We start from the raw sequence: 115,343 nt of genomic DNA, 5'->3' as shown, positions 1-115,343 counted from the left end.
TGGCGATTTATTATATAAACATAAACTCACTAAAGCAGGTTTCTCTGGCACAAGTATTTCTGGGGGTATACGCTATCAGTTTTAAAGTATAAAAAACGCTTTATTGTTATATCTAACGACTTCTTATCAGTTTTGCTAAAAAACTAGCAAAACTGGTTGAAAGTTCTTAACTTCTAATTTCCAGAAATTAAAATATTTCACTTTTATTTTCACTCTGATCTTTAAAATAAAAATTAATTTTCTTGGAGCTTCTTTGTTTAGATATTTAATTTAAGGGTGTGCGTTTATAAATCAAAGAGGCATTGTAACTTTTTTGAGCCATTTTTTATCTTCTTTATTAAGGTAGGGTACGTTAATTTGGTACACATGGGCATGATAGTCGTTAAGCCACTGTTTCTCTTGTGTTGTTAAAAGCTCTATCAGGATTAATCTTCGATCAATAGGACAATTTGTAAGTGTTTCAAATGATAGCATGTCTATATCACCATTAGCAATTTTTTGAGCTGGTTTGACAATCATCAAATTTTCAATACGAATACCAAAAGCTTGTTCACGGTAATATCCCGGTTCATTCGAAATAATCATACCGGGAATAAGTTCTTGACTTCCATAGCGTGAAAGATTTTGTGGTCCTTCATGAACAGAGAGATAAGAGCCAACTCCATGACCAGTGCCATGTGCGTAATCAAAACCAGCTTTCCATAATACACTGCGTGCTAAAACATCAATATCTTGTCCACGTGTACCTTTAGGAAATTTTGCACTTGAAAGAGCAATCATGCTTTTGAGGACAAGTGTAAAACAGCGTTTTTCTTCTTCTCCAATATTTCCAATTGCTACTGTACGGGTGACATCTGTTGTACCATCTCGGTATTGTCCACCTGAATCAACAAGATAAAGCTCACCAGCATTTAACAGTCTATTTGTTTTAGTGGTTACACGATAATGAATAATTGCAGCATTTTTACCTGCTGCTGAAATGGTATCAAAGGAGAGATCTTCGAGTTTCATTCCCATTTCCTGTGCTGTTATGATACGAAATTTTTCTAGTTTTTTTGCAGCAGAAATTTCATTAATTGTACCTGGTCTTTGTTTATCCAGCCAAGAAAAAAAACGGGTAAGTGCTACGCCATCACGTAAATGTGCTTTGCGTGAGCCATTGAGCTCTGTAATATTTTTAATGGCTCGTGGTAAGATAACAGGATCAGTTAATGTAATAAAAGAGCCGCCTTTTTCTTCAATAATGGTGCGTAATTTTTCACACGTTAACAATGGATCTAAAGCAAAAACCGTACCTTTTTGAACATGATCTTTGATATTTGGAATAAGTTCTTTTGGTTCATATAATTTTGCATAACGTTCCAGATATTGTTTTTGCTCCCTACCAATTTTTTTACTATCAATAAATAAGGTTGGTTTTTCTTTGACTAAAATAATAGCAAAACAAAGGGAAAAGGGTGTATTAGCAACGTCATTCCCACGTATATTGAATGTCCATGCAATAGAAGATGGATCCGTTAGAATAAAGGCATTTGCACCAGATTGCTTTATGTTTTTGCGAATTTGTGACAACTTTTTACCGGTGTTACATCCTGCGTATTCGAGAGGATGAATTGATAAAGGAGTTTGTGGAAATTTTGGTTGATCATTCCAAATGAGATCAATGAGATTAGGTTGGCTTGCTATAAGTTTGCCACCCGTTTTCAATTCTAATGCTTGTCTCAATATGGCTATAGCAGTAATGGTATGAAGCCATGGATCAAAACCAATTGAAAGTTTTTGTCTATTTTTCTCGACCCATTGTGCTAGTGAGCAGGTCGCTAAATCTTCATAATCAAATATACTAGAATCTGTTTGTTGACGAACTTGAAATTTATAACGCCCATCTGTGAATATGATTGCTTTGTCTTTTAAAATCAATGCTATACCAGCTGATCCAGTAAATCCAGTTAGCCAGCCAAGACGTTCAGCATGTTTAGGAACATGTTCTCCTTGATGTTCATCTGTACGTGGTACTAGAAAGCCATCTAGTCCAAAACGATCAAGTTCTTTACGAAGAGCTGCAACACGCTCTGCAGCATAAGCAGGATTTGTTGTTGTTTCAAAAGATTGATACATAACGGTGTTCTTTTCTTTTATTTCAGATGTAAAGTAACCCATCCTTGCTGAAGATATGTCTCAATATGTTTTAGGCCTTTTTTGACATAAGCTTTTAAAACATCATCGCGCTGTTCTTCAAGAATTCCAGATAATATAATAGATCCATTTTTTCGCAATGCTTGTGCTACATCTTGTGCAATTTCGATTAAAGGATTGGCAAGGATATTGGCAACAATAAGATCAAAGGGGGCGCATAATGTGATTTTATCATCACTTAAACCTGTAACTGTAATAGCTGTAACGTATTCTGTAACACCATTGAATTTAATATTATGTTGCGCCACTTGAATAGCTATTGGGTCTATATCAGCTGCAATTATAGCAATAGGTTTGAGCATAGCCATACCAATCGCTAATACCCCGCTACCAGTGCCAAGATCAAGGGCATTTTTTGGGTTTTCATTTTGCATTACTTTGGTAATCATTTCTAAACAACCAAATGTCGTTCCATGATGACCTGTACCAAAAGCTTGATTAGCTTCAATTTCAATAGGCAAAACATTAGGTGGAATGTTTTGTCGTTCATGACTGCCGTGAAGAAAAAAAGGACCAACACATACCGGTTTCAGTCCTTCAAGACTTTGTTTTACCCAATCAATATTAGGTAAAATTTCTATGTTAATTTTATCTGAATCTATTGTAAGAACACGTGAAAATCGTTGGAAGGCACTTTCTTGATTTGCTTGATCAACGTAAAGTGAAATCTCATAAATAACATTTTTTTCATCTATTTCTGTAAGAGCAAGAGGGTAACCTTCTTCCTCAAAGGCTGTTTCCATAAGAGCATAAAACTGCTCTGCCTCATTTTTAGAAGCTTTACAGTACAGACGAACTTGTTGCGACATACTATTTTTTAATTAGTGGTTTGAAATGAGTTTTTTAAGTCGTGTAATAGCGATATCATCTTTTAATTTATTTTCATTTTCTTCAACATTATAGGGGATAACGCCAGCTAATTTTCCACCTTTTTTAAGCAAGAAAATTGCAGCTGTGTGATTATAGGTATAGTTGTCGTCATTTGTTCCGGGTACTTTTTCAGCAACAATTTTAAAAGAGGCAACCATTTTATGAACTGCGTTAGGATCTCCACTTATACCAATGATTTTATCAGTAAAATTGCTTAAATACTCACGAAGCACCTCTGGTGTATCACGTTCAGGGTCAACAGTAACAAACCATATATTTAATTTGTCAGCATTTGGACCAATTGCTGTAAGCCAGCGATTAAGATCCATAAGTGTAGTAGGGCAGCTATCAGGGCACATAGTGTAGCCAAAAAAGATTGCTAAAGGTTTGTTTCGGATGTCAGCTTCAGTTACAATTTTACCATTGGAAGCGGTGAGTGTGAAATTCTCACCTAAAGGCTTATTCCTGAATGTATCATAGGTAAAAACACTAATAAGAAATATAATCGTTAACCCCAGTATGCTCATTATATTTTTCATAGGCTGACTCTCTTAATAAGAATGAGGAAATTATAATGTTTATAACTTAATTTTGCAATCATGTTTTGACATGCGAATCCGAATAAAGGATTGGGTACCGGTATTTCGATACTTTAATTTGATCATTTTGATATTTTTGACAAAAATTCACTTTGTAGTTAAATATGTGTGCTTATGTATGAGAGCATATAAAATTTTTTAGAGACTAAATAGAGAATTTTGCTATGTCCAGGAAATATAAATCTATAGATAAAAACATAGTAGTTGATGATAGAGGATCTGACCGCACTAAAGCTGTTAAGAATTCCAAACGTATCCGCTCAGATGATTTGAGTGATGTTATTAAAAACATAGATGATTTATCTGATGAGGGTAATTTACAGGTTGCTACTGATCACGCTCAGATCCGCGATAAAAATGGGGTTTTTGGTAATGATTCTCTCAAGAAATATGAACTTACAGACGAAGAAATATCGATTGGTTCTGAGAAACTTTATCGTATTATAGCCCTTAGGGATTTTGGAAATGTAAAAGTAGGTGATCTTGGCGGTTTTATTGCAGGTGAAAGCAATTTATCCCATGAAGGGAATTGTTGGGTTTATGATCATGCTCGAGTTTACCAAACAGCTCGTGTTTCTGGTAATGCTCAGATTTTTCATGATGTGGAAGTTCATTGTAATGCAAAAGTTTTTGGTGAAGCTGAGATTTATGATGACGCTGAGATTTGTGATGATGCTACAGTTTCTGGTCATGCTGTGATTCATGGTGATGCTAGAGTTTCTGGCCATGCTGAGGTTTCTGGTAATGCCGAGGTTTATGATGCAGCTGAAATTCGTGACGATTCCAAAGTTTTTGGTAATGCTGAGATTTATGAGAATGCCAGAATTTTTGGTAAATCTAAGGTTTTTGATGATACCGAGATTTTTGGTGCTGCCAATGTTTTTGGCAATGCTAAGGTTTATGATTGTGCCTGCGTTTGTGGTTATGCTAAGGTTTTCGATAAAGCTGAGATTTATGGTAATACCAGAGTCTATAACTTTGCTAAGGTTTACGGGGAAGCGCAGGTTAACGGTAATGCTAAAATTTATAGCTCTGCCAAAGTTTTTGGTGAAGCTGAGATTTCCGATAGAGCCATGGTTTATGGCGGTGCCAGTGTTTATGGCAATGCTAAGGTTCGTAATTATGCCCGCGTTTATGGTTATGCTAAGGTTTTCGATAAAACTGAGATTTACAATGATGCTAAAATTTATGGCTCTGCCAAAGTTTATGAAAAAGCACAGGTTTTCGGCCATGCTGATGTTTCTGGTGAGGCTGAAATTTGTGACGTTGCCAGAGTTTTTGGTGAAGCTGAAGTTTATGGTAATGCTATGGTTTCTGGTAATGCCGAGGTTTCTGGTGAGGCTGAAATTTGTGACGCTGCCAAAGTTTTTGATAATGCTAAGATTTATGGTAATGCTGAGATTTATGGTGATGCCAGAGTCTATAATTTTGCTGAGGTTCACGGGGAAGCGCAGGTTTGCGGTAATGCTGAGATTTATGGTGATGCCAAAGTTCATGGGGAAGCGCAGGTTTACAACAATGCTATAGTTTTCGATAAAGCTGAGATTTTTGGTAATGTTGAGGTTTTTGGTGATGCCAGAGTCTATAACTCTGCTAAGGTTCACGGGGAAGCGCAGGTTTGCGGTAATGCTGAAATTTATGGTGATGCCAAAGTTTATGGACAAGCGCAGGTTCACGACAATGCTATAGTTTTCGATAAAGCTGAGATTTATGGTAATGCTGAGATTTATGGTGATGCCAGAGTCTATAACTCTGCTAAGGTTCATGGGGAAGCGCAGGTTTGCGGTAATGCTGTAGTTCAAGGCACTGCTGAAGTTTATAATCCCGAGATTTTAGATAACATTACAATTAATGAGCAAGTTATTCAAAGAGGAAAAGCTCGTGGAGGGAAAGCTAAATCCTACATAAGTTTATAACGATGTTAAAGTTGTTGAAAATGACAACATAGTATTATAAATACTTTATGCTTTTTATAAGCGTGTAGCAGTGCTGTTTTTTTTAAGAGTGATGCTGTACAGAGGAGAGCTTTTATGTTCAAGCAATCATATAATTTAGGTAATGTTAGTGTTAGGTGTAGAAAATCTATCAGGTAAAAATAATTTTTAGGTTAGTAATATTTTGAAATATAAACTTACAGACGAGACAATAACGGTTGGTTCTAATAAGCTTTATCGTGTTATGGCTCTTAGAGACTTTGGATATGTAAAGGCAGGTAGCCTTGGTGGTTTTATTGCAGATGAAACGAATTTGTCTCATGAAGGCGATTGTTGGGTTAATGATAATGCTTGCATTTACAACCAAGCTCGTGTTTCTAACAATGCTCAGATTAGAGATGATGCTAGGATTTATGGTAATGCTGCGGTTGGGAATAATGCTCGGGTTTGTGGTAATGCTCGGGTTTGTGGTAATGCTCGGGTTTCTAGCAATGCGAGAATTTTTGGTAATGCTAAAATTAGTAATATTGCCAAAGTTTTTGGTAATGCTAAGATTTTTGGTAATGCTGAGATTTCTGGTGATGCCAGAGTCTGTAACTTTGCTAAGGTTCATGGGGAAGCGCAGGTTTACAACAATGCTATAGTTTTCGATAAAGCTGAGATTTTTGGTAATGTTGAGGTTTTTGGTGATGCCAGAGTCTATAACTCTGCTAAGGTTCACGGGGAAGCGCAGGTTTGCGGTAATGCTGAAATTTATGGTGATGCCAAAGTTTATGGACAAGCGCAGGTTCACGACAATGCTATAGTTTTCGATAAAGCTGAGATTTATGGTAATGCTGAGATTTATGGTGATGCCAGAGTCTATAACTCTGCTAAGGTTCATGGGGAAGCGCAGGTTTGCGGTAATGCTGTAGTTCAAGGCACTGCTGAAGTTTATAATCCCGAGATTTTAGATAACATTACAATTAATGAGCAAGTTATTCAAAGAGGAAAAGCTCGTGGAGGGAAAGCTAAATCCTACATAAGTTTATAACGATGTTAAAGTTGTTGAAAATGACAACATAGTATTATAAATACTTTATGCTTTTTATAAGCGTGTAGCAGTGCTGTTTTTTTTAAGAGTGATGCTGTACAGAGGAGAGCTTTTATGTTCAAGCAATCATATAATTTAGGTAATGTTAGTGTTAGGTGTAGAAAATCTATCAGGTAAAAATAATTTTTAGGTTAGTAATATTTTGAAATATAAACTTACAGACGAGACAATAACGGTTGGTTCTAATAAGCTTTATCGTGTTATGGCTCTTAGAGACTTTGGATATGTAAAGGCAGGTAGCCTTGGTGGTTTTATTGCAGATGAAACGAATTTGTCTCATGAAGGCGATTGTTGGGTTAATGATAATGCTTGCATTTACAACCAAGCTCGTGTTTCTAACAATGCTCAGATTGGAGATGATGCTGAAGTTTATGACAATGCTCGGGTTTATGATAATGCTCAGATTAGAGATGATGCTAGGATTTATGGTAATGCTGTGGTTGGGAATAATGCTTTGGTTTATGGTAATGCTCAGGTTTGTGGTAATGCTCGGGTTTCTGGCAATGTAAGAATTTTTGGTGATGTTAAAATTAGTAACATTGCCAAAGTTTATAGCAATGCTGAAATTTATGGCAATGCTGAAATTTATGGCAATGCTGAAATTTATGGCAATGCTGGAATTTATGGCAATGCTAGAGTTTTTGGTAATGCTACTGTTTGTGGCAATGCTAGAGTTTTTGGTAATGCTCAGATTCTAAATAATGTCAAAATTTATGGCAATGCTTCGATTTTCGATAATGCTGAAGTTTATGGCAATGTTAAGGTTTTTAGTTTCGCCAATATTTGTGAAAATGCTGAGGTTTGTGGTAATGCTATTATTGCTGGTAGAGCTGAGATTTGCGGTAATGCTACTATTTCTGGCAGAGCTGAGATTTACGGTGATAGCAAAGTTTATGACAATGCTAAAGTTTACGGTGATGCCAAAGTTTATGGCAATGCTGAGATTTATGACAATGCTAAAGTTCATGGCAATGCCAATATTTCCAAGAATACCATAGTTAACTGCAATACTGAAATTTATAATAATATCAATGTTTTAGGTAACCGCGAAATTTCCAAGAGTGATCAAATTAATAAAAAGAAAATTCATGACTATACCACAATCTGTAAAATTCAGCTTAAAATGTGACAAGAATTCATGACGGTGTTAAAACTGTTGGAAATGAAACAGTTTTATAGTGATGTAGTGGTTTGCGGCGTTATTCGCCGTAAAAAGGCAAAGAAAAGCTTGTGAAAAAATATGAAATTTGATGAATATTAATTTTATTATATTTTTATGCCAAAAATCAGTACGCAATTTTATCGCAAATTTCTTCCTAAAATAAGCATTTTCTCTGTTCAAGCAAGGATTATCATACAAAATTATTTAAGAAAAAACAGAGATTTTCTATTTTATTTAGTTTTTCACTTAAGCAACGGATATACGCAAAGGGTATATAATATCTTATTGTTCTGATCAGCATGAAAAGTGGTAAACTATCTTTATAAATTAATAGTTTATAATTAAATACGATTGAATAATTGGAAATTAAATTTTTATTTGGAAAGATAACTTTTAGTTAGTTATACTAAGCTTTTGTTACAAAATTATCAAGAACACGCTTCTCTCCGGCTTTATCGAACAAGATAGTTAATTTGTTGCCATCTATTACTGAAATTTGACCATAACCAAATTTTATATGAAAAATCCGATCATTTATAGAGAAAGCTGATGGTTTATCAGAAGCTGATTTCGCAATGATCTTTCCTTTAATATTTTTTCGTTGGTGGTTTCTGGTCACTCCAATATTTGAATTAATGTCACCATAACCAATTTGCTCAGCCTGAGCAGATGGTTGTTTTTCCCAATTATTACGCGTTACCTCCGTTTTATTTTTCTGAGAACGTTTCCATTCTGATGTTGAATAATTGTTATAAAAAGGGTTTTGACCTTTGAAGCGGATTTGACTATAACCACCATAAGATGTTTCAATCTCTGTTACTTCTATATGTTCTTCCGGTAATTCATTGAGGAAACGGGAGGGAAGTGTAGATTGCCAAAGTCCATGAATCCTTCGATTGGATACACACCATATGTGCAAGTATTTTTTTGCTCTTGTTAGTCCTACGTAAGCAAGCCGTCGTTCTTCTTCTAATGCTGAACGGCCACCTTCATCTAATGAGCGCTGATGAGGAAAGAGACCTTCTTCCCAACCAGGGAGAAAAACTGTTTCAAATTCAAGCCCCTTAGCGGAATGAAGCGTCATGATATTAATTGCATCCATATTTTCATTGCTTTCAGAATCCATAACCAGTGAAACATGTTCTAAAAAACTAGGAAGATTCTCAAATTTTTCCATAGAACGGATCATTTCTTTAAGATTTTCTAATCGTGTTGGCGCTTCTGGTGAACGATCTTCTTGCCACATTGTTGTATAACCTGAATCATCAAGAATTGTTTCAGCAAGTTCTGCATGTGGTGTGTGTTGTAGCATACTTTGCCAGTGGCGGAAGTTTTCCACAACATCTCGCAAAGCATTGCGTATTTTTGGTTTTAGCTCATCCGTTTCAATTAATTCGGTGGCGGCAACAAAGAGTGGAATAGAGCGTGCACGGGCACTATCATAAAGGTAACGAAGTGTTGCATCTCCTAAACCGCGTTTGGGGGTATTGATAATACGTTCAAAAGCTAGATCATCAGATGGTTGAACAACAACACGTAAGTAAGCCAAAGCATCACGTATTTCCATTCGTTCATAAAAGCGTGGACCACCAATAACACGATAGTTAAGACCAAGCGTAACAAAGCGGTCTTCAAATTCACGCATTTGAAATGATGCTCGCACTAATATGGCTATATGATTTAACGAGTGTCCATCCTGTTGTGCTTGTTCAATTTCTTTGCTGATGGCGCGAGCTTCTTCTTCTGAATCCCATGCAGTATGAATTTTCACTTTTGCATCGTCACTATTTGTTTGATCAGAAAAAAGTGTTTTTCCAAGCCTATCATGATTATGAGAAATAAGATGAGCAGCAGTTTTTAAAATATGTGATGTAGATCGGTAATTGCGTTCTAGACGGATAATTCTTGCAGGAGGAAAGTCTTTTTCAAAACGCAGTATATTATCAACTTTTGCACCACGCCATCCATAAATAGATTGATCATCATCTCCTACACAACAAAGGTTAACTTGTTTTTTTTCGCGGCGTTGAGCTAGAAGACGGAGCCAGAGATATTGTGCTGTATTTGTATCTTGATATTCATCTACAAGAATATAGCGGAATTTTTCATGATATTCGCGAAGAATATCTCGGTTATGTTGAAAGATGGAAATAGGATGTAGCAAAAGATCACCAAAATCACAAGCATTAAGACTTTTTAGTCGATCTTGATAATTGCGATAAAGTTTTCTCCCCATGCCATTTCCAAAAGAATAAGAATCCCCGTCTGATATATAGTTTGGCGAAAGCCCTTGATTTTTCCAAGAATCAATCATTATTGCTAAGTTGCGTGCTGGCCAACGTTTATCATCTAATCCTTCGGCTTGAATGAGCTGTTTTAAAAGACGAATAACGTCATCACGATCAAGAATTGTAAAGTTGCTTTTTAAGTCAACAAGTTCTGCATAGCGGCGTAAAATCTTTACACCAGTAGAATGAAATGTTCCAAGCCAAGGCATACCTTCAACAGTTTTACCGATAAGTTCACCAATACGCATTTTCATTTCTTGTGCAGATTTATTAGTAAAAGTAACGGCCAATATTTGCTTAGGATGAGCAAGACCCAGATGTAAAATATGAGAAATACGAGTAGTAAGAACACGAGTTTTTCCAGTCCCAGCACCTGCAAGAACTAAAATAGGGCCTTCTGTGTTTATGACAGCTTGTTTCTGTTCTGGATTAAGCTTTTCTAAATATTCAGGTTCGTGTTGCGTTTTTCTTCTTTCTGTTAAAGTACGAATAACTAAGCTAGAATTACTTTCAGGCTTATAAGAAGAGACATCATTTTTTAAAGATGTTATATGATCGGAAAAGTCACTCATTATAACTTTGTCTAGTATTTTTTTGATTTGAACGCTAGATAAAAATTATTTCTTAAAAAAAACGCAACACGCCGAGTTAAAAAAGCATAGGGATCACAAAAAAAGATGAAAGATAGTGTTATGAGGTAAAAAGCTATCATAAACATATACATGTGATAAAGCTGAGGCTTATTTATTCTCCGATTATAATCGATGCATAGAAAAATTGCAACGTAAAAACGGGTAAGGCTTTTCTCAATATGAATTTACACTGAATAATTATAAAAAAAATCATATTTTGTAATGAAATGAAAAAAAACCTCTTGGAGAAAATTACTTTTGACTAATGAATAGTATCATTCTTATTTGTTTTCATTCATCACTAGAGATAAGATTTTGATCAAGAAATTTTTTAGCTTTTAGAGTTTCTTTTTTATCAAAAAGTTTTTCAAGTTTTGTTCGTCCAAAACGATGACAATTTTCTTCTGCATGAATAGCTCTTTCTTTACGTTTTTTCTGTTTTCGAAATTTACGAAGATTAATTGGTTCAACCATAGGGCACTTCATTTATTTTTTGCGGAAAGAGTCCAAGGAAACGATATCAGCACTTTGCTTCGAATCACTATTTGATGGCTCTTTATCCTTTTTAAGATTTGATGGTTTTGTGGATACATTTTCCTTTTTTTGTTTATTCGAAGGAATAACAGGGGTACATGAGGCATTTTCTAGGTTTTCACTCTCTCCAGAAGTGAAGTTAGAAGGAAGGTCAAAAGCTGCTTCAAAAGCTGCTATAGGATCATAAAATACCTGGATAGAATTAAAAGGGATAACCAATCTTTCAGTAATTTCGCCAAAGGAGAGCGTTACTTCAAAAGCAGTTTCTGATACAATTAGATCTCTAAATTGATGCTGCAATACAATGGTCATTTGATCAGGATAGCGTTCTTGAAGTCGAGGGGAAATTTTTATTCCTGGTGCATTTGTTAAGAAAGTAATAAAAAAATGATGATTACCTGGAAGACCTGCTTTGGCTACTTCTAATAAAACTTTTCGGATAACTCCGCGAAGCGCATCTTGAACAAGAATGTCATAACGGATCTGATCTTGAACCATCGAAATTTATTCCTTTTAATTTATGCAATGATTAAATATAAATAATACAGTGCAATAACATGTTTTTTTAAGCTAGCAATATTTTATTTATTATGCACTTAATTAGTTAAGAAAAACAGGAATTTATTTTAAATAAATGTTTGATAGATCAAATATAAATAGACTTAAGAGTGAAGGCTTCTGTTGCCAGGTGCCTCCGAACCCCGCTTAAACCTGCGACGGTTTAAGAACTTAATTTGAAGCCTTCGCATCGCTTAAGCAGCGATGAGACGTGCCTCCGCATAGTTGTCATTTGCAACTACTGATTTAGTCCGATAACGGTGGTACAATGCCGAGTAAAAGAGCAATCTTTACACCCTTGTCGATCCTATTTCGCCCCCATAAAAATATAACCTCTGTTAATTATACTTTGGTGGAGGCGCCGGGTACCGCCCCCGGGTCCAATTGGTTTATTTCATTGTCCATTTATTACCATAGCTGAAAAGACAGCCCTTTAAATATAAACGAAGAATAGTTTTTAGAAAAGGGGGTGTTGTTAATATTTTTAAATCCTCTAATTATTTAAAAGAAATGTGATGTGATGTTATATAGTCACCGATTGTTAGAAGGATTGCGAAATGATGAATGATCTAGCAGATATTAAATTATATGATGCAAATTCTAACGACTTAGACGTCGTTTAACTTTGGTAATGATCATTAGGATGCATCATTGGTTTCGACGTTGGATCAAAAAGAATTGGAGCATGTTGAAAAATGGGCTCAAGATGTATTGGATGTTGATAAGGAAAAAGCAAAAAAAGCCATTTCAAAAGTCGCTGAAATAATATCGAGAGACCATCAAAAAATCGTGTGACTTTTTACTACTAATGACCAAGCAAGTTAACGCACTTGATAAAATTTAAATAATAAATTTTTATACCATAACTACAAAAAAGTCCAAAAAAATTTGGACCTTTTTGTTTAGTATGAAAATATTTAGTGAATATCGTCACCTTGAAGATATCCACTTTTTCGAGCATCAGGCATTAAAAGAACTGCAATGAATGCAATAATCATCATGCCAGTTATATAAAGATAAAAGACGAATTCATATCCAATATCTTTTAATAAAAGTGCTACGGATTCAGCCGATCCACCAAATAATGCATTAGCAATGGCATAAGATAAACCAACACCCATTGCTCGTATTGATGATGGGAACATTTCTGCTTTTACAATACCAGAGATGGATGTATAAAAACTAATAATACATAACATGCCAATAAGGATTGATAAAGCAATCCATAAATTATCAGTATTACCAATCATTTGAAGTCCAGGAATTGTGAAAATCACAGATAGGGAACTCCAAATAAGAAGTGAGGTTTTTGTTCCAATTTTATCAGCTAAAGCACCAAATGCTGGTTGAAGTAACATAAAAACAAAAAGTGCAGCAGTCATTATAGTTGTTGCTGTATGCTTATCAAATCCAGTAGTGGTAATGAGATATTTTTGCATATAAGTTGTATAGGTGTAAAATGTTAATGATCCTCCACCTGTAAAACCAATTACTAGAAAAAAGGCTTTTCGGTGATTACGCCAAAGTTCTTTAATACTACCAGCTTGTTCTTTAGAACGGCTTTCTTTCGTTGTTGTTTCATGAAGTGAACGACGGAGATAAATCGCAACAATAGCTCCTAATCCACCAATAGCAAATGGAATACGCCAACCCCATGCTTTTAGTTGATCATCTGTAAGATAGAACGCTAAAATAAATATAACAAGACTGGCGAGAAGTTGACCACCAATCAGTGTAGTATATTGGAAAGAACTAAAAAAACCTCGGTGATTTTTAAGGGCAATTTCACTCATATAAGTTGCTGTTGTTCCATATTCACCACCAACAGAAAGCCCTTGAAGCATCCGGAGTAGAAGCAAAAGAATTGCTGCTGAGGCTCCAATAGTTTCATAGGTAGGAAGTATGGCAATTAAGAAGGAACCACCACACATCATAAAAACAGAAATAAGCATTGAGCATTTGCGTCCATAACGATCAGCAATGAATCCAAAAAGCCATCCGCCAATTGGACGCATAAGAAAACCAATAGAAAAAACTATAGCAGCTTTAAAGAGTTGGAGTATAACGTTGCCATCTGAAGGAAAAAATTGCGATGCAAAGTAAATTGAAGTAAATGAATAAACATAAAAGTCATACCATTCTACTAAATTACCTGAGGCGCTAGATATGATAGACAAAATACGTCTTCTCGCATCATATTTCGCACCATATAGTGCTAAAATTTCTTCATTCTCCATGGAGACATCCCTCTTCAATTAAGTTGCTTACAGTTTGCTTCTTACAATTTGAATCATCAAAATTCAATCGTATAATGGTAATTTCCTATAATTAAGGTTATTTTGATACTTATTGTATTGTATTTTTATAAATTTTAAAATTTCTATTTTATACAGTGTGTAGAATCGGTCATAAACATTAATATGAAAGCATATCTTGATCTCTTATTCCATGTTTTGAACAATGGCATTGATCGTTTGGATCGGACGGGCGTTGGAACGCGGTCGGTCTTTGGATATCAGATGCGATTTAATTTACAGGATGGATTTCCACTGTTGACAACGAAAAAATTACATTTACGTTCAATTATTTACGAGCTTTTGTGGTTTCTTAAAGGTGACACAAATATTGCATGGTTAAAAGAACGTGGTGTATCCATTTGGGATGAATGGGCTGACAAAAAAGGTGATCTTGGTCCTATTTATGGTTATCAGTGGCGTTCTTGGCCTACACCAGATGGGCGCCATATTGATCAAATAAATAATCTTTTGGCTATGATTAAAAAAAATCCTGATTCACGTCGCTTAATTGTATCAGCATGGAATCCTGGCTCGATAGAGGAAATGGCTTTACCCCCTTGTCATTGTCTGTTTCAATTTTATGTTGCTGCTGATAAATTATCTTGTCAACTTTATCAGCGTTCGGCCGATATTTTTTTGGGTGTTCCATTTAATATTGCTTCTTATGCATTGTTGACAATGATGATTGCTCAAATAACTAATTTACAAGTAGGAGAATTTATTCATACTCTTGGTGATGCCCATCTTTATTTGAATCATTTTGAACAAGCGGAACAGCAATTATCTCGTACACCTAGTGCTCTGCCATCGATGTTTATAAATCCAGCAGTGAAAGATCTTTTTTCTTTTACATTTGAGGACTTTGAATTACTTAATTATGAAGCTTTGCCACATATCAAAGCGCCGGTGGCAATATGACTCTTCCAATTTGTTTGATTGCAGCTATTTCGCAAAACAATGTTATAGGTCGTTCAGGTACAATGCCTTGGCGTTTATCAACAGATTTGCAACGTTTTAAAACTTTAACTTTAAATAAGCCCATTATTATGGGGCGAAAAACTTGGGATTCTCTTGGACGTCCCTTACCAGATCGCACGAATATTGTTATTACTCGTAATCGTGCATTGATGTATGAAGGTGCTATTATTGCTCATTCTTTATCTCAAGCATGTTATATTGCAGAAGAGGTAGCTTGTCAGAGTGGTGCAGATGCAATTTTTATTATTGGCGGTGGTGAAATTTTTCAAGAAGGTTTGCAGATAGCTGATAAAATGTTTCTTACTGAGATCTTAGCTTATATTGAAGGTGATAGTTTTTTTCCTGTTTTTGATAAAGAAAAGTGGACTATTGTTGAAACACAATGTATTCCAGAAAGTGATAAAGATAATTATCCTACATGTTTTGTAATTTATGAACGGAAATGATCATTTGAAATATTTATTATTCATATTGTAAGAAGATAATAAGCGTTTTAAACTGAGATTAAAGAACAAATTTATAAATTATTGAATTTGATTAATGGTATTAATTTAAATGAGGTGATAATGCCCTGGACAAATCAAAATGGCAGTGGCCCGTGGAGTGGTGATAGAAATAAAATCGATGGGGATAAAAAATTACCGCTTAAAAAGTCTTTCGGTTCTGGTGGTAATAGCGGTCCTAATATTGATGATATTTTGCGTAAGGGGCAGAATCAGCTCAAGCGGTTTGGTGGTAGTAGTGTTTTCATTATATTATTTTTACTTGCTATGTTTTTATGGTGTTTCCAATCTATTTACATTGTTCAGCAAAATGAACAAGCGGTGGAATTGCGTTTTGGTATTCCTAAAGAAGGCATTATCAGTGATGGTTTACATTTCCATTTTTGGCCGATTGAAACCTATATGAAAGTGCCTTTAACAGAAAAAACCATTGCTATTGGTGGTCAGTCTGGTCAGTTGCAACAAAGTGAAGGTTTGATGCTTTCGAGTGATCAGAATATTGTTAATGTCAATTTTTCTGTATATTATCGAATTTCAAATCCCAGTCAGTTTTTGTTTAATGTGAATGATCAAGAAGGTACGGTTCGCCAAGTTGCTGAAAGTGCGATGCGTGAAGTGATTGGTTCACGACCAGTTGATGATGTGTTACGTGATAAGAAAGAAGAAGTGGCTGATGATGTCAAAAAAATTATCCAATTGACTGCAGATAAATATCAACTCGGTGTTGAAATAAATCGTGTGTCAATCAGTGAAGCTGCTCCTCCTACTAAAGTTGCTGCTGCATTTAATTCTGTTCAACAAGCAGAGCAGGAACGTGGGCGAATGATTGAAGAGGGTAATCGTGTGCATTTTACTAAGATGGGTTTAGCTAATGGTGAGGCTTCACGCACACGGGAAATCGCAAAAGGTGAAAAAGCGCAGATGATTGAAGAAGCAACAGGACGTTCTGAACGTTTTCGAGCTATAGCGCGTGAAGCTGCAATTGCGCCAGAGGCTGTTCGCTATCGTCTTTATATGGAAACGATGGGCCGTATTCTTTCTTCTCCAAGAAAAATGGTTTTGGATCAGACAGCTTCCCCAGCAATGTCTTATTTACCTTTGAATGAATTGCTGCTCAGTTCATCAAATAAAACAATAACAACAAAATCAGAACGTCCCGTAGTGCAGTTGGATTCTGATGTTTCTAAGGGATACTAATTATGCAGCAATCTCGTTTCTTTTTTATTTTGGGGACTATAATATTTATTTTTGTGACCTTATGGATGTCTGTTTTTATTGTTTATCCTCGTCAACAAGTAGCAATTAAACGCTTTGGACAAATTGTTAATGTGGAGCCTAAACCTGGTATTTATTTTAAAGTTCCTTTTTTTGATCATACAATTATTATTGATAATCGATTGTTGCGCTATGATTTACCTACTCAATCTGTGCAGGTTCGTGGTGGTGCATATTATGAAGTAGATGCATTTTTTATTTATCGTATTACTAATCCTAAACTATTTTTGCAGCGTATTGCATCTGGTCGTCCACAAATTGCTGCACGTGAAAACCTTGCACCACGTTTTATTGATGCTTTGCGTGCTGTTTATGGTAAACGAGAATTTAGAGCTGCTTTATCCGATGAACGTGGAGCAATGATGGCTGAAGTACAACGCCAATTTTCCGTAGATGCGGGCTCTTTAGGTATTACTATTGTTGATGTGCGTATTCGCAAAACTGATTTAACAGATGCTGTTTCAGAGGATGTGTATCGGCAAATGGCGGCTGAACGTGAGGCGGCAGCAGAAGATATTCGTGCTCGTGGTCAGCAAGAACGCGATCGCATTATTGCGGAAGCTAATCGTAAATATGAGGAAATCGTAGCAGCAGCAAAGCGTGATGCTGAAATCACTCGCGGTGAAGGTCAGGCTGAAAGTATTCGTCTTTTATTGAATGCACGAAAAGCTAATCCGCCATTTTACGATTTTTGGTTAGCAATGGAACAATACAAGAACTTAGAGAACACGTCGATGGTGATTTCACCAAAAGAGGATTTCTTTTTTTATTTCCGTAATCCGTCAAAAGCAAATAAAACATTTGTACCTGTAGAGGTTTTGGATAATAAGATGGTGATTGATAAATAGAAAGCTATCATAAGATTATGTTGTTTTTTGAAAAACTTGATTTAATATTTCTTTCTTTGAGATGAAAGTAATATGATATTGTAGAGGGTATGCTAGTTTCATATAAATGGATTTAATGATGTTTTAGCGGTATTAGCTAAGTGTATATTATAGGTAAAAATATGTTTCTTAAGCGTCTTGCTATAATGACCACTGTCTCTATTTTTTTATCCGGGGCAATAGGGTGGTCCAATGTTATTTTGGAGAAAGATGCACCGTTATCAGTGCCTGATTTAGTTGCGACGCTTTTAGATACTGTAGTGAATATTTCTACAGCACAAACGGTTGATGGGACTGAGCAAGATGAGGTTACTTCTTCACCGGTTATCCCACAAGATTCATTATTACAAGAATATTTTGATGATTTTTTTGCATCTGAAGATGATAAGAAGGATGGTCAATTTCAAAAAATTCGTTCTTTAGGATCAGGTTTTGTGATTGATGCACAAAAAGGGCTTATAGTTACAAATTATCATGTTATCGTTGACGCTGATGATATTGAAGTTAATTTTACTGATGGCACAAAGCTAAAGGCAAAGTTGCTTGGAAAAGATAGCAAAACAGATTTAGCTTTGCTTCAAGTTGCTCCAGAGAAGAAAAAATTGACAGCTGTACGTTTTGGTAATTCAGAAAAAGCACGTATTGGTGATTGGGTTATGGCTATAGGTAATCCCTTTGGTTTTGGTGGCAGTGTAACGGTTGGAATTATTTCTGCGCGTAATCGTGATCTTAATGCTGGACCTTATGATAATTTTATTCAAACAGATGCAGCAATTAATCGAGGTAATTCTGGAGGTCCGCTGTTTGATAGAAATGGCGAGGTGATTGGAATTAATACAGCGATTGTTTCTCCTTCCGGTGGATCGATTGGTATTGGCTTTGCTATACCATCTGATATGGCTCTTTCTGTTATCAATCAGTTGCGTGATTTTGGAGAAGTAAAGCGTGGTTGGCTAGCTATTCGAATTCAACCAGTTACAGATGATATTGCCAAAAATTTAAAATTAGATAAAGCTGTTGGAGCATTAGTTGCAAGTAAAATAGAAAATGCAGAAGTTGATAATAGTCAGTTGCATGTTGGTGATGTTATTATTAGTTTTGGAAATACCAAAATTAAAAATGCTCATGATTTGCCGCGTTTAGTAGCAGAAGTTTCAGAAGGGCAAGTAGTTAATGTTACGGTCTTGCGTGATAAGCAAGAGAAAAAAATCAAAGTTAAGGTTGGGCGTTTGGTTGAAACGGATTCAGATGAAGATATAATGGAAAACTCTAATAATGAAAAAAGCGATAGTTTTTCAGAAAAGATGACAATGCAATTTATGGGAATGGTGTTATCAGAACTGACAGCTGATTTACGTCAACGTTATTCGATTTCGGATAAGGTTAATGGATTAATTGTAACATTTGTTGCAAAAAATAGTGTAGCTGATAAGAAGCGTATCCGTGTTGGTGAGGTGATTGTTGATATTAATCAGAATGCAATGACAACAATTGAGGATGCCAAAAGGCGTTTTCATAAATTACGTGAAGCTGGGCGTAAAAATGCTTTATTTGTTGTTGCGCGTCCAGATGGAGAATTGCGATTTGTAACAATCCAAATGGATTGATATTTTAATTTCCTTATTTGTTATTGATCTCATTATTATGAGAGTGATATTTGCAGGAAAAAAATAAAGGCATTCCTTTTCATGACGCAAAGAACAGTTACATTGATAGCTGGCCCAACTGCAAGCGGTAAATCAAAACTTGCATTAAAAATGGCTCAGGAAAAAAATGCTGTCATTGTTAATACCGATTCAATGCAAGTTTATGATATCTTAAACATTTTGACGGCACGACCGACAAAATCTGATACTATGATTGTTCCACATTATCTTTATGGTTCTGTGAGTCCTGCTCTTAATTATTCTGTAGGACAATGGTTACGTGATGTCGAAAAACTTTTAAGTTTTTTAATTACAGCTCAATCAATTATTTTTGTTGGTGGAACAGGACTCTATTTTCGTGCGCTTCTGGAAGGATTTTCAGAAATTCCTCATATTCCAGATGTCTTTCGGCAGAAATGGAGACGCCGACTTCAAGAAGAAGGAGCTGAGAGCCTTTATCGTCAGTTATTACAGGTTGATGCTGCACTCTCCGAGCGTATTGTTCAGCAAGATAGCCAACGCATTATACGCGCTTTAGAAGTTTACGATGTGACTGGCCAAACGCTCAGTTGGTGGCAAAAGAAAAAAACTACATCTTTGATTGAAAAGGATTGCTTAGAAAAAATTCTTCTCATTCCACCGCGTCAGGAGCTTTATCAGAGAATCAATAAGAGATTTGATAATATGGTTAAACAGGGAGTGTTAGAAGAGGTGCTTGCTGTAAGAAAGCTTATGCTTTCTCCTTTATTGCCAGCGATGAAAGCTATTGGTTTACCTGAACTTATAGCTTATTTAGATGGATATTTAAGTTTTGAAAATGCTATTGAAACAGCGAAAACACAAACTAGAAGATATGCAAAAAGGCAAATGACTTGGTTTCGTAATCAATTGAGTGGGGAATGGAAGATTATTGCTGCGTAAAAATATTAAACGTTTGAGGATAACTCAAACAGCAGAAAGTATTTTAAACAAAAAATTTTTTAAAGATAATTTTTGATTAATAAATAGCATCGATAAAATTAGGATTCTATCCGTACAATAATGTTTTTGACTATACATACATTATTTGGAGATATAGTCATATGATGTTTTCTTCTCATATCAATGGCTCATGTTATTTCTATTGAAGAACAAATATTTGTATGAAAAGTGAAAAGCATTACAAATCCAGATTTAAAATTTTATTTTAGTCGCTTCATTTTTGAAATGATTGAAGATTTTAAAATTAATCAATTTGTTAATGTTTTGTGTGTTTTAATCTGTCATAGAATACACCAATAGTGTGGCAATAATGAATTGTAGCTTAGAGAATACTGTGCAGATAAGCTGTTTCTTACAATGATGTTTGTTTAGAGTGCTTGAACTTTTTATGCGAATCTTATTTTATAGGTCATGCAGTTTTCAACAGAACAGGATAATGCGTTAAAGGCTGTAGCTGCGTGGTTGAAAAATGGTAAGTCACCTGTTTTTCGTCTTTTTGGTTACGCAGGAACAGGAAAGACAACACTTGCTCGGTATTTTGCTGAAACAGTTGATGGTCCTGTTCAGTTTACTGCATTTACAGGTAAAGCAGCTCAAGTTTTACGTTCTAAGGGAGCGAGTAATGCGCGTACCATTCATTCATTGATTTATTGCCCTCGCGGTGAAGAAGAAGTTTCTGATGAAGTGACAGGTAAAACATCGCTTGCTCCAACATTTGCATTGAATCGACAAAGTCCGGTTGCACAAGCTAAACTTGTTATTGTTGATGAATGCTCAATGGTTGATGAGCAATTAGCACGTGATTTAATGAGTTTTCGAACACCAATTCTTGTTCTTGGTGATCCTGGTCAGTTACCTCCGATATCGGGGAGTAGTTTTTTTTCTGAGAGTGCACCAGATTTTCTATTATCAGAAATTCATAGACAAGCACGTGATAATCCAATTATTCGTTTGGCTATGTATGTGCGTGAGGGACGTGATATTGCTTATGGAGATTATGGTTCGGCGCGTGTTATTACTCGTAAAGAGTTTAATCAACAGTTAGTAATGGAAGCAGATCAGCTTTTAGTAGGGATTAATCGAACACGTCACCTTTATAATAAACGTTTGCGTGAATTAAAAGGATTTACAATCAATTTTCCGCAGGTTGGAGACAAACTTGTATGTTTACGAAATGATCCTACTAAAGGTTTGTTGAATGGCTCTTTATGGAAAGTTCTGACTTCACAAAAAGAGACTGTTAAACCAGGTATAAATCTTATTATTAAACCAGAAGATAGTGAACGTGGCGTAGCAAAAATTAAACTTCTAAAAGTAATTTTTGAAAATCCTAATAGTCAAGTTTCATGGCAATTAAAAAAACGATATGATGATTTTGATTATGGATATGCGTTAACTGTCCATAAAGCTCAAGGCTCTCAATGGGATAATGTGGTTTTATTTGATGAAAGTTTTGCATTTCGTGACATGTACGCACGTTGGCTCTATACCGGAATTACACGAGCAGCAGAGCGCTTAACAGTTGTTCGATAGCGCAAGAATATTTTATTGTTTTATTATGCTAAGATATATTTCTTTTTAATGTCAGAATATTATAGAAATGGGATAGTGTATGGCAATTAAACTTTCAGTTAATCTTAATGCTGTTGCTGTTTTGCGCAACAGGCGTAATCTTCCATGGCCAAGCATTGAAAATATTGGTTATATAGCACTTTCTGCTGGTGCAGCAGGTTTGACGGTTCATCCACGTCCGGATGAAAGACATATCCGTTTTGTTGATTTACCAAATATACGTTTTTTAATAAATAATTCTTTTCCTGATGCTGAATTTAATATTGAAGGTTATCCAAGTGATACATTTTTAGATTTAGCAGAAAAATATGCTGATCAGATTACTCTTGTTCCCGACGCTCCAGATCAGTCAACTTCTGATCATGGTTGGGATTTTGCTAGCAATGCAGAATTTTTAGCACCTATTATTCGGCGTTTAAAAGAAAAAAATATTCGTGTGTCATTATTCGCTAATACAGTTTTAGATGGTCTCGATATTGCTAAAATTATTGGTGCTGATTGTATAGAATTTTATACTGGATCCTATGGTGGTGCGTTTAATGATGAAAAAAAGCAAGCACAAGAGTTAGATAAATTAGTTTTAGCAGCACAGAAGGCGAGGCAATTACAATTAAATATTAATGTAGGCCATGATCTGACAATTGCTAATCTTCCTGCTCTTGTTGATCGGATTCATTGGATTAATGAAGTTTCTATTGGCCATGGACTTATCGCTGATGCATTAGAATATGGAATGCATGAAACTGTTCAGCGTTTTATTCAGTTATTGGTATAAATTTTTTATCTATTCAATATTTGGATATCTCTTCAAGAAAGTGTAACGATAAATTATTATATTTTAGTATCTAAATACTCTTATGGAGTTGTCGAAAAGCACTATTTATTATGTAATGAATTATTAATCATCAAATTATGGATTTCTGTAGCAAAAGCAGAAATCTTAGGCAAGAAATTCTAGAAAATATTGATTGAGATTAGAATTGAATAAAATAATTTACAATTTTAATTAATATCTGACAGGTGATATCTTTCTAAAGGTAAATTAATTTCATTTTGAGTATAGCATATTTACTTTATTAAAAGATCCTAATTTATGGTAGTAATTAAAATTACAGAAAATGCTTTAATTAATTATTTGTTTAAGCACTCGAAAAAATTATTTTGTAATTAGATTATCTTTTTTAAAGATCATTACGTTATTAATAAAATAAAAAAAATAATATTGATTAATGCTTGAGTGCTTCAGTGTAGAACTATAGAAAATGATAAATTTCAGCGATATTTTATTATTATTTTCTGTAATTGTATTATTTTTACTACATACTTTAATTTGAAAAAAATGTATCATTACGTATTCTATATGTGTTTTTGGAGTTTTATATGAAACGTTTAACAACATCTATTTTTGCATTACTTTCAGTTTCTGTAGCGCAGGCAGCAGATTTTGTAATTCCCTATCAGTCATCTACTGTTCCACCGGTCATTTCTCTTCCTCCCTTTTCATGGACAGGTTTTTATTTTGGTGGGCATGTTGGTGGTTTTGAAGGTCCGAATGCTTCCTATTATCTGAGCCCTCGAGGTGAAAAAAAAGAATTTTTGTTTAAAAATAATTCATCACTTAAACTTTCGGGTGTTATAGGTGGTCTTTATGCGGGTTCGAATGTTGATATCAACAATGGGCTTGTTGTAGGTTTTGATACAGATATTAATTGGTCGAGTGCAAAGGATACAAAATCTATCGATGTAAATAATTTTTTAACGCTTCTTAAAAAAAGAATTGACACTAATAACATAGTATCTCCAATTGAGGAATTTTTGGGTTTAAAACAAACTGTAGAACAAAAATGGGTTGGTGCTACACGGATTCGTGTCGGATTTGGTTTTGATCGTGTCATGCCTTATTTTGCTGGTGGTGTTGCTTATACACATCTTAAAAATTCTTATATATTAGAAGCGGCAGCACAACTTCTTAAGAACAAGGTATTACCACAATCAGAATCAGATTTTTCTTCAATATCTGAAGAAAAAACAATGATTGGTTTTACCGTGGGCGGTGGTTTAGATCTTGCAATGACCGATAATCTTATTTTACGTGCGGAGTACCGTTATTCAGATTTTAATAAAAAGAAATTTACAGAAAAATTTGAAATTAAATATAAATCCAATGATTTTCGTGTTGGTGTAGCTTATAAATTTTGATTTAGCTTATTAAATTGAAAAAGAGTCTTACATTCTTTCAGTTTGATTATTATCTATATGCGTCTTTTTGAGATTTTAAGTTTAAAAAAGAAGATAGAATTAAAAAACTAAAATAAGATTGTAGCAGAGTGTAATGGAAGTTGCTTAAATTTAAAGCGTGGCTTTATCTTAAGTGCGTGGAGTTTCTTAATGCAAGATGTCACCTAATTAGTTAATACAAAATTCAATATTCAAAAGCTCGGTTTTGATACAAAAGTTAATACTATGTTTCAGTTATCAAATTTAATTGATCGGGCCAATGATCCATTCCTAACTGAGGGAAATGATATCTTGAAAGAGGTATTAGAAGGTGTTATTACTCGTTTGGAGAATGACATAACTGATGGGAGTTGGATAAGAAAAGATTATGTGAGCATAGATTTTAAAATGATGCCTGCTTTAATAAAGCAGGCAAACAGTAAATATCCAGCGATGAATCTTAAACTTGCTATGACATCTGAAGATCTTTGCTTATCGATCAAAACAACTATCAATGATGGGGTTCAGTCTTCGAGGTTTATAACGGATGTACTAAATGGGAGTATACCCCATTTTGTGGTAATAGATCATAAAACCATCGATAGAAAGACTTCCTTGATATTATTTGAGGCTACAAAGCTTGATCATGAGGTTTCAAATATACTTATATCGAGAATGAAAAGAGTCATTGAAGCTTCTCAATTGCCTGATTGTTATTATTCTATTGTGGAGATGGATATTCAGAGAAGTTTCTCTGAGTGCGCGATTTTCAGTTTGGCTCTTGCCAAAAAACTGTATCGTGAGACAGATAAGTTAGAGAGAATACACAAAGATAATATTAACGGTGTTTTATGTGATCGCAAATCGTATTTATCTTATGATAAATTGGATAAATATCTCCCAGTTACTTTTTACAAACATGCACAAGGTATTAGACGTATTAATGAATATGTGAAATCAAATCCAGAGACTGCAAATAAATTTGTTAACAAAAAAAATGAAACTATTTTTGAGAGGTTTAGTAGGAATTCAATTTTGGTCAGTGAGAAAAATGTATCTATTTCATCCCATAGAAAAAGGATTGCTGAATATAAATCATTAATAAGATGATAAAGTTTTTAGATGTTATTAGTTCGGAGCTTTTCCATTAATTTTAGCAAATTTGTTTGATTTTTACGCTGTCTTTCTCGTGAAAGAAGGAAAGCGCTTTTTATTGGTATTTAGTATAAAGATAGTATAGAGAATAAAAACATACTATCAAATTTGTGTGCAGGAGAAGGAATTGCTCTCTATCTTAAAATATTTGAAATTTTAGAAGAATAGACAAAGAAGGGTTTATTTTAGAAATTTAATTTTATGGGCTTTAGCTATGAAAAAGACGAAGCAGGTAAGTTTAAATATAACTTTAGAAGAATTTCCTACGCCTCTACACAAAGGTTTTCTCTATCCTAATAGTGATGTGCTAAAAAATAAATATAATATTACGGATTTTGTTCTTTTCTTAGAGAGATGTGCGCATGATACAGCAAAGGCAGCTGTTAATTTGAAGAAAGAACCTTGTCCAGAACGGTTTGATTCTAACTATCTAAAGTATTTGCATAAGCGTTTATTTGAGAATACATTTGAATGGGCTGGATGGACCCGTAATGTCTTGTTTACATTTTCAGATGGTGTAAGTTGCTCGGCATTATGTCTGAGAAAGGGAGATTGCAATTTCACTTTCGCATTTGGTAAAGAAATACAGGAAGGCTTAGAAAAGGTAGACCGAATACTCGTTGAGAAGAATAATTTACAGGGTTTATCACGTGAAGAATTTGTAAATCAGATAACAGAGTTATTTAATGCTATCAATTATCTACATCCTTTTAGAGAAGGTAATGGACGTACGCAGCGAATGTTTTTTTCTAAGCTTGCCGAAGCTGCAGGGCATCAGATTGATTTCTCTGTCGTGACACAAAGACGTATGACGGATGTTTGTGTTAAGGCAATGCGAGATGGAAATTTAGAGCCTATGCGACATATGTTTGAAGATATTTCCAATCCAGAAAAGAGACTTATTTTAAAGGACTTTATAAAAAGGGTTGGTTATTCAAAGTTGTCAGAATACATCATTATGGCGCCAAAAGAAGATGTAGTCTATACGGGACGTTGTAAAGACTTTAGTTTAGATTGTGTTGTAATAGAAATACAACAAGGTATTTGCATTGTATGCAATAAGGATCATTTGACACCAGAACAATTAAGGACATTAAAGCTTAATGATGAGCTTACTTTTACAGTTTCAAGCACTAAAAACCTTGAAAATATTTTTATCCCAGGAGAAAAAATAGCTCCTTTGACAGAAGATGAAATTGTTAAAAATCTCGTTAAACATATCTCTGTTCAAAAGCAAAAAGAGAAAATTGAGCATTATTCAAAACTTGTTTATAATGATTCAAAAGCGCTGAACAAAGCTATGGAATTAATTAATACAAAGCCGAATTCTTATAAAGCATTTGTTACACAAATCACAAATCGAAAATCACAAATCGAAAATCACAAATCGAAAATCACAAATTATATTAAAAACTTGATGTTTAAATCATTTAAAGGCAATTGTGATAAACTTGCTAATGCAGTTGAAGATTATGCGCAGATTGTAAAAGGTGTTAGGTGTGAAATTCTTAAGAAGTTTCAGGAAAAAAGAAAGCGTTGTGAACACACGGTAGAAATGCCCAGCCATGAGATTCAAAACATTCTTAGTTTGCCAGAAAGTATGCTAGAGAAAACTTTAGAGTCAGGTGTTTCTTTGAAACATCAAGATTTATATAATTTTATGGCTAAAATTAATTTTCGTCTTTCTCCACGTCAATGGAAAGCACTCTATGATGGTGACTGTGAGTACTTTGCTAAAAAATTGGGCGTATCAATAAGTAAAGGAAAGACCATTATTACAACCATTAAGAAACTCAAAAAAGTGGATAAACAATTGCAAGCGATCAAAATGAAACGCTATAATGTAAACATTACCACTCGCTAAAATATGTGCTTGCATTTTCATTGAAATATTTTGGGAATGAACAGCTGTTCAAGAGCAGGAGACCTAACTATAAACATTATATCATTTGAAATATGGCAAAAAAGTTTTCTATGAGTAGGTTTCGTTGCTGAATTTAAAGAAAAGGTTTTTGAAGATTTGAAACACTCAGATAGCGTAGTTGATTTTATTGAAGTGGAAGAACTTTATAAATACGAAGGAGAATTTTGATCCGCAATTTTGCATCATTAGATTCCATTTGATAACATTAAGGATAATTAAAAGGTATTTCTTAAACTACTCTGAAGAGTGAATTTAAAAAAATGGCGTAGATTTGAGATAAACTATATGTAAGTATATTTAATGTTTTCATGTATTAAGTTTGTTAACCGGTTTGTGAGGATACTTCTATTTTAACACGCATCATTGGTTAGTTAATACAAACTTTTAAAATCATTTGAAAAAATTAATTATTTACTTAGAATAATGAAAATTTATAGAATACACAAGTCGAAGCAGTATTAGAAAACTGCAATAAGAATTAAATAGGTTTTGGGAAAAGCTATAAAAACTGCTAATGTGAAAAGATATAAGTATAAAGGTAATTTATCAGAAGGTCATGATGAAGTCATTGCTACAATAAAATAATATTAACAATTATAATAAAAAGAAAAAACTAAAACTATTATTATAATAAAAAAAGAAAAGACATTTAAGATTTTAGAAATTAAGGATCAGATTTATAAGAAAGAAGAGCCTCGTGGTTGCGAGAAGCTTTCAGATCCAATTAAGTGCTCATTAGAAAATCAATCACCTGTTTACAAGTAAAAAATCAATTTCGTTTATGATACTTTATTCTATATCTTATGGGTATTGATGTAATGGATGAGTTAGAAAACTGCTATCGATAATTTTACAAAAAATTTTATTAAGTGCTTTCAAAATTCTTTATGACGTTGTTTAAGAGTTGGCCTGTACTCATAAGCAAGAAAATGTTTCGAAAAAGGACAAAATTCTCAAACTGAATAGCTGTTGCTTACTAGTTAATTTTGAGCCTGATTAAGGTTTTGCAATACAGGAAGGTATGTTCCAGAGACCGTGAAAGCCGAGGTTGGTTGAATTTCCAGGTTACTGGAGTGTCAAGGCAAGAAAAGATATCACAAAGCTTGGTTGGCTAGTAACCTGGCAGTTGGATTTGTAATGTGGTTGAAAAACTAAAAAAGTAAAAAAGCTATGGAAAACAAAGTTTTTATCAAGTGAATCATTTGGATGGGAATTTCACAACACAGATCTGAGATAGAAATATAAACAGTATATGAAAATTTTGATTCAAAGATGGCAAAACAAATCACTGTTTCTTTGGTTCTTGAAACGAAAACTATCGATTTGCATAAATGGAGAAGGTTACATTTTTGGTTAATGATGCATCTTAAACTCTTGAGAAAAAAGTCACAGAAAAAAAGCTAAAACTATATTTTGTTTTTTCAAGTAGATTTAAGAGCTGATTGGGTTCAAATGGCAAATTCATAGCATTTGTACATTGTTTATGCGCGAAGCCGTAAAAAGTTAGGCGCTGCAAATAGAAACTAAAAATGCGTTGATAGTGAAAGTCGACGGTTTAAATCCGACATTTATGCCATTAGCAGCTGAGTTTATTATTATTTTGAAAACTTTTAAAGTGAGATGCAAAGGTATGCAGATAGTATTACGAAGAATCTTAAAAAACTGGGTTAAATGGGAAGAGCAAGCTTTGAGGTTTAATTGAATTAGAGAAAGAAATCTGTTGTGCAATCGAATTTGAGAAAAATGGAACTAAAGGTATGAGAAGAAACATGCAGGTTTTTAAACATTTCTATTTAACACAATGTAAATCTCAAATGAAAAAAGTTCATAGAAATAATAGTAAGTCATCTGACATCGGATATTGGGGCGATTGAATATTTTTGTAATTTTTATGAGTATGAAGGTGGCACAAGAGTTTTAAGGATACCAGATCATGATATTTCTGTTGCTGTAGATTATAGTATCAAAGCGCAGGTAAAAGGGTGGATTTATGAGAGGGCAAGTGCCTAGAAACGTGCTTAATAGCAAGCTGCTCATCGATGAGAGTAATAAAAAGATAAAAATCTTATAAAATCAAATTATTAATAACTTATTTTAATTAAATTTATTCACTTTTATAAAATTTAATTTCTTTCTTTAAAGAATATTATTATATTATTGAAAATAATATATAAAGAATTATAATATTTTTGTATACAGTGCAAATATGATGGATATCTAGAACCACGCTTAATAGAGTAATTTTAATTGGTTATTTTAGCGTTGACCTGGAAGGAAAGATGATAGCCTCTGATCTAAAAATTATGAATTTTCGCATGGTAATCTCTTAAAGATATCAGAACAAACGATTGATTAAGAAACGGTTTAAACGGTTAGCAAAAGTGAGTTGAATGCATTTTGGCAATTAGGAAGAGATTTCTCTATTTGGATGAAAGAGTATATACGTCAATAAAAATTTGAAGAGGATAAAGATTTCATAAGGACATAAGATTTATTGTCCGAAAAATCTGAGAGTATGAAATCTAAAATTTTTGCAATAATAGACTAATATCTCGCTTTGGATATGGCAAAGAACTTTTTATGATTAGAGCATAATGAAAAAGGCAAATAGGCATAACAGTATTTTATCGAATGCCAACGATTTGCAAGGCAATTAGTGGTCTCATGGATTTAGTATTCAAACTTGGAAGAATGAATGATAGGGTTTTTGATATATTTATAGGAAAAATAGAGAGGAAAGTACAATATGGTTGTTGAATTAATTTCAACAATAGAAGCTATTTGAAAATTTAAAGCGCTCTGGTTGTTTGTTTGATTTCATTGAAGTGGCTAAATGTAGAAGTGCCACGAAACGATTGAATCCATTATTTACATGGTCATAATTGTCTTTATCGTCGTGTCTCAAACGCTTTTTATTATCTTATCAGGATAAATACCAAGAAAGATCTTATGGACTGTCCTACGATTACCATTCAAAGATCAAATGGAACAGGAAAAATCGTTAATTACAAAATGTCAAGATAAAATACCAAATGCCATTAAGATTCTGATGATTATGATAGATTTTTTAAATTATGTATCTCTTGTTAACAAGCTTATGAATCAAGTTTAAAAAAACTATCGCGAAAGTAGCTTAGTTTTCAAAGAAAAATTTTATCTCTTCGTTTTTTAGAACGAGAAAGAGATTAATGCACAACATTGTAAAGCCATAATGTGAAATTAGTTCTTCAATGCTAATTCTGGATATGGAAATTAATTTATGTTCAATCTGAGAGATTCACTAAACAAAATCCTTCGTTCAAAAAAAAATAAAAACAATGTTGTATCTGAGCAAAAGGAAAAGGCTGTACTTAGGAAAAAATACAATTTTATCTTTTGGAAAGATTCGTTATTGGAAGTTAATGTTACGCGTCTAGAGAATGACATTATTCATGGTAGTTGGTTTGATATGTGTTATGAAGAGTTGGATTTCGAGATGATGCCTACTCTGATAAAGAGAGCAAACGAAAAATATCCACTGATGAACCTTAAATTTTCTGCAACACCTGAAGATGTTCCCATATTAATACAAAACACAATAGATGATAACATTCAATCTTCTAGATTGATAGTTAACGTGGGGAATGACAGAATTCATTTTTCAGTAATTGATCATCAAACTCTTAATAACAAGACATCTTTGATATTATTTGAACCTGTATCATTCATTCATATGAAACCGGCGATTCTAGCGATGAAGGTAAAAATAGCTCTTGAGGCAAGTCGATTACCTTGTCATTTTTCTATAGTGGAAATGGATATTCAACGGAGTTATTCTGAGTGTGGGATTATTAGTTTGGCTCTAGCTAAAAAGCTTTATAATGAAGCTGATAAATTAGAAAGATTGCATAGAGATAATATTAACGGTGTTTTATATAAATCAGATACTTTTTTTGTATCTTATGATCAGTTAGATAAGTATCTTCCAGTCACTTTTTACAAACATACGCAAAGTGTAAACCGGCTTAATGAGTATATAAAATCAAATCCGGAAGCTAAAAATGAAATTATTAACAAGAAGAATGAAGTTATTTTTGAGAGGTTTGATAAGAACTCAGTTATTATAAATGATAAAAAAGTATCTTATTCGCCACATAAGAAAAGGATTTATGAATATAGATCTTTGATGAGATAAGTATTAATCTTTAGTTAAATTATCAATTTTGAAAAATAAGGGTTGTGATAAACCTTCGGCGGTTGTTTTGAGTTCTCTTATTTTACATAATTGTGCACTTATCCCATATAACGATTTTATTGGTTGTGATGATGCTTATTGAGGCAATTAATGACATCATTGGTCACTTATCGGTTTTTTTTATTTTCTGATTGGTTTCTTTGTCTGTATAACTCTGCGAAGTAGCTATACGAAAATTCACAATCTTTGAACCAGAAAGCATCATTTTTCCTTCTGGATCAGCACCAAGATGCCCGATTAATGTCACTTTGTTCAGCATATTTGTATCTTTTTAAAAGGAAAATAAGCAATGAGTTGAAGCATAATTTTTATACAGGAAAATACTCTTTTTACCCGTATTTATTATAGAATATTTTTTCTGTTCTTCAATAGAAAAACATTGTAAATAACTGAAAATAATAGTTTATTTATCTTCTTGTTCTGTTGTTCATCATTTCATTGTTGTTTATCGATCTTCAAAAAAATATCCTCTATGAAAGTCTATTTTCTTTCATCATTGGAACAAAAAATTCTAATCTTTCTTGTCGCATATAAGCGACAAATGTTTGTTGTTAGAAAAACGCTATATTTCTCTAAGTGGTTAGATTCCTTAAAAGACAAACAAACACAAAAGAGGATTGCAGCACGTATTTTACATCTTGAATATAGTTTGCTAGGGGATGTGAAATATTTTCATGGCATTGGTGAACTAAAAATCGATTATGGTCCCGGCTACAGAATTTATTTTTCAAAACAAAGGAAACAAATTATTTTATTATTAAATGGGGGCGATAAATCTACCCAACAAAAAGATATTGAAAAAGCTCTTCTGTTAGCAAAAGAGGTTAATGATGAAAACAACACCCTTTAACGCCAGCGAATATTTTAAAACACCTGAAGATTTCAAGATCTTATTACAAGATGCTTTAGAAACTAAACATAGTGGCTATATTGCACATGTCCTAGGCATTATTGCCCGTAAACAAGGGATGAAAGCTCTTTCTCAAGAAACAGTTCTAAACCGGGGGTCTCTTTATCGTTCTTTTAAACGTTAAAGGTGATCCAAAACTTTCTACTTTTCTTAGTGTTCTAAATGCTTTAGATTTGCAAATCACTTTAACACCTACCCAAAATAACTGTGAAGCCTAAAATAAAAATAATATTTTTCTCTTAAGGGCTCATTGTTAAATAAGAGATTATTAGAAATTTTGTAATAAATTAATAATTTTTGAACAGATTCAGCAGTAGCTCCTCACACCTTATTCATACACTCGATAACCTCTTAGCACTGTCCAATTTATTTTGAAATGCTTTTCTTTTTTTTTTGGATTTCTTAAATTCTTGATGAAGAGCTTTCTCTATCTCCTGATCCATTTTTTTCAACATTGGTTCATCGTCTTGATCGTCCATCACCATCTTTACAGAATGTTTTTTGATGTTTTTGTTCACCTCCTCTATGAGAGGCTCGATATTCAGAATATTCCGTGGCACATTTCCACCATAGATCCAGGCCTTTACCTGCGCTTTGGTACTGAAATCCGCATTTTCTGGTATGGTGTAATACTGCCCACCATCAAACTTTTCACACACTCTCGTGCCATCTTCATATTCGTGAGATTGTAAAAATATTCTGCCGTTCCATCTCCCCAGGGCACATGACCAACTGTCGTTGTTACAAACTTCTTCTGCATCGGCTGTTGACTGTTTGTTAAGAACAACTGTTTTAAATTTAAAATCTGCATCTTTTTTCCTATTTTTGCGTTATGCTCTGTTTGATTCAAATTTGACCACACAGCGCTTTTTATGTTGCCAACGTGAATTAAAAAACGATCAAATCTCTTTCTATGGTGCTTTTCTATCGATTTAAACACATATCCAATCACAAAATGATCACTACTTTTTACTATTTTGTTGAAACCTTCTCTCCAAATCCATTCAAAATATTTTCAGCTTCTATCTTTTCAACAAGCCTGAGAGGATTTGCTTTCCCTCTTTCACAGCTCTTCATAACGGCTTTACGAACTAAATTAGCTTTGGATAAAAGCTCGTTTTCTAAAGCATGGCACAACTTCACTAGCTCACGAGTGCTAGAAAAAAACGTATCCGATAAACCATCAATTTCACCGCCTAAAATCCGCTTAACCGTTCTCATCAGTGACCAAGATGAAACCGTTTCTAAAGCCATGCCATAAGCAAGCGCTATACCTTCATAATCTGAGCGCTGTGGAATTTTCAAACCACAGGAAAGCATGCGAAGAGCCTTAGAGATATCCTCTTTGTCGGCTTTCACCGCAAACAACTCTTGAAGCCGATCATAACCCTCTAAAGCTATCGTTTCTTGCTGTTTCGTCAACGGAATGCCATCCACCAAAACCAAGGGGAAACCCGGTGCTATCATGCTGTGAACTTGATCCAAAGTATCCTCGAGCGCCGATATTAAGGACACTGTCTGCAATCCGTTCCCCAACGCTTTTTTGGCCTTGAGAGCGTTGTTGTTCATAATTCTTCCTTTCCTCTAATTTTTCGATCACTCTACGAACCCAATTACGCCAGGTTGCTTGACAATCATGTTTGGTAGCGTCTTTTCCTGTTTTCGCATTCCAATAATCTCGAAACTTTGCAATTTCGACTTTCACGCGTTCTGGAGGTATGCCTTCTTCGATTGCGAAATCGTAATCGGGTTCAAAATCAGCAGGCAAGCGACAACCTCTATCGGTTTTAACGCGCTTGGTTTTCTTTGGAATGTTTTCTTGCTCGTGAATGGGAGGTTGGTTTTCTACATCCGTTGCGATTTGCTCTGGTTGGCTTTCGCAATCACGAACCTCTGTTGGCTCATCAACCAAATCGATAGGCTCTAAAAACTTTCAGAACAAATTTCTTTTTTGATAATACGATAGTATTAGTTTTTTTATTATAACTGTTATTGTTAGTGTTATTGTTTATGTTATATATATAGGCATCATTAAGTATCGTTTTAGCATCATCACAAGCATCATTTTATGTTTTTCCCACCTTGCCTGCGCTGCTTTTTGTGCTCTCTACGATAATTTCTTTGACCGAGATGTTTTCGATACCTTCTCTAAACTCTCATTGGAGTTATTGAGTTCTTCTGCAACTTGTAAACTCCATAAATACCCATCATCTAAACGTTCGATATGACCTGTTTTTAATAAAACATCTAACGCTTTCATAAACATTTTTACTGAACAGCCAGTGTAATTAGCCCAGACTTTCATATCATTTAAAAGCGGCTCTCCAGTATAAAGCATTTGCAAACGCAATTTGATATAAACATTGCATTCAATGGGAGATAAACAAGCAAGATCAAGAATCCACTTATCTGCAAAAAGTTTCGTCCAAGGTAATTTACTGGACATATTTTTCCCCTTCTTTCTTTAAATATAAAATTGCCAAAGCATCTGCTTCATTATAATCACAAGGCACATGCCCTTTGGAATACATTGCCTCTATCATCTCTTCTTTCGAAGCATTTCCTTTTCCTGTCGTCGCTTTCTTTAAAGCCGCCATAAACACGTGCTGCATCCGTACCTATATGCCGGTGCACCTCTTAAAATACACTATACGCCTCATTTCATTGCACTAAGTGCGCAGATCGTGTGTATTTCTGTAAACTATCTATGAAACGCTTTTTGAAACCGTACGCATTACTATATGCCTTTATAGACAATGATGGTCCTAAAACACTTTTAGCTATTAAATTATCATTTTCATCAAGAGAAAAATCCTAATCAAAATCGCTAAAAACAATTGTGCTGCCATCTGGAAAATGCATTTCTGTCACTGAATCTTCTAAAATGCAAAAAGTATAAGATAAGTTTTGTATTTTTTTACGAAAGACATAAAAACCAACAAAAAACATGATTACATTGGCCATAAAAAACACAATCATTCCTGCCAAACCGTAATCCATCTTTATTTCCTTTCTTCATACTGTAATTGCATTATCATGTTCCCTAAAGCCTTTGCATATCGTTGCACTCACACTCATCTCTGCAAACAGAAACATCATCACAAAATGTCAGTGGGCGGGATGAGCTTTCTTGAATTAATGACTGCAAACGCTCAGGATAAAAAAAATCATCCGAACGTAGATCAATATTATTTTTACGAGCATAATGAAGTAATTGTATTTGATAAGTTGCAGGAAATAACCCATTAGAACCGCCTCTTTTTTTAGGATAAGTTATGCGATAAACAGCTCCCTTGCATTTGTGTAAAATGCGTGCAACTTTAGTAACCCCTCCCAAATATTGTATAATAGTATATGCAGGTTCTTGTCTCATAATAACAATATTTCATAAATTATGAATTTTATCAAGTGTAAATTTCAGAATTTATAACATTGATTTTTCATTCAATCTAAAAGAGTTTTATTCCATGGAACGTGAACAATTAAGATTATGGCTCAATGAGCAATTATCTAAAAAGGGGCATGGCAGCAAAAAAATGCTAGCTGAGCATTTAGGAATATTACCCTCTACTCTTACTAGCATATTAAATAATTCAGGAACAAACCGCTCAATAAAAGCAGATGAATTAATAAAAATTATTAATTTCATTGGTGAAATACCACCTTTTTTAATTGAGGAATCTAGTCAATTTATTCGCCTTTTTTATCAAGCAAAGCCTGAAGTTCAGCAAGCTGTTTTAACGATTCTTCAGAATTCTGGCCAATTAGACAAAAAATAATAGCAGCTATCATTTTTTTATTCCCACATTTCCAAAGTTTTTCTAGTGTTTCTTTATCCACTATTAGCTTCCATACGTAGATTTTTCATTTTTTATGAAATTTATAATTTAAATTTTTCATTTAATATGAAATATGAATATTCCATAAACCAAACACAAAGAACTGTCGCAAGGCATTAGAGGGGGTAAGTTATGAAAAAGACGATTTTTATTAATCCAAATGAAATTCTTTTAGCAATGTGCAGTAATGAAAATGAAAACACTGCACGTTCTGGTCCTTTTTATGATGAAACAGAAGTATTGAACTTTTTATCTGGCATCGATGATGTGGAAAGAATTATTCGCATCGAGCTCTCAACAAATCGATGGGAAGATATTTCCGAAGAAATTGCTGAAGAATATTTAGATCAAAGCAGCTGGATGCTTGATGAAGAAAGCGATATTCCTCCTTTTGTAGAATACAGCGATGCCTATAAAGCTTTTAAAAAAGATCTCGAAGATCAAAAAATTGATGATGAGATCTATGGCACTTATGAGAGCAGCACCGTCTCAGACTCTCTGATGTACTTTAAAAGAGGAGTCTTTAACATGACACATTCTCCTTTAAGCCTTATTTCGCAAAAATATGGCTTCTCAGAACAAGAGTTTCGTAAAACCATTGTTAAAACCTGTATCAGCCATAACTTCTCTGATGAAGAATTTGCTGCTTTTATTTCCGTCGCTAATACTTATGGACTCAATCCGCTCACAAAAGAGATTTACGCTCTTCCTAAAAGAGGTGGCGGTATTATTCCTGTTGTCTCTATTGATGGATGGATCAAAATCATCAAATCAAATCCTAAATTTGACGGGATGACTTTTCAAGATCAACTTGATAAGTACGGAAATCTGATCGCCATCAAATGTGCTATTCGTTTGAAAGAAATTAAAGATCCTATTGAGGTCACTGAATATCTCAACGAGTGTAAACAAAAAACAGACCCATGGCAGAAATATCCTGCACGGATGTTGCGTCATAAAGCGGTCATCCAATGTGCTCGTTATACTTTTGGATTTTCCGGTATTTATGATGAAGATGAAGCGGAACGGATTAATCAGAGCTCCCCTTCACAAAGGCAGCCTGTCTCCGAGGAAATGATCATGGAAATCCAAAGCCTCATGCATGAAACACAAACAGATGAAACAAAAGTTTTGAGCTTTGCAAATGTCAGAAATATAACAGATCTTTCTCTTCAAGAAGGACAGACTGTTTTGCGTCTCCTACAGAAAAAAAGAGAGAAGCACTCCTCTCAAGAACAACAGCCTGTTGAAATCGTCTATGACTATGATGAGACTTACAGTCAAGACAGTATTCATCATCAAGAACAAAGGGCGGTTTGAAATGAAGCAAAGAACTGCAGAATGGTTTCAAGCACATTTAGGGAAGGTCACCACTTCAAATATTTATAACCTCCTCAATAAGACAGCGAAAGGATTGCCCACAAGCAAATATGAAGAATATAAAATCAAACTCATGACAGAACGCTTAGTCGGTGAAATAAGCCATTCTTATACAACATCTGCTATGCAACGGGGCATTGAATATGAAGAGGATGCCCTCAAAGAATATGCCTTCATTTATGATACAGAGGTCACTCAATGTGGTTTCATTCAACATCCTACAATTCAAATGGTCGGTGCAAGCTCTGATGGTTTCGTTGGTGAGAACGGATTAGTTGAAATTAAATGTCCCCGGTCTGTAAACCACCTTCGTTTCTGGATAACAGAGAAAATCAAACCAGAATATTTAGCACAAATGCACTTTCAAATGGCTTGTACAGGACGTCAGTGGTGTGATTTTGTGAGCTATGATCCGCGGTTTTCAGGGCAATCTGCTCACTTGCGTCTTAAGGTTCAGCGTATTCATCGCAATGATGAACAGATTGAAGCCATCAATCAAGCGGTTGAAACTTTTTTAGAAGAAATCGAACAAGAGATAAAACAGATTACAGCTCAGGCTGTTTAAAGTTATGGGGACGCTCCCGCCTTCATCCCCCCCAGCGTCCCCGCCCTTTCTTAAAAACTTTTAAAACATGCGTGCTTCACGCCACGGGTAAGCTGCATCTCAATGTAAGGAGAAAAACATGGCGCATGGCCTTCCTACCATAACACAAACAGCTATTGCTCGTGCCTTACGAGAAGCTAAAAAGCAGGGCTGTGAACTCATGGAAATCAAGCCTACGGAGGAACTCCTCATTTATCTCAAATCCGATATCCCAATTCCAAACTCAGCCAGCCATCTTGATATATCAAGTGATGAATATGACTATGATATCATCTTAGATGCGTTTGCAACGGCTTGTCAATATACAAGATCTCTCAATTTATCTCGGAATGTCAATGACCTACATTAGAGAACTTGTAAGAGTCGGAGCTTTTCCTAAGCCTATACAAGAAGGACGTTATTTAAAATGGGATCTTGTTGAAATTGATCGTTATATTGAAGCCAAAAAAAACTGAAAGAGATTCAGTATAATTGTCCTAAAAGATGAGGAGGAGGTCAAAGTGCTAAAAAGGTACCTCAAAAAGTAGCAATGATTCGCATTTTAGCAGCATCGTGGTGCCGTCTGATAGCGTTATAATCGAGTTGCGAAAGGTGGTTCAAAAGGTGATTTAATTTTTTATGATTTTTAATAATCACTGAAAAATAAGGGGAAATTCAGATGTCGTGGTGCGGACGGCGGGACTTGAACCCGCAAGGCTTTAGGCCGGCAGATTTTAAGTCTGCTATGTTTACCGATTTCATCACGTCCGCGAACAGTTTTCCATAAGACATATCTTCTATTGAATCAAGGATTAATAATTAAAAGATAAGGTGTTCGACTTTTAATAAAATTTTTTACAGAGAATTTATCTCCTTATGATTTAAGGGAAATCTGTTTGATATTGTCACATGAGAAAATAATTCATGTTATGGGTAAATTTGTTTAGTATATAACTAAATTTTGGAAATCTTGTTCTTAAGATAGCTGATTTTTGTCGATTGATGCTATAAAGTATTTTTCATCTAGGATTTAAGAGAAAAAAATTTTCTAATTGTTTCAGGTGGTAATTTTAATTTTGAATATTAAAGAACAGATTTTATATTTTCAGATGGATATTTTATTTTAGTTTTTCAAAACGTTTTGACAGGTTATGTAATTTTGGGCTCAATTATCATTCTGATGATGGTATTGTATGTTTTTATTATCTTTAAAAATCGACTAGAAATTTTGCTTCTTCATTGGTTATTTTTGAAAAAAATATTAATTTCTCTATTTTAGAAGGAGAATTTAAAGATTTTTATTAATCATATCTTAATATTGTAGATGAGCAAGAATTATTTTGTTTTGTAATTTGAAAATTTTTCTGAACAAAAGGATATAAGAAGTGAAGTCCATTTTTTGTTTTATGCTGAGTTTGTTTTTATTACTAGGTATTGGAACATATACTGTAGTAGCTGAGCCAACAATAATGCAAAAAACTGCGCTTTCAAGTTTAGTTGTTGATATTAATAATGCTATGAAGAATAGAAATTTTTCTATTATTACTGCTCACATGCCTGATCGGCTTTATAAAGAAATAGCAAGCCGGTTAAACACAACAGAGGATAGTTTACGAAATAATTTCCTTGAGCAACTCCGTACTCAGTTTGAAGGTCTACCTACTGATGCTTATCGTTTAGATGAAACAGAAATAGACTATAAGCAGATTAATAACGATACTTTTTATGCTTTGATTCCAACTATGCTTGAGACAAAGAATCGTATCATAAAATATAAAACCTTAGCGATTTTTGATAATGCTAAATGGTCTTTGGTTTATGGAGGACAGAAGACTGTACAAAATACAATTTTTTTGGAAATTTATCCTGATTTTAATGGAATGAATATGCCGAAGGAAATAGTAATAGAAAAATAAATAATTTTGCAAGGTACTTGCTTTTTATTTTAATCCAATGATATTGCCTATTAAAACGTTTGTATTGATTAATTAAGTCTTTGCAAAAAAAAGGCTTTATATATCTTATTTTGATAAAATGCTCAAGGGGGATGTATATTGGTTTGTTTTATTTCAAGCGTTGGTCCACGAAGTTAAATATTAGGACTCTACTCTTGTATGAGTTTTTGAATGCTGTGGTTTAGCTTGTGATTTTGTTGATAATTATCGAGCTAGGGAAGTTTTGTTTTGAGTATAAGTAAAAAAAATGTTTTTGCAGAGCTAGGTTTATCATCTCTTTTAGTTAAAAACCTATTTACTGCTGGTATTAGAAAACCTAAACTTATTCAAGCACAAGCTATCCCAGTAATGTTAAAAGGACATGATATTTTAGGGATTGCACAAACTGGTTCGGGAAAAACATTGGCATTTAGTTTACCTATTTTGAACCGAATTTTAACTTTAGGTGATAAACGTCATCCTAAAACTGCACGAGCTTTAATTTTGGTTCCTACACGTGAACTTGCTGTTCAGATTGAGGAAGCAATTAGTGCTATTGCAAAGGGAACTCATCTTTCAAATTGTTTGATTTTGGGTGGAATGTCGCGTTTGGCACAAATTAAACGGATGGCAAAAGGTGTGGATATTTTGATTGCAACACCTGGACGTTTAATGGATCTTATCCGTAGTAAATATATTGATCTTTCTCAGTCACGTTTTTTTGTTCTAGATGAAGCTGATCGTATGTTAGATATGGGTTTTATTAATGATGTGCGACAAATTGCAAACTTTCTGCATAAAAAATGTCAGACAGCGCTTTTTTCTGCGACAATGCCGAAAGAAATTAATGTCCTTGCAGATAATTTACTTAAGGAACCGGTAAAAATAGAGGTTGTTCCTCAAGGAACCACTGCTGTAGAAATTACTCAAATACTGTATTGTGTTTCTACAAGTGAAAAAAAGAGTGTTTTAAGTAAACTTTTGACAAATCCCGCTTTAGCTTTAGTTATTGTGTTTATACGTACTAAACATGGGGCTGATTCTGTTGCGCGTAGTTTGGAAAAAGCAGGATATTCTGTTGCGACAATCCATGGGAATAAATCGCAAAATGTTCGGCAATGTGCGTTAAAAAATTTTCGTGAAGGATTGGTAAGAGTTTTGGTTGCAACTGATATTGCTGCACGTGGTATTGATATACCAGGAATTAGCCATGTTATTAATTATGATTTGCCAGATAATGCTGAAAGTTATGTGCATCGTATTGGTCGTACAGGACGTAATGGTGCATCTGGTAATGCTATTACGCTTTTTGATGAAAAGGTAGAACGCGCACGTTTGTCTGCTATAGAGCGCTTGATTCGGATAAAATTAATACGCAAAGAAATTCCTCCTCAGTTCGCAGTATTGCCGGAAAAACCAACTGAACCAACAACTCACGAGCAAGAAGTTAATAAGAAATACCATTTTAAAAAATCTAAAGTTAGGAAAAAAACTTGAATATTACTGGTAGAATTGCACAATCACAAAGTAGAAACTTTTCATTGGAACTTAAAAAAACAAAATATACGAAGCCATTGTGTTCTGAAAATTAGTGAAATAAATAACGCAAATTTGCAAAACATTACTAAACTTAATGCCATATAGCATCGAATAAATTATTATCTAAGTGCAATAAATAAAACAACTATACTGTTATAATAGTTGTATTTTTTCTTAAATATGAAATCAGCTTACTTTAATAAAGTGCTAAGTCGATTAATTCTTGCCATTGATGATAGGGATTTTAGCAGTTTTTTATGGCTTTAGCAAGAGTTTTTTTTATTTTGGAAAGAAGGTTGAACAGAAAAAAATAAAAAAATTGTAAATAGGGTAATTACATGGCTGGAAATAGAAAATGAAATTAATTAAGAAAAATATATTGATTCGCTATACATTGTAGAAGAAGAATGTGAAATTCTATTCCCTTACATTACATATGAATCCCTCCCTTTTAAAAAAGGTAATAAAAACAAGAAGTTATTTCAGTAAAAAAACAATATGGCTCCCCGGGCCGGATTCGAACCAGCGACCAACCGGTTAACAGCCGGTTGCTCTACCACTGAGCTACCGAGGAACAGTATGTAATCACCTAATTTACAAAGGCTATAGCAAAGCAATTTTGATTTGCAAAGAGAAAAATTACTTTAATTTTTTAAATATCAAAGTTATAATGTTAAATGAATGAAAAAAGGTTAGAAAAAACTCCTTTGCCTTGACTGATGCTTTACCTTCCCTTATTGACAATCTTTATATTTTTATGAGGCCTCGTGGCAGAATGGTTACGCAGAGGACTGCAAATCCTTGTATCCCGGTTCGATTCCGGGCGAGGCCTCCAGTTAATTTTGATTGATAATTCTCAAAATCTGAAATGAGCTGTTTTTGTATCTAGTAGAACGTCGTGTATATTAAAATTGGCTCAGTTGGGATCTTAAATTATTGACTGTATCATGCTTTTTTGTCACACCGATAGTAGTTAATAGTAGTAGAAGACGTTTGTATCTTAATTGTTGTTGCTTTTTTGGGGCTTTTATTGAGTATAGGAGAGAAGACTAGTGATGATCGTAGATTTTGTAGAACTTCGCCACAAAATGGTTGACAATCAAATTCGTACAGTAGATGTAACTGATTTGTTAGTTCTAAAAGCATTTTTAACAGTGCCGCGTGAAGATTTTGTTCCAGAAAATATTAGAGATTTAAGTTATTGTGACTCTGATATTGTTGTGTTTCCAGCTCAGGATGATTTATCTGCACGTCATTTAATGAGACCTGCATCTTTAGCAAAATTGTTGCAATTGGCAGCTGTAAAGTCATCAGATGTTGTTTTGGATATTGGTGCAAATATTGGTTATTGTGCTGCATTGTTTTCAAAACTTGTGAAATCAGTTATTGCCTTAGAAAGCAATGAGGTACTTGCAGAACAGGCTGCCGAGATTTTGGAACGTAATCAGTGTGATAATGTGATGGTTGTTCATGGGGCCTTAGAGAAGGGATATACTGTTAAAGGACTTTATGATGTAATCTTTATTGAAGGTGCTGTTGATTTCATTCCTGATGGTATTTTTGATCAAATGGAAGAAGGCGGGCGTCTTGTTGTAGTAGAAGGATATGGTAATGCTGGTGTTGCGCGAATCTATATAAAAAAGAAAACACTATTTCAGCCTGTCATGGTTTTAATCTTTCTGTGAAACCCTTACCTGGATTTTTAAAAGTGCCTAGTTTTGTTTTTTAATGCTGATTTTTTGTAAATAGATGATATGAAAAGAGTAGTATAATTAGTTTAGGATTTATATTGTGTTTAAAATAAACAAGAAACTTCAAATATGTTTATTTCTGACTTTTTGCATTTCTGTCTCTAAATTAGCTTATGCTGATACATTGATGGATGCTTTTGCTAAAGCTTATCTGTATAATGCTAAGTTGAATACTGAGCGCGCGGCTGTGCGCATATCAAATGATGATGTAATTATTGCGGGTTCAGGCTTTTTACCACAAATTGAAGGGATTGGAAGCTATAGTCGAAACAAAGCTGTTACAACTTCTTATAGTAACTCTGGATTTATAGGAATAAGGTTAAATCAAAGATTATTTGATGGTTTTATCACACAAAATACATTCTTTTCAGCTGAATTAAAAATGCAAGCGCAGCGTGAATATTTTCGTAATGCTGAACAAAGTATGTTTCTCGATGTTGTAGTAGCATATACTAATGTATACAAAGCACGTCGTATTGCTGATCTTCGTCGAAAAAATTTGATTGCCCTTGAAGAACAAGTGCGTTCAGATAAGGCAAAACTTGAGGTAGGAGAAGGAGGGCGTGTTGATTTTGCTCAAGCACAAGCAGCTCGTTCTGTTGCCGTTTCTGAGCTCAGTATTGCTCATGCTAATGTAAAATCAGCGGAAGCAATTTATAGGCAAGTAATTGGTTTTGATCCTGAAAAATTAGAGCCTCCACTGGTGGCAAAAGAATTACCAGTGAATCTTGATGTTGGTTATCAAATTAGTATTGTTACGCATCCAGCGATTCTTTACGCAAGATATTTGATTGATTCTAGTTTTTATAATGTCAAAGCTAAAGAAGGAGCGTTGCTTCCTAAAGTTGATTTGTCTGCAACAACATCTTATAATCGGATTTATAGAGGGCTTGGGGAGGATGGAGTTTCTCAATCAGTAGGGCTTTCAGTGAGTTTTCCAATTTTTGAAGGGGGACGTATGTCTGCACAGATTCGTCAGGCAAAGGAACAATATAAGCAAGCTCATTTTCAATTTGATCTGGCCCAAAGTAATGTGAAACAGGCGCTTACTTCTGCTTGGTTTCAGCTAGAAGGTGCACGTGCATCTGTTTCAGCTTATCGCGAGAGCGTTCGTGCTGCTGACATTGCTTTTAAGGGTCGTATTCAAGAAAATCGTGTGGGGCAGGCAACTACATTGGATGTTTTAAACTCTCAAACTCAATTAATTAACGCTCAAATTGCTTTAATAGCTGCAGAATGTGATGTTGTGATTGCAAGCTATAATGTTCAGTATTCTATTGGTAAATTGACTGCAAATTATTTGGGTTTAAAAACGATTAAATATATTCGCTGAAGATCAATGATAGATTGGTAATTTTTACACACTAACACACTAGGATGATTTTAGCTTTCATAAACAAGTAGATAGTAAATTAATTATTGATATTTGGAAATATGTTTTGACTCAATAACATTTTATATCATGTTTGAAAAAAGTTGTGTGTAGTATCATATTTAAGACGAAGAGATGTGTTAATTTCATCACCCTTTTGCTATAGTTCTCTATAGTAATTTAGTTTGTTTTTGCGTTTTTGAGAGGTTTTTAAGTATGGTACAGAGTTCAAATGCGTTACATGAGCCAAGTATGGATGAGATTTTGACATCTATCCGTGAAATAATTGAGGAGAATTCAGTTCGGTCTGATGATATTTCAAGTGAATCCGTTGCAGCAAATGCTTCTACAAAGGGTTCAAAAATACCATTAGAAAGTGTTTATGATGGGGCTTTGTCTGTCGATGATGCGATGAAGGCTTTAGCTGATCGTATTGGTTTTTCTGCTGAAGATAGAGTTTCTTCTTTAACAACTGATACAAAATTAGAAGATAATATTGATACGGGAAGGGTGAAGCCTTTCTCTGAAGAGCATAATTCCATTCATAAAGTAAAACAATATGATGAGGCGTTTATGTCACAGAAAAAAAATACATCTTCTGATTGTATAGAGTTATCTCCTTATGTTATTTCCTCTGCTGAAAAGGTTGCAAGAGATGTGTTGCGTCCAGCTATAGCAGAATGGTTGCAGTGTCAGTTGCCTATTTTACTTGAAAAAATCCTACGTGAAGAGATTATCAAAACCGTTAAAAATTTACCTAAGAGCTTTTAAACTCATTATTTTTAGCAGTCTCGATTTAATTGATTATCATAGTTCGTGTATAGTTTTACAAAGCTATTTTAGATGAATAATATTTTGTGTGTAATGTGGTTAGGTATTTTGACCATAAGTTGTTTTTCAGCGATGTTATGAATTAAGTGGAATAAGATGCTAGAAAAAAACTATGATGCTGCCTCTGTAGAGCCAAGAATTGCCAAAGAATGGGAAAAGTGTGGAGCTTTTAAAGCAAAGATAGATGTGAAGTTAAATGCGGAATCTTTTTGCATTATGCTTCCACCACCGAATGTTACAGGTTTGCTTCATATGGGGCATGCATTGAATGCGACAATTCAGGATATTATGGTGCGTTTTCAACGGATGCGAGGCAAGAATGTGCTATGGCAACCAGGTATGGATCATGCGGGAATTGCAACACAAATGGTTGTTGAACGCCAACTTGCAGAACATCAAGAACCAGCGCGTCAAGAAATGGGAAGGGAAAAGTTTGTTGAACGCGTTTGGAAATGGCGTTACGAAGCCGGTGGAATTATCACTGATCAGCTCAAACGTCTTGGTGTTTCGTGTGACTGGTCGCGTGAGCGGTTCACAATGGATGAGGGTCTATCTCAGGCTGTTCTTGAAGTTTTTGTTACACTTTACAAGCAGGGGTTAATATATAAGGATAAGCGTTTAGTCAATTGGGATCCAAAGTTATTGACGGCTATTTCGGATCTTGAAGTTGAATTGAAAGAAATCAAAGGTTATTTATGGCATTTTAGGTATCCCCTTGAAGGGAAGGTTTTTGATCCAAATGATTCTACAACTTTTATAACAGTTGCAACAACACGTCCTGAAACAATGCTTGGGGATACCGGTATTGCGGTTAATCCTGAAGATGATCGTTATAGAGATCTCATAGGGAAAAATGCTATTTTACCACTCGTTGGTCGAAAGTTGTTAATTGTTGGTGATTCTTATGCTAATCCTGAAGAGGGGAGTGGTGCTGTAAAAATCACACCAGCACATGATTTTAATGATTTTGAAGTAGGTCAGCGGCACAATTTACGCTTAGTTAATATTTTCACTCAAAAGGCTGAGATTTTTTTGCTTGATAATGAGGCGTTTTTTGATGGTTTAGTTTTATCTGATGAATTGAAAAAGTTAGTAGAGCATTTAGATAAAGTTGATCGTTTTGTTGCACGAAATCGAATTGTTTCTTGGATGGAAGAGAGAGGATATTGTGTAACTGTTAATGATTACCTTCATGCTGTTCCTCATGGTGATCGAAGTGGAGTGCCCATTGAGCCCCTTTTAACAGATCAGTGGTACGTCAATGCTGCAGAATTAGCAAAGCCAGCGATAGAAGCTGTTCGCCAAGGAAAAACGAAATTTATTCCATCTAGTTGGGAGAAAACTTATTTCAATTGGATGCAGAATATTCAGCCTTGGTGTATTTCTCGGCAATTATGGTGGGGACATCAGATACCTGCTTGGTATGGCCCTGATGGTATGATTTTTGTTGAAAAAAGTGAAAAAGAGGCTTTAGATTCGGCTTTATCTTATTATGGTAAAACAGTTCAGTTAACACGTGATCAGGATGTTTTAGATACTTGGTTTTCATCTGCTCTTTGGCCTTTTTCAACGCTGGGTTGGCCTGATAAAACGATTGAGTTAACGGCTTTTTATCCAACATCTCTATCGGTCACGGGATTTGATATTATATTTTTCTGGATCGCTCGTATGATGATGATGGGTATACACTTTATGAGAGAAGTACCTTTCCCAATTGTTTATGTACATGCTCTTGTGCGGGATCAGAATGGTGCGAAGATGTCAAAATCGAAGGGAAATATTGTTGATCCGTTGGAACTCATTGATCAATATAGTGCAGATGCATTACGTTTTACATTAGCTATTATGGCGGCGCAAGGTCGTGATGTAAAACTTGATCCTTCCCGTGTTGCAGGCTATCGTAATTTTATTACGAAATTGTGGAATGCCACTCGATTTGCAGAAATGAATGGTGTTAGGCATGATTTGTCTTTTAAACCAGAAAAAACGAAACTTGCACTTAACCGTTGGATTTTAACTGAATTATCCAACACTGTTTCAGCAGTTACCAATGGTATTGAAAACTATAGATTTAATGATGCTGCTCACGCACTATATCGGTTCATTTGGAATGCATTATGCGATTGGTATCTTGAACTTCTTAAACCTGTGTTTCAAGGTTCGGATGAAGATTCTAAAAAAGAAGCACAAGCATGTATAGCTTGGGTCCTTGATGAAGTTTATAAACTTCTCCATCCTTTTATGCCTCATGTAACAGAGGAGTTATGGTCTCTTACAGCAACGCAAGACATGAAGCGTCAGAATATGTTAGCATTGATGCAATGGCCACAGGTGACATTTAAAGATGAAGAAGCTGCAAATGATATTAGTTGGATTATTGATGTAGTTAGTAGTATTCGTTCTGTGCGAGCTGAAATGAATGTTCCAGCAGGTGCATTGGCACCTCTTGTAATCTTAGAAGCGGGGCAGGTAATTCAAGAGCGTGTACACCGTTATGAGGCTATTCTTAAAAGATTAGCACGTATCGGAGAGATCGGTTTTTCTGATCAGGTTCCTGATATATCAGCCCAGATAATTTTGGGAGAGGCAATTTTTTGTTTACCACTGGGGCAGTTGATTAATTTAGATGCTGAACGCATTCGTTTGAAAAAGGATATAAGTAAAATTGAGCAAGATATTGAGAAAATATCAATTAAATTAAATAATCCGAAGTTTATAGCAAATGCAAAACAAGAAGTTATTGAGATTGAACATAAAAGAATTACAGAGTTATATGACGCAAAAAAGAAAGTGTCTATTGCTTTAGAGCGGCTAACTTAATTCAAATTTTATGTCTATTTTTTATGAAGGTTAAAAAATATTTTGAGATAACTTTTTGATACGTCATGATTTACGTCTGTCACTTAATTTATGATTAAGTGAGACCTCATAAATTAGTAAATATCTCGACATTATTGAAGAAAAAAACCTTGTACCAGAGGTGTGATAGTTTCAATTTTTAATTGAAAAAATCAATCTTTCTGCTTACATCATTCTTGGAAAGATAATATTTAAGGAGAAAACTTGTATATAGAGTGATATTGTTTAGTTTATTAAATAGTTAATGCGTAAGGTCGATATTGGATTTGTCGATTTAGGAATTAATTTGTGTTACTTTTAGATAAATATAATATATAATAGCATCATGAATTGTTAATTTTATTCAAAAATAACAATTCTTAAAACAGCCTAGTTAAAAAATTTAGTTTATGTATAATCTGCATTACAATGTAATGATTAATGGTTAAGTATTTTTGATAAAAATTCTTGGGCTCTTGGCGTTCTAGCTTGTGGATCAGAGAAAAATTCTTCAGACGAACAGTCTTCGAGAATCATTCCTTTATCCATAAAGATTACACGCTTTGATACTTTTTGAGCGAAGCTCATTTCATGAGTAACACAAATCATTGTCATACCTTCTTCTGCTAAGCCTATCATGACGTCTAACACTTCACCCACCATTTCTGGATCTAAAGCAGAAGTTGGTTCATCAAAGAGCATAACAAGTGGATCCATAGTTAAAGAACGTGCAATAGCAACACGCTGCTGTTGTCCTCCGGAAAGCTGACCAGGATATTTATCTTTGTGTTCTATGAGTCCAACGCGTTCAAGATATAATAAGCCATGCTCAAGCGCTTCTTTTTTACTACGTTTTAAAACTTTAATTTGTGCAATAGTTAAATTTTCCATGACGGATAAATGTGGAAAAAGCTCGAAATGTTGAAATACCATTCCTACATGGCTACGCAATTTGGATAAATTGGTTTGTTTTGAATGAACTGGTATACCATCAATCCAAATTTCACCTTTTTGAAATGGTACTAGAGCGTTAATAGTTTTTATGAGGGTTGATTTACCTGATCCTGAAGGTCCACAAACTACAACCACTTCTCCTTTATTGATATTGGTTGTACAGTTTTTAAGAATGTTAACTTCGCCATACCAATTAGAAACATTTTTCATTTCGATCATATGAGTAGACATCATTTCCCCCTTGTTAGCGAATAATGGATATTTTCTTGTGCAGAAGTAAAACTATCTGCGATAATGTAAAGCAGATAACAAAATAGAAAATTGCAGCTAAAATATAAGCTTCTTGCTTTACACCGAAATTGTTGGAAACAATATCAAAGCCATTTAAAAGGCTATTGCCACTGATTGCATAAACAAGTGTTGTATCCTGAAACAGGATAATAATTTGTGTTAAAAAGACCGGTAGCATATTTCTAAAAGCTTGGGGAAGAATCACAATGCGCATATTTTGCCAATAAGTCATTCCAAGAGCTTGACCTGCCTGTTTTTGTCCTTGCGAGATTGAAAGTATACCAGCGCGCATAATTTCGGCAAAATAAGCAGCTTCAAATGCAGTAAAAGTAATTAATGCTGATTTATTAGCACCGATTGATGTACCTGTTATGAAAGGCAGAAGCACAAAAAACCATAAAATAACCATTACAAGCGGTATTGATCGCATGGCAGTAATGTAAATTATAGCAAGTGTAGAAATCAGTTTAACAGAAGAAAGACGCATCATTGCTAATAATATGCCGAAGATGAGACCAAATACCGTTGTAACAATCGTTAGAAAAACGCTAAAAAGCAAACCTGATAAAATATAAGAACAGAATATATCAAAAGTAAAAAACGAAAAATCAAATTCTGAAAAATTAAAAGGAGAATAGGAGTTTATAAATTCTATTATCATATTTAATGCCCCTTTGTTTGAAAACAGGGAATTTTAATTATTTTCTCAATTATTGTCATGATGACAAATATAAATAGGGATATGACAATATAAAGGATTGTAACAAGAAGATAATTTTCATAAACATGACTTACTTCTTCAATCGTTTGATATTGAAATTGCATTAGCTCATTAATAGAAACAGCGAATGCTATAGATGAATTTTTCACAATTCCCATTGCTTCTGAAGTGAGTGGAGGCATGATTGTACGAATAGCACGCGGTAGTATGATGTAACGATAACTTTGATAAGTATTAAATCCCATTGCCATAGCAGCATAACGCTGTCCAGAAGGAATAGATTCAATACCAGAGCGAATTTGCTCTGCGATACGTGCAGATGTAAAAAAACCTAAAGCACAGGTTATTAATAAAATGGATGGAAAATTCATTGCGGGTGGATAAATTTTAGGCACGACAAAGTACCATAAAAATACTTGTACAAGCAAAGGAATATTACGCATAGTTTCTACCCAGAAAGCACCAATAGCACGCAGGAAGCTATTGGTAATAGACGTCTTGGGTAGGGTACGTATCGTTCCTATAATAACACCAACAAATACAGCCAATATCAATGAATAGATAGATAATATGGCTGTATTTTTAAAACCATCGATGAGTGTATCCAAATAGGTATGACTTATGCCAGGAGTTCCGAAACATCCAGCTACCAGTGTATGATTAAGATCATCTGTGCAAAGGAACGAGAAGTCCATTAATGATTTTCCTCAAGTTAATCAGCTGCTAAGCAAATAAAATAAATCAGCCATATTGATATATGCTAAGTGTATTGAAAAATTTAGAATATGACTATACTCAATTTATAATGATTTTATAGCTTGTTTTCTATATAATCTTCCCGTGGTTTATTATTTGGGTGTTCCCAAGCATATTGAGTTTCTTTAGATAGAGGAAGATTGATGATAGTATTTGTAGGGGGAATTGGTTCCATGAACCATTTATTATAAAGTTTTTTGAGTGATGCATCACTGATTTGGCGTACGATACTTTCGTTAATGATCTGTTCGAAGTTTTTATCATTTAGACGGAGCATACAAGCGATGGGTTCAACAGAAAGTGTAGTATCAAGAATTACATAATCGGATGGACTTTTTGATTTAGCGATATTTGCAGAGAGAATCGATGTATCCATGACAAATGCATCAGCTCGACCAGATTCTAGTAATAGGAAACTATCTCCATGGTCTTTACCATTCACGACTTTAAAATGAATGTTTTTTTTACGTTTATTTTTACGGATGAGCTGTACAGCTGTCGTTCCAGTGGTTGTTGCGACTGTTTTGCCATTTAAATCGTCAATAGATTTAATGCCAGAATTTTTCTTTACAACGATTTTAACCGATTCAACATAAGTGGTATATGCAAATGCAGCTTCTTTATTGCGAGCAGAATCATTTGTTGTAGATCCACATTCAAAATCATAAGTACCATTTTTTAGTAAAGGGATTCGATTTTGTGATGTAATGGGAAGATAATTAATTTTGATTGGTGTACCAATTTTTTTTGAAATATCATCAATAATACGTTCCGCCATTTCTGTGTGGAATCCTGTATATTTACCATTACCAAGTGCGTAAGCTAGACCTGATGATTCGCGAACACCTAAAGTGATTTCTTTTGTTTTTTTTATTTTCTCAAGTGTATCGTTTGTAGCATAAGTAATACCCGTTAACCCCATAGAAATTGCTGCAATAAATATTAAAAGTGATTTTCTCATTAATTTCCTCCATTTTTTATAATTCTTTATTTTTTTGCTATATTCAGGATATATTTCGATATGTGATGTAGCATATTTATTATTTTAAGTGGGATTTTTTATATATCCTATAAAACAAAAATTATATTTCATTAATTACAGTTGAGTTCGATCCAAATGGGAATGTGGTCTGATGGTTTTTGATATCCTCTTACTTCTGTTTGACAGTACGCACAAATCAATTGATCTGTAGCTTCTGGCGATAATAATAAATGGTCAATACGTATACCATTATTTTTTTTCCATGCACCAGCTTGAAAATCCCAAAAACTAAACGATGGGGTGTCTGTAACACTCCGTATAGCGTCATAGAAACCTAAATGAGAAATACATTGAAATATTTGCCTTGTTTGAGGAAGAAATAAAGCATCATTGCTCCATTCTTGGGGGTTTTTTGCATCTAATAGGGTCGGAATGACATTATAGTCACCCGCGAGGATTAGAGGTTCTTCATATGCAAGTAATGCTTTTGCATGTGTATACAATCTCTTCATCCATTCCATTTTATAAAGGTATTTTTCGTTATTAATAGGATTGCCATTTGGAAGATAGAGAGAAGCAACACGAATACTCCCTTTATTTGTTGAATAAACAGTTTCAATATAACGTGCTTGCTTATCATTATTATCACCTGGTAATCGACGAATAATTTCATCGGGTACTTTTTTAGAGAGAATTGCAACACCATTAAAGCTTTTTTGTCCATGTGTTTCTATATGGTAGCCTAAACTTTCAATTGTATCACGCGGGAAATTCTCATCAACACTTTTAATCTCTTGCAAGCAAACTATATCAGGTTGATACTGTTTTAGCCATTTACATAACGTTTCATGTCGCGCTTTTATACCGGCTATATTCCATGTTGCTATTTTCATACTGTTTAATTTTAAGTATCAGGTGTGTGATTAGCAAGTCGTTCTGTTAAGTATTATGCAATTACCCCCAATATATTATAGCACATTTTGTTGTGTGAGCTTATTATTTTGTGTATTAGCTTTTTTGCTTATTGAATTTTTACTTTTACAAATTTTTCTGATGTTTGGTACTTGACGAACGTATGTGTTCCCGCTATTAGAAACTATCATGATCGGTATGAAAGTGATTAAGGATTAGGATGATTTTAGGTTCATCTTAAGGAAAATTTGTAAGATCTAAAAGCAAATGCTAGTGCTAATGCAAGAGGCAAATGCCTCCTATGCTGGTAGTCGGGTAAACTGTTTATACAGTCGTGCCCGATTTTGTATTATGAACTATGTATTTATTCTGAGTTTTATCGGAGTAGATTTGTGATAATAGAAGCCCAAGTGGGTACGACGAATGCAGATTGTTTAAAGAGGAAGGTTGTATGCCTACCGTAAATCAGTTGATTAGAAAGCCACGAGTAGTGCCAGTTAAACGCAATAAGGTTCCTGCTCTTCAAGAGAATCCCCAAAAACGTGGTGTTTGTACGCGTGTATATACAACGACACCGAAGAAGCCCAATTCTGCTCTTCGTAAAGTTGCTAAAGTTCGTTTGACGAATGGGTTTGAGGTGATTGGTTATATTCCGGGTGAGGGGCATAATCTTCAAGAGCACTCTGTTGTGATGATTCGTGGTGGTCGTGTAAAGGATCTGCCCGGAGTTCGATATCACATTGTTCGTGGTTTGCTTGATACTCAGGGTGTCAAAAATCGTAAACAGCGTCGTTCTAAGTATGGCGCAAAGCGTCCAAAATAAATTGAGAGACAAAGCCAATGTCCCGTCGCCACAGAGCAGAAAAACGTGAAATTAATCCAGATCCTAAATACGGTGATTTGGTTATTGCGAAATTTATGAATGCCATTATGTTTGATGGTAAAAAGTCAGTAGCTGAGCGTATTGTTTATGGTGCGCTTGATTCTATTGAGAGTAAGGCTAAGACAAATCCTGTTGCTTTGTTTCATCAAGCGTTGGAAAATGTGGCTCCACATATTGAAGTTCGTTCGCGTCGTGTTGGGGGGGCAACTTATCAGGTTCCAATTGATGTCCGTCCTGATCGTCGCCAGGCTCTAGCTATTCGTTGGTTGATTGCAGCAGCACGTGGGCGAAATGAAACAACAATGATTAATCGCCTTTCTGGTGAGTTGGTTGATGCTGCTAATAATCGTGGTTCTGCAGTAAAAAAGCGCGAAGATGTTCATCGTATGGCCGAGGCTAATCGTGCGTTTTCTCATTATCGCTGGTAAGGTGTATTTAGAAAAAATCTAAGGCAAAAAGAATGGCTCGCGAATATAAAATTGAGGACTATCGTAATTTTGGTATTATGGCGCATATTGATGCCGGTAAAACCACGATGACTGAGCGTATTTTATTCTACACTGGTAAGAATCACAAGATTGGCGAAACGCATGATGGTGCTTCTACGATGGATTGGATGGAGCAGGAGCAGGAGCGTGGTATTACAATTACATCTGCTGCAACGACTACTTTTTGGGAAGGGCGCGATGGTCGAAAGCGGCGCTTTAATATCATTGATACCCCTGGTCACGTTGATTTTACAATTGAAGTTGAGCGTTCTTTGCGTGTGCTTGATGGTGCTATAGCGTTGTTGGATGCGAATGCAGGCGTGGAGCCTCAAACGGAAACTGTTTGGCGACAGGCTGAGAAGTATCATGTACCCCGTATGATATTTGTTAATAAGATGGATAAGATTGGGGCTGATTTCTATCGTAGTGTAGAAATGGTTTCTTCTCGGTTGGGTGCTAGGGCGCTTGTTCTACAGTTGCCAATTGGTGCTGAAAATGATTTTGAAGGTGTTGTTGATCTTATCGAGATGAAGGCGTTGACATGGGATGGTTCTATTGGGGTTTCAGCTACGGTAAGTGATATACCTAATGAATTAAAGGAAAAGGCAGAAGAATACCGGGAAAAATTGATTGAGATGGCTGTTGAAGTTGATGAAGCCGCAACGGAAGCTTATTTGGAGGGGGTTATGCCAACCAATGAGCAGCTTGTTGCTCTTGTTCGTAAAGGTACAATAAAAGTTCAGTTTCATCCGGTTCTTTGTGGTACAGCCTTTAAAAATAAAGGCGTTCAACCACTTTTAGATGCTGTTGTTTCTTATCTTCCTTCTCCAGTTGATGTTCCAGCTATTAATGGTATTGATGTTAAGACTGAGACTGAAACGACCCGTGAATCTTCGGATGAGGCTCCGCTTTCTATGCTTGCTTTTAAGATTATGAATGACCCGTTTGTAGGATCATTGACTTTTTGTCGTATTTATTCTGGTAAGGTTCAAAAAGGTATTTCTCTTGAAAATACTGTGAAGGGAAAGAGAGAGCGTTTGGGACGTATGCTTCAGATGCATTCTAATTCTCGTGAGGATATTGAAGAGGCGTTTGCGGGTGATATTGTTGCTCTTGCTGGTCTTAAGGAGACAACAACGGGTGATACTCTTTGTGATCCTTTGAAGCCTGTTATTTTAGAGCGAATGGAATTTCCTGAGCCTGTTATTGAAATTGCTATTGAGCCGAAAACAAAGGCAGATCAAGAAAAAATGGGTCTTGCTCTTAATCGTTTGGCTGCTGAAGATCCTTCGTTTCGTGTTAAATCGGATGAGGAATCTGGTCAGACGATTATTGCTGGAATGGGTGAGCTTCATCTTGATATTATTGTTGATCGTATGCGGCGTGAATTTAAGGTTGAAGCTAATGTTGGACAGCCTCAAGTAGCTTATCGTGAATCGATAACGAAAGTTGCTGAAATTGATTATACTCATAAGAAGCAATCTGGTGGTTCTGGGCAATTTGCTCGTGTAAAAATTATTTTTGAACCTCATGATGGTGATGATTTCATTTTTGAATCAAAAATTGTTGGTGGTGCTGTCCCTAAAGAGTATATTCCAGGTGTTCAAAAAGGTATTGAAAGTGTTATGGGGTCAGGTCCTTTTGCCGGATTTCCTATGCTTGGTGTAAAAGCTACTTTGATTGATGGTGGCTATCATGATGTTGATTCTTCTGTTTTAGCCTTTGAGATTGCTGCGCGTGCAGCGTTTCGGGAAGGTGCGCAAAAAGCTGGTGCTCAGCTTCTTGAGCCAATTATGAAAGTAGAAGTTGTAACACCGGAAGATTATGTTGGTGATGTGATTGGTGATTTGAATTCTCGTCGAGGTCAGATTTCAGGTACTGAAACTCGTGGTATTGCGACGGTTGTGAATGCAATGGTTCCTTTGGCAAATATGTTTGGTTATGTAAATACACTTCGATCAATGAGTCAGGGAAGAGCTCAATATACGATGCAATTTGATCATTATGAGCCAGTTCCTTCAGCTGTAGCACAGGAGATTCAGAAAAAATACGCGTAATCAATATACGTAATTTATAATCGTATATTAATTTTAAACTTAGTTCATAATTTGAACAAAAAAATGGAGAGCTCAAATGGCAAAGAGCAAATTTGAACGTACGAAGCCACATGTTAATATAGGTACGATTGGTCACGTTGATCATGGAAAGACTTCATTGACGGCAGCGATTACGAAGTATTTTGGTGAATTTAAAGCATATGATCAAATTGATGCGGCACCTGAGGAGCGTGCTCGTGGTATAACGATATCTACTGCGCATGTTGAGTATGAAACGGAGAGCCGTCACTATGCGCATGTTGATTGTCCTGGTCATGCTGATTATGTTAAGAACATGATTACAGGTGCTGCGCAAATGGACGGAGCCATATTGGTTGTTTCTGCGGCGGATGGTCCTATGCCTCAGACGCGAGAGCATATTTTGTTGGCGCGTCAGGTTGGTGTTCCAGCGATTGTTGTTTTTCTGAATAAAGTTGATCAGGTTGATGATGCAGAGCTTTTAGAGCTTGTTGAGCTTGAGGTTCGAGAGCTTTTATCGAAATATGATTTTCCTGGAGACGATATTCCTATAGTTAAGGGGTCAGCTTTAGCAGCGCTTGAGGATTCTAATAAGAGTATAGGGGAAGATTCTGTTCGTCTTTTGATGAGTGAAATTGATAAATATATACCGACGCCTGAGCGTCCAGTTGATCAACCGTTTTTGATGCCTATTGAGGATGTATTTTCTATATCTGGTCGTGGTACGGTTGTTACGGGTCGTGTTGAGCGTGGTGTTATTAAAGTTGGTGAAGAAATAGAGATTATCGGTATCCGTCCTACATCTAAGACAACAGTTACTGGGGTTGAAATGTTTCGTAAACTTTTGGATCAAGGTCAGGCTGGTGATAATATTGGAGCTTTGCTTCGTGGTGTTGATCGAGAAGGGATTGAGCGTGGTCAGGTTTTGGCGAAGCCTGGTTCTGTTACGCCGCATACTAAGTTTAAAGCTGAAGCCTATATTTTAACGAAAGATGAAGGGGGTCGTCATACACCGTTTTTCACGAATTATCGTCCTCAGTTTTATTTTCGTACAACAGATGTTACCGGTATAGTTACGTTGCCAGAGGGAACGGAAATGGTTATGCCAGGTGATAATGTTGCTATGGATGTTTCTTTGATTGCGCCTATTGCAATGGAAGAGAAGCTCCGTTTCGCAATCCGAGAAGGTGGCCGTACCGTTGGTGCTGGTATCGTATCTAAAATCATTGAATAAATGAAATAATCGTTGAGAAATGTCTTTGATTGTTGAAGACATTTCGTATGATAGGGAAATAAAGAGCATGAATGGCCAGAATATCCGTATTCGCCTAAAGGCATTTGATCATTGGATTCTTGATGCATCAACGCGTGAGATTGTATCAACTGCTAAGCGTACTGGTGCTAATGTCCGTGGTCCTATTCCACTTCCAACACGGATTGAGAAGTTTACGGTTAATCGTGGGCCACACATTGACAAGAAGAGGCGTGAACAGTTTGAAATGCGTACACATAAACGTCTTCTTGATATTGTTGATCCGACACCACAAACGGTAGATGCGCTCATGAAGCTTGATCTTTCTGCTGGTGTGGATGTTGAAATCAAGCTCTGAGGTTTGAAGACAGAAGGAACAAACCCAATGCGTTCAGGTGTGATAGCACAGAAATTAGGTATGACTCGTATTTATAATGATGCTGGTGAGCATGTGCCAGTGACCGTGCTTCGTTTAAATAGATGTCAGGTTATTGCCCAGCGTACAGTTGAAAAAAATGGTTATACTGCTGTTCAATTAGGTGTGGGGTTTGCTAAAGTTAAAAATACGTCGCAAGCTCTTCGTGGACATTTTGCTAAAGCTGCAGTTGAACCAAAAGCTAAGATAGCGGAATTTCGTGTTAGTCCTGATAATCTACTTGATGTTGGTACTGAAATTACAGTGGAACATTTTGTGCCAGGTCAAAGAGTTGATGTAACAGGTACAAGTATTGGTAAGGGTTTTGCTGGTGTTATGAAGCGCCATAATTTTGGTGGGCATCGTGCTTCACATGGTAATTCAATTACACATCGTGCTCATGGTTCAACAGGTCAGTGTCAAGATCCGGGAAAGGTATTTAAAGGCAAAAAAATGGCTGGTCACATGGGGCAGGTGCGTGTAACAACTCAGAATGTTGAAGTTGTTTCTACAGATGTTGATCGTGGTTTAATTTTAGTGCGTGGTTCTGTTTCTGGTTCTAAAGGATCTTGGATTTTAGTGCGAGATGCTATAAAGAAACGTCTTCCTGATAATGCGCCAAAGCCTGCTGGTATTCGCCAGCTTGTTAGAGAAAAAACGGAAGCAATTCCCTTAATGGCGGAAGTTTCTGAAGCTGAGGGAGCTGAGTGATGGATCTTATGATAAAAACCTTTGATGGTAAAGAAGCCGGTAAAGTAAAGGTTTCTGAAAATATTTTTGGTCTTATTCCTCGTGAGGATATTTTGCAACGTGTTGTTCGTTGGCAGCTTGCACGTCGTCTAAAAGGAACACATCAGTCACAAGGTCGATCGGATGTATCACGGACAGGGGCAAAAATGTTCAAACAAAAAGGAACTGGGCGTGCTCGGCATTCTTCTGCTCGAGCACCGCAATTCCGAGGTGGTGGTAAAGCACATGGTCCGGTGATGCGGAGTCACGCGCATGGTCTTCCTAAAAAGGTTCGTGCTCTTGGATTACGTTTAGCTCTATCAGTCAAATTAAAAGAAGATAATTTGATTGTGGTTAATGAGTTTAATATTCGAGATGTAAAAACAAAAGTGTTGAGTGCGAGTTTTTCTAAACTTGGTTTCAATAATGCTTTATTAATTGGTGGAAAAGAAATTGATGTGAATTTTTTTCGTGCGGCATCTAATATTCCTAATATTGATGTTTTGCCGGTTCAGGGGATTAATGTTTATGATATTTTGCGTCGCGGCAAGCTTGTTTTATCAAAAGAAGCTGTTGAAGCCCTTGAGGAGCGTTTCAAATGACGAACCTTCACCATTATGATATAATTTTAAGTCCAGTTATTACTGAGAAATCGACTATGCTTTCTGAGTATGATCAAGTTATTTTTAATGTTGCACAGAAAGCTACAAAGTCTGAAATTAAAGCTGCTATCGAAGCGCTTTTTGGCGTAAAGGTTAAAGCAGTGAATACAATAATCCGTAAAGGTAAGATGAAGCGGTTCAAAGGCGTTGTTGGTCGGCAGAGTGATGTCAAAAAAGCGATTGTGACTCTTGTTAAGGGTCAATCAATAGATCTTTCGACAGGTTTATAAAAGGTTCGGAGATAGGAATGGAATAATGGCACTTAAGCACTTTAATTCAACTACGCCTGGACAGCGTCAGCTCGTTATTGTAGATCGCTCTGATCTTTATAAAGGTAAGCCTGTAAAAAGACTAACAGATGGTTTGTCGTCAAAGGGTGGACGCAATAATCATGGTAGAATTACTGCTCGTTTTCAAGGTGGTGGTCATAAACGTAGTTATAGGTTTGTTGATTTTAAACGTAGCAAGCGTGATATGTTTGCAAAAGTTGAACGTTTGGAATATGATCCAAATCGTACGGCTTTTATTGCATTGATTCGTTATGAAGATGGGCAATTGAGTTATATTCTTGCACCACAGCGTCTTGATATTGGTGATTCTGTTGTTGCGGGTTCAAATGTTGACGTTAAGCTAGGCAATGCAATGCCTCTTAGTAATATGCCTGTTGGTACTATTATTCATAATGTCGAAATGAAACCTGGAAAAGGTGGTCAAATTGCACGTTCAGCAGGGACTTATGCGCAGTTAGTAGGGCGAGATGAAGGGATGGCTATTCTTCGTCTTAATTCTGGCGAACAACGTTTGATTTCAGGTAATTGTTTTGCAACAGTTGGTGCTGTTTCAAATCCTGATCATGGGAATATTAGTGATGGTAAAGCTGGTCGGTCACGTTGGCGTGGCAAGCGTCCGCATGTTCGTGGAGTTGCTATGAATCCAGTTGATCATCCGCATGGTGGAGGTGAGGGTCGTACATCAGGTGGTCGTCATCCGGTGTCTCCTTGGGGTAAGCCTACAAAAGGTAAGCGTACACGCTCCAATAGAGTCACTGATAAATTTATTATGCGTTCGCGTCATCAGCGTAAGAAATAGGAAAGGTAGTCTAAGGTGGTTCGTTCAGTTTGGAAAGGTCCGTTTATTGACGGCTATCTTCTTAAGAAAGCAGAGAAAGTTCGTGCAAGTGGACGTAATGAGGTTATTAAAATATGGAGTCGCCGTTCTACTATTTTGCCACAATTTGTTGGCTTGACTTTTGGTGTTTACAACGGCAATAAACATATTCCTGTTTCTGTTTCTGAAGAGATGGTCGGGCATAAATTTGGTGAATTCGCTCCCACCCGAACCTATTATGGGCATGGTGCAGATAAAAAAGCGAAAAGGAAGTAGGAATGGGCAAAGCTAAGGCTCCACGGCAACTGAAAGATATTGAGGCGAAAGCTGTCGCCCGAACAATTCGTGTAAGTCCACAAAAGCTTAATTTGGTTGCTGCAATGATTCGTGGTAAAAAAGTTAATATGGCATTGGCTGATTTGACATTTTCGCGTAAGCGTATTGCTGGGACAGTTAGAAGTACTCTTGAGTCAGCGATTGCTAATGCAGAAAATAATCATGATCTTGATATTGATTCCTTGATTGTTGCAGAAGCGTATGTTGGTAAATCTATTGTAATGAAGCGTTTTCATGTTCGAGGGCGTGGTCGTGCTAGTCGAGTAAAACGTCCATTTTCCCATCTTACTATTATTGTTCGTGAAGTTGTCGAAAAAGGAGAGGTCGCGTAATGGGACAGAAGATCAATCCAATAGGACTTCGCCTTGGAGTTAACCGGACCTGGGATTCTCGTTGGTATGCTGATAATGGTGAATATGGGCGTCTTCTTCATGAAGATTTAAAAATTCGTTTGTATGTAACTGAAGAATTAAAACAAGCGGCTATTTCTAAGGTTGTTATTGAACGTCCTCATAAAAAGTGTCGTATAACAATTCATTCAGCGCGTCCTGGTCTTATTATTGGTAAAAAAGGTGCTGATATTGAGAAGTTGCGTCGTAAGCTTTCAGAAATGACTGATGCTGAAACTTCGCTGAATATTGTTGAAATTCGTAAGCCAGAGATTGATTCTACAATTATTGCTCAATCGATTGCTCAGCAACTTGAGCGTCGTGTTGCTTTTCGACGTGCAATGAAGCGTGCTGTTCAGTCAGCTATGCGTCTTGGAGCTGAGGGGATTCGTATTAATTGTTCTGGTCGTCTTGGAGGAGCTGAAATTGCTCGTATGGAGTGGTATCGTGAAGGTCGTGTTCCGCTTCATACGTTGCGGGCCGATGTTGATTACGGTACAGCAGAAGCTAAGACTGCTTATGGTGTTTGTGGTGTTAAAGTTTGGGTCTTTAAAGGTGAAATTCTTGAACATGATCCGATGGCTTCCGAGCGTCGTGCTACGGAAGGTGATCGGTCAGGTTCTTCATTGAATCGTCGCCGCGAAAATGCTTAATTTTTGTGGTTGAGTCAGAAATTTGGAGTAGAGAGCAATGTTGCAGCCAAAGCGCACAAAGTTCCGTAAACAATTTAAGGGTCGTATTCATGGTTCTTCGAAGGGAGGTACGGGTTTGAATTTCGGTGCTTACGGTTTGAAAGCTGTTGAGCCAGAGCGTATTACTGCCCGTCAAATTGAAGCGGTGCGTCGTGCAATTACACGTTATATGAAGCGTTCTGGTCGTGTATGGATTCGTATTTTTCCGGATGTCCCTGTTACGTCTAAGCCAACTGAAGTTCGTATGGGTAAAGGTAAGGGAAGTGTTGATTATTGGGCAGTACGTGTTGCGCCTGGGCGTGTTATGTTTGAACTTGATGGGGTTTCTGAAGATGTGGCGCGTGAAGCACTTAGATTAGGTGCGGCAAAGCTCCCTATTAAAACTCGTTTCGTACAGCGTATTGCTGAATAAAGAGGTTAAGCAATGAAAGCCGCAGAATTACGGGCACAAACGCTCGACCAAATGAAAAATGAATTGGCCAACTTGAAGAAAGAGCAGTTTAATCTGCGTTTTCAGAAAGCAACAGGTCAGTTAGAAAAGACTGCACGTGTTAAACAAGTTCGTCGTAACATTGCACGTATTAAAACGTTTCTTCGTCAAAAAATGGACGAAAACAAGATTTAAGGAAATAAGAGATGCCTAAACGCATTTTGCAAGGTGTTGTCGTTAGCGACAAGAGTGATAAGACTGTAGTTGTCAGGGTAGAGCGCCGTTATTCTCATCCGTTGCTTCAAAAAACGGTTCGGCAATCTAAAAAGTATAAAGCACATGATGAAAATAATCAGTTCAAAATTGGAGAACGGATTTTTATTCAGGAATCTAAGCCGATTTCGAAAGATAAATGTTGGATTGTTATTAAAGAAAGTACGGCGTAGTTAATTAGGCTAGTTGTTTTAAAATTTAAATTGGTTTATTTCCATTAGTGAATTTTCAAACAAGAGCTTCATCATTATTTTGCAAGCAAGTTCGGGTGTGTTAAAGATTCATCCGGAGAGTGGGTTTTTAAGAAAAGGTGGCCATTCATGATTCAGATGCAAACAAACCTCGATGTTGCAGATAATTCTGGTGCACGTCGTGTCATGTGCATCAAAGTGTTAGGTGGTTCAAAGCGGAAATATGCTTTGGTCGGTGACATTATTGTTGTTTCGGTTAAGGACGCTATTCCTCGTGGTCGTGTAAAAAAAGGAGATGTGATGAAAGCTGTAGTGGTTCGTACTGCCAAAGGTATTCGTCGCGTGGATGGTAGTGTAATTCGTTTTGATAAGAATGCTGCTGTTTTAGTTGATAATAAGAAAGAACCGATTGGTACACGTATTTTTGGACCAGTTCCTCGCGAGCTTCGGGGTAAAAATCATATGAAGATAATTTCTCTTGCTCCTGAAGTATTGTAAGGAGTAAATATCATGCAGAAGATTCGAAAAGGTGATAAAGTGATTGTCTTGTCTGGTAAGGACAAAGGTTGCAAAGGTGAAGTCATCAAGGTGAATCGAAAGGAAAATAATGCCCTTGTTCTTGGGGTTAATATGGTTAAGCGTCATCAGCGTCAAACACAGAAGCAAGAAGCTGGGATTATTTCTAAGGAAGCTCCTATTCATTTATCTAATTTGGCGATTTCTGATCCTAAAGATGGTAAGCCTACACGTGTAGGCTTTCGTTTGAATGCGGATGGTAATAAGGTTCGTTTTGCCAAGCGTTCAGGAGAATTAATTTAATGGCTGAGAAAAACCAAAAGCCGCGTATGAAAACGCATTATTTTGAAGTGGTTCGTAAGGTGCTTCAAGAGAAGTTTAATTATAAAAATGAAATGCAAATTCCCCGTGTTGATAAGATTGTAATTAATATGGGGATTGGTGAAGCGACGGCTGATTCAAAAAAAACATCTATTGCAGCTGGAGATTTGGCATTGATAGCAGGTCAAAAAGCTGTTGTTACCTGTGCCCGTAATTCTATTGCAACATTTAAGGTGCGTGAAGGGATGCCAATTGGAGCTAAAGTAACATTACGTAAAGATCGTATGTTTGAATTTTTGGATCGTCTTATTACAATTGCACTTCCACGGGTTCGTGATTTTCGTGGTTTGAATCCAAAAAGTTTTGATAGTCGTGGTAATTTCGCTATGGGTATTAAAGAACATATTGTGTTTCCAGAAATTAACTACGATAAAATTGATCAGATTTGGGGTATGGATATTATTGTTTGTACGACAGCGAAAACGGATGATGAAGCACGTGAGTTATTGCGTGCTTTTAATTTTCCGTTTCGTTCGTGACGGCAAATATAGCGAGGTGAAATTATGGCCAAAGTGAGTGCCGTTGAAAAAAATAAGCGCCGTGAAAGGATGGTGAAGCGCTATGCTGCACGTCGTGCGCGTTTAAAAGCGATAGTAATGAATCAGGAAATTTTAATTGAAGAGCGCTTTAAAGCTTCTATCCAATTGGCAGGATTACCTCGTAATTCTGCGAAAGTTCGTGTTCGTAACCGTTGTGAAGTTTCGGGGCGTCCGCGTGCTTATTATCGTAAATTAAAGATGTCAAGGATTGCATTACGTGATCTTGGATCTTTGGGATATATTCCCGGAATTGTTAAGTCTAGCTGGTAAGAGGAGATTATTAGATGTCTATGTCAGATCCTCTTGGTGATATGTTGACCCGTGTTCGTAATGCACTTGCTCGTAAAAAGGGAAAGGTAGTCACTCCTGCATCTAAGCTTCGTGCACGGGTTCTTGATGTCCTTCAATCAGAAGGTTATATTCGTGGATATAATCAGATTGATTCTGGTAATGGGAAATCTTCGATTGAAATTGAGCTAAAATATTTTGAAGGTTCAGCTGTTATTCGCGAAATTTCGCGTGTTTCAAAACCGGGTCGTCGTGTGTATGTTTCTGCTAAAGCTATTCCTCCGGTAGCGAATGGTCTTGGTATTTCAATTTTGTCAACTCCCAATGGAGTGATGGCGGATCATGAAGCGCGTAAACAAAATGTTGGTGGAGAACTTCTCTGTCGTATTTTCTGATTAATTTTAAGAAAACGGAAGAAAAACAGGTTAGAACAATGTCTCGTATTGGAAAAAAACCCATTCCGGTTCCTTCTGGGATTACCGCTACTGTTGATGGTCAGTTAGTTAAAGCAAAAGGCCCGAAAGGTGAACTGAGCTATGTGGTTAATGATGAAGTTTTGGTTAAGCTTGATGGAAATATTGTATCAGTAGAGCCGCGTGATCAATCAAAGAATGCTCGCTCTAAATGGGGCATGTCTCGCTCGATGATTGAAAATATTTTTTGTGGTGTAAAAGATGGTTTTGAAAAGAGGCTTGAAATTAATGGTGTTGGTTATCGTGCTGCTTTGCAGGGTAAGGATATTCAGTTATCATTAGGTTTTTCTCATGATGTTATTTATAAAGTGCCGTTTGATGTTACTGTAACAGTTCCTAAGCCAACGGAAATTGTTGTCTCCGGAATTGATAAACAAAAAGTTGGACAAGTAGCGGCAGAGATTCGCGAATATCGGGCACCTGAGCCTTATAAGGGTAAGGGTGTAAAGTATGCAGATGAGCATATTGTCCGTAAAGAAGGTAAAAAGAAATAAGGATTTCGTGACATGGTTTCTCCTAAGGGAATTGTCCAACATAGAGCCCAACGTGTTCGTCGTCAAATTAAAGCAGTTGCTAATGGTCGTCCGCGGCTTAGTGTTTATCGTTCAAATCAAAATATTTATGCTCAGATTATTGATGATGCGCGTGGACATACTCTTGTTTCTGCATGTACTCTTGAAAAGGATTTGAAAAACTCTTTAAAAAGTGGTTCTGATAAAGAAGCTGCTTTTGTTGTTGGTAAGTTAATTGCTGAGCGTGCGAAAAAAATTGGTATTAATAAAGTTGTTTTTGATCGTGGACCATATGTTTATCATGGGAGAATAAAGGCTTTAGCCGAAGCTGCTCGTGAGGGTGGTTTAAACTTTTAAGTATGTTGCTTAGAAAGTTTAGTAAGGAGATCTTTAGGATATTTCGTGTGAGTTCCTTTGATTTCGTGCTGGGACTTTAGTTAGCGTGCTTCCGGAAAAGAAAAAGGAATGAGGAATGGCACAAAAAGAACGTAGTGATCGGGATGAACGTGATAATGAATTTGTTGATAGACTTGTTCATATTAATCGTGTTTCTAAAGTTGTGAAGGGTGGTCGGCGTTTTGGTTTTGCTGCGCTTGTTGTTGTTGGAGATCAAAAAGGGCGTGTTGGTTTTGGTCATGGTAAAGCACGTGAAGTGCCTGAGGCAATTCGTAAGGCTACAGAATCTGCAAAACGTGAAATGATTTATGTACCACTTCGGTCTGGGCGTACATTGCATCATGATGTTGAAGGTCGTCATGGAGCCGGTTATGTTTTGATGCGTGCGGCCTCTGCTGGTACTGGTATTATTGCTGGTGGGCCAATGCGTGCTATTTTTGAGACACTTGGTATGCAAGATATTGTTGCAAAATCATTAGGTTCTTCAAATCCCTATAATATGGTTCGTGCGACTTTTGATGCATTAAAGCGCCAGATGCATCCTAAGGATATTGCGGCACAGCGAGGCATTAAATATTCGGTGTTGCAGGCGCGTCGTAAAAATTTGATTGATTCGGAAGAATAGTATCTGAGTTTATCGAAGAGGGAATAAAAATGGTTCAAAAGAAATCTCAGATTAGCAGAACTATAACAATAGAGCAGATTAGAAGCCCAATTCGGAAGCCGCAGATTCAGCGTGCAACGTTAAAGGGGCTTGGATTAAATAAAATGCATCGCCGTCGTACTTTAGAAGATACACCTTGTGTGCGGGGTATGATTGCTAAGATTCAATATCTTGTTCGGGTTATAAGTGAAAATTGAAAGTTGCAGGAGTATATAGAATGAAGCTCAATCAATTACGTGATCATGAAGGCGCAACAAAGAGCCGTAAGCGTATTGGGCGTGGTATTGGTTCTGGAACTGGTAAAACTGGTGGTTGCGGTGTTAAAGGACAGAAGTCGCGCTCTGGTGTTTCACTTAATGGTTTCGAAGGGGGACAGATGCCTATCTATCGCCGTCTACCAAAGCGCGGATTTAAGAATTTGTTTTCTAAGGTTTACAATGAGGTTTCATTAGGTCGTATTCAGTTAGCAGTTGATGCAGGTAAATTGGATATTGAGAAATCAGTTGATATTGTTGCATTAAAAGAAGCTGGTGTTATTCGTCGTGTAAAAAGTGGTGTTCGTCTTCTTTCCGATGGAGAATTAAAGGCTAAGATTATATTTAATGTTTCTGGTGCTTCTGAAATGGCTCGTAAAAAGATTGAAAAAGTTGGTGGTCAGGTTAATCTTGGCGAAGTTATCCAGTAATTATTATAACATAAATAATTAAGTCCTTTTAGTTTATTATTCATAGAGAATGTTGAGCCTTTCATTAATTTCTATATGGTGGTGTGAATTTTAAAGATTATGCTTATTTTTTAAAGATTATGCTTATTTAAGTAAACAGTTAGCATATAAACTGGAGAAAATTTATGGCATCGGCTGCAGAACAATTTGTTTCTAATATGAATTTTAGCGCTTTTTCGCGTGCAACTGAATTAAAAAAGCGCATTTGGTTTACTCTGGCTGCGCTTCTTGTATATCGTTTTGGTACTTATATTTCTTTGCCTGGCATTAATATTGATGTTTTACGACAAACATTTGAGCATCATTCATCCGGTGTGTTAGGGCTGTTTAATATGTTTGCTGGGGGTGCTGTTGGGCGTATGGCAATTTTTGCATTAGGTATAATGCCTTATATATCAGCATCAATTATTGTACAACTACTAATATCGATTGTTCCTTCATTAGAAGCTCTTAAAAAAGAGGGTGAATTAGGTCGTAAAATCATCAATCAATATACTCGTTACATGACAGTCATATTGGCAATTTTACAGGCTTTTGGTATTGCAGTTGCCCTTGAAACTGGTATAGGAACAGGCCTTCAAATTGTTATAGAACCAGGTATAATGTTTCGTATTTCGGCAGTTATTTCATTAGTTGGGGGGACAATATTTTTAATGTGGCTTGGTGAACAGATTACATCACGTGGTGTTGGTAATGGAGTTTCTCTCATTATTTTTGCGGGTATTGTGGCAAATTTTCCTTCTACTTTTGCCCAACTTTTAACTGCTCATAGTCAGGCTGATTTATCAACTTTTTTATTAATAGGAATTGTTGTTATTGCTGTTTTTGTTATTGGAGTTATTGTTTTTGTAGAGCGTGCACAACGAAGAATTATTATTCAGTATCCAAAACGTCAAGTTGGAAACCAGATGTTTCAAGGTGATATGTCTCATTTTCCTTTGAAGTTAAATACCGCTGGTGTTATTCCACCAATTTTTGCTTCATCTTTATTGTTATTACCTGCAACCATTAATAATTTTTCTGACAAAATGCCACAATGGATTCAAGCTATTTCTTTTTTTCTTGGTCATGGACAGCCACTTTATATGATTGTTTATGCTGCTTTGATGGCATTTTTTTGCTTTTTCTATACAGCTATTGTGTTCAATCCGAGTGATACAGCAGAACAATTAAAAAGGCATTCTGGTTTTATTCCAGGGATTCGTCCTGGTGAGCGCACAGCTGAATATATTGATTACGTTTTAACACGTATTACTGTTATCGGAGCTATTTATATTATTCTGATTTGTTTACTTCCTGAATTTATGATATCGACTTTGCATGTTCCTTTTTATCTTGGTGGTACATCTTTACTCATTGTTGTCACTGTTACGCTTGATACAATTGCCCAAATCCAGGGGAATCTTGTTGCACATCAATATAAGGGATTAATTGAAAAATCAAAACTCCGTGGGGGCAGAAGAAAACGATGAGACTGATTCTTTTAGGTCCTCCTGGGGCGGGTAAAGGTACGCAGGCTAAAATCCTCACTGAGGAATACAATATTCCTCAATTATCGACAGGTGATATGTTGCGTGCAGTTATTATGAAGGAGACAGAAGTTGGTAAAATAGCTAAAGCGGTTATGGAATCAGGTTCTTTGGTTTCTGATGATATTGTTAATCAAATTGTATCAGATCGCATTAGTGAAAGTGATTGCACAAAGGGTTTTATATTGGATGGATATCCGAGGACCCTGGTACAAGCGGAAGCACTGCAAAAAATTTTAAAATCAAAAAATGGGCAACTTGATGCGGTTATTAAACTTGTTGTTGATGAAGATGCATTGATTGAGCGTATGAAAAAACGCGTACAGGATACAATTTTTTCTGGTGGACAGGTTCGTTCTGATGATAATCCTGATGCTTTTGCAAAACGATTAGTTGAATATCGAGAAAAAACAGCTCCTGTATCAGAGTTTTATTCAGCTATTGGATTACTAAGAACAGTTGACGGAATGGCTAATGTTTCTGATGTATCGCGTGCAATTAAAAAACTCTTTACATGAAGGAGTTTTTCAGAAACAAACGAAAAGAGTTGACTTTTATAATGAAATCTATCAGAAATCGCTTTGATTCATTTCGGTAGGGAATAACGGGGTTCGGAGTATATTTAAGCCGGAGCCATTTTTTTCTATAAAATGGTTCAAGTATTTTATAGTAAACTATTAACATACTCAAGGAGAATAGGCGTGGCCCGTATTGCTGGCGTCAATATCCCAACAAGTAAGCGTGTAATTATTGCGCTTCAATATATCCACGGGATTGGACAAAAATTTGCTCAGGAAATTGTCGAGAAAGTTGGCGTTCCTCCAGAACGTCGTGTGCATGAGCTTTCAGACGCGGAAGTTTTACAGATTCGTGAGACAATAGATCAAGGTTATCAAGTTGAAGGGGATCTTCGTCGGGAAGTTGCAATGAGCGTGAAGCGTTTGATGGACCTTGGTTGTTATCGTGGTTTGCGTCATCGCCGTTCTTTACCTGTTCGTGGGCAGCGTACGCATACAAATGCACGTACACGTAAAGGTCCTGCTAAAGCAATTGCTGGTAAGAAGAAGTAATATATTTTTATTTATTGTGAAGGTTTTATTTTGGATGTTTTGTTTTTGTTAAATCTTTATTAACAATAACAAATAGGGTGGAGCTGCTGATATTACGGCAGTGAAGAGATCGTTGAAAGGAAGATTATGGCCAAGGAAGCCACACGTGTTCGTCGTCGCGAGCGTAAGAATATTTCATCAGGTGTTGTGCATATCAATTCAACATTTAATAATACGATGATTACTATTACTGATACTCAGGGAAATACGATTGCATGGTCATCTGCTGGAGCTCAAGGATTTAAGGGATCACGTAAGTCTACTCCTTTTGCTGCACAGGTTGCTGCAGAAGATTGTGCTAAGAAAGCACAAGAGCATGGTATGCGTTCATTGGAAGTTGAAGTTTGTGGTCCTGGAGCAGGTCGTGAGTCTGCTTTACGTGCATTGCAATCTGTTGGTTTTTTGATTACTTCCATTCGCGATGTGACGCCAATCCCTCATAATGGATGTCGTCCACGAAAAAGGCGACGTATTTAATTGGGTATTGTTTTTCGTTGTCGGAGATTTCTCCGATGTTCACACTGGCCGTTGCGATTGAATGGTAGCGGAACTAAAGAACAGGAATAAAAATATGATCCAGAAAAACTGGCAGGAATTAATTAAACCCAGTAAAGTTGAATTTCATACGCATAATGATTCGAACATTATAAGTGTTGTTGCAGAACCTCTTGAGCGGGGTTTTGGTTTGACATTAGGAAACGCATTGCGCCGTGTATTATTATCATCACTCCGTGGTGCTGCAGTTACTGCTGTACAAATTGATGGTATTTTACATGAATTCTCATCAATTCCAGGTGTTCGTGAAGATGTTACAGATATTATTTTGAATGTCAAAGAGATTGCTATACGCATGGAAGAAGAGGGACCTAAGCGAATTGTTCTCTGTAAAGAAGGACCTGGTGTGGTTAAAGCTGGGGATATACAGACGGTTGGGGATATGGCAATCCTTAATCCAGAGCATGTTATTTGCACGTTGGATGAAGATGCGGAAGTTCGCATGGAACTTATCGTCAATACAGGAAAGGGTTATGTTCCATCTGAACGAAATTGTGTTGATGATGCACCAATAGGGTTTATCCCTGTTGATAGCCTTTATTCGCCAGTTCGCAAAGTATCTTATAAAGTAGAAAATACCCGTGAAGGACAGATTCTGGATTATGATAAATTAACGTTAACAATTGAAACCAACGGTGCTGTTAACGGTGAGGATGCGATTGCTTTTGCAGCACGTATTCTTCAGGATCAGTTATTGGTATTTGTCAACTTTGAAGAGCCACAAAAAGAATTGGTTGAAGAGCCAGCTTCTGAGCTTTCTTTTAATCCAGCTCTGCTCAAAAAGGTAGATGAATTAGAACTTTCAGTGCGTTCGGCGAATTGTCTTAAAAATGATAATATTGTTTATATTGGTGATCTTATCCAAAAAACGGAAGCTGAAATGCTTCGGACACCAAATTTTGGGCGAAAATCATTAAATGAAATTAAGGAAGTTCTTGCGTGTATGGGACTCCATCTTGGGATGGAAATTTCTGCATGGCCTCCTGAAAACATTGATGATCTTGCTAAACGTTATGAAGATCAGTATTAAATTAAAATTGAAGGAGAAGGCTTATGCGCCACAGTAAATCAGGTCGCAGGCTGAACCGGACTGCTAGTCATCGTAAAGCAATGTTTGCAAATATGGCGGCTTCGCTCATTGAGCACGAGCAGATTATGACGACGCTTCCAAAGGCTAAAGAAATTCGTCCTATTGTTGAAAAGTTAGTTACTCTTGGTAAGCGTGGAGATTTGCATGCACGTCGGCAAGCGATTTCAGCTCTTCGTAATGCGAAGCATGTTGCAAAATTGTTTGATACGCTAGCGGTACGTTATATATCACGTAAAGGTGGTTATTTGCGTATTATGAAAGCAGGTTTTCGTACTGGTGATAATGCTCCTATGGCTGTTATAGAGTTTGTTGATCGCGATATTGAAGCAAAAGGTGCTGCAGATCATGCGCGTATGGAAGCAACAGTTAGTAAAGGAGAGTCTGCTTCATAAAAGGAGCATTTTTTCTTATTAGATTTTTAGAAGCCGTCTTTTAAAGGCGGTTTTTTTGTTAAAATTATAAGATTAATTTTTTCAAGTATATAAAAAGAAGAAAGGCTATGTATATTCGTTGAGTTGTTTAGTTTCTATATTTTTTGTTGTTTAGATGAATTTTTTGTGCCTAAATTATCAACTATTTAGTAACGATCATCGATTTGCAAGGTAAGTAGTAGATCTTCTTATCTTATTAAGAAGAAGTAGACCTTGATTTTATGAAGGAGCTGATAATGAAATATTCCATTTTAATAGGGCTTTTTTGTGTGATGATAGCTCAAATATCATTTCGTTATGCGAATGCTCAAATTCCACAAAAACAATCAGATATTACTTTTTCATTTGCTCCTTTAGTTAAAAAGGCTATTCCGTCTGTTGTGAATATTTATGCAGCACGGAAAGTTAGAGTACATTCACCTTTTGAAGGAGATCCGTTTTTTGAACAGTTTTTTGGTCGTTATCAAGGTAAGCGGTCTTTGCGTACTCAGTCATCATTAGGATCTGGGGTGATTGTTGATACACGTGGTTTAATCGTTACTAGTTACCATGTCATTAAGGATGCTAGCGAAATTAAGGTTGCTTTTTCTGATGGTCGAGAATTTGAAAGTACAGTTATATTAAAGGATGAAACAACTGATATTGCAGTACTTCAAATTAGTTCGAAAGATTCTCAATTTCCTGTTCTTTCTTTGGGGGATTCTGATGCAGTGGAAGTTGGAGATCTTGTTCTAGCAATTGGTAATCCTTTTGGTGTTGGTCAGACGGTTACAAGCGGTATTGTTTCAGCGCAAGCACGTACGCGTATAGGTGTTTCTGATTTTGATTTTTTTATTCAAACAGACGCTGCTATTAATCCTGGTAATTCTGGTGGAGCTTTAATTGATATGAAAGGCCAATTAATCGGGATTAATACGGCTATTTATTCGCGTTCAGGTGGTTCTGTAGGGATTGGTTTTGCCATCCCAGCTAATCTTATTAAAGTCGTTCTTGATACAGTTAAGCGTGGTGGAAAATTTTTTGTACCACCTTATATTGGAGCCTCTTTCCAAAGTGTTACACCTGATATTGCAGGTGGTTTGGGTTTAGAACATTCTTATGGTGCTCTCATTGTTGAGATTATCAAAGGTAGTCCTGCTGAGAAAGCTGGTTTGAAAGTAGGTGATGTTATTTTGAGTGTGCAAGGTATGCGAATTGAGAGTCCAGATAGTCTTGGATATCGTTTGATGACAACTAAGATTGGGCAGAGCCTTGTTTTAGAATATTTGCGGGATGGAAAAATTTTTAAAACAGAAATAACTGTATTATCAGCACCAGAATCTGTGTTTGTACAATCTGAAAAAATTGTGGGAGAAGGCCCTCTTTCTGGTGTTGAAGTATTAGATTTAACACAGCACAATAGTCGACGATTTCATCTTCCTATCAATGCTAAAGGTGTGATAATTACCAATGTTGATCAAATAAGTAACGCTGCGAGCATTTTTCGTCCTGGGGATATTTTGCATACTGTCAATGGCTATAAAATTCAAACTGTAAGTCAGTTGAAAAAAGTTCTCATGCAAAATCATTCACATATTTGGGAATTGGAATATGAGCGCAATGGTGTACATATTCGTCAATTGATTCGCTGAGGGTTTTATTTGAGTAAAGATTTTTTTTCTTCATCTTTTGATTCTTGTGTTAACCAAAACCGTCCTCTTGCAGAAAGGATACGTCCCCGCTCTCTTAATGAAGTTATAGGGCAAAACCATTTAATTGGAACGGAAGGTTTTCTTTCGCGTATGGTTGAATCTGGTTCATTTAGTTCCATGATTTTCTGGGGACCGCCAGGTACAGGTAAAACAACGATAGCACGTTTGTTGGCACTTGAAACAAATTTTGTTTTTGAACAGGTTTCTGCTGTTTTTACTGGAATATCGGAACTAAAGAAAGTTTTTGAGCTAGCTCAGGCTCGTTTGATGTCTGGATGTCAGACGTTATTATTTATCGATGAAATTCATCGCTTTAATCGTGCTCAGCAGGATAGTTTTCTACCTTTTATGGAAGATGGAACTATAATTCTTGTAGGAGCAACAACTGAAAATCCTTCATTTGAACTTAATGCTGCTCTTCTTTCACGTGCGCGTGTTTTAACTTTTCACTCACATGATAATGAAAGTTTGGACGCACTTTTGAAACGTGCTGAAAAAGTAGAGGGAAGATCACTACCTTTAGACGATCATGCTAGAGAAATTTTGATAAGGATGTCTGATGGTGATGCAAGAGCAGCTTTAATGTTAGCGGAAGAGATCTGGCGCGTTGCACGGTCAGAAGAAGTGTTTAATACCGAAACTTTGCAAACAGTTATTCAGCGTCGAGCTCCAATTTATGATAAAGGGCGAGATAGTCATTATAACCTTATTTCAGCATTACATAAATCAGTTCGTGGTTCTGATCCTGATGCTGCGCTTTATTATCTTGCACGTATGTTTGATGCGGGTGAAGATCCTTTATATATTGGGCGTAGATTGGTTCGTATAGCAATTGAAGATATTGGTTTAGCAGATCCACAAGCTCTTGTGATTTGTAACGCAGCAAAGGATGCTTATATTTATCTAGGATCACCTGAGGGAGAATTAGCCCTTGTGCAAGCATGTCTTTATATTGCGACTGCACCAAAATCAAATGCAACTTATCTTGCTTATAAGGCAGCAATGCATAGTGCCCGCAAAAACGGTTCTTTGCCTCCTCCTAAGCATATTCTTAATGCTCCTACAAGATTTATGAAACAAGAGGGATATGGGCATGGTTATTGTTATGACCATGATGAACAAGATGCTTTTTCAGGACAGGAATATTTTCCTGAAAAACTTGGGCATCAAAATTATTATCAGCCACAAGAGCGTGGCTTTGAGCGAGAAATTGCGAAACGTCTTGAGTGGTGGAAGAAGTTACGACAAAAACGAGTTAATCAAAAGTAAGATTTCAAAGAAAATATGAATGTATTTTTTAAATGGATTTTTTATTTAGTCATATTATCATAATTTTATTTAAGATCTAGGTTATACTGAAAGAGTTTATTACTATTTTATGTAATAAACGAATGTTTTCTTTATTTTAAGAAGAGGTATTAACAGTGTATAAATTTATTGTGCAAACTGTTGTCTTCAATATCTTATCAATAGAAGGAAACGTAGTTGCTTTTTAGTGGAGAGTGTCTAGTAATGTTGAGTCCACTAAGAATAAAAAATAGTCTGTGAACATTCAAATTCGAGGCTTTAATTAAGCGTAGAGAACAGTATATTGTATTTCAAATTTGTCATAACTCACTAAGGATATAGTTGTGGATAAAACAAAAGCTTTAGAGGCTGCTCTTTCACAGATTGAACGTTCATTTGGTAAAGGCTCAATTATGCGTCTTGGGCAGAAAGAGCAAATTATTGAAATTGAGACGGTTTCAACTGGCTCGTTGTCTTTGGATATTGCTTTGGGGGTAGGTGGGTTACCAAAAGGACGTATTATTGAGATTTATGGGCCAGAAAGTTCTGGTAAAACAACACTAGCTCTTCATTCTATTGCTGAGGCACAGAAAAATGGTGGGATTTGTGCTTTTATCGATGCAGAACATGCTCTTGATCCTATTTATGCACGTAAACTTGGTGTTGATTTAGAAAATCTCTTTATTTCTCAGCCAGATACTGGTGAGCAAGCATTGGAAATTACAGAGACACTTGTTCGTTCTGGTGCAGTTGATGTGCTTGTTGTTGATTCAGTGGCAGCTTTGACTCCACGTGCAGAAATTGATGGTGAAATGGGAGATGCTTTACCTGGCTTACAAGCAAGGTTGATGAGTCAAGCATTACGAAAATTAACAGCATCGATTTTTCGCTCTAACTGTATGGTTATTTTTATCAATCAAATTCGTATGAAAATTGGTGTGATGTTTGGTTCTCCTGAAACAACGACAGGTGGAAATGCTTTAAAATTTTATGCCTCTGTTCGTTTAGATATTCGTCGCATTGGGGCTATTAAGGATCGTGATACAGTGATTGGAAATCAAACACGTGTTAAAGTCGTGAAAAATAAATTAGCGCCTCCATTCAAGCAAGTTGAATTTGATATTATTTATGGTGAGGGCATTTCTAAATTAGGAGAATTGATAGATTTAGGTGTTAAAGTTGGTCTTGTAGACAAATCTGGTTCATGGTTTTCTTATAATTCTCAACGTTTAGGGCAAGGGCGTGAAAATGCAAAGCAGTTTTTGCGTGAACATGCAGAGATAGCTGCTGAGATTGAAACAGCTTTACGCCAGAATGCTGGTTTGATTGCAATTGAATTGTTAGAAAATGCTGGATCAGAAAGTGTAGAAGGCGATGAATCAATCTGATAAAGTATTAGTTTGAATAGGATTCCTTTTTTATTTGTTAGAATTTTGAAATATAAAATCATTAGCTTTTTATTTTTCTGAGAAAATATTTCTATTTTGATTAAATAGCTCTAAAATTAGCAAAAAAGCGCTGCATTAGGCAGTGATTTGGTTTTTGCGATTTTGTACTGTACTTTACAGGTGTAAATATGAATAGCGTTAATAGTATCCGGTCGACTTTTCTGGATTATTTTTATCGTAATGGACATGAAATTCTTTCTTCGAGTCCACTAGTTCCGCGCAATGATCCTACATTGATGTTTACAAATGCAGGAATGGTTCAGTTTAAAAACGTTTTTACTGGGCTTGAACAATATCCTTATAAACGGGCAACAACAGCACAAAAATGTGTCCGTGCGGGTGGAAAGCATAATGATCTTGATAATGTCGGTTATACAGCGCGTCATCATACTTTTTTTGAAATGCTTGGGAATTTTTCTTTTGGCGATTATTTTAAAGAAGAAGCAATTTTTTTTGCATGGAATTTTTTAACCAAAGAGTTTTGTCTTTCGAAAGATAAATTGTTGGTTACAGTTTATCATACTGATAATGTTGCTGCTGAATTATGGCGTAAAATTTCGGGACTTCCCGACGAAAAAATTATCCGTATTGCAACCAATGATAATTTTTGGTCAATGGGGGATACAGGTCCCTGTGGTCCTTGTTCAGAAATTTTTTATGATCATGGCGATGAAATTTTAGGGGGGCCTCCGGGAAGTGCTAATGAAGATGGCGATCGCTTTATTGAAATTTGGAATCTTGTTTTTATGCAATATGAACAGATTAATAAAGAAGAGCGAATTGAACTACCTTGTCCTTCTATTGATACTGGTATGGGATTAGAGCGCATTGCAGCTGTTTTACAAGGTGTTCATGATAATTATGATATTGATCTTTTTTGTAAATTAATTCATGCTTCACAGGAGATAACAGGAGTAGAGGCAACGGGTGAGTTTATTGCTAGTCATCGTGTTATTGTTGATCATCTCCGTTCTTCAGCATTTTTGATTTCTGATGGTGTTCTTCCTTCCAATGAAGGTCGAGGATATGTTTTGCGTCGTATTATGCGTCGTGCTATGCGTCATGCTCATTTTCTTAGTGCTAAAGAGTCATTAATGGGGAATCTTTTGCCTGTTTTAATTCGCGAAATGGGGCAAGCTTATCCCGAATTAGTCCGTGCTGAATCCTTAATTTCAGAAATCTTGAAGTTGGAAGAAACACGTTTTCATAGAACTCTTGAGCGGGGACTTAGTCTATTAAATGAGGCAAGCACTGATCTTAAGGAAGGTGATCATTTTGATGGTGAGGTTGCCTTTAAACTTTATGATACATATGGTTTTCCACTCGATTTGACGCAAGATGTTCTTCGACGTCGTGGAATATCTGTTGATATTGGTACTTTTGAAAAAGCAATGGAGCTTCAGAAAGCGGAAAATCGTGCCAGTTGGTCTGGTTCTGGTGCATCAATAACAGAAACAATTTGGTTTTCTGTTCATGATCAGGTAGGAACTACAGAATTTTTAGGTTATGAAACAGAAAAGGCTGAAGGTGTTATTACGGCTCTTGTTTGTGATGGTAAAATTGTTAATCATATTTCTTCAGGACAAGATGCTATGCTTGTTGTCAATCAGACACCTTTTTATGCTGAGTCTGGTGGGCAGATAGGTGATAGTGGTGTTATTTCTGGTGAGTCATTTGTTTTTGAAGTGCATGATACCCAGAAAAAGGGTGATGGTATTTTTATTCACATTGGAGAAGTTAAATCTGGTCAAGCAAAGATATTTGATTGTGTAGAACTTATCGTTAATTCTGAGCGTCGTAGGAAAATTCGTGCTAATCATTCTGCTACCCATTTATTGCATGAAGCTTTGCGTCGTATATTAGGACCTCATGTTGCTCAGAAGGGGTCTTTAGTATCTCCTGATCGGTTGCGTTTTGATTTTTCTCATCCGAAGCCAATTTCGTCAGAGGAACTAAAAAGAGTAGAAGATTTGGCAAATGATATTGTGTTGCAAAATAGTAAGATAACAACTCGGCTTATGGTGCTGGATGATGCAATTTTTGAAGGGGCAATAGCATTATTTGGTGAAAAATATAGCGATGAAGTTCGTGTTGTTTTTATGGGAGAGAGATGTGAACCAACAGAATTAAAAAAGCATTGGTCAATTGAGCTTTGTGGAGGTACGCACGTACAGAGAACAGGTGATATTGGTTTGATTCATATAGTTGCTGAAAGTTCTGTAGCGTCTGGAGTTCGTCGTATTGAAGCTTTAACAGGTACAAATGCACGTCTCTATCTATGTCAACAAGATAAGAGAATTTGTGAAATTGCTAGTTTTTTAAAAGCTTCTCCTGCTAATGTGGAAGAACGTGTAAGGAATTTATTTGATAATCGTCGTAAACTTGAAAAAGAATTGAATGATGCACGTAAGAATGTTGTTCTGAATGGTGGGGCTTTACAGGATAGAAAAGAGAATATTACAGTTATTAATGGCATTTCTTTTATGGGAGGTGTTCTTAGAAATATTGCAGTACGGGATCTTAAAACTTTGGTAGATTCTGGAAAAAAGCAAATTAAATCTGGAGTAGTTGCTTTCATTAGTGTTTTGGAAGATGGTAAAGGAAGCGTTGTTGTTGGAGTTACTGATGATTTAACAAATATGTTGAATGCTGTTGATTTAGTGCACGTTGTTTCCACTGTTCTTGGTGGTCAAGGTGGTGGTGGACGCCCTGATATGGCGCAGGCTGGTGGTTCCAAAGGAGATAAAGCTGATGAAGCGATTACGGCGTTAAAAGCTTTTCTTAAAGGGTAGTTTTTATTCTTATTGTGTGTTTTATATTTCAACTTTTTAAGAAAAGTTAAATTATATATCGTTAAATTAGGTTTTTATTTAAAGATACAGAAAGAAACAATTTTATGATGCAATGGCTTTGTGCAATGTCACTACATTTTCATCTTTTGTTTTTATTGTTTCTTGATCAATATTTAATCCACCAGTTTGTAGTAATTTATAGAAGCGACCACCTTTACTGATCAGTTCTTGAAAACTACCTTTTTCAATTAAACGGCCATGATCTAAAAATAATATAAGATCAGCATTGCGAACTGTTGAAAGACGATGTGCTATAACAAAAGTAGTGCGGTTTTGACTTACACAATCAATAGCATTTTTAACATGAGCTTCCGTTTCAACATCAAGAGCACTTGTTGCTTCATCTAAAATAAGGATGGGTGCATTTTTTAAGATAGCACGTGCAATTGCTAATCGTTGCCTTTCTCCACCTGATAATTGTGAGCCTCGCTCACCAACTAATGTATTGTAACAATCATTTTTTCTTAGAATAAAATCATGAGCAGCAGCTATCTTTGCAGCTTCGTAAATTTCTTCATCTGTTGCAGTAGTTTTGCCTATCGAAATATTATCGCGAATACTACGGTTAAAAAGACCAGAATCTTGAAAGACTGTTGCTAAGGCTTTGCGTAAAGATTCACGATTAATTGTGCGTATATCGATTCCATCAATGCTAATGTGTCCAATTGTAGGATCGTACACACGTTGAAGCAAATTAATTAAAGTTGTCTTTCCAGCACCTGTTGGCCCTACAATTGCAACGGTTTGTCCTGCTTTAACTTTAAACGAAATATCGAAAACACCTTGAGAAGAATTTAGAAATTTATAAGAAACATGATGAAACTCGATTGTACCTTTGACATTTTGAAGAGAAGGAAGGTTGTCTGATTTATTGATGTGAAAAGTAGAGTCTTCCATTTCAAAAAAATCTTTTAGTTTTGCCTGTAAAGATATAGCTAAATTGATAAAATTGCTAATTTGATCAAGACGATTAATCATTAACTGAGCAAATCCAACAAAAGCAACAACTTCTCCTACTCGTACTTGACCTTTTGTTACAAAAAATGCACCCAGAAGAAGGACACATACTATGGAAATGGTTGAGGCCATTCGATTTAATCCGCTAGCAAGAGCCCACCAATTTAAAACAGGATTTTGGACTTTAAGAAGATCAGCTGCGTGTTTATGAAGTGCTGAGGTTTCTTCTATTATTCGATTATAACTTTGTACAATGGAAACATTGGAAATTGAATCACTGATATGTTTAAAAAGGTCATGGTGGTAACGCTCTACAGCTGCTTGTCCATCTTTTGTTTTTTGCATCACTAAACGTGCAATTAATACATAGATAATAGCAAGAACAAGCAAGACTATTGAAAGACGCCAATTCATTTTAAAAGCTATGGGCACTAGGACAAATAATGTAACAAGAGTTGAGAGATGCTGACGCATAAAGTCAAGCCATATGATTGACATAGAATCTATTGCACGTAGTAATGTATGAAGAGCATTAGAAGTTCCTCTTTGTTGATGCCAGATTAGTGGCATAGTAATGATACGTTCGAAGGATTCTGTTAAAACAGTTAAGCGGCGTCTATGTGCTAAGCGATCAGCGCTGCGTGCTACAAGGACATAGGCAATAATATTAAAAATACCAAAACCTATCCAAGTTGTGAGGGTAGGAATAATTCCGGACTTATCTGCGATTGCATCAATGACATGTCCAAATAAAATAGGTTCCACGATCGTAATTATAGCTAAAGTAAGATTAGCCGAACAGATTAAAATGGATGCATTTTTTTCTTTGTTTAGATAAGAAAGAACACGAGCATAAATTTTAAATAAAGACACAGATGATTATCTCCAATAATATAATCACAAAATTTTCCTGAATATTGTGACCAGTCACAATCCTTGAAACTAATAAAATTTATGCGGTAAGAGAATGCAATTTTGAATACGAATTGTAATGCAGCGTGATATAATGCCAATTTATAAGATTGTTGTTTATTTTAATACAGCAGGAGAAGAATGCTAATAGCCAAAGTGATTTTTATGGTAAGAGAGCTGTTATGGTGGGTATAAAAATAAAAAAGGTTGAAGCAGATGAAAATGGAATGCGCTTAGATCGCTGGTTTAAGATATATTACCCAAATGTTGGATTTGGATATTTACAAAAGCTTCTACGTTCTGGACAGATACGAGTTGATGGTGGACGTGTTAAAAATGATATGCGTCTTATCGTAGGACAGTCTATCCGTGTTCCCCCTTTGTTTATTAATGAAAATGATAGCTTTCCTGTAATCAATCAAACCATTTGTAGACAGAATGATAGAATAACCTTAAAAAATATACTTCTTTACGAAGATTCAAAAATTTTTGTTTTTAATAAACCAGCAGGTTTAGCTGTACAGGGTGGCTCTGGTTTGACGTGTCATGTTGATAGTATGCTTGAAGCGTGGCGCAATAAAAAAGGTGAAAAACCGCGATTAGTTCATCGCCTTGATCGTGAAACATCAGGCGTTCTTGTTGTTGCGCGGTCAAGAGGAGCAGCGCAGGCTTTGACTGCTGCTTTTAGAGCACGAGAAACAAAGAAGATTTATTGGGCATTGGTACGGGGAGTGCCTAGGAAAAAGCAGGATAAAATTTCAACATGGATGGTTAGGGAAATAATAACTACACAAGCCGATAAAATGCGTGTTTGTGAACGTAGACAGACAGATTCTAGCCACGCAGTTTCTTATTATCGTGTTTTGGATACACGAGGAAAATCTCTTTCTTGGCTTGAAATGGAACCTTATACAGGTAGAACACATCAGTTACGTGTTCATGCTGCTCATATCAATCATCCGATTATTGGCGATTCAAAATATTTTTTTTCTGATAATAATTGGGAATTGCCAAGAGGAATACAAAATCGACTTCATCTTCATGCTCGTCGTATTCGTATACCTCATCCTTCAGGAGGTATCTTAGATATTACTGCACCTTTACCACCTCATATGGTGCAAAGTTTTAATCTTTTTGCTTTTAATGAAATCGATGGTGATACAGAATAATAGAAAAAATCCATATCTTATCTTTATAATTAAATTGATTTATAAAGGTAATTTATTTTTTTCTCTTTAAATGAGCACCTCAACTAGAGTAATATTTTCTTATTTAAGATTCTCTTATAGTATATTTTCATCTTTATAAAGAAGCAACTTTATCAATTAATCTAAAGTCTGTGTTTAGAACAAAAAATTACAATATCAAATATTCTCTTTAAATGTAAACAAATGAATGAAATGTAAACAAATGAATGATTTTATAGATCAAAAGTTTTATATTTTTTGAGAATTTTAATTTTCTATAAAATTATATTATTGTCTGCGATTTGATCACATGTTTATTGGAGGATTATGTTATATACACTGTTATATGAAAAATATTTAAGGAATAGAGTTGTAAATCAATGATTATAAGAGTTTACCAATTGGTGTTGAGATTATTCAGAAATACATAGTACAAAGACTATTAATAGTTAAATGTGCATAATACTTGAGTATCAGTTGGTATGTTTAAATTGTTGTATAGTATTTTGTGGCAAGTGGTTGTAAATTTTATGCTAAAAACTTTAGTAAAGTTATTGGGAATATTATAAGGTAAGAACGCAATGCGTGAAATTTTAAATGATGTTGATAGATTATCGGATAAGAATAATTCTCTTCGTCATTCTCAGAAATTATTATGTCAGTCATTACCTAAGCGATTTTATGAAAAAGTAGATGTCATCTGTAAAGAGGAAAATTTTTCTATTTTATTGGATGGGCATCCATTAAAAACACCTGCAAAACGTGATTTTTTTATACCGGTAAAGAAGCTTGCTGTGTTAGTAGCACAGGAATTTACTATGCAAAAGGAAGTGATTGATCCAGCGAAAATGCCAATTACGCGTTTAGTTAACACCGTTATTGATGGTATAATTGACAATATGCAAATTATTTTTGAAGATTTGTTACGTTTTGTTGCATGTGATATGATTTTTTATCGTGCACAAACTCCGAAAGAACTGGTAGAACGGCAATCTGAAAAATGGAATTTTTTACTTGATTGGGCAGAAGAAAAATTGGGTGCACGTTTTAATTTAGCAGAAGGACTTATGCATATCGAACAACCACCTGAGTCTATTCAAGCAGTGAGTAATTATTTGCGCAAGATAGAGTCTCCTTATGTGCTAGCTGCATTTTATTCTATGACTACTTTAACAGGGTCGGCCCTTATCACTTTTGCTGTAGCTGAGAAGAAGATTTCTCCAGATGATGCTTGGACTATTGCGCATTTAGATGAAGATTGGACAATGGAACACTGGGGAAAAGATGAAGAGACAGTAACTCGTCGTGCTCATAAAAAGGTAGAATTTGATGCAGCTGCTACGGTCATTGCTATGAAATTTTCTTCTTTTTACGTATAGGTAATAAAAAATTATTGTCTAAGGTATTTATGAGCTGCATAAAGTGCAATTGTTGCAGCGTTTGAAACATTTAATGATTTAATATCTCCAGGCATATCAAGACGAGCCAATGTGTAGACAGTTTCTCGTGTTTTTTGGCGTAGACCTTTACCTTCTGCTCCTAAAACAAGAGCTATTTTATTGCCTGTTAACGCTGTTTCTAAGGGTAATTCACCTTCTGAATCAAGTCCAAAGCTAATAAAGTTCATTTGGTTAAGCTCTTTAAGTGCTTGAGAGAGATTTTTTACTGTGATGTACTCAATGAATTCTAAAGCTCCAGAAGCTGCTTTGGCAAGGACGCCGCTTTCTTGTGGTGAATGGCGATTAGTCGTAATGATTGCTCCAGCTTTAAAGGCTACTGCAGAACGCATAATAGCACCAACATTGTGGGGATCAGTAATTTGATCCATGACAATAATAAGATCCGTATTTGCCAGTTCTGATAAAGAGTGTGCTTTTAAAGCTTCAGTTTCTAAGACAAGTCCTTGATGAACAACTGCGTTTCCAACAAATGCTTCCAGTTTTTTAGGTAAGCATAAGGTTATAGGACATAATAGATTTGATTCGTTTATATTGAGACGTTTTAAGGCGTTTGGTGTAGCATACAGATGTCTCAAAATTCTTCGACGATTCTTAAGTGCTGCATAGACTGGATGGATACCATAAAGGTAAATCTTTTCTTTCTTTGATGGGATAGATCGTTGTTTTAGAGGTGTTGAAGATCGGAAAAGAAAATCTTTTGTATCCCGATATTGGCGACGAAGGCGAGCATAATGAGAATCTTTAGGTGTATTTTTTTTCATGTTACGCTTATAGTACATTAATGACCAATGTATGTAGAAAAAACATAAAATTCTAAATTATTTAGTAGGAAATTTGTATAGAACCGTATTTATTTTGTTGACAGATACAATACTAAACGCCATAACCAATTTCTAACCAATCTAAATTTAATAAAGAAATTGGTTGTAGTGGTGCTTTATCACCCAGCTCTGCCGATGTAATGGAGGGGTGCCCGAGTGGTTAAAGGGGACGGACTGTAAATCCGTTGCGTATGCTACGTTGGTTCGAATCCAACCCCCTTCACCATTTATCGAAATAGAGCTTATATGTTGCGGGTATAGCTCAATGGTAGAGCAGCAGCCTTCCAAGCTGAATACGCGGGTTCGATTCCCGCTACCCGCTCCAGATATAAATTGATGACTTGATAAAGAAGATGGTGGAAATGTTTTTCCATCATAAGTCATAAAGTAAGGCGAATATTTTCGTTTTATAATTTTTGTGCTGACCTGATATCCGACCAGCTTGGTTTAGTTTTGAGGGTCTTTTTTAGGCGCTAATTTAAGACAAGAGATTGACAGCAATGGCAAAGAGCAAATTTGAACGTACGAAGCCACATGTTAATATAGGTACGATTGGTCACGTTGATCATGGAAAGACTTCATTGACGGCAGCGATTACGAAGTATTTTGGTGAATTTAAAGCATATGATCAAATTGATGCGGCACCTGAGGAGCGTGCTCGTGGTATAACGATATCTACTGCGCATGTTGAGTATGAAACGGAGAGCCGTCACTATGCGCATGTTGATTGTCCTGGTCATGCTGATTATGTTAAGAACATGATTACAGGTGCTGCGCAAATGGACGGAGCCATATTGGTTGTTTCTGCGGCGGATGGTCCTATGCCTCAGACGCGAGAGCATATTTTGTTGGCGCGTCAGGTTGGTGTTCCAGCGATTGTTGTTTTTCTGAATAAAGTTGATCAGGTTGATGATGCAGAGCTTTTAGAGCTTGTTGAGCTTGAGGTTCGAGAGCTTTTATCGAAATATGATTTTCCTGGAGACGATATTCCTATAGTTAAGGGGTCAGCTTTAGCAGCGCTTGAGGATTCTAATAAGAGTATAGGGGAAGATTCTGTTCGTCTTTTGATGAGTGAAATTGATAAATATATACCGACGCCTGAGCGTCCAGTTGATCAACCGTTTTTGATGCCTATTGAGGATGTATTTTCTATATCTGGTCGTGGTACGGTTGTTACGGGTCGTGTTGAGCGTGGTGTTATTAAAGTTGGTGAAGAAATAGAGATTATCGGTATCCGTCCTACATCTAAGACAACAGTTACTGGGGTTGAAATGTTTCGTAAACTTTTGGATCAAGGTCAGGCTGGTGATAATATTGGAGCTTTGCTTCGTGGTGTTGATCGAGAAGGGATTGAGCGTGGTCAGGTTTTGGCGAAGCCTGGTTCTGTTACGCCGCATACTAAGTTTAAAGCTGAAGCCTATATTTTAACGAAAGATGAAGGGGGTCGTCATACACCGTTTTTCACGAATTATCGTCCTCAGTTTTATTTTCGTACAACAGATGTTACCGGTATAGTTACGTTGCCAGAGGGAACGGAAATGGTTATGCCAGGTGATAATGTTGCTATGGATGTTTCTTTGATTGCGCCTATTGCAATGGAAGAGAAGCTCCGTTTCGCAATCCGAGAAGGTGGCCGTACCGTTGGTGCTGGTATCGTATCTAAAATCATTGAATAAATGAAATTAATTGCTTAAAGTGTATTTGAGGTATTTTCCTCAAAGGTTAGGGGTATAGCTCAGTTGGTAGAGCGGCGGTCTCCAAAACCGCAAGTCGCAGGTTCAAGTCCTGCTGCCCCTGCCATGTAGTTATAGTTTATGCTATAATTAGTGAGAGGATAGATTAGCTACTTAGTTACATTGTATTTTCTTTTTTTTGTATAGGGCTTGTTTTTTTGTACATGAATCTGTATTGAATGGAAAGTAATGAGATTGCATAAGGATAGTGGTGGTTTTTTGCGTTTTTGTTATGTTTTTTATTGTCTATTTGCGATAAAGTTAGAAAGAATAGTGTGACTAATGACATCTAGAATCAATCCTATCACCTTTTTGAAGCAAGTTCGTGCAGAAACAGCTAAAGTGAAATGGCCTACACGTCATGAGACAGTAGTTTCTACTATTATGGTGTTGGTGTTGACGGCGTTAGCTTCGGTTTTCTTTTTTATTGTGGATCAGGCTGTGAATTTTGGTGTATGGCGGGGTATTGATCTTCTAAAATATCTTTTTAGTTGATAATGCAAGGAAGTGTGACGGTGGCTGCTCGTTGGTATATTGTTCAGGCGTATTCGAATTTTGAAAAGAAGGTAGCGGAAGCTATTGATAAAGAAGCGAAGCAGAAAGGGCTTGATCATTTATTTAAAAAGATTTTCGTTCCGACTGAGCGTGTTGTTGAAATTCGTCGTGGTCGTAAGGTTGACTCTGAGCGCAAATTCTTTCCTGGTTATGTCCTTGTTTGTGCTGAGTTGACAGATGAAGTTTATCATCTCATTAAGAACACTCCTAAAGTGACAGGTTTTTTAGGTTCAGATGCGCGTCCTGTTCCTATTTCTGATCACGAAGCTGAGCAAATTCTGAAACAAGTTAAAGAGGGAGTCGAAGTTCCGAAGTCTTCTATGTCATTTGAGGTGGGTGAGCAAGTCCGAGTGGCAGATGGTCCTTTTGTTTCTTTTAACGGTATTGTTCAAGAGGTTGAAGAGGAGCGCTCTCGTCTTAAAGTTGAAGTATTAATTTTTGGGCGTCCTACGCCTGTTGATTTAGAGTTTGATCAAGTTGAAAAGCTCTGATTAAGCTTAAAGTGATCTTTAGTCACTTTTAAAATATGTTAAGATGGAAGGTGATTTATAGCTTTTGCCGGCTTAATGATCCGGATCATCAAACTGCAGTGGGTTTTTGGCGTAATAAATAGCCAATTTACCAGTCTAAATTAGAGGCAGATTATTATGGCAAAAAAAAGTGTAGGTCAGTTGAAGTTACAAATTCCAGCGGGAGCAGCCACTCCATCACCTCCGATTGGTCCCGCTCTCGGACAGCGTGGTATTAATATTATGGAATTTTGTAAGGCGTTTAATGCAGCTACCCAGGAAATGGAAAAAGGTACGCCGATTCCAGTTGTTGTTACTTACTATCAGGATAAATCTTTTACGTTTTCATTGAAGACGCCTCCAGTGTCATTTTTTTTGAAAAAGGCAGCAGATTTGAAAAGTGGTTCGAAAGAACCTGGTAAAGTATCTGTGGGGACTGTTTCTCGTGATAAGATTCGTTCGATTGCGGAGGCAAAAATGAAAGACCTTAACTCAAATGATATTGAGGCAGCAATGCGTATGGTTGAAGGTTCTGCTCGCTCTATGGGCTTAGAGGTGTTAGGCTAACATTATGGTAAAGGTAGCAAAAAGAATACAAAAAATTCGTGAAGGTGTTGATTTTAATAAGCTTTATGATTTAACTGATGCTGTTTCAATGATCAAAGAACGCGCGGTTGCTAAATTTGATGAAACAGTTGAGATTTCGATGAACTTGGGTGTTGATCCTCGTCATGCTGATCAGATGGTTCGTGGTGTTGCTCATTTACCTAATGAAACAGGACGAAATGTTCGTGTTGCTGTTTTTGCACGTGGTGCTAAGGCTGAAGAAGCTAAAGTAGCTGGTGCTGATATTGTAGGTGCTGAGGATTTGTTTGAAACTGTTAATAGCGGAACGATTAATTTTGATAGGTGTATTGCAACACCGGATATGATGCCTCTTGTGGGTCGTCTTGGTAAAATTCTTGGTCCGCGGAGTTTGATGCCAAACCCAAAAGTTGGTACTGTAACACTTGATGTTGGTAGTGCTGTCAAGGCTTCTAAAGGTGGTGCTGTTGAATTTCGTGTTGAAAAATCTGGTATTGTGCATGCCGGTATCGGTAAAGCTTCTTTGGGGGTTGAGGAAATAGTAGAAAATGTTAAAGCTTTTGTGAGTGCAGTTGCTAAAGCTAAGCCGCAAGGTGCAAAGGGTGAGTATATTAAGCGGGTTGCAGTTTCTTCAACAATGGGTATTGGAATAAAAGTTGATCCTGCAACAGTTCGTTCAGAGTCAGTATGAGCAGATTGTGATTTTGTTGTGTATCTGATGGCTAAGATTATATTTTTAGTTGTTGGTTTTAGTTACATTCAGTTATCTGAGCTTTATTGAGCTCGGGTCATACCGGAAGAAATTCCGGAATGTCCTGTCCGAGATTGTAGGTGATATCTTTTGGGGTATCTTAATTGAATAAAGCCTACATGAGACTAGGGTGAGAACTTTGAAGTTAATAAACTTAAAAGGTTTGAGCCAGGATTGCCTTTGATCGTTTATATACGTGAAGAAGGGGGCAGGGTCCTCGTCGTTGGCATAGAAGAATTTCATGCTATTCAAGATAACCAGCAGGCTTGTGTTGTAAGCCTGTTAAATGGAGAAAGACAGTGAATAAAGCGGAAAAAGGCAAATTCGTTGCATGGCTTAACAAGACTTTTCAAGAGTCCGGTTCTGTTATTGTTGCACATTATTCCGGTTTGACTGTTTCACAAATGAACGATCTTCGTTCGAAAATGAGTGAAGCGGGTGGTGCTATTAAAGTCGCCAAAAACCGTCTTGCTAAAATCGCTCTTCAGGGCACAGAATCTGAAGCAATGATGGGTCTATTCACTGGGCAAACACTTATTGCTTATTCAGAAGATCCAATTACGGCATCGAAAGTTGCTGTTGATTTTGCGAAAACCAATGATAAATTTGTTGTCCTTGGTGGTTCAATGGGTGCAACAAGTTTAAGTGTTGATGCTGTGAAGTCTTTAGCTTCATTGCCTTCATTGAACGAATTACGGGCAAAAATTTTGGGTATGGTTTCTACTCCTGCGACCCGTATTGTTCAGGTTGTCAATGCACCTGCTGGTCAGGTTGTGCGTGTTATTGGTGCATATGCTCGGGGAGGATAGAGCAGCTTAAGGCTGTTTTTTTTGTAATCCAAAGTTATAGAGACTCTTGATGTTTTTCTGTTTTTTTGGATAAATTCTAAACAATAGTTCAAATCTTTTAAGTGAAGGAATTTTAAAATGGCTGATCTGGCAAAGATCGTAGAAGATCTTTCTAACCTTACTGTTTTGGAGGCTGCAGAACTTTCAAAATTACTTGAAGAAAAATGGGGTGTTTCTGCTGCTGCTCCTGTGGCTGTTGCTGCTGTTAGTGCTGCTGCTCCAGTTGCCGAAGAGAAGACAGAATTTGATGTTATTCTTACTGATAGTGGTGCTCAAAAAATTAATGTTATTAAAGAAGTTCGTGCCCTTACAGGGCTTGGGCTTAAAGAAGCAAAGGATTTAGTTGAAGGAGCACCTAAACCTATTAAGGAAGGTATTTCTAAAGACGAAGCGGAAAAAATTAAAACCCAACTTGAAGCTGTTGGTGCTAAGGTTGAACTTAAATAATTTATTTTATTGGTAAACTTTTATGTATGTTGATTTATTACCCTAGAAAAGGGGCTTGATTGAGGAAATACTTTTCCTTACAGTTTAGTTGGCTGTAAGGAAATATAAGTTGTTTAAGGGCCTAACAATAAAGCCAAATTAAGTAGATAAGTTGGTTAGTTAGGTATTAAGTGAATTAGTCTGTATATGCAGGCTGATGACATGGAGTTATCAAGGTTTAGTCTACCTTGAATAGTAAGAATCGAGGAGCGACAATGGCTCAGACTTTAGCGATGATGTCTCAATTTAATGGTCGTAGACGTGTGCGCAAGTTTTTTGGTAAGATTCCTGAAGTAGCAGAAATGCCAAATCTTATTGAAGTTCAGAAAGCTTCATATGATCAATTTCTTATGATTGAGGAACCTGAAGGCGGGCGTTTAGATGAAGGTTTGCAGGCTGTTTTTAAATCGGTATTTCCTATTTCAGATTTTTCTGGTACAGCTATGCTTGAATTTGTTCGTTACGAATTTGATTCACCTAAATTTGATGTGGAAGAATGTCGTCAGCGTGATTTGACATACGCAGCACCATTAAAGGTGATATTGCGTTTAATTGTCTTTGATATTGATGAAGATACTGGTTCAAAAGATATTAAGGACATTAAAGAACAAGGTGTTTATATGGGTGATATGCCGTTAATGACAAACAATGGTACGTTTGTCATTAATGGTACAGAACGTGTTATTGTTTCGCAGATGCATCGCTCTCCGGGTGTATTTTTTGATCATGATAAAGGAAAAACTCATTCGTCAGGTAAGTTTCTTTTTGCAGCTCGTGTGATACCTTATCGTGGTTCTTGGCTTGATATTGAGTTTGATGCTAAAGATATTGTCTATGCCCGTATTGATAGGCGACGCAAGATTCCAGTAACCAGCCTTTTAATGGCGTTGGGTATGGATGCTTCAGATATTTTATCAACATTTTATAATAAAGTTACTTATGAATGCGCTAAGAATGGCTGGCGTATTCCCTATTCAGTTGATCGTTTTAAAGGCATGAAACTAGCTTCTGATCTTGTTGATGCGGATAGCGGTGAAGTTGTTGCAGAGGCTGGTAAAAAGTTAACGGTTCGTGCTGCAAGGCTTTTAGAAGAAAAAGGTCTAAAAGCGATTGAAGTTAGTGAAGATGATTTGTTGGGATCCTATCTTGCAGAAGATATCGTGAATTATCAAACAGGTGAGATTTATCTTGAAGCTGGTGATGAAATTGACGAAAAAGCATTAAAGATTTTATCTGATGTTGGTGCTGATCAAATTAATATTCTTGATATTGACCATATGAATGTTGGTGCATACATTCGTAATACATTGAAGATGGATAAAAATGAAAGTCGACAGGATGCTTTATTTGATATTTATCGAGTAATGCGTCCAGGTGAACCTCCGACAATTAATACAGCGGAGGCTATGTTCCATTCATTGTTTTTTGATCTAGAGCGTTATGATCTTTCAGCTGTTGGGCGTGTCAAGATGAATTTGCGTATGGGTCTTGATTGTCCGGATACGGTTCGCATTTTGCGTCAAGAAGATATTATTGCTGTTGTTAAAATGTTAGTTGAATTGCGTGATGGTCGTGGTGAAATTGATGATATTGATAATCTTGGCAATCGTCGTGTGCGGTCAGTTGGCGAATTGATGGAAAATCAATACCGGATTGGTTTGCTTCGTATGGAGCGTGCAATAAAAGAACGTATGTCCTTAGTTGAAATTGATACAATTATGCCACAAGATTTGATTAATGCAAAGCCAGCTGCAGCTGCAGTCCGCGAGTTTTTTGGATCTTCACAATTGTCGCAATTTATGGATCAAACCAATCCATTGTCAGAGATTACCCATAAGCGTCGTCTTTCTGCCCTTGGTCCAGGTGGTTTAACTCGTGAGCGTGCAGGTTTTGAAGTGCGTGATGTACATCCTACGCATTATGGTCGTATTTGTCCGATTGAAACACCGGAAGGACCAAATATTGGTCTGATTAATTCTTTAGCGACATTTGCTCGGGTTAATAAATATGGTTTCATTGAAAGTCCATATCGCAAAATCGTTGATGGTAGGGTGACGAAAGAAGTCGTTTATCTTTCTGCTATGGAGGAATCGAAACATTATGTAGCTCAGGCTAACTCTTCGTTAGATGTAGAAGGACGTTTTACAGAAGAATTTGTTGTTTGTCGTCATGCTGGTGAAGTTTTAATGGCGCCACGTGATCATATAGATTTGATGGATGTTTCACCAAAACAGTTGGTTTCTGTAGCTGCTGCACTTATTCCGTTTTTGGAAAATGATGATGCAAACCGCGCTCTGATGGGCTCCAATATGCAACGTCAAGCAGTTCCGCTTTTACGTGCAGAAGCGCCGCTTGTTGGTACAGGTATGGAAGCAATAGTTGCTTGTGATTCAGGTGCTGCTATTGGTGCGAAACGGGGTGGTATTGTTGATCAAGTTGATGCAATGCGTATCGTTATTCGTGCGACAGAGGATTTAGATCCTTCAAAATCTGGTGTTGATATCTACCGTTTACAGAAATTTCAGCGTTCCAATCAATCTACCTGTATTAATCAGCGTCCTCTCGTACATGTAGGAGATCGGATAGAAAAAGGTGATATTATTGCTGATGGTTCATCTACAGATCTTGGTGATTTAGCTCTTGGAAGAAATGTTCTTGTGGCATTTATGCCTTGGAATGGTTACAATTATGAGGATTCTATTTTACTTTCTGAGCGTATTGTTGCTGATGATGTATTTACTTCGATACATATTGAAGAGTTTGAGGTTGCTGCACGTGATACAAAGCTTGGGCCAGAAGAAATCACCCGAGATATTCCTAATGTTGCAGAAGAAGCATTAAGAAATCTTGATGAAGCTGGTATTGTCTATATTGGTGCTGAGGTTCATCCTGGTGATATTTTAGTTGGTAAGATTACGCCAAAAGGTGAAAGTCCAATGACGCCTGAAGAAAAGCTTTTACGTGCAATTTTTGGTGAAAAAGCTTCGGATGTTCGTGATACTTCTATGCGAATGCCTCCTGGAACTTTTGGTACTGTTGTAGAAGTTCGTGTTTTTAATCGTCATGGTGTAGAAAAAGATGAACGTGCAATGGCAATTGAACGTGAAGAAATTGAACGTTTAGCTAAAGATCGTGATGATGAGCAATCAATTCTGGATCGGAGTGTTTATGCACGTCTTGCGGATATATTAACAGGTAAAATTGTGATAGAAGGTCCAAAAGGTTTTTCCAAAGGAGAGACTCTTGATAGTACAATAATGGAGCAATATCCACGGTATCAGTGGTGGCAATTCGCTGTTGAGGATGAGAAGCTTCAGAGTGAAATTGAAGCTTTGCATAAGCAGTATGATGAGTCAAAAAAAGCACTACAATGTCGCTTTATGGATAAGGTTGAGAAAGTCCAAAGAGGTGATGAAATGCCTCCTGGTGTTATGAAGATTGTGAAGGTTTTTGTTGCAGTGAAGCGGAAAATCCAACCAGGAGATAAAATGGCAGGGCGTCACGGTAATAAAGGTGTTGTGTCACGTATTCTTCCAGTAGAGGATATGCCGTTTCTTGAAGATGGAACGCATGCGGATATTGTCTTAAATCCTTTGGGTGTGCCTAGTCGTATGAATGTTGGTCAAATTCTTGAAACACACCTTGGTTGGGCGTGTGCAGGCATGGGTAAGAAAATTGGTGATTTAGTAAAGCTTTATCAAGAAAGCGGAGATATATTGCCTTTGCGTCAGCGTATTGAAAATCTTATTCCTGATGATGATCGCAATGAACCAGTTCGCCAATATGATGATGAAAGTCTTTTAAAGTTGGCACATCAAATGAAAAAAGGTGTTTCAATTGCGACACCTGTTTTTGATGGAGCTCATGAAGCCGATATCAATATGATGTTGGAAGATGCAGGCTTAGATAGTTCAGGGCAAGTTACACTTTATGATGGTCGTACTGGAGAGCCTTTTGATCGTCCAGTGACTGTAGGGTATATCTATATGCTTAAATTGCATCATCTTGTGGATGATAAGATACATGCACGTTCAATTGGACCTTATTCACTTGTTACGCAGCAACCATTAGGGGGTAAAGCTCAATTTGGTGGTCAGCGTTTTGGTGAAATGGAAGTTTGGGCACTTGAAGCATATGGTGCTGCATATACTTTGCAGGAGATGTTGACGGTTAAATCAGATGACGTGGCAGGTCGAACGAAGGTTTATGAAGCAGTTGTTCGTGGTGATGATACATTTGAGACAGGTATCCCTGAGAGCTTTAATGTCTTGGTTAAAGAAATGCGTTCTCTTGGTCTTAATGTAGAGCTTGATGATGCACGTGAACTTATTGCGCAACAAACATTGACTAATTCAGAAGATTAATTTTTAGGGCGAATATTAAAATAGTGCGCTCTGATTTTTTGTAAAGTTATGACAGAAAAGTTTCTATTAGGTAGTAAAATATTTTAAAAATGAAAACAGGTCTTAAATAAAGCTTTAACTAAAGAAAGAAGCTTTTGTGGCTAGTTTTAAGAATCTTTGAAGGAGAACAGCATGAACCACGAGGTCATGAATCTTTTCAATCCTCAGGCACCAGTGCAGATATTCGACTCTATTCGTATTTCAATTGCGAGTCCTGAGAAGATTCTGTCTTGGTCGTATGGTGAAATTAAAAAACCAGAAACTATCAACTACCGAACATTTAAGCCAGAGCGTGATGGTCTTTTTTGTGCACGTATATTTGGTCCTATTAAAGATTATGAATGTTTATGTGGAAAATATAAACGTATGAAATATAAGGGTATTATCTGTGAAAAATGTGGCGTAGAAGTCACTCTTTCACGGGTACGTCGTGAACGCATGGGGCATATTGAGCTTGCAGCTCCAGTGGTTCATATTTGGTTCCTTAAGTCATTACCTGGTCGTATTTCTACTCTTTTAGATTTGACTTTAAAAGATATCGAAAGAGTTCTTTATTTTGAAAATTATATTGTCACAGAACCAGGGTTGACATCTCTTAAGTTACATCAGCTTCTTTCTGAAGAAGAATATATGCTTGCTATTGATGAATTTGGGGAAGACCAATTTTCAGCTATGATTGGTGCAGAGGCTATTTATGAACTTCTTGCTGGGATGGAGTTAGATAAAATTGCAAATGATTTGCGTGCTGAATTGACTGAGACAACTTCGGAGTTAAAACAGAAAAAACTGATTAAAAGACTTAAAATCGTTGAGAATTTCCTTGAATCTGGCAATAAACCAGAGTGGATGATTATGAAAACTATTCCAGTTATTCCACCAGATTTACGTCCATTAGTTCCATTAGATGGTGGTCGTTTTGCAACATCAGATTTGAACGATCTCTATCGACGTGTTATCAATCGTAACAACCGTTTAAAGCGATTAATTGAGCTACGTGCTCCTGGAATTATTGTCCGCAATGAAAAGCGTATGGTACAAGAAGCTGTTGATGCATTATTTGATAATGGTCGTCGCGGACGTGTAATTACTGGGGCAAATAAGCGTCCATTAAAATCGCTTTCAGATATGCTAAAAGGTAAGCAAGGACGTTTCCGTCAAAATCTACTTGGAAAGCGTGTTGATTATTCAGGTCGCTCTGTTATCGTGACAGGTCCTGAATTGAAATTACATCAATGTGGTCTTCCGAAAAAAATGGCTCTCGAATTATTTAAGCCTTTTATTTATGCGCAACTTGATGCAAAGGGTTATTCATCTACTGTCAAACAGGCCAAGAGACTTGTTGAAAAGGAACATCCTGAAGTTTGGGATATCTTAGATGAGGTTATTCGTGAACATCCTGTTTTGCTGAATCGTGCACCGACGCTTCATCGCTTAGGAATTCAGGCTTTTGAACCTATTTTGATTGAAGGGAAAGCTATACAACTTCATCCGTTAGTGTGTACAGCGTTTAATGCGGATTTTGACGGTGATCAGATGGCTGTTCACGTTCCTCTTTCTCTTGAGGCACAGCTTGAAGCTCGTGTTTTGATGATGTCAACCAATAATATTCTTCACCCAGCTAATGGTGCTCCGATTATTGTTCCATCACAGGACATGGTTCTTGGTCTTTACTACCTTTCCATTGTTTCTGAAAAAGAGCCGGGTGAAGGAATGGCTTTTGCAGATATGGGTGAATTGCATCACGCTTTGGAAAATAAAGTTGTAACCTTGCATACAAAAATTAAAGGCCGTTTTAAAGATATCAATAAGGATGGTGAAGTTGTTTCCAAACTCTACGATACAACACCTGGTCGTTTAATTATTGGTGAGCTTTTACCAAAAAATCCTAATATTTCATTTGATATTGTTAATCAGGAAATGACCAAAAAGAATATTTCTAAAATGATTGACCAAGTTTATAGACACTGTGGGCAGAAAGAGACAGTGATTTTCTGTGACCGTATCATGCAGCTTGGTTTTTCGCATGCTTGTCGTGCTGGAATTTCATTTGGTAAAGATGATATGGTTATTCCTGATAGTAAATCTCGTCTAGTAGCGGAAACGGAAGCTCTTGCTAAGGAATATGAGCAACAATATAGTGATGGTTTAATTACCCAAGGTGAGAAATATAACAAAGTCGTTGATGCTTGGGGTAAATGTACCGATCGTGTTGCCGATGAGATGATGAAGCGTATTCAGGCAGTTGAATTTGATTCTAAAACAGGTCGTAAACGGCAAATGAATTCAATTTATATGATGTCGCATTCTGGTGCGCGTGGTTCTACTAATCAGATGAGACAATTGGCTGGGATGCGTGGATTGATGGCAAAGCCGTCGGGTGAAATTATTGAAACGCCTATCATTTCTAATTTTAAAGAAGGTTTGACTGTTAATGAGTACTTCAATTCAACTCATGGTGCACGTAAAGGACTTGCTGATACTGCATTAAAGACTGCTAACTCTGGTTATCTTACGCGGCGTCTTGTTGATGTTGCACAAGATGCTATTATTTCAGCGATTGATTGTGGTACTGTAAAAGGTCTTACTATGCAGCCAATTGTTGATTCAGGACAAATTGTTGCTTCTCTTGGTCAGAGAATTCTTGGTCGTACGGCGCTTCTTGATATTTTGCATCCGGTTTCTGGTGAGCTTATCCTTGAGGGTGGTGCAATGATTGAAGAATCTGATGTTGCTAAGATTGAAGAGGCAGGAATTCAGTCTATTCAAATACGTTCTGCTTTGACCTGTGAGACTCGTCTCGGTGTTTGCGCTAAGTGCTATGGTCGTGATTTAGCACGTGGAACATTGGTTAATCAGGGGGAGGCAGTGGGTGTTATCGCGGCTCAGTCAATTGGGGAGCCAGGAACTCAGCTTACGATGCGTACTTTCCACTTAGGTGGAACAGCGCAGGTTGTTGACTCATCTTATTTTGAAGCGTCTTATGATGGTAAGATAGAAATTCGTAACCGTAATGTGGTTCGAAATTCTGAGGGCCATTTGGTAGTTATGGGGCGCAATATGGCTATTCTGATTAAGGATGAATCTGGCAAAGAACGTGTTGTACATCGCATTAGTTATGGTGCACGCATCTTCGTTGATGATGGTGATGTTGTAAAATGTGGACAGCGTATTGCAGAGTGGGATCCTTATACACGGCCAATTTTAACTGAGGTTGATGGTTATATAGGTTTCGAAGATATGGTTGATGGTTTATCAGTCACAGAAACAGCTGATGAATCTACAGGTATTACTAAGCGTTTGGTTATTGATTGGCGTGCTAATCCACGTGGTGCCGAATTAAAACCAGCAATTGTCATTCATACAGATGAGAAGGGTGAAACTGTTGCTAAATTATATAAAGGGGGTGAGGCTCGTTATATGATGTCGATAGAGACGATTCTCTCTGTTGAACCTGGTTCCTACGTTAAGGCAGGTGATGTTATTGCACGCTTGCCAATGGAAAGTGCTAAAACTAAAGATATTACGGGTGGTTTGCCACGTGTCGCTGAACTCTTTGAAGCACGTCGTCCAAAAGATCATGCTATTATTGCTGAAATTAGTGGTACAGTTCGGTTTGGTCGTGGTTACAAAAATAAGCGCCGTATTATCATTGAACCACATGATGAATCCCTTGAACCAGTGGAATATTTAATTCCGAAAGGTAAATTATTTCATTTGCAGGAAGGTGATCAGATTGAAAAAGGTGATTATATCCTTGATGGTAATCCAGCACCTCATGATATTTTAGCGATTAAAGGTGTTGAAGCTTTGGCGTCTTATCTTGTTAATGAAATTCAGGAAGTTTATCGTTTGCAAGGTGTTTTGATCAATGATAAGCATATTGAAGTGATTGTTCGCCAGATGTTGCAAAAGGTTGAAATTACGGAACCTGGTGATTCTGGTTATATTTTAGGTGATCATGTTGATCGCATTGAATTAGATGAAATCAATGATAATCTGATTGCCGAAGGTAAAAGACCTGCAGTAGGTAATCCTATACTTCTTGGGATTACAAAAGCATCTCTTCAGACGCCCTCTTTTATTTCAGCGGCGTCATTTCAGGAAACAACGCGTGTGCTCACTGAAGCAGCAGTTTCAGGAAAAATTGATACTTTGCAAGGGCTTAAGGAAAATGTTATTGTTGGTCGGCTTATACCTGCGGGTACGGGCGGTACGATTGCCCAAATTCGTCGTATTGCTACTGTTCGTGATGATCTGATTGTGAATGAGCGCCGCAAATCCAGTGATGGTGAAACCGCGAAAGCTATGTTAACAAATATGACGGCTAATACTGCTGAGTGATTTAATATATGCTAAAAAGCAGCTTGAAGCGCCTGATGAAATTAGGCGTTTTTATTGAACTTTATTTAAAACTCAGAAATAACGCATTTTCCTGATAAGTGTATTTTTGTAAATTTTAAAATATATCATACTTACCTTGTTATAAAAAACATGTTTTTCATCTTTCAAAAGGAAGCAATAAAAAATGCTAACAAAATTTAGTACAGAGCGTATACATTTTTTGTAATAATGTAGTTTATTTATTGAGCAGAATATTAGAATGCAGGGATATTATTCAATTAATGATTTAACGCGAGAATTTTCGATAAGTGCTCGGACTTTGCGTTATTACGAAGAAGAAGGATTACTTATACCTTTTCGGCGTGGATATAAGCGGCTGTATACACAAACGGATCGTTATAAATTAAAGCAAATATTACGGGCTAGAAGAGTTAATTTTTCTTTATCTGAGATATCTAATATATTAACAATGGATAGAAAACCACCTGATAATGAAAAAAAACTTAAAGAATTAATCGCAGGTGTCAATAAAAAACGCGCTGATTTGCAACAGATGCGGTGCGATATTGATGATTTATTGCATGATTTAGAACGTATTGAAGAGACTTTTTTTGAGAGTTTGGCTGAGTTAGGAGTTAATCGTTAGTTATAAGTTTTATAATTTGACTGAAATTTTAATAGAATCCTCTTTTTAAAAAGATTACATTTTAATGCTTTAACGCTTGCTAAAATTGGTGAATATAAAAATAATTTTAAAAATATATAATTTATTGATTATTATGTTTTTATATAATGTCTTGGTGAAAGAAAGCTGTAAAAAATTAGAAAAAAATGAAATAAGTCTAGGTGGTAAAGCGCGTAACTAACAAATTTACCTTATCCAATTTGGAAATACTGAATTAAGTAAGAGTAAGAATTTTTCATTTTGTTTCACTAAAGAAGAGTGACATTTAAATTATTTTTTAAATAAGAGAAAGTCAGAACAATGAGGGATTCTAGTGTTGATGTTTTTCAATCGGTTCTATCAAGAAAATCAATTCGAGCTTTTATTGATCAGTCTGTTGATCGAGAAATAATCGAGGAAATATTAAAATTTGCGTCGCGGGCTCCATCTGGGACAAATCTTCAACCTTGGAAAGTGATTGTTTTAACAGGGGAGGCATTGCAGAAAGTAGGAGAGGAACTTTCACGACTTGTGTTATCGGGTATAAAAGGAGAGCGTGAATACCAATATTATCCAGGTCAGTGGCGTGAGCCTTATCTTTCTCGGCGTAAAAAAATTGGTTTGGCTCTTTATAAAAGTCTTGGGATTCAAAAAGGTGAGCAAGAAAAGATAATTCGTCAACAAGCGCAAAATTTTTCATTTTTTGGTGCGCCTGTTGGGCTTTTATTCACGATGGATAAAGATATGGAGATTGGTAGCTGGCTTGATTTGGGTATGTTTATGCAAACCATTATGCTGGTTGCACGTGGCTTTGGGTTAGATACATGTCCCCAAGCTGCATTTGCTGATTATCATAAGCAATTGTGTGCACTTTTGTCAGTGTCTCCCGAACAACGTATTATTTGTGGTATGGCTCTTGGTTATCGTGATGCAAGCGCCCCAGAGAATAATTTTGAAACTGAGCGCGAACCAATCAAAAATTTTGTGCGTTTTGTTCAATCATGCTAGTAGACGTTTTTTATTTGTTTAAATAAAAAATTTAACACATAATACAAAATATTTCACAGGATTTCCAATTTTGCATTTTATTTTAATATTGCATGTTAACGCTTATTTTACTATATTTTACATATTAAAATATATAATTATTTTAGGTTATCGTTTATTCCTTAAGGATTAGATATGGAAAATGCTATAGAAAAAAAGATTGTTGGATGGTAGCAAGACGTGCTACGTTCATGTTTATGGCTGTTATTTTTTTAGTTTACTTTACAATTTAGTTTTAATGAGAATAAGAATAATGAAAAAATATGTACTCAAGATCTGGGTTTGATTTTGAGGTAAGTTTTGTTTTTATCTGTCTTTGAAATTTTTAAAGTTGGCATTGGCCCCTCGAGTTCTCACACAATGGGTCCAATGTTAGCTGCTAATATGTTTTTGCAAGAGATTATTGCAAGGAATTTTTCTCAGTTATCTCATCTCAAGATTTCTCATATTCGTGTTTATCTTCATGGTTCATTAGCTTTTACAGGAGTTGGTCACGCTACCGATAGGGCCATTGTATTAGGACTTTTAGGGGAAAAAGCCTCTACAGTTGATCCTGATCGTATGGGATTACTTTTCGAACAAGTTAAACGTGAAAAAAAAGTGCAACCAGAAGGCCATCCTGTTTATCACTTTGATCTAGAAAGTGATCTCATTTTTGACAGAAAAAAGACTTTACCTGGGCATGCTAATGGTCTTGCATTTGAAGGGCTTAATGCCGAAAAAAATGTTCTTTTACGGCAGGTTTATTATTCTGTTGGTGGTGGTTTTGTTGTAACTGAGGATGAACTAAATCACGTAGATTATAATATAAAATTAAAAACATTGCAGGTGCCATATCCTTTTGATTCTGCTGATAAAATGTTATCAATGTCAAAAACTTCAGGTTTTTCAATTGCTGAAATGAAGCGTATAAATGAAGAAACAAAAATGGAGCATGTTGACTTTAATACTGCGCTTGATGAGATTTTTTGTGCTATGATAAATTGTATTGATAGAGGGCTTTCACAAGAAGGTGAGTTACCGGGTGAATTGCGTATCCCAAGACGAGCTAAAAAGCTTCATGATAAGCTGTTGGAGAATCAGAAAAAAAATTACAACCAACCACTTTTAGCAAATGATTGGCTTTCTGTATACGCTATGGCAGTGAATGAAGAGAATGCTGCTGGTGGTCGTATTGTTACTGCGCCAACAAATGGTGCAGCTGGTGTTGTGTCAGCTGTTTTACGTTATTATACTCAATTTCATGATAATTTAGATAGAGAGGGAATACATAATTTTTTGTTAACGGCTGCAGCTATAGGTGGTATCATAAAACATAACGCTTCTATCTCTGGCGCTGAGGTTGGTTGCCAGGGTGAGATTGGAACAGCATCTGCTATGGCTGCAGCAGGATTGACAGCTGTATTGGGTGGCACGCCTGCGCAAATTGAAAATGCAGCTGAAATTGCCCTTGAGCATCATTTAGGTATGACGTGTGATCCAGTTGCTGGTCTTGTTCAGATTCCTTGTATTGAGCGTAATGCAATGGGTGCTGTTAAAGCTGTAACGGCTTCTTCTCTTGCTTTACATGGCAATGGAAGGCATTTTGTTTCTCTTGATACTTGTATTGAGACAATGCGTCAAACAGGACATGATATGAGTGAACGCTATAAAGAAACGAGCAAAGGTGGTCTTGCGCTTAATGTTTTATCTTGTTAAATCACCTATATAAAAATAGCATTAGTTTGGCCGAGAAGTTCAATAATATCAATTGAGTGTGCTTGCCTAAGCAGTAATACATTGTTGAAAAAGAGTTTTTATTGGACAATAAACAAAAATTTTGAATGTTATTGCTAGTTTCTAATAGGGATTTTCTTTGTTATAATGAAAAATTCAATGCAATTTGTTTGGTGTTAAAAAAACAAGGAGATAATATTTTTAACTTTTCTTTTAAGAATAATGTTGATTAAAACTTAACAATAAGAATGTCAGTTACGTAAATGAGAGTTCATAGCGTAATTTTCACAGTTTTTAAGATAAGGATTTATTCAAGTTTTTAAGATCATTGATAATAAATGAACATTATTTTATAAGATAACTTTTGTGGAATTTAACTACAGGTTATCTATTTGTTGCTCCTAAGCGAAGTTTAACAGGTACATTACCGGTTCTACTTGCGACACGTAAGTGGATGCGGACAAAAGGCATTGCTAAACGGCGATTTCGAGTTGTTTGGCAAAGGAGAAGGCTGACAAGAGAATGAGTGCTTAATGTAGTTGAGTTATGCTTTAAATTAGCAAGTTTCATTGCAGCTTCATGAAGGGATCGTAATGAAAGAAGAGATGGCTGCTTTAACAGTTTTTCTTTTTCAGATGGGGTAATAGCATTATGTGTCATAGTACTATCCTTGACGTAAAATTCAAAAATTTTTAATAAGCTACAGTATAGCAGTTAAAATTTGCTTTCTTCAAAGTAACACAAGTGTTAAATGCAGTTTTTTTTGATAAAAAGCCAATAAATCGGGCACGATAATAATGATGCCCATCTCTTTCAAAGAGTTGCATATGGGGCGATGCATGTTTTAAATTGGAACGGGCGATTCTCTTTGCTTTTGAAAGCAGAGTTTTCGCTTGCTCTTCATTAGGAAGAGAGCCGATTTGTACAGCCCATCCACTGTTGTTAGGTAAAGAAGCAGAAATAATTTTATTCACCTTAACAATTTCAGTTTTGTGAGGATTAGGAATTGGTATAATGACTTGGTTTACAGCGGCTATAGCTGTATTAAAATTGTTAGGCTGTTCTGCCAGTGCTGTTAAAAGGCTAGAAATTTCATCATCAGAATTAATTAAATTGTTTTTTATAATCGGTATAGGCGTTGCAGATCCAGTGGGTAGTTTATAGTGGGTAGTAGCTACCAAACGTTCATCAGTTTTTGTGCGACTTGCTTTTGGTAAATATTGTTTCAATAAACTAGCCATATGAATGTCACGTGTGGTAGATGATTTTCCTCCCATAACGACAGCGACAATAGAACGTCCATCGATACGCATTGATGTTGCTAAATTAGAGCCTGACATTTGTGTATAGCCTGTTTTAATTCCATCAACACCTTTTATTGTTTTGATTAATGTATTGTGGCTATTAATTGTCTGTCCACGAAACCTAAAATGTGTCATTTTAAATAGTTTATATTGTTCTGGAAAATGCTGGCGTAATGCTAATGCTAAAGTAGCCATGTCTTGTGCTGTAGAATAATTACGTGTATCTGGGAGACCTGAGGCATTAGCAAAACGAGTATTTTTCATACCGAGTTTGCGTGCTTTTACTGTCATCATTTGAGCAAATTTTTTTTCGCTTCCACCAAGATATTCACCAATAGCAGTAGCTACATCATTTGCTGATTTTGTAATAATGGCTTTGGCAGCAGATTCTACAGAAATTGTTTGTCCTGCCTTAATACCGATTTTTGTTGGTGGGCGTGTCGCTGCATAATTAGAAATGGGAATGGGCGCATTTGGTGTTATACGACGGTTTTTAATAGCTTCAAAGACCATATATAGTGTCATCATTTTTGTTAGAGAAGCAGGATAACGCTTCAGAGTCGCATTAGCTTGAAATAATGTCTTTCCTGTATTTGCATCTATAACGATAGCTGCATATTTATCTGGATGAGCCTCTTTAGGAGTGGCTGCTACCGAAGAATAAGAAATAACTAAAACAACAAGAGCGATTACTACTTTTTTATAGCAACGCACAATTTTTCGCCAGTTAGTATACACTTGTATAATATCCTATTTATGCCAAGAAATTTTTATTAATATCTTTTTTATTTTAGTTCGTTTTGTATAACTTAGACGAATGATGTTACTAATTTATTTATAAGTATCATTTTATGAGTTTTCACATCCGATTTAATCTAAGTATAGAGAATCTAACCATAAGGGGAAACTTTTATACTACGTGTATCATATTAAGATAGTTATAATCTCAACTTTGATAATGAGTAGGTCAGACAGCCAAGATTATAATAGTGAAAAATAAAATATCAACCCTCTCTATACTATAGACATTATGAAAAAGGCAAAAATTAGGGAGAAGTAAGTGTAATGTTACTATATATATGACAGCACATCAACATCTTAAAGGTTTAAACGTTTAAACTGTATCGTGTCCTTGTGGTCTTTTTACAGATGCTTTTACTCAGAATTCTCACGCAATTGTATTGTTAGATGAAATTGAGAAGTTTCATCCAAAGATATTTAGTGTTTTATTGCAGGTGATGGATTATGGTAAATTAACAGGCCATAATGATAAGAAAATGGATTGCTGTATTGCTGTATATTTTAATCATGATAACTAAGTTTGTGCCTCAGATGTTGTAAAATAATTAAACTTATAAAATATAAATATAACTTATAAAATATAAATATATTGTGATAATAATAATCATAAACAATTAATCGATGATCTGTACCAAAATTTCATAAGATAAAATTCTATTCAGCAAATTGCAAAATGATAATATAATCAGCATTATTACTCTAAATTAAGTGGAAGAAAAAGGAAACTGCAGCTAAAATTTCATTTTCTAGTAATGTTTACTCCCTAAAGTTAGGCAAAGTCCATAGTACTTCTATTTCTGTAAGAAGATGTATTAGAAAAAGTTCTATAAATTAAGGATAGTTTAAAGAGCTGCTCGAATTTTTTTTGCATTTTCTTCAAGTATTTCTGTAGATACTATTATATCATTATGAGCATTGAGCTCTAATCCTTCCATACGAGGTATAATATGGAAATGAAGATGGTAAATTGTTTGTTTGCTAGCTGCTTCGTTGAATTGCATAATTGTTACTCCATCCGCTTCAAAAGCTTTTTTTACTGCTTTGGCAATTTTTTGGACGGCTTTAATAACTGGAGATAATATTTCAGGATCTGCATCCAATAGATTTCTACAACTTTTTCGAGGAATAACTAATGTATGACCTTGCGCTTGAGGCATGATATCCATAAATGCAATAACATCTTTATTTTCATAGACTCGAATAGATGGAATTTCATTACGAATTAATTGAGCAAAAATGTTATTATTATCATAAACTTGTCGCATGAGTCGTTTCCTTTTATAGCATGACTAATCCAGAAGCAGCATTGATGTTATAGTATTTTGATCTTTTAAAGCAAAAGAATATGAAAACTTATAGAGTATGAATTAATTTTTCTTTATTTTGGTATTGGTTAAGAGATTAGATTTCTATAATAGCTTCAACTTCTACTGGGACATTCATGGGAAGAGCAGTAACCCCAATAGTAGAGCGAGCGTGTTTTCCAGCTTCGCCAAGGATATTTACGAATAAATCAGAGGCTCCATTAGCAACAATAGAAATATCGGTAAAGTTAGGATCTGCTGCTATAAAAACAGTGATTTTTATCACTTTTTTTATTTTATTTAAATCACCAAGAGCTTTTTTTATTTGTGCAAGAATATTGATGGCGCATGCTTGTGCTGATTTTTGAGCTTGTTCAATGTTAACAGTTGTACCAACTTTTCCAATTGCTACTGGTTTTCCATTTAAAATTGGTAGCTGACCAGAGATAAAAAGTTGGTTACCATTTTGTGATACTGTTGTATAATTTGCAATAGGTTGCGATGGTTCAGGAATGATAATGTTAAATTTTTCTAGACGATTTTTGACTAATTCAGCCATATTTTAACCCCATAATTATTGTATAATATCTCATCACGTAATTTTATTTAATGGGAATTCTTTTTGTTAATAATTCGTTAATAAAATGTATAAATCTTTCGTATTTTTGATTATGTAGTTAATTATGAGATAAAACTGGAAGTTAACAATGATTAGGTTTTTGTTTACAATAGTTTTTTATATTATTTTTTTATGTTCTGTAAGAGCTGAAGAACTTATTTTTCTGGTTCCTCATCGAGCAGTTTATGATTTTCATTTGGATAATGTTTCTCGTAAAATGACAATTGTTGGAATATCTGGGCGCATGGTTCATGAATTCATGGGTTCCACATGTCAGGGATATACAACACGTGTCAGTTTTATTAATCGCATTTATACTGAAGATATGCCGGTTCGTTTAATAAGCCAGGAGGTAAAAGTTTATGAAACAGATGATGGCAATAAATTCCACTTTAATATAAAAAATACAATTGGGCAGAATATTGCAAATAACACCGAAGGGATTGCTGAACGTACTAAAGATGAGATTTTAGTTAAATTAAAGAAGCCAAAAGAGAATGTGTATAAACTTGCGAAAGCTGATTTTCCAATTACACTGCTGAAAAATATTATTCGGCAAGCAAAAGCTGGTCATAATTTTTATAACTCAACTTTATTTAATGGGGAAAATGGTGCAGATAGAGTAGTAAAAGAAAGTTTTGTTATTGGAGAAAAGAGGAGAACTGTACCTGATTCCGAGATGAAGGAATTGAAAAAAATAAATAAAAATGGCTATTGGCCTATCATAGTTTCTCATTTTGATGATACAAAAAATAAAGAGGGTTTACCTATTTATCGTTCGAGTTTTAATCTATACGAAAATGGTGTGATGAATGATATTTTTATAGATTATGGAGATTTTTCAATACGTTCAAAATTGAAGAGTCTTCAATTTTTCGACACAAAAAACGATCTGGATAATTGCAAACATTAAATGATGTGCAGAAAATGACTTGAAAAAAAATTAAATGTTAGTATGGTCATACCATTCCACACGCGGATTTTTGGGTGTTTGTGAAGCAATTCTAGCAAATGTCCACCGGTAGTAAGGTTGTTTACTTTTTCCGCGGAGGTCAAACCGGAAAGGATGAAATTATGGCATTACCAGACTTTACTATGCGCCAGCTTTTAGAAGCGGGCGTACATTTTGGTCACCAGACACATCGCTGGAATCCAAAGATGGCTCCCTATATCTATGGTCAGCGTAATAATATTCATATTATTGATCTCTCTCAAACTGTTCCGCTTTTACATCAAGCACTTAAGGCTGTTTCGGATACAGTTGCGCGTGGAGGGCGTGTTCTATTCGTTGGCACTAAACGGCAGGCATCTGATATTGTTGCTGATGCAGCTAATCATTCTGCTCAATACTATGTTAATGCTCGTTGGCTTGGTGGTATGTTAACAAACTGGAAAACTATTTCTAATTCCATACATCGTTTGCGTAAATTGGATAAAACTCTTGCTTCTGATGTGCAGGGCTTTACTAAAAAAGAACGTTTGAAACTTGAGCGTGATCGTGAAAAACTTAATCGTGCACTTGGTGGTATTAAAGATATGGGATCTGTGCCAGATCTTATGTTTATCATTGATACAAATAAGGAGAATATTGCTATCCAAGAAGCGAAGCGTTTAGATATTCCGGTTGTTGCTATTGTTGATACTAATTGTGATCCGGATAATATTGATTATCCAATTCCGGGTAATGATGATGCTTCACGTGCAGTTTCTTTTTATTGTGATCTTATTGCTCGTGCAGCTCTTGATGGAATTGCTCGTCAACAAGGTGCGATGGGAGTTGATTTAGGAGCTCAGGTTGATGTGCCTGTAGAGCCTGTTTTGGAAGACTCAGTTGCTATTGTTGCTGAAGAATAATTTAAAAACTTCTACTAAGGTATTTGTTTTCTAGGGGAATTGTTTTGAGCGTGCAGAGTTTTTTCTATGTGTGCTTTCGTTATTGTTAGAAATGAAGAGGAAAATATGAGCATTACTGCTGCACAAGTAAAAGAACTTCGAGAATTATCAGGTGCTGGTATGATGGACTGTAAAGCAGCTTTGGCAGAAACCAATGGTGATATGGAGGCTGCGGTTGATTGGCTACGTAAAAAAGGAATAGCTAAAGCAGATAAAAAGGCTGGCCGTACAGCAGCTGAAGGATTAATTGGTGTTGTATCAAAAGGTTTAAGTGCTGTTTTGGTTGAAGTTAATTCTGAAACAGATTTTGTTGCTCGTAACAGTGCATTTCAAGAGATAGTTCGTAATGTCGCAATTGCTGCTTTAGATACGAAGGGAAACGTCGAGTCTGTTTCTGAATCTATTTATCCAGGTTCTAAAGAGACTGTAGAGACAGTTATTAAGGATGCGATTGGTACAATCGGCGAGAATATGACATTTCGTCGTTCAGCTAAATTAGCTGTTAAAGATGGTGTTGTTGCCACTTATATACATAATGCTGTCGCGGATGGTCTTGGTAAACTTGGTGTTTTAGTTGCTATTGAGACTTCTGGGAATAAAGAAGCAGCATCAGCTTTTGGTCGTCAAGTTGCTATGCATATTGCCGCAACTAATCCGTTAGCGTTAACAGCGAAAGATGTTGATGCTGATGTTGCTGAGCGAGAAAAATCGATTTTTTCAGATCAGGCACGTCAATCTGGAAAGCCTGAAAATATCATTGAGAAAATGGTGGAAGGGCGTATGCGCAAATTTTATGAAGAAGTTGTTTTACTTTCTCAATCTTTTGTTATGAATCCTGATATTACTGTTGAGTCTGCTTTGAAGAATGCTGAAAAGTCTATTGGTGCACCGGTAGAAATCACTGGTTTTATTCGTTTTGCGTTGGGTGAAGGTGTGGCGAAAGAAGAATCCGATTTTGCTGCAGAGGTTTCTGCTGTAGCAAAAAGCTAGTTATTTTTACGAATTTTGATAAAAATTTGTAATTATAGAACGCTTAATAACGTTGATATAAATAATATGACTATTTTAAGGGGTATCACGTGACAAGGTGATGCCCTTAGTGTATCGAAGACAAAAAGTACAAATGCTTTTTGGGAGATTATCAATGACATTAGCTCTTCGATATAAACGTGTCTTATTGAAAGTGTCTGGTGAAGCACTTATGGGAGGACAAAGTTTCGGCATTGATGTTTCGGTTGCAGATCGTATTGCTACTGATATCGCTGAAGTACGAGCAATGGGTGTAGAGGTTGCTATTGTTATAGGTGGGGGTAATATTTTTCGTGGAGTTGCTGTTGCTTCACGTGGTGGCGACCGTGTCACTGGTGATCATATGGGAATGCTTGCAACCGCTATTAATTCTTTGGCATTACGGACATCATTGACAAAATTGAACATTGGAGCAGTTGTGTTATCAGCAGTTGCTATGCCACAAATTTGTGAAAGTTTTTCACAGCGCAAAGCAATAGGCTACATGAATCAGGGAAAAGTTGTCATTTTTGCGGGTGGTACGGGTAATCCGTTTTTTACCACTGATTCCGCTGCTACTTTGCGTGCAGCAGAAATAGGTGCAGATGTGCTGTTGAAAGGAACACAAGTAGATGGCATTTATTCTGCAGATCCTAAAATAGATCCTATGGCTAAGCGTTTTGATCAATTAACGCATGTTGAGATTTTGCGGTTGGGGTTATCTGTTATGGATACGACAGCTGTTACTTTAGCGCGTGAAAATAATGTACCCATTATTGTATATTCTATTCATGAAAAAGGTGGTTTGGCTAAGGTATTGAATGGAGAGGGACGATTTACAATAGTATCAGAATAAAGGTGATTATCAAAATACGATGAAGGGAAACAGACATATGGATATAAAACTAATTATGGATGATCTAAAACGTCGCATGGAAGGTGCTATTTCTTCTTTTAAACACGAATTAAGTAGTTTGCGGACTGGGAGAGCATCGGCTAGTTTTTTAGAACACTTGACAGTTGAGGCTTATGGTTCTGTTGTTCCTATAAATCAAGTTGCCAATATTTCTGTTCCGGAATCACGGATGCTTTCAGTATCTGTGTGGGATAAAACAATGATAGGGGTTGTTGAGCGTGCTATTCGTGATTCTGGTCTTGGTTTAAATCCTATTACTGATGGTATAAATTTGCGTATTCCTTTACCTTCATTAAATGAAGAACGCCGAAAAGAATTGGTAAAAATTGCGCATCAATATGCAGAACAAGCTCGTATTTCTATTCGTCATGTTCGTCGTGATGGTATGGATAATTTAAAGAAGTTAGAAAAAGAAGGAGAAATTGGACAAGATGAAGCGCGTAGCTTGTCTGAGAAAGTCCAGAAGCTTACAAATGAAATTATAGCTGAGATTGATAAAAGTTTAGTTTTGAAAGAAACTGAAATTATGCAAGTTTAAATTTTATATTTGGAAAAAGAATATCATATTATTAAATTATTAGAGCGTCATTTTATAAATGAGAAGAGCGAGTAGTGTTGTTTATTTTGCATAATTGTTTTTGATAATTTCTTCATTTTTGAGTAGGTTATTATGGTTGTTATGGTAAAATATTCTTCATGCGAGATGAAAGTCAATTTCGGATTTAATTATTTACATAAGTGGTGAGTAGTTGTTTTTAATTTTCTTTTTACGGTAGGCAACACATTTTGAACTGTATTTTCTTTCTATTTTTCAGATTTTGATAAGTGAGTTTCTGAAATTATTGATAAATGGTTATTGGTTTTGTGAGTGACATTTTTTGTATCGAATTTTATTATAATTACTAAAAAAGCTTTAAAAAAGTAGGAGTATAAAATATCATATAGCGATTTAGGGTATTGTTTCTTAATCTTGTGCTCCTTTTTATTATTGTTCGGAGATTGTTTTGTCTAATCTTATGTCTCGCATTCTAACATCTATTGTTTTTGGCACTATTGCTTTATATTTAACATGGTGTGGTGGAATTTTATTTTTTTTGTTTACGTGGGCTATTGGTTGTTTTATCCTTTATGAGTGGATTAATATTACTGAAGAAAAGTGGAATGTTTTACAAAAAGTATTAGCGGGTATTTTTTATTTTGTTTTTGGTTCCTTTTTAGTTTTCAGTACATCTGCTCTATTAATTTTTTGTGTTATAATGGTTTTAGCATTATTATTAGCTCTTACATCTATTAGGAATGTTGGTTGGATTTCTGGAGGATTTGTATATGCATCTTTTCCAGTAATTGCTCTATCTTTTTTACGAGGATATGATCTATTAGGTTTTTGGGGAGTAATTTTTTTATTTGCGATAGTCTGGACTACAGATATTGCTGCATATTTTAGTGGTCGTGCATTTGGTGGTCCCAAATTAGCACCACGATTTTCTCCTAATAAAACATGGGTAGGGGCGATTGTTGGTACGCTTATGGGGCTTTCTAGTGGCGTATTAGTTGTTTATGTTTTTGGTATCAGTGCAGTGGATTATTTTGTATTCTTACTTGCTTTGATTTTATCCATTGTTTCACAGATAGGTGATTTGGGACAATCATGGTTAAAAAGGCGATTTTCCGTTAAAGATTCTGGTTTTTTATTACCTGGACATGGTGGATTTATGGATCGTATGGATGGGTTAGTTTGTGCTACTTTTCTTCTTTATATAATTGGCTCGTTTATGTTTGATATGAATAAACCTTTAGTCTTTTCTATATAATTTTATTGAGAGAGGGTATTTTGGAATTTTTAAATCACATACTCAATGTAAGTGATCTATTTTTAAGAGGCTTAAGTGTTTTTTTCACTATTATAGTTATCGTTTTTGTACATGAGATGGGACATTATCTTATTGGGCGATGGTGTGGTATTCAAGCATCCGTTTTTTCAATTGGATTTGGACCAAATTTGCTGAATTATAAAGATAAACGCGGCACACAGTGGCGTTTAGGGCTGTTTTTATTAGGGGGATACGTAAAATTTGTTGAAGATGGTGATAGAATAATGCCATCGTCAAAACCATATTTATTGGTTCATGGCTCATTTATGGGAGCTCATGCTTGGAAAAGAGCAATGACTGTTTTTGCAGGTCCTTTATTTAATGGCCTCTTTGCTATTGTTGTTTTAACATTTTTTTTCTTTTTTCATGGCCGTTTAGTTGTTGAACCCGTTGTTGGCTATCTAGAAAAAGATTCTCCTGCCATTCAAGCAGGTTTAATACCAGGCGATCGTTTTGTTGAAATGGATGGTAAACGGATTGAAAGTTTTGGAGATTTAATAGCTTATGTAGCTTTGCATGGTGGAGATCCTATAGAATTTAAAGTAGAACGTATGGGGCAGATTTTAAAGGTGGTTATTACACCTACAGTAATCAAGCGAGATGATGGATTTGGCAATCAAATTCGGAGTGGTATGATTGGTGTGAGAGCTCCTGTTAAACAAGATAATCCTGAACATTTAGATCAAGCTTATAAGAAACACATTCATTATAATTGGCTAGAATCAATAGAAGAGTCATTAAAGCGTACGACATGGATTATTACCCAAATAATTTCTTTTTTTAGCCGTTTAATAGGTGGGCAAGAAGATCATTGCCAGTTAAGTGGTCCTTCTAAAACTTTTAAAATTGCTTGGAAGATTAGTGAAGCAGGTTTTACCTCTATGTTATATTTTACAGCTTTTTTTTCGGTTTGTATTGGTCTTATTAATCTTTTTCCAATTCCACCGCTTGATGGTGGGCATTTATTGTTTTATATTATCGAAGTTATAATTGGTAAGCCAGTTCCGGTTAAAATTCAGGAAATTGTTTTTCGCACAGGATTTTTTATTATCATCTTGTTTATGATTTTTGCGCTATTTAATGATTATTTTTGTTGGTTTAGCTATTAATTATGAGAAATATTTTACAAATTGAGTAATAGTGAAAATTAAGAAGTTGTTTACTATATCTACAAAATATTGTGGCAGAATGAGTTGTAAATAGTAAGTAAGTACATAAAGTGGTTCCTAATAAGGAGTTTGTAACTTAGCTTGTTGGGTACGTGTTTAGGAATAACAGAGTATTAAGGTGAAGAGGCTTATGACCGCGAATTCAAGACTTTTAAACGCAGCATCTGCATTGGTGCTAGCTATGGTTGCAGTTGTTCCAGCAGCAGCTGTTATGTCAATTGCAATTGTTAAGGAAACACAGGCATCAATTGTTCATTCTATTGAAGTTCGTGGTAATAAATATGTGGGTACTCAAACCATTAGAGATAATATGAGAATTAAAGCCGGGAGAGATGTTTCTGAAACTGATATTGATGCTGAAGTAAAACGTCTTTTTGAACTAGGCTTGTTTTATGATGTTAAAATAAATCAGGTAGGCAATAAGCTTGTTGTAGCTGTTAAAGAATATGAAGTTGTTAATCAGGTCCTATTTCAAGGAAATAAAACATTTAAAGATCCTGATCTTAAACGTTTCATTACTCTGAAGCAAAATGAAGCTTTCAGTTCTGATAAGCTTACGGCTGACGTAAAAATAATTCGTGAAGCTTATAAGACTGTTGGTCGCAATAATGTCTCTGTTAGAGTTCAAACTATTAATCTAGGCAGAGGGCGTGTAAATGTGGTTTTCAATATTGTTGAAGGCTCAAGAACGAAAATTGCCGACATTACTTTTCAAGGAAATAAAACATTTGGAGCACAGCGTTTGCGTGATGTGATTTTCACAAAGCCTTCAGGAATATTCTCGTTATTGATGAAGGGTGATGTTTATACAGAGGATCGTCTAGCTGCTGATGAAGAAGCTCTTCGCCGTTTTTATTATAATCGTGGTTATGCCGATTTTCGCATTGTTTCATCTAAGGCAGTTTATGATGAAAACAGTAATGCTTATAAAATTCATTTCATTCTTGATGAAGGGGCATGCTATAAAATTGGTGATATTCGGATTGAAAGTGATATTGATGGGATTGATACTCAGTCTTTGAAACAGGTGATTAAAACCCATACAAGTGATGTTTATAATGCGGAACATGTTGAGCAATCTGTTGCACTTATTAACAATAAGGTTGCTGATTCTGGGTATGCCTTTGCTAAGGTTGATCCAAGGGGAGATCGCAATTTTAAAAATCACACAATTTCAATTATTTACAACATTGAGCAAGGTCCTCGAGCCTATGTTCAAAGAATTGAGATACGCGGTAATGAAAAGACTCGTGATTATGTTATTCGGCGTGAACTTGATTTAAATGAAGGTGATGCTTACAATCAAACACTCGTTCAGCGTGCAAAACGTCGACTAGAATCTTTAGGCTTTTTTAAAACAGTTAATATTTCAATGGTCCCGACGAATCAATCTGATCAGGTTACATTGGTTATAGATGTAGTAGAAGTTCCGACAGGAGATCTTTCTTTCTCTGGAGGATATACAACAGGTGGTACAAGTCCAGGTATGTCCCTTGAAGTATCTGTCACTGAACGTAACCTTGGGGGACGTGGTCAATATGTACGTTTAGGGATAGGAGCTGGTCAAGAAAAGTCTCGTAATTATAATTTGTCATTTGTTGATCCTTATTTTTTAGGTTATCGTTCATCTGCGGGTCTTGATATTTTCCGCAGTACTTATCTTGCTGATAAAGCATATGATGTGCGGCAAACAGGTGGTTCACTTCGATTTGGGTTACCAATTAATGATCAATTATCTGCTAATTTAGCTTATTCTTACGTCCAGGAAGAATATGATTTTGGTGAAAAATATGACTTAACCGATGATGAAGTCATAAAAGAATTGTACAGAAAATATTCTGGTGCGATTGTTCAGGCTGCCAAGAATAGTCCTTGGCATCGTTCATCTATTAGTTATGGTTTAACTTATAATTCTATCGATGATATGAGGAACCCACATGATGGTATA

104 protein-coding genes, 6 tRNA genes, 1 other RNA gene and 8 pseudogenes (2 of these 119 running past the window's edge) are annotated in these 115,343 nt (G+C 36.1%); 91 read left to right on the top strand and 28 right to left on the bottom strand.

Annotated elements, in window-relative coordinates; genetic code table 11:
• Window positions 1–85, top strand: the 3' end of a protein-coding gene (locus BJB63x_RS04115) for an autotransporter outer membrane beta-barrel domain-containing protein (protein ID WP_078719649.1). 2,771 nt of this gene lie to the left of the window's left edge; the window shows 85 of its 2,856 coding nt (coding positions 2,772–2,856); the start codon falls outside the window, past its left edge; it ends in the stop codon at window positions 83–85.
• A 206-nt stretch (window positions 86–291) separates the two neighbouring features.
• On the opposite strand, the gene BJB63x_RS04110 is transcribed toward BJB63x_RS04115, so the two are convergent.
• From BJB63x_RS04110 to BJB63x_RS04100, 3 genes are read right to left on the bottom strand one after another with little or no spacing between them, the layout of a single operon-like run.
• Window positions 292–2,118 (bottom strand): aminopeptidase P family protein, encoded by a 1,827-nt coding sequence (locus BJB63x_RS04110; protein WP_078719543.1) that lies wholly within the window; start codon window positions 2,116–2,118, stop codon window positions 292–294.
• A gap of 17 nt (window positions 2,119–2,135) precedes the next feature.
• Entirely contained in the window at window positions 2,136–3,005 is an 870-nt protein-coding gene (locus tag BJB63x_RS04105) for a 50S ribosomal protein L11 methyltransferase (RefSeq protein ID WP_078719115.1), read from the bottom strand.
• A gap of 12 nt (window positions 3,006–3,017) precedes the next feature.
• A complete protein-coding gene (locus BJB63x_RS04100; RefSeq protein WP_078719114.1) occupies window positions 3,018–3,605 on the bottom strand; it encodes an SCO family protein in 588 nt (195 codons plus the stop codon).
• Between the two features lie 224 nt (window positions 3,606–3,829).
• Between BJB63x_RS04100 and BJB63x_RS06560 the strand changes: the two genes are divergently transcribed.
• The 3 genes from BJB63x_RS06560 (at window position 3,830) to BJB63x_RS04085 (ending at window position 7,821) form a co-directional block, all read left to right on the top strand.
• The gene (locus BJB63x_RS06560; RefSeq protein WP_194284778.1) at window positions 3,830–5,581 is read left to right on the top strand and encodes a hypothetical protein; all 1,752 of its coding nucleotides are present in this window, start codon (window positions 3,830–3,832) and stop codon (window positions 5,579–5,581) included.
• A 202-nt stretch (window positions 5,582–5,783) separates the two neighbouring features.
• Window positions 5,784–6,632, top strand: a complete 849-nt coding sequence (locus BJB63x_RS04090) for a hypothetical protein (protein ID WP_236823845.1) — start codon at window positions 5,784–5,786, stop codon at window positions 6,630–6,632.
• 202 nt (window positions 6,633–6,834) lie between these two features.
• Complete coding sequence (locus BJB63x_RS04085) at window positions 6,835–7,821, top strand: hypothetical protein (protein ID WP_194284777.1); 987 nt, start codon at window positions 6,835–6,837, stop codon at window positions 7,819–7,821.
• 439 nt (window positions 7,822–8,260) lie between these two features.
• On the opposite strand, the gene BJB63x_RS04080 is transcribed toward BJB63x_RS04085, so the two are convergent.
• From BJB63x_RS04080 to ssrA, 4 genes are all read right to left on the bottom strand, one after another.
• The gene (locus BJB63x_RS04080) at window positions 8,261–10,714 is read right to left on the bottom strand and encodes an ATP-dependent helicase (RefSeq protein ID WP_078719113.1); all 2,454 of its coding nucleotides are present in this window, start codon (window positions 10,712–10,714) and stop codon (window positions 8,261–8,263) included.
• 351 nt (window positions 10,715–11,065) lie between these two features.
• Window positions 11,066–11,248, bottom strand: coding sequence for a DUF4169 family protein (locus tag BJB63x_RS04075; RefSeq protein WP_078719112.1), 183 nt, complete (start codon window positions 11,246–11,248; stop codon window positions 11,066–11,068).
• Window positions 11,249–11,260: 12 nt separating this feature from the next.
• Window positions 11,261–11,806, bottom strand: a complete 546-nt coding sequence (locus BJB63x_RS04070) for an SspB family protein (protein ID WP_078719111.1) — start codon at window positions 11,804–11,806, stop codon at window positions 11,261–11,263.
• 169 nt (window positions 11,807–11,975) lie between these two features.
• Window positions 11,976–12,335: a transfer-messenger RNA gene (gene ssrA / locus BJB63x_RS04065) on the bottom strand.
• 88 nt (window positions 12,336–12,423) lie between these two features.
• Between ssrA and BJB63x_RS04060 the strand changes: the two are divergent.
• Window positions 12,424–12,710: pseudogene (locus tag BJB63x_RS04060) on the top strand (DUF2853 family protein).
• A 73-nt stretch (window positions 12,711–12,783) separates the two neighbouring features.
• On the opposite strand, the gene BJB63x_RS04055 reads toward BJB63x_RS04060, so the two are convergent.
• The gene (locus BJB63x_RS04055; RefSeq protein ID WP_078719110.1) at window positions 12,784–14,103 is read right to left on the bottom strand and encodes an MFS family transporter; all 1,320 of its coding nucleotides are present in this window, start codon (window positions 14,101–14,103) and stop codon (window positions 12,784–12,786) included.
• A gap of 183 nt (window positions 14,104–14,286) precedes the next feature.
• Between BJB63x_RS04055 and BJB63x_RS04050 the strand changes: the two genes are divergently transcribed.
• The 12 genes from BJB63x_RS04050 (at window position 14,287) to BJB63x_RS03990 (ending at window position 31,475) form a co-directional block, all read left to right on the top strand.
• On the top strand, window positions 14,287–15,081 hold the full coding sequence (locus BJB63x_RS04050; RefSeq protein WP_078719109.1) for a thymidylate synthase: 795 nt from the start codon (window positions 14,287–14,289) through the stop codon (window positions 15,079–15,081).
• Entirely contained in the window at window positions 15,078–15,587 is a 510-nt protein-coding gene (locus BJB63x_RS04045; RefSeq protein WP_078719108.1) for a dihydrofolate reductase, read from the top strand. The genes BJB63x_RS04050 and BJB63x_RS04045 overlap by 4 nt, the downstream gene beginning before the upstream one ends.
• Before the next feature lie 120 nt (window positions 15,588–15,707).
• Entirely contained in the window at window positions 15,708–16,841 is a 1,134-nt protein-coding gene (hflK, locus tag BJB63x_RS04040; RefSeq protein WP_078719107.1) for an FtsH protease activity modulator HflK, read from the top strand.
• A 2-nt stretch (window positions 16,842–16,843) separates the two neighbouring features.
• Window positions 16,844–17,767 (top strand): protease modulator HflC, encoded by a 924-nt coding sequence (gene hflC, locus BJB63x_RS04035; protein WP_078719106.1) that lies wholly within the window; start codon window positions 16,844–16,846, stop codon window positions 17,765–17,767.
• A 161-nt stretch (window positions 17,768–17,928) separates the two neighbouring features.
• Window positions 17,929–19,413 carry a Do family serine endopeptidase gene (locus BJB63x_RS04030; RefSeq protein ID WP_078719105.1) on the top strand — a complete coding sequence of 495 codons (1,485 nt, stop codon included), beginning with the start codon at window positions 17,929–17,931 and terminating at the stop codon, window positions 19,411–19,413.
• Window positions 19,414–19,494: 81 nt separating this feature from the next.
• Window positions 19,495–20,373, top strand: coding sequence for a tRNA (adenosine(37)-N6)-dimethylallyltransferase MiaA (miaA, locus tag BJB63x_RS04025; protein WP_078719104.1), 879 nt, complete (start codon window positions 19,495–19,497; stop codon window positions 20,371–20,373).
• Window positions 20,374–20,844: 471 nt separating this feature from the next.
• Entirely contained in the window at window positions 20,845–21,966 is a 1,122-nt protein-coding gene (locus BJB63x_RS04020; protein WP_078719103.1) for an ATP-dependent DNA helicase, read from the top strand.
• Window positions 21,967–22,045: 79 nt separating this feature from the next.
• Window positions 22,046–22,780 carry a pyridoxine 5'-phosphate synthase gene (locus tag BJB63x_RS04015; protein WP_078719102.1) on the top strand — a complete coding sequence of 245 codons (735 nt, stop codon included), beginning with the start codon at window positions 22,046–22,048 and terminating at the stop codon, window positions 22,778–22,780.
• 605 nt (window positions 22,781–23,385) lie between these two features.
• Entirely contained in the window at window positions 23,386–24,204 is an 819-nt protein-coding gene (locus BJB63x_RS04005) for an outer membrane protein (protein ID WP_078719100.1), read from the top strand.
• 330 nt (window positions 24,205–24,534) lie between these two features.
• Entirely contained in the window at window positions 24,535–25,332 is a 798-nt protein-coding gene (locus BJB63x_RS04000; protein ID WP_236823844.1) for a YopJ/AvrA family T3SS effector serine/threonine acetyltransferase, read from the top strand.
• Between the two features lie 259 nt (window positions 25,333–25,591).
• Entirely contained in the window at window positions 25,592–27,241 is a 1,650-nt protein-coding gene (locus BJB63x_RS03995; protein ID WP_078719098.1) for a BID domain-containing T4SS effector, read from the top strand.
• 3,319 nt (window positions 27,242–30,560) lie between these two features.
• Entirely contained in the window at window positions 30,561–31,475 is a 915-nt protein-coding gene (locus BJB63x_RS03990; RefSeq protein ID WP_078719097.1) for a YopJ/AvrA family T3SS effector serine/threonine acetyltransferase, read from the top strand.
• 169 nt (window positions 31,476–31,644) lie between these two features.
• Here the strand turns inward: BJB63x_RS03990 and BJB63x_RS03985 are convergent.
• Window positions 31,645–31,794 (bottom strand): annotated as a pseudogene (locus BJB63x_RS03985) (single-stranded DNA-binding protein); the annotation flags it as partial.
• 282 nt (window positions 31,795–32,076) lie between these two features.
• Here BJB63x_RS03985 and BJB63x_RS03980 point away from each other — a divergent pair.
• A complete protein-coding gene (locus tag BJB63x_RS03980; RefSeq protein WP_078719542.1) occupies window positions 32,077–32,385 on the top strand; it encodes a type II toxin-antitoxin system RelE/ParE family toxin in 309 nt (102 codons plus the stop codon).
• Window positions 32,366–32,663 (top strand): annotated as a pseudogene (locus tag BJB63x_RS03975) (addiction module antidote protein). The gene BJB63x_RS03980 and the pseudogene BJB63x_RS03975 overlap by 20 nt, the downstream one beginning before the upstream one ends.
• 273 nt (window positions 32,664–32,936) lie before the next feature.
• On the opposite strand, the pseudogene BJB63x_RS03970 reads toward BJB63x_RS03975, so the two are convergent.
• From BJB63x_RS03970 to BJB63x_RS03945, 6 genes and pseudogenes are all read right to left on the bottom strand, one after another.
• Window positions 32,937–33,256: pseudogene (locus tag BJB63x_RS03970) on the bottom strand (hypothetical protein); the annotation flags it as partial.
• Window positions 33,257–33,417: 161 nt separating this feature from the next.
• Window positions 33,418–33,867, bottom strand: coding sequence for a hypothetical protein (locus tag BJB63x_RS03965; RefSeq protein ID WP_236823842.1), 450 nt, complete (start codon window positions 33,865–33,867; stop codon window positions 33,418–33,420).
• A pseudogene (locus tag BJB63x_RS03960) lies at window positions 33,827–34,891 on the bottom strand (hypothetical protein). The gene BJB63x_RS03965 and the pseudogene BJB63x_RS03960 overlap by 41 nt, the downstream one beginning before the upstream one ends.
• Window positions 34,881–35,082, bottom strand: a pseudogene (locus tag BJB63x_RS03955) (hypothetical protein); the annotation flags it as partial. The pseudogenes BJB63x_RS03955 and BJB63x_RS03960, both read right to left, overlap by 11 nt.
• A 177-nt stretch (window positions 35,083–35,259) precedes the next feature.
• Window positions 35,260–35,445 carry a hypothetical protein gene (locus BJB63x_RS06670; RefSeq protein ID WP_236823841.1) on the bottom strand — a complete coding sequence of 62 codons (186 nt, stop codon included), beginning with the start codon at window positions 35,443–35,445 and terminating at the stop codon, window positions 35,260–35,262.
• 43 nt (window positions 35,446–35,488) lie between these two features.
• On the bottom strand, window positions 35,489–35,818 hold the full coding sequence (locus BJB63x_RS03945) for a hypothetical protein (RefSeq protein ID WP_078719095.1): 330 nt from the start codon (window positions 35,816–35,818) through the stop codon (window positions 35,489–35,491).
• A gap of 94 nt (window positions 35,819–35,912) precedes the next feature.
• Between BJB63x_RS03945 and BJB63x_RS03940 the strand changes: the two genes are divergently transcribed.
• The 4 genes from BJB63x_RS03940 to BJB63x_RS03925 all read left to right on the top strand — a co-directional run bounded on the left by BJB63x_RS03940 (window position 35,913) and on the right by BJB63x_RS03925 (window position 38,617).
• Window positions 35,913–36,224, top strand: coding sequence for a transcriptional regulator (locus tag BJB63x_RS03940; RefSeq protein WP_078719094.1), 312 nt, complete (start codon window positions 35,913–35,915; stop codon window positions 36,222–36,224).
• 588 nt (window positions 36,225–36,812) lie between these two features.
• Complete coding sequence (gene bet, locus BJB63x_RS03935) at window positions 36,813–37,604, top strand: phage recombination protein Bet (protein WP_078719540.1); 792 nt, start codon at window positions 36,813–36,815, stop codon at window positions 37,602–37,604.
• A 1-nt stretch (window position 37,605) separates the two neighbouring features.
• Complete coding sequence (locus BJB63x_RS03930; protein ID WP_078719093.1) at window positions 37,606–38,229, top strand: lambda exonuclease family protein; 624 nt, start codon at window positions 37,606–37,608, stop codon at window positions 38,227–38,229.
• Between the two features lie 118 nt (window positions 38,230–38,347).
• A complete protein-coding gene (locus tag BJB63x_RS03925; RefSeq protein WP_236823840.1) occupies window positions 38,348–38,617 on the top strand; it encodes a hypothetical protein in 270 nt (89 codons plus the stop codon).
• 315 nt (window positions 38,618–38,932) lie between these two features.
• Here the strand turns inward: BJB63x_RS03925 and BJB63x_RS03915 are convergent.
• A tRNA-Leu gene (locus BJB63x_RS03915) sits at window positions 38,933–39,018 on the bottom strand.
• A 614-nt stretch (window positions 39,019–39,632) separates the two neighbouring features.
• Between BJB63x_RS03915 and BJB63x_RS03910 the strand changes: the two genes are divergently transcribed.
• Both BJB63x_RS03910 and BJB63x_RS03905 read left to right on the top strand, forming a co-directional pair.
• Window positions 39,633–40,163 carry a hypothetical protein gene (locus BJB63x_RS03910; RefSeq protein ID WP_078719092.1) on the top strand — a complete coding sequence of 177 codons (531 nt, stop codon included), beginning with the start codon at window positions 39,633–39,635 and terminating at the stop codon, window positions 40,161–40,163.
• 267 nt (window positions 40,164–40,430) lie between these two features.
• Window positions 40,431–41,678: a DEAD/DEAH box helicase gene (locus BJB63x_RS03905; RefSeq protein WP_078719091.1), complete on the top strand. Its 1,248-nt coding sequence runs from the start codon at window positions 40,431–40,433 to the stop codon at window positions 41,676–41,678.
• Between the two features lie 541 nt (window positions 41,679–42,219).
• Here the strand turns inward: BJB63x_RS03905 and BJB63x_RS03900 are convergent.
• Window positions 42,220–42,294, bottom strand: a tRNA-Asn gene (locus BJB63x_RS03900).
• 187 nt (window positions 42,295–42,481) lie between these two features.
• On the opposite strand from BJB63x_RS03900, the gene BJB63x_RS03895 reads away from it, so the two are divergent.
• From BJB63x_RS03895 to BJB63x_RS03875, 5 genes and pseudogenes are all read left to right on the top strand, one after another.
• A tRNA-Cys gene (locus BJB63x_RS03895) sits at window positions 42,482–42,555 on the top strand.
• Window positions 42,556–42,775: 220 nt separating this feature from the next.
• Window positions 42,776–43,449, top strand: a pseudogene (locus BJB63x_RS03890) (protein-L-isoaspartate O-methyltransferase family protein).
• A 53-nt stretch (window positions 43,450–43,502) separates the two neighbouring features.
• Complete coding sequence (locus tag BJB63x_RS03885; protein ID WP_153300753.1) at window positions 43,503–44,804, top strand: TolC family outer membrane protein; 1,302 nt, start codon at window positions 43,503–43,505, stop codon at window positions 44,802–44,804.
• Between the two features lie 255 nt (window positions 44,805–45,059).
• Window positions 45,060–45,614 carry a DUF2497 domain-containing protein gene (locus BJB63x_RS03880; RefSeq protein WP_078719088.1) on the top strand — a complete coding sequence of 185 codons (555 nt, stop codon included), beginning with the start codon at window positions 45,060–45,062 and terminating at the stop codon, window positions 45,612–45,614.
• A 156-nt stretch (window positions 45,615–45,770) separates the two neighbouring features.
• Window positions 45,771–48,494, top strand: coding sequence for a valine--tRNA ligase (locus BJB63x_RS03875; protein ID WP_078719087.1), 2,724 nt, complete (start codon window positions 45,771–45,773; stop codon window positions 48,492–48,494).
• 456 nt (window positions 48,495–48,950) lie between these two features.
• On the opposite strand, the gene BJB63x_RS03870 is transcribed toward BJB63x_RS03875, so the two are convergent.
• From BJB63x_RS03870 to xth, 5 genes are all read right to left on the bottom strand, one after another.
• A complete protein-coding gene (locus tag BJB63x_RS03870; RefSeq protein ID WP_078719086.1) occupies window positions 48,951–49,697 on the bottom strand; it encodes an amino acid ABC transporter ATP-binding protein in 747 nt (248 codons plus the stop codon).
• A 13-nt stretch (window positions 49,698–49,710) separates the two neighbouring features.
• A complete protein-coding gene (locus tag BJB63x_RS03865; protein WP_078719539.1) occupies window positions 49,711–50,415 on the bottom strand; it encodes an amino acid ABC transporter permease in 705 nt (234 codons plus the stop codon).
• Window positions 50,416–50,420: 5 nt separating this feature from the next.
• Complete coding sequence (locus tag BJB63x_RS03860; RefSeq protein WP_078719085.1) at window positions 50,421–51,173, bottom strand: amino acid ABC transporter permease; 753 nt, start codon at window positions 51,171–51,173, stop codon at window positions 50,421–50,423.
• A gap of 116 nt (window positions 51,174–51,289) precedes the next feature.
• Window positions 51,290–52,195, bottom strand: a complete 906-nt coding sequence (locus BJB63x_RS03855) for a transporter substrate-binding domain-containing protein (RefSeq protein ID WP_078719084.1) — start codon at window positions 52,193–52,195, stop codon at window positions 51,290–51,292.
• Between the two features lie 131 nt (window positions 52,196–52,326).
• Entirely contained in the window at window positions 52,327–53,109 is a 783-nt protein-coding gene (xth, locus tag BJB63x_RS03850; protein ID WP_078719083.1) for an exodeoxyribonuclease III, read from the bottom strand.
• A 470-nt stretch (window positions 53,110–53,579) separates the two neighbouring features.
• Between xth and rpsL the strand changes: the two genes are divergently transcribed.
• From rpsL to alaS, 35 genes are all read left to right on the top strand, one after another.
• Window positions 53,580–53,951, top strand: coding sequence for a 30S ribosomal protein S12 (rpsL, locus tag BJB63x_RS03845; protein ID WP_013545256.1), 372 nt, complete (start codon window positions 53,580–53,582; stop codon window positions 53,949–53,951).
• Between the two features lie 17 nt (window positions 53,952–53,968).
• The gene (gene rpsG / locus BJB63x_RS03840; RefSeq protein WP_078719082.1) at window positions 53,969–54,439 is read left to right on the top strand and encodes a 30S ribosomal protein S7; all 471 of its coding nucleotides are present in this window, start codon (window positions 53,969–53,971) and stop codon (window positions 54,437–54,439) included.
• Between the two features lie 32 nt (window positions 54,440–54,471).
• Window positions 54,472–56,556, top strand: a complete 2,085-nt coding sequence (fusA, locus tag BJB63x_RS03835) for an elongation factor G (RefSeq protein ID WP_078719081.1) — start codon at window positions 54,472–54,474, stop codon at window positions 56,554–56,556.
• 76 nt (window positions 56,557–56,632) lie between these two features.
• Entirely contained in the window at window positions 56,633–57,808 is a 1,176-nt protein-coding gene (gene tuf / locus BJB63x_RS03830; protein WP_078719047.1) for an elongation factor Tu, read from the top strand.
• Between the two features lie 67 nt (window positions 57,809–57,875).
• The gene (rpsJ, locus tag BJB63x_RS03825; protein ID WP_078719080.1) at window positions 57,876–58,184 is read left to right on the top strand and encodes a 30S ribosomal protein S10; all 309 of its coding nucleotides are present in this window, start codon (window positions 57,876–57,878) and stop codon (window positions 58,182–58,184) included.
• A 27-nt stretch (window positions 58,185–58,211) separates the two neighbouring features.
• Window positions 58,212–58,952: a 50S ribosomal protein L3 gene (rplC, locus tag BJB63x_RS03820; RefSeq protein WP_078719079.1), complete on the top strand. Its 741-nt coding sequence runs from the start codon at window positions 58,212–58,214 to the stop codon at window positions 58,950–58,952.
• A complete protein-coding gene (rplD, locus tag BJB63x_RS03815; protein WP_078719078.1) occupies window positions 58,952–59,572 on the top strand; it encodes a 50S ribosomal protein L4 in 621 nt (206 codons plus the stop codon). Before rplC ends, rplD begins: the two co-directional genes overlap by 1 nt.
• Window positions 59,569–59,862, top strand: coding sequence for a 50S ribosomal protein L23 (locus BJB63x_RS03810; RefSeq protein ID WP_078719077.1), 294 nt, complete (start codon window positions 59,569–59,571; stop codon window positions 59,860–59,862). Before rplD ends, BJB63x_RS03810 begins: the two co-directional genes overlap by 4 nt.
• 25 nt (window positions 59,863–59,887) lie before the next feature.
• Window positions 59,888–60,721 (top strand): 50S ribosomal protein L2, encoded by an 834-nt coding sequence (rplB, locus tag BJB63x_RS03805; RefSeq protein WP_078719076.1) that lies wholly within the window; start codon window positions 59,888–59,890, stop codon window positions 60,719–60,721.
• 15 nt (window positions 60,722–60,736) lie between these two features.
• Window positions 60,737–61,015: a 30S ribosomal protein S19 gene (gene rpsS, locus BJB63x_RS03800; protein WP_013545248.1), complete on the top strand. Its 279-nt coding sequence runs from the start codon at window positions 60,737–60,739 to the stop codon at window positions 61,013–61,015.
• Between the two features lie 2 nt (window positions 61,016–61,017).
• The gene (gene rplV, locus BJB63x_RS03795; protein ID WP_078719075.1) at window positions 61,018–61,407 is read left to right on the top strand and encodes a 50S ribosomal protein L22; all 390 of its coding nucleotides are present in this window, start codon (window positions 61,018–61,020) and stop codon (window positions 61,405–61,407) included.
• Window positions 61,407–62,117 carry a 30S ribosomal protein S3 gene (rpsC, locus tag BJB63x_RS03790; protein WP_078719074.1) on the top strand — a complete coding sequence of 237 codons (711 nt, stop codon included), beginning with the start codon at window positions 61,407–61,409 and terminating at the stop codon, window positions 62,115–62,117. Before rplV ends, rpsC begins: the two co-directional genes overlap by 1 nt.
• Before the next feature lie 37 nt (window positions 62,118–62,154).
• A complete protein-coding gene (gene rplP / locus BJB63x_RS03785; protein ID WP_078719073.1) occupies window positions 62,155–62,568 on the top strand; it encodes a 50S ribosomal protein L16 in 414 nt (137 codons plus the stop codon).
• 12 nt (window positions 62,569–62,580) lie between these two features.
• Window positions 62,581–62,781 carry a 50S ribosomal protein L29 gene (rpmC, locus tag BJB63x_RS03780; protein ID WP_078719072.1) on the top strand — a complete coding sequence of 67 codons (201 nt, stop codon included), beginning with the start codon at window positions 62,581–62,583 and terminating at the stop codon, window positions 62,779–62,781.
• A gap of 11 nt (window positions 62,782–62,792) precedes the next feature.
• Window positions 62,793–63,032, top strand: coding sequence for a 30S ribosomal protein S17 (gene rpsQ / locus BJB63x_RS03775; RefSeq protein WP_078719071.1), 240 nt, complete (start codon window positions 62,793–62,795; stop codon window positions 63,030–63,032).
• 147 nt (window positions 63,033–63,179) lie between these two features.
• A complete protein-coding gene (gene rplN / locus BJB63x_RS03770) occupies window positions 63,180–63,548 on the top strand; it encodes a 50S ribosomal protein L14 (RefSeq protein ID WP_078719070.1) in 369 nt (122 codons plus the stop codon).
• A gap of 12 nt (window positions 63,549–63,560) precedes the next feature.
• Complete coding sequence (rplX, locus tag BJB63x_RS03765) at window positions 63,561–63,869, top strand: 50S ribosomal protein L24 (RefSeq protein ID WP_078719069.1); 309 nt, start codon at window positions 63,561–63,563, stop codon at window positions 63,867–63,869.
• Window positions 63,869–64,426 carry a 50S ribosomal protein L5 gene (gene rplE / locus BJB63x_RS03760; RefSeq protein ID WP_078719068.1) on the top strand — a complete coding sequence of 186 codons (558 nt, stop codon included), beginning with the start codon at window positions 63,869–63,871 and terminating at the stop codon, window positions 64,424–64,426. Before rplX ends, rplE begins: the two co-directional genes overlap by 1 nt.
• A gap of 24 nt (window positions 64,427–64,450) precedes the next feature.
• Window positions 64,451–64,756, top strand: coding sequence for a 30S ribosomal protein S14 (rpsN, locus tag BJB63x_RS03755; protein WP_078719067.1), 306 nt, complete (start codon window positions 64,451–64,453; stop codon window positions 64,754–64,756).
• Between the two features lie 14 nt (window positions 64,757–64,770).
• On the top strand, window positions 64,771–65,169 hold the full coding sequence (gene rpsH, locus BJB63x_RS03750) for a 30S ribosomal protein S8 (protein ID WP_078719066.1): 399 nt from the start codon (window positions 64,771–64,773) through the stop codon (window positions 65,167–65,169).
• Between the two features lie 38 nt (window positions 65,170–65,207).
• Window positions 65,208–65,741, top strand: a complete 534-nt coding sequence (gene rplF, locus BJB63x_RS03745; RefSeq protein WP_078719065.1) for a 50S ribosomal protein L6 — start codon at window positions 65,208–65,210, stop codon at window positions 65,739–65,741.
• 12 nt (window positions 65,742–65,753) lie between these two features.
• Window positions 65,754–66,116: a 50S ribosomal protein L18 gene (gene rplR, locus BJB63x_RS03740; protein WP_078719064.1), complete on the top strand. Its 363-nt coding sequence runs from the start codon at window positions 65,754–65,756 to the stop codon at window positions 66,114–66,116.
• A gap of 115 nt (window positions 66,117–66,231) precedes the next feature.
• Complete coding sequence (rpsE, locus tag BJB63x_RS03735; RefSeq protein ID WP_078719063.1) at window positions 66,232–66,780, top strand: 30S ribosomal protein S5; 549 nt, start codon at window positions 66,232–66,234, stop codon at window positions 66,778–66,780.
• A gap of 29 nt (window positions 66,781–66,809) precedes the next feature.
• Window positions 66,810–67,016, top strand: coding sequence for a 50S ribosomal protein L30 (gene rpmD / locus BJB63x_RS03730; protein ID WP_078719062.1), 207 nt, complete (start codon window positions 66,810–66,812; stop codon window positions 67,014–67,016).
• A 20-nt stretch (window positions 67,017–67,036) separates the two neighbouring features.
• Window positions 67,037–67,504 carry a 50S ribosomal protein L15 gene (gene rplO / locus BJB63x_RS03725; protein WP_078719061.1) on the top strand — a complete coding sequence of 156 codons (468 nt, stop codon included), beginning with the start codon at window positions 67,037–67,039 and terminating at the stop codon, window positions 67,502–67,504.
• Window positions 67,505–67,668: 164 nt separating this feature from the next.
• Window positions 67,669–69,015 carry a preprotein translocase subunit SecY gene (secY, locus tag BJB63x_RS03720; RefSeq protein WP_078719060.1) on the top strand — a complete coding sequence of 449 codons (1,347 nt, stop codon included), beginning with the start codon at window positions 67,669–67,671 and terminating at the stop codon, window positions 69,013–69,015.
• A complete protein-coding gene (locus BJB63x_RS03715; protein ID WP_078719059.1) occupies window positions 69,012–69,590 on the top strand; it encodes an adenylate kinase in 579 nt (192 codons plus the stop codon). The genes secY and BJB63x_RS03715 overlap by 4 nt, the downstream gene beginning before the upstream one ends.
• Before the next feature lie 183 nt (window positions 69,591–69,773).
• Window positions 69,774–70,142, top strand: coding sequence for a 30S ribosomal protein S13 (gene rpsM / locus BJB63x_RS03710; protein WP_078719058.1), 369 nt, complete (start codon window positions 69,774–69,776; stop codon window positions 70,140–70,142).
• Window positions 70,143–70,268: 126 nt separating this feature from the next.
• Window positions 70,269–70,658: a 30S ribosomal protein S11 gene (rpsK, locus tag BJB63x_RS03705; protein ID WP_078719057.1), complete on the top strand. Its 390-nt coding sequence runs from the start codon at window positions 70,269–70,271 to the stop codon at window positions 70,656–70,658.
• Between the two features lie 94 nt (window positions 70,659–70,752).
• Complete coding sequence (locus tag BJB63x_RS03700) at window positions 70,753–71,766, top strand: DNA-directed RNA polymerase subunit alpha (RefSeq protein ID WP_078719056.1); 1,014 nt, start codon at window positions 70,753–70,755, stop codon at window positions 71,764–71,766.
• 23 nt (window positions 71,767–71,789) lie between these two features.
• Entirely contained in the window at window positions 71,790–72,218 is a 429-nt protein-coding gene (gene rplQ, locus BJB63x_RS03695) for a 50S ribosomal protein L17 (protein WP_078719055.1), read from the top strand.
• 275 nt (window positions 72,219–72,493) lie between these two features.
• Window positions 72,494–73,888: a DegQ family serine endoprotease gene (locus BJB63x_RS03690; protein WP_078719054.1), complete on the top strand. Its 1,395-nt coding sequence runs from the start codon at window positions 72,494–72,496 to the stop codon at window positions 73,886–73,888.
• A 9-nt stretch (window positions 73,889–73,897) separates the two neighbouring features.
• Window positions 73,898–75,217, top strand: coding sequence for a replication-associated recombination protein A (locus tag BJB63x_RS03685; protein ID WP_078719053.1), 1,320 nt, complete (start codon window positions 73,898–73,900; stop codon window positions 75,215–75,217).
• A 362-nt stretch (window positions 75,218–75,579) separates the two neighbouring features.
• Entirely contained in the window at window positions 75,580–76,623 is a 1,044-nt protein-coding gene (gene recA, locus BJB63x_RS03680) for a recombinase RecA (RefSeq protein WP_078719052.1), read from the top strand.
• Window positions 76,624–76,811: 188 nt separating this feature from the next.
• Window positions 76,812–79,475 (top strand): alanine--tRNA ligase, encoded by a 2,664-nt coding sequence (alaS, locus tag BJB63x_RS03675; RefSeq protein WP_078719051.1) that lies wholly within the window; start codon window positions 76,812–76,814, stop codon window positions 79,473–79,475.
• A gap of 102 nt (window positions 79,476–79,577) precedes the next feature.
• Here the strand turns inward: alaS and BJB63x_RS03670 are convergent, their stop codons facing one another.
• Window positions 79,578–81,365, bottom strand: coding sequence for a glucan ABC transporter ATP-binding protein/ permease (locus BJB63x_RS03670; RefSeq protein ID WP_078719050.1), 1,788 nt, complete (start codon window positions 81,363–81,365; stop codon window positions 79,578–79,580).
• Window positions 81,366–81,586: 221 nt separating this feature from the next.
• On the opposite strand from BJB63x_RS03670, the gene BJB63x_RS03665 reads away from it, so the two are divergent.
• Together BJB63x_RS03665 and BJB63x_RS03660 are read left to right on the top strand one after the other, a co-directional pair.
• Entirely contained in the window at window positions 81,587–82,573 is a 987-nt protein-coding gene (locus BJB63x_RS03665) for an RluA family pseudouridine synthase (protein ID WP_078719049.1), read from the top strand.
• A 599-nt stretch (window positions 82,574–83,172) separates the two neighbouring features.
• Entirely contained in the window at window positions 83,173–83,970 is a 798-nt protein-coding gene (locus BJB63x_RS03660; RefSeq protein WP_078719048.1) for an ATP12 family chaperone protein, read from the top strand.
• An 11-nt stretch (window positions 83,971–83,981) separates the two neighbouring features.
• Here the strand turns inward: BJB63x_RS03660 and BJB63x_RS03655 are convergent, their stop codons facing one another.
• Complete coding sequence (locus BJB63x_RS03655) at window positions 83,982–84,812, bottom strand: TrmH family RNA methyltransferase (protein WP_078719538.1); 831 nt, start codon at window positions 84,810–84,812, stop codon at window positions 83,982–83,984.
• 202 nt (window positions 84,813–85,014) lie between these two features.
• Between BJB63x_RS03655 and BJB63x_RS03650 the strand changes: the two genes are divergently transcribed.
• The 15 genes from BJB63x_RS03650 to BJB63x_RS03580 all read left to right on the top strand — a co-directional run bounded on the left by BJB63x_RS03650 (window position 85,015) and on the right by BJB63x_RS03580 (window position 102,492).
• A tRNA-Tyr gene (locus tag BJB63x_RS03650) sits at window positions 85,015–85,098 on the top strand.
• Between the two features lie 25 nt (window positions 85,099–85,123).
• A tRNA-Gly gene (locus tag BJB63x_RS03645) sits at window positions 85,124–85,197 on the top strand.
• A 175-nt stretch (window positions 85,198–85,372) separates the two neighbouring features.
• Window positions 85,373–86,548 (top strand): elongation factor Tu, encoded by a 1,176-nt coding sequence (gene tuf / locus BJB63x_RS03640; protein ID WP_078719047.1) that lies wholly within the window; start codon window positions 85,373–85,375, stop codon window positions 86,546–86,548.
• A gap of 48 nt (window positions 86,549–86,596) precedes the next feature.
• Window positions 86,597–86,672: transfer RNA gene (locus BJB63x_RS03635), tRNA-Trp, on the top strand.
• Window positions 86,673–86,887: 215 nt separating this feature from the next.
• Window positions 86,888–87,100: a preprotein translocase subunit SecE gene (secE, locus tag BJB63x_RS03630; protein ID WP_078719648.1), complete on the top strand. Its 213-nt coding sequence runs from the start codon at window positions 86,888–86,890 to the stop codon at window positions 87,098–87,100.
• A gap of 20 nt (window positions 87,101–87,120) precedes the next feature.
• Complete coding sequence (nusG, locus tag BJB63x_RS03625) at window positions 87,121–87,651, top strand: transcription termination/antitermination protein NusG (protein ID WP_078719537.1); 531 nt, start codon at window positions 87,121–87,123, stop codon at window positions 87,649–87,651.
• Window positions 87,652–87,807: 156 nt separating this feature from the next.
• Complete coding sequence (gene rplK, locus BJB63x_RS03620; protein ID WP_078719046.1) at window positions 87,808–88,236, top strand: 50S ribosomal protein L11; 429 nt, start codon at window positions 87,808–87,810, stop codon at window positions 88,234–88,236.
• A gap of 4 nt (window positions 88,237–88,240) precedes the next feature.
• The gene (gene rplA, locus BJB63x_RS03615) at window positions 88,241–88,945 is read left to right on the top strand and encodes a 50S ribosomal protein L1 (protein ID WP_078719045.1); all 705 of its coding nucleotides are present in this window, start codon (window positions 88,241–88,243) and stop codon (window positions 88,943–88,945) included.
• 359 nt (window positions 88,946–89,304) lie between these two features.
• Complete coding sequence (gene rplJ, locus BJB63x_RS03610) at window positions 89,305–89,814, top strand: 50S ribosomal protein L10 (RefSeq protein WP_078719044.1); 510 nt, start codon at window positions 89,305–89,307, stop codon at window positions 89,812–89,814.
• A gap of 117 nt (window positions 89,815–89,931) precedes the next feature.
• Entirely contained in the window at window positions 89,932–90,300 is a 369-nt protein-coding gene (rplL, locus tag BJB63x_RS03605) for a 50S ribosomal protein L7/L12 (protein WP_078719043.1), read from the top strand.
• Between the two features lie 254 nt (window positions 90,301–90,554).
• Complete coding sequence (gene rpoB / locus BJB63x_RS03600) at window positions 90,555–94,703, top strand: DNA-directed RNA polymerase subunit beta (RefSeq protein ID WP_078719647.1); 4,149 nt, start codon at window positions 90,555–90,557, stop codon at window positions 94,701–94,703.
• 171 nt (window positions 94,704–94,874) lie between these two features.
• Window positions 94,875–99,083, top strand: coding sequence for a DNA-directed RNA polymerase subunit beta' (rpoC, locus tag BJB63x_RS03595; RefSeq protein WP_078719041.1), 4,209 nt, complete (start codon window positions 94,875–94,877; stop codon window positions 99,081–99,083).
• 259 nt (window positions 99,084–99,342) lie between these two features.
• Window positions 99,343–99,729, top strand: a complete 387-nt coding sequence (locus BJB63x_RS03590; RefSeq protein WP_078719040.1) for a MerR family transcriptional regulator — start codon at window positions 99,343–99,345, stop codon at window positions 99,727–99,729.
• Between the two features lie 339 nt (window positions 99,730–100,068).
• Window positions 100,069–100,755 (top strand): nitroreductase, encoded by a 687-nt coding sequence (locus BJB63x_RS03585; RefSeq protein WP_078719039.1) that lies wholly within the window; start codon window positions 100,069–100,071, stop codon window positions 100,753–100,755.
• Between the two features lie 339 nt (window positions 100,756–101,094).
• Entirely contained in the window at window positions 101,095–102,492 is a 1,398-nt protein-coding gene (locus BJB63x_RS03580; protein ID WP_078719038.1) for an L-serine ammonia-lyase, read from the top strand.
• Between the two features lie 402 nt (window positions 102,493–102,894).
• Here the strand turns inward: BJB63x_RS03580 and BJB63x_RS03575 are convergent, their stop codons facing one another.
• Both BJB63x_RS03575 and BJB63x_RS03570 read right to left on the bottom strand, forming a co-directional pair.
• Window positions 102,895–103,170, bottom strand: coding sequence for a hypothetical protein (locus BJB63x_RS03575; protein WP_078719037.1), 276 nt, complete (start codon window positions 103,168–103,170; stop codon window positions 102,895–102,897).
• A gap of 32 nt (window positions 103,171–103,202) precedes the next feature.
• A complete protein-coding gene (locus BJB63x_RS03570; RefSeq protein WP_078719036.1) occupies window positions 103,203–104,552 on the bottom strand; it encodes a D-alanyl-D-alanine carboxypeptidase in 1,350 nt (449 codons plus the stop codon).
• A 398-nt stretch (window positions 104,553–104,950) separates the two neighbouring features.
• Between BJB63x_RS03570 and BJB63x_RS03565 the strand changes: the two are divergent.
• Window positions 104,951–105,097, top strand: a pseudogene (locus tag BJB63x_RS03565) (AAA family ATPase); the annotation flags it as partial.
• 360 nt (window positions 105,098–105,457) lie between these two features.
• Here BJB63x_RS03565 and BJB63x_RS03560 read toward each other — a convergent pair.
• Window positions 105,458–105,880 carry an HIT family protein gene (locus BJB63x_RS03560; protein WP_078719034.1) on the bottom strand — a complete coding sequence of 141 codons (423 nt, stop codon included), beginning with the start codon at window positions 105,878–105,880 and terminating at the stop codon, window positions 105,458–105,460.
• A gap of 136 nt (window positions 105,881–106,016) precedes the next feature.
• Window positions 106,017–106,478 carry a RidA family protein gene (locus BJB63x_RS03555; RefSeq protein ID WP_078719033.1) on the bottom strand — a complete coding sequence of 154 codons (462 nt, stop codon included), beginning with the start codon at window positions 106,476–106,478 and terminating at the stop codon, window positions 106,017–106,019.
• A gap of 148 nt (window positions 106,479–106,626) precedes the next feature.
• Here BJB63x_RS03555 and BJB63x_RS03550 point away from each other — a divergent pair, with 148 nt between their 5' ends.
• From BJB63x_RS03550 to bamA, 8 genes are all read left to right on the top strand, one after another.
• Complete coding sequence (locus tag BJB63x_RS03550; RefSeq protein WP_078719032.1) at window positions 106,627–107,451, top strand: EipB family protein; 825 nt, start codon at window positions 106,627–106,629, stop codon at window positions 107,449–107,451.
• Window positions 107,452–107,612: 161 nt separating this feature from the next.
• Window positions 107,613–108,392 (top strand): 30S ribosomal protein S2, encoded by a 780-nt coding sequence (gene rpsB / locus BJB63x_RS03545; protein ID WP_078719536.1) that lies wholly within the window; start codon window positions 107,613–107,615, stop codon window positions 108,390–108,392.
• 105 nt (window positions 108,393–108,497) lie between these two features.
• Window positions 108,498–109,421, top strand: a complete 924-nt coding sequence (tsf, locus tag BJB63x_RS03540) for a translation elongation factor Ts (protein WP_078719535.1) — start codon at window positions 108,498–108,500, stop codon at window positions 109,419–109,421.
• 154 nt (window positions 109,422–109,575) lie between these two features.
• The gene (gene pyrH / locus BJB63x_RS03535; RefSeq protein ID WP_078719031.1) at window positions 109,576–110,295 is read left to right on the top strand and encodes a UMP kinase; all 720 of its coding nucleotides are present in this window, start codon (window positions 109,576–109,578) and stop codon (window positions 110,293–110,295) included.
• A gap of 37 nt (window positions 110,296–110,332) precedes the next feature.
• Window positions 110,333–110,893: a ribosome recycling factor gene (gene frr / locus BJB63x_RS03530; RefSeq protein ID WP_078719030.1), complete on the top strand. Its 561-nt coding sequence runs from the start codon at window positions 110,333–110,335 to the stop codon at window positions 110,891–110,893.
• Between the two features lie 466 nt (window positions 110,894–111,359).
• Window positions 111,360–112,166 carry a phosphatidate cytidylyltransferase gene (locus BJB63x_RS03525; RefSeq protein ID WP_078719029.1) on the top strand — a complete coding sequence of 269 codons (807 nt, stop codon included), beginning with the start codon at window positions 111,360–111,362 and terminating at the stop codon, window positions 112,164–112,166.
• 20 nt (window positions 112,167–112,186) lie between these two features.
• The gene (gene rseP / locus BJB63x_RS03520) at window positions 112,187–113,335 is read left to right on the top strand and encodes an RIP metalloprotease RseP (protein ID WP_078719028.1); all 1,149 of its coding nucleotides are present in this window, start codon (window positions 112,187–112,189) and stop codon (window positions 113,333–113,335) included.
• A 190-nt stretch (window positions 113,336–113,525) separates the two neighbouring features.
• Window positions 113,526–115,343, top strand: the 5' portion of a protein-coding gene (gene bamA / locus BJB63x_RS03515) for an outer membrane protein assembly factor BamA (RefSeq protein WP_078719027.1). Its footprint extends 579 nt past the window's final position; the window shows 1,818 of its 2,397 coding nt (coding positions 1–1,818); its start codon is at window positions 113,526–113,528; its stop codon lies beyond the right edge, outside the window.

The sequence above is a fragment of the Bartonella sp. JB63 genome, from assembly GCF_002022665.1.
Lineage (GTDB): Bacteria > Pseudomonadota > Alphaproteobacteria > Rhizobiales > Rhizobiaceae > Bartonella.
The sequence above is the reverse complement of the archived record's forward strand: the minus strand, read 5'-3'. Positions and strand labels throughout refer to the sequence as shown.

Bases quoted from the DNA above. Each gene is read 5' to 3' on its own strand.
- BJB63x_RS03930 (WP_078719093.1), top strand. From the start codon at position 37,606: ATGAAGCAAAGAACTGCAGAATGGTTTCAAGCACATTTAGGGAAGGTC.
- rplR (WP_078719064.1), top strand. From the start codon at position 65,754: ATGGTTTCTCCTAAGGGAATTGTCCAACATAGAGCCCAACGTGTTCGT.
- BJB63x_RS03875 (WP_078719087.1), top strand. From the start codon at position 45,771: ATGCTAGAAAAAAACTATGATGCTGCCTCTGTAGAGCCAAGAATTGCC.
- fusA (WP_078719081.1), top strand. From the start codon at position 54,472: ATGGCTCGCGAATATAAAATTGAGGACTATCGTAATTTTGGTATTATG.
- BJB63x_RS03555 (WP_078719033.1), bottom strand. From the start codon at position 106,478: ATGGCTGAATTAGTCAAAAATCGTCTAGAAAAATTTAACATTATCATT.
- BJB63x_RS04075 (WP_078719112.1), bottom strand. From the start codon at position 11,248: ATGGTTGAACCAATTAATCTTCGTAAATTTCGAAAACAGAAAAAACGT.
- rplK (WP_078719046.1), top strand. From the start codon at position 87,808: ATGGCAAAAAAAAGTGTAGGTCAGTTGAAGTTACAAATTCCAGCGGGA.
- rpsH (WP_078719066.1), top strand. From the start codon at position 64,771: ATGTCTATGTCAGATCCTCTTGGTGATATGTTGACCCGTGTTCGTAAT.
- BJB63x_RS04080 (WP_078719113.1), bottom strand. From the start codon at position 10,714: ATGAGTGACTTTTCCGATCATATAACATCTTTAAAAAATGATGTCTCT.
- BJB63x_RS03550 (WP_078719032.1), top strand. From the start codon at position 106,627: ATGATTAGGTTTTTGTTTACAATAGTTTTTTATATTATTTTTTTATGT.
- rplP (WP_078719073.1), top strand. From the start codon at position 62,155: ATGTTGCAGCCAAAGCGCACAAAGTTCCGTAAACAATTTAAGGGTCGT.
- miaA (WP_078719104.1), top strand. From the start codon at position 19,495: ATGACGCAAAGAACAGTTACATTGATAGCTGGCCCAACTGCAAGCGGT.
- BJB63x_RS03575 (WP_078719037.1), bottom strand. From the start codon at position 103,170: ATGACACATAATGCTATTACCCCATCTGAAAAAGAAAAACTGTTAAAG.
- rplA (WP_078719045.1), top strand. From the start codon at position 88,241: ATGGTAAAGGTAGCAAAAAGAATACAAAAAATTCGTGAAGGTGTTGAT.
- BJB63x_RS03860 (WP_078719085.1), bottom strand. From the start codon at position 51,173: ATGGACTTCTCGTTCCTTTGCACAGATGATCTTAATCATACACTGGTA.
- BJB63x_RS04050 (WP_078719109.1), top strand. From the start codon at position 14,287: ATGAAAGCATATCTTGATCTCTTATTCCATGTTTTGAACAATGGCATT.
- BJB63x_RS03995 (WP_078719098.1), top strand. From the start codon at position 25,592: ATGAAAAAGACGAAGCAGGTAAGTTTAAATATAACTTTAGAAGAATTT.
- pyrH (WP_078719031.1), top strand. From the start codon at position 109,576: ATGACATTAGCTCTTCGATATAAACGTGTCTTATTGAAAGTGTCTGGT.
- rplF (WP_078719065.1), top strand. From the start codon at position 65,208: ATGTCTCGTATTGGAAAAAAACCCATTCCGGTTCCTTCTGGGATTACC.
- secY (WP_078719060.1), top strand. From the start codon at position 67,669: ATGGCATCGGCTGCAGAACAATTTGTTTCTAATATGAATTTTAGCGCT.
- rpsC (WP_078719074.1), top strand. From the start codon at position 61,407: ATGGGACAGAAGATCAATCCAATAGGACTTCGCCTTGGAGTTAACCGG.
- rpsG (WP_078719082.1), top strand. From the start codon at position 53,969: ATGTCCCGTCGCCACAGAGCAGAAAAACGTGAAATTAATCCAGATCCT.
- rpsK (WP_078719057.1), top strand. From the start codon at position 70,269: ATGGCCAAGGAAGCCACACGTGTTCGTCGTCGCGAGCGTAAGAATATT.
- BJB63x_RS04100 (WP_078719114.1), bottom strand. From the start codon at position 3,605: ATGAAAAATATAATGAGCATACTGGGGTTAACGATTATATTTCTTATT.
- BJB63x_RS03585 (WP_078719039.1), top strand. From the start codon at position 100,069: ATGAGGGATTCTAGTGTTGATGTTTTTCAATCGGTTCTATCAAGAAAA.
- BJB63x_RS03560 (WP_078719034.1), bottom strand. From the start codon at position 105,880: ATGCGACAAGTTTATGATAATAATAACATTTTTGCTCAATTAATTCGT.
- BJB63x_RS03980 (WP_078719542.1), top strand. From the start codon at position 32,077: ATGTTTGTTGTTAGAAAAACGCTATATTTCTCTAAGTGGTTAGATTCC.
- BJB63x_RS04005 (WP_078719100.1), top strand. From the start codon at position 23,386: ATGAAACGTTTAACAACATCTATTTTTGCATTACTTTCAGTTTCTGTA.
- BJB63x_RS03855 (WP_078719084.1), bottom strand. From the start codon at position 52,195: ATGAGAAAATCACTTTTAATATTTATTGCAGCAATTTCTATGGGGTTA.
- rpoC (WP_078719041.1), top strand. From the start codon at position 94,875: ATGAACCACGAGGTCATGAATCTTTTCAATCCTCAGGCACCAGTGCAG.
- rplE (WP_078719068.1), top strand. From the start codon at position 63,869: ATGGCTGAGAAAAACCAAAAGCCGCGTATGAAAACGCATTATTTTGAA.
- rpsB (WP_078719536.1), top strand. From the start codon at position 107,613: ATGGCATTACCAGACTTTACTATGCGCCAGCTTTTAGAAGCGGGCGTA.
- BJB63x_RS03990 (WP_078719097.1), top strand. From the start codon at position 30,561: ATGTTCAATCTGAGAGATTCACTAAACAAAATCCTTCGTTCAAAAAAA.
- rpoB (WP_078719647.1), top strand. From the start codon at position 90,555: ATGGCTCAGACTTTAGCGATGATGTCTCAATTTAATGGTCGTAGACGT.
- rplQ (WP_078719055.1), top strand. From the start codon at position 71,790: ATGCGCCACAGTAAATCAGGTCGCAGGCTGAACCGGACTGCTAGTCAT.
- tsf (WP_078719535.1), top strand. From the start codon at position 108,498: ATGAGCATTACTGCTGCACAAGTAAAAGAACTTCGAGAATTATCAGGT.
- BJB63x_RS03660 (WP_078719048.1), top strand. From the start codon at position 83,173: ATGCGTGAAATTTTAAATGATGTTGATAGATTATCGGATAAGAATAAT.
- rpsL (WP_013545256.1), top strand. From the start codon at position 53,580: ATGCCTACCGTAAATCAGTTGATTAGAAAGCCACGAGTAGTGCCAGTT.
- rplL (WP_078719043.1), top strand. From the start codon at position 89,932: ATGGCTGATCTGGCAAAGATCGTAGAAGATCTTTCTAACCTTACTGTT.
- BJB63x_RS03700 (WP_078719056.1), top strand. From the start codon at position 70,753: ATGATCCAGAAAAACTGGCAGGAATTAATTAAACCCAGTAAAGTTGAA.
- BJB63x_RS03945 (WP_078719095.1), bottom strand. From the start codon at position 35,818: ATGAGACAAGAACCTGCATATACTATTATACAATATTTGGGAGGGGTT.
- rpmC (WP_078719072.1), top strand. From the start codon at position 62,581: ATGAAAGCCGCAGAATTACGGGCACAAACGCTCGACCAAATGAAAAAT.
- BJB63x_RS03665 (WP_078719049.1), top strand. From the start codon at position 81,587: ATGGTGGGTATAAAAATAAAAAAGGTTGAAGCAGATGAAAATGGAATG.
- rpsJ (WP_078719080.1), top strand. From the start codon at position 57,876: ATGAATGGCCAGAATATCCGTATTCGCCTAAAGGCATTTGATCATTGG.
- BJB63x_RS03925 (WP_236823840.1), top strand. From the start codon at position 38,348: ATGGCGCATGGCCTTCCTACCATAACACAAACAGCTATTGCTCGTGCC.
- tuf (WP_078719047.1), top strand. From the start codon at position 56,633: ATGGCAAAGAGCAAATTTGAACGTACGAAGCCACATGTTAATATAGGT.
- BJB63x_RS03590 (WP_078719040.1), top strand. From the start codon at position 99,343: ATGCAGGGATATTATTCAATTAATGATTTAACGCGAGAATTTTCGATA.
- rpsN (WP_078719067.1), top strand. From the start codon at position 64,451: ATGGCCAAAGTGAGTGCCGTTGAAAAAAATAAGCGCCGTGAAAGGATG.
- BJB63x_RS04020 (WP_078719103.1), top strand. From the start codon at position 20,845: ATGCAGTTTTCAACAGAACAGGATAATGCGTTAAAGGCTGTAGCTGCG.
- rplN (WP_078719070.1), top strand. From the start codon at position 63,180: ATGATTCAGATGCAAACAAACCTCGATGTTGCAGATAATTCTGGTGCA.
- BJB63x_RS04045 (WP_078719108.1), top strand. From the start codon at position 15,078: ATGACTCTTCCAATTTGTTTGATTGCAGCTATTTCGCAAAACAATGTT.
- secE (WP_078719648.1), top strand. From the start codon at position 86,888: ATGACATCTAGAATCAATCCTATCACCTTTTTGAAGCAAGTTCGTGCA.
- BJB63x_RS04015 (WP_078719102.1), top strand. From the start codon at position 22,046: ATGGCAATTAAACTTTCAGTTAATCTTAATGCTGTTGCTGTTTTGCGC.
- rplX (WP_078719069.1), top strand. From the start codon at position 63,561: ATGCAGAAGATTCGAAAAGGTGATAAAGTGATTGTCTTGTCTGGTAAG.
- BJB63x_RS03690 (WP_078719054.1), top strand. From the start codon at position 72,494: ATGAAATATTCCATTTTAATAGGGCTTTTTTGTGTGATGATAGCTCAA.
- BJB63x_RS03880 (WP_078719088.1), top strand. From the start codon at position 45,060: ATGGTACAGAGTTCAAATGCGTTACATGAGCCAAGTATGGATGAGATT.
- BJB63x_RS04055 (WP_078719110.1), bottom strand. From the start codon at position 14,103: ATGGAGAATGAAGAAATTTTAGCACTATATGGTGCGAAATATGATGCG.
- BJB63x_RS03715 (WP_078719059.1), top strand. From the start codon at position 69,012: ATGAGACTGATTCTTTTAGGTCCTCCTGGGGCGGGTAAAGGTACGCAG.
- rpsQ (WP_078719071.1), top strand. From the start codon at position 62,793: ATGCCTAAACGCATTTTGCAAGGTGTTGTCGTTAGCGACAAGAGTGAT.
- rplC (WP_078719079.1), top strand. From the start codon at position 58,212: ATGCGTTCAGGTGTGATAGCACAGAAATTAGGTATGACTCGTATTTAT.
- rplO (WP_078719061.1), top strand. From the start codon at position 67,037: ATGAAGCTCAATCAATTACGTGATCATGAAGGCGCAACAAAGAGCCGT.
- BJB63x_RS03940 (WP_078719094.1), top strand. From the start codon at position 35,913: ATGGAACGTGAACAATTAAGATTATGGCTCAATGAGCAATTATCTAAA.
- BJB63x_RS04030 (WP_078719105.1), top strand. From the start codon at position 17,929: ATGTTTCTTAAGCGTCTTGCTATAATGACCACTGTCTCTATTTTTTTA.
- bet (WP_078719540.1), top strand. From the start codon at position 36,813: ATGACACATTCTCCTTTAAGCCTTATTTCGCAAAAATATGGCTTCTCA.
- BJB63x_RS03810 (WP_078719077.1), top strand. From the start codon at position 59,569: ATGACGAACCTTCACCATTATGATATAATTTTAAGTCCAGTTATTACT.
- rplD (WP_078719078.1), top strand. From the start codon at position 58,952: ATGGATCTTATGATAAAAACCTTTGATGGTAAAGAAGCCGGTAAAGTA.
- rpmD (WP_078719062.1), top strand. From the start codon at position 66,810: ATGGTTCAAAAGAAATCTCAGATTAGCAGAACTATAACAATAGAGCAG.
- alaS (WP_078719051.1), top strand. From the start codon at position 76,812: ATGAATAGCGTTAATAGTATCCGGTCGACTTTTCTGGATTATTTTTAT.
- frr (WP_078719030.1), top strand. From the start codon at position 110,333: ATGGATATAAAACTAATTATGGATGATCTAAAACGTCGCATGGAAGGT.
- hflC (WP_078719106.1), top strand. From the start codon at position 16,844: ATGCAGCAATCTCGTTTCTTTTTTATTTTGGGGACTATAATATTTATT.
- BJB63x_RS06560 (WP_194284778.1), top strand. From the start codon at position 3,830: ATGTCCAGGAAATATAAATCTATAGATAAAAACATAGTAGTTGATGAT.
- rplV (WP_078719075.1), top strand. From the start codon at position 61,018: ATGGGCAAAGCTAAGGCTCCACGGCAACTGAAAGATATTGAGGCGAAA.
- xth (WP_078719083.1), bottom strand. From the start codon at position 53,109: ATGAAAATAGCAACATGGAATATAGCCGGTATAAAAGCGCGACATGAA.
- BJB63x_RS03870 (WP_078719086.1), bottom strand. From the start codon at position 49,697: ATGTCTACTCATATGATCGAAATGAAAAATGTTTCTAATTGGTATGGC.
- tuf (WP_078719047.1), top strand. From the start codon at position 85,373: ATGGCAAAGAGCAAATTTGAACGTACGAAGCCACATGTTAATATAGGT.
- BJB63x_RS03655 (WP_078719538.1), bottom strand. From the start codon at position 84,812: ATGAAAAAAAATACACCTAAAGATTCTCATTATGCTCGCCTTCGTCGC.
- rplB (WP_078719076.1), top strand. From the start codon at position 59,888: ATGGCACTTAAGCACTTTAATTCAACTACGCCTGGACAGCGTCAGCTC.
- BJB63x_RS04105 (WP_078719115.1), bottom strand. From the start codon at position 3,005: ATGTCGCAACAAGTTCGTCTGTACTGTAAAGCTTCTAAAAATGAGGCA.
- BJB63x_RS04070 (WP_078719111.1), bottom strand. From the start codon at position 11,806: ATGGTTCAAGATCAGATCCGTTATGACATTCTTGTTCAAGATGCGCTT.
- rpsE (WP_078719063.1), top strand. From the start codon at position 66,232: ATGGCACAAAAAGAACGTAGTGATCGGGATGAACGTGATAATGAATTT.
- BJB63x_RS06670 (WP_236823841.1), bottom strand. From the start codon at position 35,445: ATGGATTACGGTTTGGCAGGAATGATTGTGTTTTTTATGGCCAATGTA.
- BJB63x_RS04110 (WP_078719543.1), bottom strand. From the start codon at position 2,118: ATGTATCAATCTTTTGAAACAACAACAAATCCTGCTTATGCTGCAGAG.
- hflK (WP_078719107.1), top strand. From the start codon at position 15,708: ATGCCCTGGACAAATCAAAATGGCAGTGGCCCGTGGAGTGGTGATAGA.